Source organism: Roseinatronobacter domitianus (assembly GCF_023336755.1).
In the GTDB taxonomy this organism is placed as follows: domain Bacteria; phylum Pseudomonadota; class Alphaproteobacteria; order Rhodobacterales; family Rhodobacteraceae; genus Roseinatronobacter; species Roseinatronobacter domitianus.
Genome location: NZ_JALZWP010000007.1, coordinates 56,112 through 167,739 on the forward strand (window position 1 = coordinate 56,112; position 111,628 = coordinate 167,739).

At 61.4% G+C, this 111,628-nt stretch carries 114 protein-coding genes and 1 riboswitch (2 of these 115 only partly in view); of the genes, 63 read left to right on the forward strand and 51 right to left on the reverse strand.

What is annotated here, in order from left to right:
• Window positions 1-621, forward strand: partial view of an ABC transporter permease gene (locus M3N55_RS08670; protein ID WP_249058135.1) — the 3' portion only. It extends 147 nt beyond the left edge of the window; the window shows 621 of its 768 coding nt (coding positions 148-768); the start codon falls outside the window, past its left edge; its stop codon occupies window positions 619-621.
• A 137-nt stretch (window positions 622-758) separates the two neighbouring features.
• On the opposite strand, the gene M3N55_RS08675 is transcribed toward M3N55_RS08670, so the two are convergent.
• Window positions 759-2,966: an NADP-dependent isocitrate dehydrogenase gene (locus M3N55_RS08675; protein ID WP_249058136.1), complete on the reverse strand. Its 2,208-nt coding sequence runs from the start codon at window positions 2,964-2,966 to the stop codon at window positions 759-761.
• A gap of 211 nt (window positions 2,967-3,177) precedes the next feature.
• Window positions 3,178-4,284 (reverse strand): 3-isopropylmalate dehydrogenase, encoded by a 1,107-nt coding sequence (gene leuB, locus M3N55_RS08680; protein WP_249058137.1) that lies wholly within the window; start codon window positions 4,282-4,284, stop codon window positions 3,178-3,180.
• 135 nt (window positions 4,285-4,419) lie between these two features.
• On the opposite strand from leuB, the gene M3N55_RS08685 reads away from it, so the two are divergent.
• A complete protein-coding gene (locus M3N55_RS08685) occupies window positions 4,420-5,379 on the forward strand; it encodes a glycosyltransferase family 2 protein (RefSeq protein ID WP_249058138.1) in 960 nt (319 codons plus the stop codon).
• A gap of 6 nt (window positions 5,380-5,385) precedes the next feature.
• On the opposite strand, the gene M3N55_RS08690 is transcribed toward M3N55_RS08685, so the two are convergent.
• Together M3N55_RS08690 and M3N55_RS08695 are read right to left on the reverse strand one after the other, a co-directional pair.
• Window positions 5,386-5,811 (reverse strand): universal stress protein, encoded by a 426-nt coding sequence (locus M3N55_RS08690; protein WP_249058139.1) that lies wholly within the window; start codon window positions 5,809-5,811, stop codon window positions 5,386-5,388.
• Window positions 5,812-6,069: 258 nt separating this feature from the next.
• A complete protein-coding gene (locus tag M3N55_RS08695; protein ID WP_249058140.1) occupies window positions 6,070-6,894 on the reverse strand; it encodes an EAL domain-containing protein in 825 nt (274 codons plus the stop codon).
• A gap of 185 nt (window positions 6,895-7,079) precedes the next feature.
• Here M3N55_RS08695 and argH point away from each other — a divergent pair, with 185 nt between their 5' ends.
• The 6 genes from argH (at window position 7,080) to M3N55_RS08725 (ending at window position 13,721) form a co-directional block, all read left to right on the forward strand.
• Window positions 7,080-8,471 carry an argininosuccinate lyase gene (gene argH, locus M3N55_RS08700; RefSeq protein WP_249058141.1) on the forward strand — a complete coding sequence of 464 codons (1,392 nt, stop codon included), beginning with the start codon at window positions 7,080-7,082 and terminating at the stop codon, window positions 8,469-8,471.
• The gene (locus tag M3N55_RS08705) at window positions 8,468-8,605 is read left to right on the forward strand and encodes a hypothetical protein (protein WP_249058142.1); all 138 of its coding nucleotides are present in this window, start codon (window positions 8,468-8,470) and stop codon (window positions 8,603-8,605) included. Before argH ends, M3N55_RS08705 begins: the two co-directional genes overlap by 4 nt.
• A complete protein-coding gene (locus M3N55_RS08710) occupies window positions 8,602-8,916 on the forward strand; it encodes a DUF2834 domain-containing protein (protein WP_249058143.1) in 315 nt (104 codons plus the stop codon). Before M3N55_RS08705 ends, M3N55_RS08710 begins: the two co-directional genes overlap by 4 nt.
• Before the next feature lie 81 nt (window positions 8,917-8,997).
• Window positions 8,998-10,269, forward strand: a complete 1,272-nt coding sequence (gene lysA, locus M3N55_RS08715) for a diaminopimelate decarboxylase (protein WP_249058144.1) — start codon at window positions 8,998-9,000, stop codon at window positions 10,267-10,269.
• Between the two features lie 21 nt (window positions 10,270-10,290).
• On the forward strand, window positions 10,291-12,825 hold the full coding sequence (locus tag M3N55_RS08720) for a DUF4175 domain-containing protein (protein ID WP_249058145.1): 2,535 nt from the start codon (window positions 10,291-10,293) through the stop codon (window positions 12,823-12,825).
• 104 nt (window positions 12,826-12,929) lie between these two features.
• A complete protein-coding gene (locus M3N55_RS08725) occupies window positions 12,930-13,721 on the forward strand; it encodes a hypothetical protein (RefSeq protein WP_249058146.1) in 792 nt (263 codons plus the stop codon).
• Here the strand turns inward: M3N55_RS08725 and M3N55_RS08730 are convergent.
• From M3N55_RS08730 to M3N55_RS08740, 3 genes are all read right to left on the reverse strand, one after another.
• Complete coding sequence (locus M3N55_RS08730; RefSeq protein ID WP_249058147.1) at window positions 13,630-14,649, reverse strand: Hint domain-containing protein; 1,020 nt, start codon at window positions 14,647-14,649, stop codon at window positions 13,630-13,632. The two genes, M3N55_RS08725 and M3N55_RS08730, sit on opposite strands and share 92 nt — an antisense overlap.
• Before the next feature lie 77 nt (window positions 14,650-14,726).
• A complete protein-coding gene (locus tag M3N55_RS08735) occupies window positions 14,727-15,365 on the reverse strand; it encodes a response regulator (RefSeq protein ID WP_346429262.1) in 639 nt (212 codons plus the stop codon).
• 15 nt (window positions 15,366-15,380) lie between these two features.
• Window positions 15,381-18,266 carry a PAS domain-containing protein gene (locus M3N55_RS08740; RefSeq protein ID WP_249058148.1) on the reverse strand — a complete coding sequence of 962 codons (2,886 nt, stop codon included), beginning with the start codon at window positions 18,264-18,266 and terminating at the stop codon, window positions 15,381-15,383.
• Window positions 18,267-18,413: 147 nt separating this feature from the next.
• On the opposite strand from M3N55_RS08740, the gene map reads away from it, so the two are divergent.
• The gene (map, locus tag M3N55_RS08745) at window positions 18,414-19,307 is read left to right on the forward strand and encodes a type I methionyl aminopeptidase (RefSeq protein WP_428982633.1); all 894 of its coding nucleotides are present in this window, start codon (window positions 18,414-18,416) and stop codon (window positions 19,305-19,307) included.
• Here map and M3N55_RS08750 read toward each other — a convergent pair.
• Genes M3N55_RS08750 through M3N55_RS08775 form a run of 6 tightly spaced genes read right to left on the reverse strand, consistent with a single transcriptional unit; the run spans window position 19,264 to window position 23,822 of the window.
• A complete protein-coding gene (locus M3N55_RS08750) occupies window positions 19,264-20,121 on the reverse strand; it encodes a YihY/virulence factor BrkB family protein (RefSeq protein WP_249058150.1) in 858 nt (285 codons plus the stop codon). The two genes, map and M3N55_RS08750, sit on opposite strands and share 44 nt — an antisense overlap.
• A complete protein-coding gene (locus M3N55_RS08755) occupies window positions 20,118-20,429 on the reverse strand; it encodes an H-NS histone family protein (protein WP_249058151.1) in 312 nt (103 codons plus the stop codon). Before M3N55_RS08755 ends, M3N55_RS08750 begins: the two co-directional genes overlap by 4 nt.
• A gap of 60 nt (window positions 20,430-20,489) precedes the next feature.
• A complete protein-coding gene (locus M3N55_RS08760; RefSeq protein WP_249058152.1) occupies window positions 20,490-21,416 on the reverse strand; it encodes an ornithine cyclodeaminase family protein in 927 nt (308 codons plus the stop codon).
• 2 nt (window positions 21,417-21,418) lie between these two features.
• Window positions 21,419-22,033: an HAD family hydrolase gene (locus M3N55_RS08765; protein ID WP_249058153.1), complete on the reverse strand. Its 615-nt coding sequence runs from the start codon at window positions 22,031-22,033 to the stop codon at window positions 21,419-21,421.
• On the reverse strand, window positions 22,030-22,860 hold the full coding sequence (gene fghA, locus M3N55_RS08770; protein ID WP_249058154.1) for an S-formylglutathione hydrolase: 831 nt from the start codon (window positions 22,858-22,860) through the stop codon (window positions 22,030-22,032). The genes M3N55_RS08765 and fghA overlap by 4 nt, the downstream gene beginning before the upstream one ends.
• 32 nt (window positions 22,861-22,892) lie before the next feature.
• Entirely contained in the window at window positions 22,893-23,822 is a 930-nt protein-coding gene (locus M3N55_RS08775) for an AEC family transporter (protein WP_249058155.1), read from the reverse strand.
• A gap of 98 nt (window positions 23,823-23,920) precedes the next feature.
• Between M3N55_RS08775 and M3N55_RS08780 the strand changes: the two genes are divergently transcribed.
• Window positions 23,921-24,538, forward strand: coding sequence for a TetR/AcrR family transcriptional regulator (locus tag M3N55_RS08780; protein ID WP_249058156.1), 618 nt, complete (start codon window positions 23,921-23,923; stop codon window positions 24,536-24,538).
• Here M3N55_RS08780 and M3N55_RS08785 read toward each other — a convergent pair.
• The 4 genes from M3N55_RS08785 to secG form a co-directional block, all read right to left on the reverse strand.
• Entirely contained in the window at window positions 24,526-25,275 is a 750-nt protein-coding gene (locus M3N55_RS08785) for a glycerophosphodiester phosphodiesterase family protein (protein ID WP_249058157.1), read from the reverse strand. The genes M3N55_RS08780 and M3N55_RS08785 overlap by 13 nt on opposite strands.
• Window positions 25,268-25,732, reverse strand: coding sequence for a RidA family protein (locus M3N55_RS08790; protein WP_249058158.1), 465 nt, complete (start codon window positions 25,730-25,732; stop codon window positions 25,268-25,270). The genes M3N55_RS08785 and M3N55_RS08790 overlap by 8 nt, the downstream gene beginning before the upstream one ends.
• Window positions 25,733-25,806: 74 nt before the next feature.
• Complete coding sequence (gene pyrG, locus M3N55_RS08795) at window positions 25,807-27,450, reverse strand: CTP synthase (protein ID WP_249058159.1); 1,644 nt, start codon at window positions 27,448-27,450, stop codon at window positions 25,807-25,809.
• A gap of 117 nt (window positions 27,451-27,567) precedes the next feature.
• A complete protein-coding gene (gene secG, locus M3N55_RS08800; protein WP_249058160.1) occupies window positions 27,568-27,930 on the reverse strand; it encodes a preprotein translocase subunit SecG in 363 nt (120 codons plus the stop codon).
• Between the two features lie 153 nt (window positions 27,931-28,083).
• Here secG and M3N55_RS08805 point away from each other — a divergent pair, with 153 nt between their 5' ends.
• Both M3N55_RS08805 and M3N55_RS08810 read left to right on the forward strand, forming a co-directional pair.
• Window positions 28,084-29,376, forward strand: a complete 1,293-nt coding sequence (locus M3N55_RS08805; protein ID WP_249058161.1) for an adenylosuccinate synthase — start codon at window positions 28,084-28,086, stop codon at window positions 29,374-29,376.
• Window positions 29,376-29,603, forward strand: coding sequence for a DUF2842 domain-containing protein (locus tag M3N55_RS08810; protein WP_249058162.1), 228 nt, complete (start codon window positions 29,376-29,378; stop codon window positions 29,601-29,603). Before M3N55_RS08805 ends, M3N55_RS08810 begins: the two co-directional genes overlap by 1 nt.
• A gap of 61 nt (window positions 29,604-29,664) precedes the next feature.
• Here the strand turns inward: M3N55_RS08810 and M3N55_RS08815 are convergent, their stop codons facing one another.
• The gene (locus M3N55_RS08815; RefSeq protein WP_249058163.1) at window positions 29,665-32,043 is read right to left on the reverse strand and encodes a hypothetical protein; all 2,379 of its coding nucleotides are present in this window, start codon (window positions 32,041-32,043) and stop codon (window positions 29,665-29,667) included.
• Window positions 32,044-32,179: 136 nt separating this feature from the next.
• Here M3N55_RS08815 and M3N55_RS08820 point away from each other — a divergent pair, with 136 nt between their 5' ends.
• From M3N55_RS08820 to tolA, 10 genes are all read left to right on the forward strand, one after another.
• A complete protein-coding gene (locus tag M3N55_RS08820; RefSeq protein WP_249058164.1) occupies window positions 32,180-32,848 on the forward strand; it encodes a thiamine diphosphokinase in 669 nt (222 codons plus the stop codon).
• Between the two features lie 36 nt (window positions 32,849-32,884).
• Window positions 32,885-33,093: riboswitch (cobalamin riboswitch) on the forward strand.
• Window positions 33,094-33,222: 129 nt separating this feature from the next.
• On the forward strand, window positions 33,223-35,088 hold the full coding sequence (locus tag M3N55_RS08825; protein ID WP_249058165.1) for a TonB-dependent receptor plug domain-containing protein: 1,866 nt from the start codon (window positions 33,223-33,225) through the stop codon (window positions 35,086-35,088).
• On the forward strand, window positions 35,066-35,887 hold the full coding sequence (locus M3N55_RS08830) for an ABC transporter substrate-binding protein (RefSeq protein WP_249058166.1): 822 nt from the start codon (window positions 35,066-35,068) through the stop codon (window positions 35,885-35,887). The genes M3N55_RS08825 and M3N55_RS08830 overlap by 23 nt, the downstream gene beginning before the upstream one ends.
• Window positions 35,884-36,870: a FecCD family ABC transporter permease gene (locus tag M3N55_RS08835; protein ID WP_249058167.1), complete on the forward strand. Its 987-nt coding sequence runs from the start codon at window positions 35,884-35,886 to the stop codon at window positions 36,868-36,870. The genes M3N55_RS08830 and M3N55_RS08835 overlap by 4 nt, the downstream gene beginning before the upstream one ends.
• On the forward strand, window positions 36,867-37,622 hold the full coding sequence (locus M3N55_RS08840; protein ID WP_249058168.1) for an ABC transporter ATP-binding protein: 756 nt from the start codon (window positions 36,867-36,869) through the stop codon (window positions 37,620-37,622). The genes M3N55_RS08835 and M3N55_RS08840 overlap by 4 nt, the downstream gene beginning before the upstream one ends.
• Complete coding sequence (locus tag M3N55_RS08845; RefSeq protein WP_249058265.1) at window positions 37,619-38,290, forward strand: adenosylcobinamide amidohydrolase; 672 nt, start codon at window positions 37,619-37,621, stop codon at window positions 38,288-38,290. Before M3N55_RS08840 ends, M3N55_RS08845 begins: the two co-directional genes overlap by 4 nt.
• Window positions 38,290-38,910, forward strand: a complete 621-nt coding sequence (locus M3N55_RS08850) for a MotA/TolQ/ExbB proton channel family protein (RefSeq protein WP_249058169.1) — start codon at window positions 38,290-38,292, stop codon at window positions 38,908-38,910. Before M3N55_RS08845 ends, M3N55_RS08850 begins: the two co-directional genes overlap by 1 nt.
• Window positions 38,910-39,293 (forward strand): ExbD/TolR family protein, encoded by a 384-nt coding sequence (locus M3N55_RS08855; RefSeq protein WP_249058170.1) that lies wholly within the window; start codon window positions 38,910-38,912, stop codon window positions 39,291-39,293. The genes M3N55_RS08850 and M3N55_RS08855 overlap by 1 nt, the downstream gene beginning before the upstream one ends.
• Window positions 39,293-39,670: an ExbD/TolR family protein gene (locus M3N55_RS08860; protein ID WP_249058171.1), complete on the forward strand. Its 378-nt coding sequence runs from the start codon at window positions 39,293-39,295 to the stop codon at window positions 39,668-39,670. Before M3N55_RS08855 ends, M3N55_RS08860 begins: the two co-directional genes overlap by 1 nt.
• A complete protein-coding gene (gene tolA / locus M3N55_RS08865; RefSeq protein ID WP_249058172.1) occupies window positions 39,670-40,464 on the forward strand; it encodes a TonB family protein in 795 nt (264 codons plus the stop codon). The genes M3N55_RS08860 and tolA overlap by 1 nt, the downstream gene beginning before the upstream one ends.
• A 179-nt stretch (window positions 40,465-40,643) precedes the next feature.
• Here tolA and ubiB read toward each other — a convergent pair whose 3' ends face one another.
• Together ubiB and ubiE are read right to left on the reverse strand one after the other, a co-directional pair.
• On the reverse strand, window positions 40,644-42,173 hold the full coding sequence (gene ubiB, locus M3N55_RS08870) for a 2-polyprenylphenol 6-hydroxylase (RefSeq protein WP_249058173.1): 1,530 nt from the start codon (window positions 42,171-42,173) through the stop codon (window positions 40,644-40,646).
• Window positions 42,174-42,926: a bifunctional demethylmenaquinone methyltransferase/2-methoxy-6-polyprenyl-1,4-benzoquinol methylase UbiE gene (ubiE, locus tag M3N55_RS08875; RefSeq protein ID WP_249058174.1), complete on the reverse strand. Its 753-nt coding sequence runs from the start codon at window positions 42,924-42,926 to the stop codon at window positions 42,174-42,176. It abuts the gene before it with no gap.
• A gap of 102 nt (window positions 42,927-43,028) precedes the next feature.
• Here ubiE and mutM point away from each other — a divergent pair, with 102 nt between their 5' ends.
• The 8 genes from mutM to M3N55_RS08915 all read left to right on the forward strand — a co-directional run bounded on the left by mutM (window position 43,029) and on the right by M3N55_RS08915 (window position 50,255).
• On the forward strand, window positions 43,029-43,892 hold the full coding sequence (gene mutM / locus M3N55_RS08880; RefSeq protein WP_249058175.1) for a bifunctional DNA-formamidopyrimidine glycosylase/DNA-(apurinic or apyrimidinic site) lyase: 864 nt from the start codon (window positions 43,029-43,031) through the stop codon (window positions 43,890-43,892).
• Window positions 43,893-43,955: 63 nt separating this feature from the next.
• A complete protein-coding gene (locus M3N55_RS08885; RefSeq protein WP_249058176.1) occupies window positions 43,956-44,732 on the forward strand; it encodes an enoyl-CoA hydratase in 777 nt (258 codons plus the stop codon).
• Window positions 44,733-44,880: 148 nt separating this feature from the next.
• A complete protein-coding gene (rpsT, locus tag M3N55_RS08890; RefSeq protein ID WP_249058177.1) occupies window positions 44,881-45,153 on the forward strand; it encodes a 30S ribosomal protein S20 in 273 nt (90 codons plus the stop codon).
• 386 nt (window positions 45,154-45,539) lie between these two features.
• Entirely contained in the window at window positions 45,540-46,868 is a 1,329-nt protein-coding gene (gene dnaA, locus M3N55_RS08895; RefSeq protein ID WP_249058178.1) for a chromosomal replication initiator protein DnaA, read from the forward strand.
• A 111-nt stretch (window positions 46,869-46,979) separates the two neighbouring features.
• On the forward strand, window positions 46,980-48,098 hold the full coding sequence (gene dnaN, locus M3N55_RS08900; RefSeq protein WP_249058179.1) for a DNA polymerase III subunit beta: 1,119 nt from the start codon (window positions 46,980-46,982) through the stop codon (window positions 48,096-48,098).
• A gap of 20 nt (window positions 48,099-48,118) precedes the next feature.
• Window positions 48,119-49,204 carry a DNA replication/repair protein RecF gene (recF, locus tag M3N55_RS08905; RefSeq protein WP_249058180.1) on the forward strand — a complete coding sequence of 362 codons (1,086 nt, stop codon included), beginning with the start codon at window positions 48,119-48,121 and terminating at the stop codon, window positions 49,202-49,204.
• The gene (locus M3N55_RS08910) at window positions 49,201-49,638 is read left to right on the forward strand and encodes a VOC family protein (RefSeq protein WP_428982634.1); all 438 of its coding nucleotides are present in this window, start codon (window positions 49,201-49,203) and stop codon (window positions 49,636-49,638) included. Before recF ends, M3N55_RS08910 begins: the two co-directional genes overlap by 4 nt.
• Complete coding sequence (locus M3N55_RS08915) at window positions 49,635-50,255, forward strand: LysE family translocator (RefSeq protein WP_249058181.1); 621 nt, start codon at window positions 49,635-49,637, stop codon at window positions 50,253-50,255. The genes M3N55_RS08910 and M3N55_RS08915 overlap by 4 nt, the downstream gene beginning before the upstream one ends.
• Here M3N55_RS08915 and M3N55_RS08920 read toward each other — a convergent pair.
• The 12 genes from M3N55_RS08920 to ybgC form a co-directional block, all read right to left on the reverse strand.
• A complete protein-coding gene (locus M3N55_RS08920; RefSeq protein WP_249058182.1) occupies window positions 50,248-54,288 on the reverse strand; it encodes a glycosyltransferase family 2 protein in 4,041 nt (1,346 codons plus the stop codon). The genes M3N55_RS08915 and M3N55_RS08920 overlap by 8 nt on opposite strands.
• Before the next feature lie 13 nt (window positions 54,289-54,301).
• Window positions 54,302-55,045, reverse strand: coding sequence for a sulfotransferase (locus tag M3N55_RS08925; RefSeq protein ID WP_249058183.1), 744 nt, complete (start codon window positions 55,043-55,045; stop codon window positions 54,302-54,304).
• A complete protein-coding gene (locus tag M3N55_RS08930) occupies window positions 55,035-55,775 on the reverse strand; it encodes a hypothetical protein (RefSeq protein WP_249058184.1) in 741 nt (246 codons plus the stop codon). Before M3N55_RS08930 ends, M3N55_RS08925 begins: the two co-directional genes overlap by 11 nt.
• 312 nt (window positions 55,776-56,087) lie before the next feature.
• A complete protein-coding gene (ftsH, locus tag M3N55_RS08935; protein ID WP_346429263.1) occupies window positions 56,088-58,010 on the reverse strand; it encodes an ATP-dependent zinc metalloprotease FtsH in 1,923 nt (640 codons plus the stop codon).
• A gap of 76 nt (window positions 58,011-58,086) precedes the next feature.
• Window positions 58,087-59,310 (reverse strand): tRNA lysidine(34) synthetase TilS, encoded by a 1,224-nt coding sequence (tilS, locus tag M3N55_RS08940; protein ID WP_249058185.1) that lies wholly within the window; start codon window positions 59,308-59,310, stop codon window positions 58,087-58,089.
• A complete protein-coding gene (locus tag M3N55_RS08945) occupies window positions 59,307-60,080 on the reverse strand; it encodes a tetratricopeptide repeat protein (RefSeq protein ID WP_249058186.1) in 774 nt (257 codons plus the stop codon). The genes tilS and M3N55_RS08945 overlap by 4 nt, the downstream gene beginning before the upstream one ends.
• Before the next feature lie 3 nt (window positions 60,081-60,083).
• A complete protein-coding gene (gene pal / locus M3N55_RS08950) occupies window positions 60,084-60,608 on the reverse strand; it encodes a peptidoglycan-associated lipoprotein Pal (RefSeq protein ID WP_249058187.1) in 525 nt (174 codons plus the stop codon).
• 17 nt (window positions 60,609-60,625) lie between these two features.
• Window positions 60,626-61,933 (reverse strand): Tol-Pal system beta propeller repeat protein TolB, encoded by a 1,308-nt coding sequence (gene tolB, locus M3N55_RS08955; RefSeq protein WP_428982636.1) that lies wholly within the window; start codon window positions 61,931-61,933, stop codon window positions 60,626-60,628.
• Window positions 61,930-63,069 (reverse strand): hypothetical protein, encoded by a 1,140-nt coding sequence (locus M3N55_RS08960; RefSeq protein WP_249058188.1) that lies wholly within the window; start codon window positions 63,067-63,069, stop codon window positions 61,930-61,932. Before M3N55_RS08960 ends, tolB begins: the two co-directional genes overlap by 4 nt.
• Before the next feature lie 15 nt (window positions 63,070-63,084).
• Window positions 63,085-63,555 (reverse strand): protein TolR, encoded by a 471-nt coding sequence (gene tolR / locus M3N55_RS08965; RefSeq protein WP_249058189.1) that lies wholly within the window; start codon window positions 63,553-63,555, stop codon window positions 63,085-63,087.
• Window positions 63,556-63,557: 2 nt separating this feature from the next.
• Window positions 63,558-64,256 carry a protein TolQ gene (gene tolQ / locus M3N55_RS08970; RefSeq protein WP_249058190.1) on the reverse strand — a complete coding sequence of 233 codons (699 nt, stop codon included), beginning with the start codon at window positions 64,254-64,256 and terminating at the stop codon, window positions 63,558-63,560.
• 104 nt (window positions 64,257-64,360) lie between these two features.
• Window positions 64,361-64,771, reverse strand: a complete 411-nt coding sequence (gene ybgC, locus M3N55_RS08975) for a tol-pal system-associated acyl-CoA thioesterase (RefSeq protein WP_249058191.1) — start codon at window positions 64,769-64,771, stop codon at window positions 64,361-64,363.
• A 120-nt stretch (window positions 64,772-64,891) separates the two neighbouring features.
• On the opposite strand from ybgC, the gene M3N55_RS08980 reads away from it, so the two are divergent.
• On the forward strand, window positions 64,892-65,569 hold the full coding sequence (locus tag M3N55_RS08980; RefSeq protein ID WP_249058192.1) for an SDR family oxidoreductase: 678 nt from the start codon (window positions 64,892-64,894) through the stop codon (window positions 65,567-65,569).
• 2 nt (window positions 65,570-65,571) lie between these two features.
• Here the strand turns inward: M3N55_RS08980 and M3N55_RS08985 are convergent, their stop codons facing one another.
• Window positions 65,572-66,195, reverse strand: coding sequence for a hypothetical protein (locus M3N55_RS08985; RefSeq protein ID WP_249058193.1), 624 nt, complete (start codon window positions 66,193-66,195; stop codon window positions 65,572-65,574).
• Window positions 66,196-66,311: 116 nt separating this feature from the next.
• Between M3N55_RS08985 and M3N55_RS08990 the strand changes: the two genes are divergently transcribed.
• The 3 genes from M3N55_RS08990 to M3N55_RS09000 are packed head-to-tail and all read left to right on the forward strand — an operon-like array spanning window position 66,312 to window position 67,787.
• Window positions 66,312-67,166, forward strand: coding sequence for a tetratricopeptide repeat protein (locus M3N55_RS08990; RefSeq protein ID WP_249058194.1), 855 nt, complete (start codon window positions 66,312-66,314; stop codon window positions 67,164-67,166).
• Between the two features lie 59 nt (window positions 67,167-67,225).
• Window positions 67,226-67,531: a hypothetical protein gene (locus M3N55_RS08995; RefSeq protein ID WP_249058195.1), complete on the forward strand. Its 306-nt coding sequence runs from the start codon at window positions 67,226-67,228 to the stop codon at window positions 67,529-67,531.
• A gap of 58 nt (window positions 67,532-67,589) precedes the next feature.
• Complete coding sequence (locus M3N55_RS09000) at window positions 67,590-67,787, forward strand: CTP synthetase (RefSeq protein WP_249058196.1); 198 nt, start codon at window positions 67,590-67,592, stop codon at window positions 67,785-67,787.
• Here M3N55_RS09000 and M3N55_RS09005 read toward each other — a convergent pair.
• Together M3N55_RS09005 and glyA are read right to left on the reverse strand one after the other, a co-directional pair.
• The gene (locus M3N55_RS09005) at window positions 67,784-68,551 is read right to left on the reverse strand and encodes an alpha/beta fold hydrolase (RefSeq protein ID WP_249058197.1); all 768 of its coding nucleotides are present in this window, start codon (window positions 68,549-68,551) and stop codon (window positions 67,784-67,786) included. The two genes, M3N55_RS09000 and M3N55_RS09005, sit on opposite strands and share 4 nt — an antisense overlap.
• Window positions 68,551-69,846, reverse strand: coding sequence for a serine hydroxymethyltransferase (gene glyA, locus M3N55_RS09010; protein WP_249058198.1), 1,296 nt, complete (start codon window positions 69,844-69,846; stop codon window positions 68,551-68,553). Before glyA ends, M3N55_RS09005 begins: the two co-directional genes overlap by 1 nt.
• Before the next feature lie 199 nt (window positions 69,847-70,045).
• Between glyA and M3N55_RS09015 the strand changes: the two genes are divergently transcribed.
• The gene (locus M3N55_RS09015; RefSeq protein WP_249058199.1) at window positions 70,046-70,807 is read left to right on the forward strand and encodes an NAD kinase; all 762 of its coding nucleotides are present in this window, start codon (window positions 70,046-70,048) and stop codon (window positions 70,805-70,807) included.
• Between the two features lie 29 nt (window positions 70,808-70,836).
• On the opposite strand, the gene M3N55_RS09020 is transcribed toward M3N55_RS09015, so the two are convergent.
• The 5 genes from M3N55_RS09020 to M3N55_RS09040 all read right to left on the reverse strand — a co-directional run bounded on the left by M3N55_RS09020 (window position 70,837) and on the right by M3N55_RS09040 (window position 75,473).
• Window positions 70,837-72,987, reverse strand: a complete 2,151-nt coding sequence (locus M3N55_RS09020) for a hypothetical protein (RefSeq protein ID WP_249058200.1) — start codon at window positions 72,985-72,987, stop codon at window positions 70,837-70,839.
• A 2-nt stretch (window positions 72,988-72,989) separates the two neighbouring features.
• Window positions 72,990-73,859 (reverse strand): flagellar motor stator protein MotA, encoded by an 870-nt coding sequence (motA, locus tag M3N55_RS09025; RefSeq protein WP_249058201.1) that lies wholly within the window; start codon window positions 73,857-73,859, stop codon window positions 72,990-72,992.
• Between the two features lie 109 nt (window positions 73,860-73,968).
• Window positions 73,969-74,541 carry a MotE family protein gene (locus M3N55_RS09030; RefSeq protein ID WP_249058202.1) on the reverse strand — a complete coding sequence of 191 codons (573 nt, stop codon included), beginning with the start codon at window positions 74,539-74,541 and terminating at the stop codon, window positions 73,969-73,971.
• Window positions 74,538-74,966, reverse strand: a complete 429-nt coding sequence (locus tag M3N55_RS09035) for a hypothetical protein (RefSeq protein WP_249058203.1) — start codon at window positions 74,964-74,966, stop codon at window positions 74,538-74,540. Before M3N55_RS09035 ends, M3N55_RS09030 begins: the two co-directional genes overlap by 4 nt.
• A 12-nt stretch (window positions 74,967-74,978) precedes the next feature.
• Window positions 74,979-75,473: a flagellar basal body-associated FliL family protein gene (locus M3N55_RS09040; RefSeq protein ID WP_249058204.1), complete on the reverse strand. Its 495-nt coding sequence runs from the start codon at window positions 75,471-75,473 to the stop codon at window positions 74,979-74,981.
• Window positions 75,474-75,591: 118 nt separating this feature from the next.
• Between M3N55_RS09040 and fliF the strand changes: the two genes are divergently transcribed.
• From fliF to fliP, 4 genes are read left to right on the forward strand one after another with little or no spacing between them, the layout of a single operon-like run.
• Window positions 75,592-77,163 carry a flagellar basal-body MS-ring/collar protein FliF gene (fliF, locus tag M3N55_RS09045; protein WP_249058205.1) on the forward strand — a complete coding sequence of 524 codons (1,572 nt, stop codon included), beginning with the start codon at window positions 75,592-75,594 and terminating at the stop codon, window positions 77,161-77,163.
• A complete protein-coding gene (locus M3N55_RS09050) occupies window positions 77,160-77,753 on the forward strand; it encodes a FliH/SctL family protein (RefSeq protein ID WP_249058206.1) in 594 nt (197 codons plus the stop codon). The genes fliF and M3N55_RS09050 overlap by 4 nt, the downstream gene beginning before the upstream one ends.
• Complete coding sequence (locus tag M3N55_RS09055) at window positions 77,746-78,042, forward strand: FliM/FliN family flagellar motor switch protein (RefSeq protein WP_249058207.1); 297 nt, start codon at window positions 77,746-77,748, stop codon at window positions 78,040-78,042. The genes M3N55_RS09050 and M3N55_RS09055 overlap by 8 nt, the downstream gene beginning before the upstream one ends.
• Before the next feature lie 2 nt (window positions 78,043-78,044).
• Window positions 78,045-78,773: a flagellar type III secretion system pore protein FliP gene (gene fliP, locus M3N55_RS09060; RefSeq protein ID WP_249058208.1), complete on the forward strand. Its 729-nt coding sequence runs from the start codon at window positions 78,045-78,047 to the stop codon at window positions 78,771-78,773.
• Between the two features lie 313 nt (window positions 78,774-79,086).
• On the opposite strand, the gene M3N55_RS09065 is transcribed toward fliP, so the two are convergent.
• A complete protein-coding gene (locus M3N55_RS09065; RefSeq protein ID WP_249058209.1) occupies window positions 79,087-79,299 on the reverse strand; it encodes a DUF1127 domain-containing protein in 213 nt (70 codons plus the stop codon).
• Between the two features lie 340 nt (window positions 79,300-79,639).
• Between M3N55_RS09065 and M3N55_RS09070 the strand changes: the two genes are divergently transcribed.
• The 12 genes from M3N55_RS09070 (at window position 79,640) to M3N55_RS09125 (ending at window position 92,972) form a co-directional block, all read left to right on the forward strand.
• Window positions 79,640-80,698, forward strand: a complete 1,059-nt coding sequence (locus M3N55_RS09070) for an Mrp/NBP35 family ATP-binding protein (protein ID WP_249058210.1) — start codon at window positions 79,640-79,642, stop codon at window positions 80,696-80,698.
• 633 nt (window positions 80,699-81,331) lie between these two features.
• Window positions 81,332-81,892 carry a division/cell wall cluster transcriptional repressor MraZ gene (locus M3N55_RS16770; protein ID WP_249058211.1) on the forward strand — a complete coding sequence of 187 codons (561 nt, stop codon included), beginning with the start codon at window positions 81,332-81,334 and terminating at the stop codon, window positions 81,890-81,892.
• A gap of 5 nt (window positions 81,893-81,897) precedes the next feature.
• Window positions 81,898-82,872 (forward strand): 16S rRNA (cytosine(1402)-N(4))-methyltransferase RsmH, encoded by a 975-nt coding sequence (gene rsmH, locus M3N55_RS09080; protein ID WP_249058212.1) that lies wholly within the window; start codon window positions 81,898-81,900, stop codon window positions 82,870-82,872.
• A 3-nt stretch (window positions 82,873-82,875) separates the two neighbouring features.
• Window positions 82,876-83,262: a cell division protein FtsL gene (ftsL, locus tag M3N55_RS09085; RefSeq protein WP_249058213.1), complete on the forward strand. Its 387-nt coding sequence runs from the start codon at window positions 82,876-82,878 to the stop codon at window positions 83,260-83,262.
• Window positions 83,259-85,046, forward strand: a complete 1,788-nt coding sequence (locus M3N55_RS09090; RefSeq protein WP_249058214.1) for a peptidoglycan D,D-transpeptidase FtsI family protein — start codon at window positions 83,259-83,261, stop codon at window positions 85,044-85,046. The genes ftsL and M3N55_RS09090 overlap by 4 nt, the downstream gene beginning before the upstream one ends.
• Window positions 85,047-85,143: 97 nt before the next feature.
• Window positions 85,144-86,628: a UDP-N-acetylmuramoyl-L-alanyl-D-glutamate--2,6-diaminopimelate ligase gene (locus tag M3N55_RS09095; RefSeq protein WP_249058215.1), complete on the forward strand. Its 1,485-nt coding sequence runs from the start codon at window positions 85,144-85,146 to the stop codon at window positions 86,626-86,628.
• Window positions 86,625-88,040, forward strand: a complete 1,416-nt coding sequence (locus tag M3N55_RS09100; protein ID WP_249058216.1) for a UDP-N-acetylmuramoyl-tripeptide--D-alanyl-D-alanine ligase — start codon at window positions 86,625-86,627, stop codon at window positions 88,038-88,040. Before M3N55_RS09095 ends, M3N55_RS09100 begins: the two co-directional genes overlap by 4 nt.
• Window positions 88,040-89,125 carry a phospho-N-acetylmuramoyl-pentapeptide-transferase gene (gene mraY, locus M3N55_RS09105; RefSeq protein WP_249058217.1) on the forward strand — a complete coding sequence of 362 codons (1,086 nt, stop codon included), beginning with the start codon at window positions 88,040-88,042 and terminating at the stop codon, window positions 89,123-89,125. Before M3N55_RS09100 ends, mraY begins: the two co-directional genes overlap by 1 nt.
• A 132-nt stretch (window positions 89,126-89,257) precedes the next feature.
• Window positions 89,258-90,664, forward strand: a complete 1,407-nt coding sequence (gene murD, locus M3N55_RS09110) for a UDP-N-acetylmuramoyl-L-alanine--D-glutamate ligase (protein ID WP_249058218.1) — start codon at window positions 89,258-89,260, stop codon at window positions 90,662-90,664.
• The gene (rarD, locus tag M3N55_RS09115; RefSeq protein ID WP_249058219.1) at window positions 90,648-91,544 is read left to right on the forward strand and encodes an EamA family transporter RarD; all 897 of its coding nucleotides are present in this window, start codon (window positions 90,648-90,650) and stop codon (window positions 91,542-91,544) included. Before murD ends, rarD begins: the two co-directional genes overlap by 17 nt.
• Window positions 91,545-91,584: 40 nt before the next feature.
• The gene (locus tag M3N55_RS09120; protein ID WP_249058220.1) at window positions 91,585-92,007 is read left to right on the forward strand and encodes a gamma-glutamylcyclotransferase family protein; all 423 of its coding nucleotides are present in this window, start codon (window positions 91,585-91,587) and stop codon (window positions 92,005-92,007) included.
• A 5-nt stretch (window positions 92,008-92,012) separates the two neighbouring features.
• The gene (locus tag M3N55_RS09125) at window positions 92,013-92,972 is read left to right on the forward strand and encodes an amidoligase family protein (RefSeq protein ID WP_249058221.1); all 960 of its coding nucleotides are present in this window, start codon (window positions 92,013-92,015) and stop codon (window positions 92,970-92,972) included.
• 195 nt (window positions 92,973-93,167) lie between these two features.
• Here the strand turns inward: M3N55_RS09125 and M3N55_RS09130 are convergent, their stop codons facing one another.
• The 4 genes from M3N55_RS09130 to dnaG all read right to left on the reverse strand — a co-directional run bounded on the left by M3N55_RS09130 (window position 93,168) and on the right by dnaG (window position 97,827).
• A complete protein-coding gene (locus M3N55_RS09130) occupies window positions 93,168-93,500 on the reverse strand; it encodes a hypothetical protein (RefSeq protein ID WP_249058222.1) in 333 nt (110 codons plus the stop codon).
• 55 nt (window positions 93,501-93,555) lie between these two features.
• Complete coding sequence (locus M3N55_RS09135) at window positions 93,556-93,765, reverse strand: hypothetical protein (protein ID WP_249058223.1); 210 nt, start codon at window positions 93,763-93,765, stop codon at window positions 93,556-93,558.
• Between the two features lie 27 nt (window positions 93,766-93,792).
• Complete coding sequence (gene rpoD, locus M3N55_RS09140) at window positions 93,793-95,784, reverse strand: RNA polymerase sigma factor RpoD (RefSeq protein WP_249058224.1); 1,992 nt, start codon at window positions 95,782-95,784, stop codon at window positions 93,793-93,795.
• Window positions 95,785-95,943: 159 nt separating this feature from the next.
• A complete protein-coding gene (gene dnaG / locus M3N55_RS09145; RefSeq protein ID WP_249058225.1) occupies window positions 95,944-97,827 on the reverse strand; it encodes a DNA primase in 1,884 nt (627 codons plus the stop codon).
• Between the two features lie 118 nt (window positions 97,828-97,945).
• Between dnaG and msrB the strand changes: the two genes are divergently transcribed.
• Both msrB and M3N55_RS09155 read left to right on the forward strand, forming a co-directional pair.
• Complete coding sequence (gene msrB, locus M3N55_RS09150) at window positions 97,946-98,467, forward strand: peptide-methionine (R)-S-oxide reductase MsrB (RefSeq protein WP_249058226.1); 522 nt, start codon at window positions 97,946-97,948, stop codon at window positions 98,465-98,467.
• A complete protein-coding gene (locus tag M3N55_RS09155; protein ID WP_249058227.1) occupies window positions 98,464-98,874 on the forward strand; it encodes a tellurite resistance TerB family protein in 411 nt (136 codons plus the stop codon). Before msrB ends, M3N55_RS09155 begins: the two co-directional genes overlap by 4 nt.
• Here M3N55_RS09155 and M3N55_RS09160 read toward each other — a convergent pair.
• A complete protein-coding gene (locus M3N55_RS09160) occupies window positions 98,871-99,527 on the reverse strand; it encodes an SDR family NAD(P)-dependent oxidoreductase (RefSeq protein ID WP_249058228.1) in 657 nt (218 codons plus the stop codon). The genes M3N55_RS09155 and M3N55_RS09160 overlap by 4 nt on opposite strands.
• Window positions 99,528-99,667: 140 nt before the next feature.
• On the opposite strand from M3N55_RS09160, the gene M3N55_RS09165 reads away from it, so the two are divergent.
• The 9 genes from M3N55_RS09165 to M3N55_RS09205 all read left to right on the forward strand — a co-directional run bounded on the left by M3N55_RS09165 (window position 99,668) and on the right by M3N55_RS09205 (window position 106,371).
• On the forward strand, window positions 99,668-100,087 hold the full coding sequence (locus tag M3N55_RS09165; RefSeq protein WP_249058229.1) for a L,D-transpeptidase: 420 nt from the start codon (window positions 99,668-99,670) through the stop codon (window positions 100,085-100,087).
• 117 nt (window positions 100,088-100,204) lie between these two features.
• Window positions 100,205-100,672 (forward strand): transcriptional regulator NrdR, encoded by a 468-nt coding sequence (nrdR, locus tag M3N55_RS09170; protein ID WP_249058230.1) that lies wholly within the window; start codon window positions 100,205-100,207, stop codon window positions 100,670-100,672.
• A gap of 30 nt (window positions 100,673-100,702) precedes the next feature.
• Complete coding sequence (ribD, locus tag M3N55_RS09175; RefSeq protein ID WP_249058269.1) at window positions 100,703-101,764, forward strand: bifunctional diaminohydroxyphosphoribosylaminopyrimidine deaminase/5-amino-6-(5-phosphoribosylamino)uracil reductase RibD; 1,062 nt, start codon at window positions 100,703-100,705, stop codon at window positions 101,762-101,764.
• A 77-nt stretch (window positions 101,765-101,841) separates the two neighbouring features.
• Entirely contained in the window at window positions 101,842-102,339 is a 498-nt protein-coding gene (locus tag M3N55_RS09180; RefSeq protein WP_249058231.1) for a nucleoside deaminase, read from the forward strand.
• 9 nt (window positions 102,340-102,348) lie between these two features.
• Complete coding sequence (locus M3N55_RS09185) at window positions 102,349-103,002, forward strand: hypothetical protein (RefSeq protein ID WP_249058232.1); 654 nt, start codon at window positions 102,349-102,351, stop codon at window positions 103,000-103,002.
• Window positions 103,003-103,035: 33 nt separating this feature from the next.
• Window positions 103,036-103,326 (forward strand): Asp-tRNA(Asn)/Glu-tRNA(Gln) amidotransferase subunit GatC, encoded by a 291-nt coding sequence (gatC, locus tag M3N55_RS09190; protein ID WP_249058233.1) that lies wholly within the window; start codon window positions 103,036-103,038, stop codon window positions 103,324-103,326.
• Window positions 103,323-104,804, forward strand: coding sequence for an Asp-tRNA(Asn)/Glu-tRNA(Gln) amidotransferase subunit GatA (gene gatA / locus M3N55_RS09195; RefSeq protein WP_249058234.1), 1,482 nt, complete (start codon window positions 103,323-103,325; stop codon window positions 104,802-104,804). The genes gatC and gatA overlap by 4 nt, the downstream gene beginning before the upstream one ends.
• 35 nt (window positions 104,805-104,839) lie before the next feature.
• Complete coding sequence (locus M3N55_RS09200) at window positions 104,840-105,613, forward strand: hypothetical protein (protein WP_249058235.1); 774 nt, start codon at window positions 104,840-104,842, stop codon at window positions 105,611-105,613.
• Between the two features lie 68 nt (window positions 105,614-105,681).
• Entirely contained in the window at window positions 105,682-106,371 is a 690-nt protein-coding gene (locus M3N55_RS09205; RefSeq protein WP_249058236.1) for an N-acetylmuramoyl-L-alanine amidase, read from the forward strand.
• Here M3N55_RS09205 and M3N55_RS09210 read toward each other — a convergent pair.
• From M3N55_RS09210 to M3N55_RS16775, 5 genes are all read right to left on the reverse strand, one after another.
• Window positions 106,368-106,904, reverse strand: coding sequence for a DUF2244 domain-containing protein (locus tag M3N55_RS09210; RefSeq protein ID WP_249058237.1), 537 nt, complete (start codon window positions 106,902-106,904; stop codon window positions 106,368-106,370). The two genes, M3N55_RS09205 and M3N55_RS09210, sit on opposite strands and share 4 nt — an antisense overlap.
• Window positions 106,905-106,920: 16 nt before the next feature.
• Window positions 106,921-108,627 carry a cytochrome c oxidase subunit I gene (gene ctaD / locus M3N55_RS09215; protein WP_249058238.1) on the reverse strand — a complete coding sequence of 569 codons (1,707 nt, stop codon included), beginning with the start codon at window positions 108,625-108,627 and terminating at the stop codon, window positions 106,921-106,923.
• A gap of 278 nt (window positions 108,628-108,905) precedes the next feature.
• Complete coding sequence (locus M3N55_RS09220; protein WP_249058272.1) at window positions 108,906-109,547, reverse strand: hypothetical protein; 642 nt, start codon at window positions 109,545-109,547, stop codon at window positions 108,906-108,908.
• Window positions 109,548-109,869: 322 nt separating this feature from the next.
• A complete protein-coding gene (gene lipB / locus M3N55_RS09225; RefSeq protein WP_249058239.1) occupies window positions 109,870-110,547 on the reverse strand; it encodes a lipoyl(octanoyl) transferase LipB in 678 nt (225 codons plus the stop codon).
• 4 nt (window positions 110,548-110,551) lie between these two features.
• The gene (locus tag M3N55_RS16775; RefSeq protein ID WP_249058240.1) at window positions 110,552-111,322 is read right to left on the reverse strand and encodes a LytTR family DNA-binding domain-containing protein; all 771 of its coding nucleotides are present in this window, start codon (window positions 111,320-111,322) and stop codon (window positions 110,552-110,554) included.
• 114 nt (window positions 111,323-111,436) lie between these two features.
• Between M3N55_RS16775 and M3N55_RS09235 the strand changes: the two genes are divergently transcribed.
• Window positions 111,437-111,628: the 5' portion of a DUF2306 domain-containing protein gene (locus tag M3N55_RS09235; RefSeq protein ID WP_249058241.1), read on the forward strand. Its footprint extends 318 nt past the window's final position; 192 of the gene's 510 nt are visible here — the first part of the coding sequence; the start codon lies at window positions 111,437-111,439; the stop codon falls past the right edge of the window.

Genomic DNA, 111,628 nt, shown 5'->3' on the forward strand with positions numbered 1-111,628 from the left:
TGGGATCTGTTCCTGACGATGGGCTGGCAAACCCTGTGGCGCACCATTCTGGGGCTGTTGCTGGCCGTTGTATTCGGCACGCTTCTGGGCATGGTCATGGGCTTTTCGCGGATCATGCGCGATGCGCTTTACCCGCTGCTGGTGGGCTTCAACGCCATTCCCAAGGCGACCGTGGTTCCCATTGTGGCGCTTATGTTCGTAGGCCAGCATGATTTCAACACGGTGCTTCTGGCCTTCATCATCTCGTTCTTTCCAATTGCGGTGTCCGTCAGCATTGGCCTCTCCACGCTCGAACCCGAATACCGCGACATCCTGCGCTCGCTTGGCGCGTCACAAGCGACAATCTTCTGGAAAATCGCGCTGCCAAAGACGCTGCCGGAATTCTTCGGGGCGCTGAAAGTGGCGGTCACGCTGGCCTTTATCGGCACGAACCTGATGGAAATCGTCAGCCCGCATGGGCGCGGCTTGGGCGCTCTGTTCGATAGCGGCCGCACCAATTCCGACTTCCCGCTCATGTTCGCGGTGCTGATCGCTTTGGCCTTCCTTGGGATTGTGCTTTACTACATCGTTGTCGCACTCGAAAAAATCTTCGCGGGCTGGGCCGAACGCACCCCTGGCTAGTGTTTCATCCTTGCCTAAATATCCTGGGGTGAATGGGGCCGTCAGGCCCCAGAGGGGCAAAGCCCCCAAACCGCAAACAATCACGCAAAAAGGCGGCCCTTGGGCCGCCTTTTTTCCGTTTGATCACATCCGGCAATTCAGCCGATAATCGTGTTCAGCGTGGCCGACGGGCGCATGATTGCCGCAGTTTTGGCAGGGTCGTTGTGGAAGTACCCGCCGGTATCGACAGGAGCGCCACGTCCTGCGTGCAATTCCGCCAGGATGGTTGCTTCCTTCGCAGCCAGTTCCGCCGCGATGGGCGTGAAATGCGCGGCCATCTCTGCATCCTCCGACTGTGCGGCAAGGGCTTCGGCCCAATAGCGCGCGAACCAGTAATGGCTGTCGCGGTTGTCGGGCTGGCCCGCCTTGCGACCGGGCGAACGATCATTGTCCAGCACGCCTTGCGTGGCCAGTTCCACGGCATTTCCCAAGACCCGCGCTTTGGCATTGCCCTTGGCATCGGCGAGGAACTTGAAAGATTCACCCAGTGCGCAGAACTCACCAAGGCTGTCCCAGCGCAGATGGTTTTCGCCCTGCAACTGCTGCACATGCTTGGGGGCAGAGCCGCCGGCGCCGGTCTCGAACATCCCGCCGCCTTGCATCAGTTTGACGATGGACAGCATCTTGGCGCTGGTCGCCAGTTCCAGAATGGGGAACAGGTCGGTCAGGTAGTCGCGCAGCACGTTGCCGGTAATGGCGATGGTGTTTTCGCCCTTGGTGATCGTCTCCAGTGACGCTCGGGTCGCTTCACGCGGAGCCATGATCTCGAACTTGTCAGAGACGCCCTTGGCCTCGAGGATCGGTTTCACCAGCTTGATAAGCTCTGCGTCATGCGCGCGGCTCGCATCCAGCCAGAAGATCGCGCGATAGCCGGTGTCGGCCTGCCGTGCGATCGCCAGGTTCACCCAATCCTCGATCGGGGCTTTGCGCGCGCTGGCAGAGCGCCAGATATCGCCCTTCTCAACCTCGTGCTCATGCAAGACCGTGCCATCGTCCAGCACCATACGCACCACGCCAGCGGCGGGAATTTCGAACGTGGTCGGGTGACTGCCGTATTCTTCGGCCTTTTGCGCCATCAGGCCAATGTTCTGCACGGTTCCGGCGGTGGCGGGGTTCAGCGCGCCATTGGATTGGAAGAAGCGGATCGCTTCATCATAAACCGTTGCGTAAGAACTGTCGGGGATAACGCAATTTGCGTCATGCTCTGCCCCGTCCGGCCCCCAGCCCTTGCCGCCTGCGCGGATCAGCGCGGGCATAGAGGCATCGATTATGACATCCGAGGGCACATGCAGGTTGGTGATGCCGCGGTCGCTGTCAACCATATACATCGGCGGACGGGCATCGCGGCAGGCGTCGATTGCGGCCATGATGTCGGCGCGATCCTTGACCCGCTCCAACAGGTCGCCCAGTCCGGAATTCGGATTCACGCCCAAGGCGTCCATGTCATCGCCGAACTGTTCGAACACCGGGGCAAGCCACGCCTTGACCGCGTGGCCAAATATGATGGGGTCGCTGACCTTCATCATCGTCGCTTTCATGTGCAACGAGAACAGCGTGCCTTCGGCTTTGGTTTTCTCGATTTCATCCGAAAGGAACGCGCCCAATGCCTTGGCCGACATGAAGGTGGCATCAACCACCGTGCCTGCCGGGTAGCTGACAGCATCTTTCAACACGGTTTGCGTGCCGTCCAGCGCCACATGGTCGATGGTAGCAATGCCGGGCTGCGCCAGTGTGACAGACCGTTCGTTGCTGAAGAAATCGCCTGCGCTCATCGTGGCGACACGGGTTTTGCTACCTGCTGCCCATTTGCCCATGCGGTGGGGGTTGGCCTGGGCGAATTTCTTGACAGCGGCGGCGGCGCGGCGGTCAGAGTTGCCCTCGCGCAGCACCGGGTTGACGGCAGAGCCCTTGATCGTGTCATAGCGCGCGCGGATTTCCTTCTCGGCATCGGTCGCAGGCGCTTCGGGATAGTCGGGCAAGGCGTAGCCTTGGGACTGCAGCTCGCGCACAGCCGCCACAAGCTGCGGAACAGAGGCCGAGATATTCGGCAGCTTGATGACATTGGCTTCCGGAGTTTTCACCAATTCGCCCAGTTCTGCCAGATCGTCGCTGATGCGCTGCTCTTCGGTCAGAAAATCCGGGAAGGTCGCCAGAATACGGCCTGCCAAGGAAATATCCTTGGTGCCGACGCTGACACCGGCCGCCGCTGCGAAGCGCTCGATAATCGGCAGCAGCGAGGCTGAGGCCAATTCGGGGGCCTCGTCCACCTTGGTATAGATAATGTCGGGAATGGTCTGGTCGGTCATGTGCAGCCCCTCTTGTAAATCTGGGCGCACCATAGGGCGTTTTGCGCCCAAGGTAAACAGTGCACAATGGTATACCGAGCGCTTTTCTCCGCAGATTTGGCGTTTTTTCGGCGGTGCAGCAAAAAGGCCCCGGATCAAGTCCGGGGCCATCCGCCCGACACTCCGTGACGCGCGCCCCGGACTTGATCCGGGGCCTCTTGGTCGGCGTGCCTTACAGGCTGGCGTCCAGCGCCGCGACAATCGCGTCGCCCATCCCAGAGGTCGAGACCGGCACGCCGCCCTCCGGCCCCATCAGGTCTGCCGTGCGCAGGCCATCGGCCAGAACCTGTTCGACCGCGCGTTCCACGCGGGTCGCCTCATCCCCCAGATCAAAGCTATAGCGCAATGCCATCGCAAAGCTGAGGATGCAGGCAATCGGGTTTGCCTTGCCCTGGCCTGCAATATCGGGGGCAGACCCGTGCACCGGCTCATACAGCGCCTTGGGTCGGCCATTTGCCATTGGTGCGCCAAGGCTGGCCGAGGGCAACATGCCCAAGCTGCCGGTCAGCATGGCGGCAAGGTCAGACAACAGATCACCGAACAGGTTATCGGTCACGATCACATCGAACTGCTTGGGCCAGCGCGTCAGCTGCATCGCGCCCGCATCGGCATACATGTGGCTCAACTCTACATCCGGATATTCCGCATCGTGGATTTCCTGCACCACATCGCGCCACAGAATGCCTGATTCCATGACATTGGCCTTCTCCATGGAGCAGACCTTGTTGCCGCGCTTGCGGGCCATTTCGAACGCCGAGCGCGCAACGCGGGCGATTTCCGATTCGGTATACCGCTGGGTGTTGATGCCGACGCGCTCATTGCCTTCCTTGTGAATGCCGCGCGGCTCACCGAAATAGACCCCGCTGGTCAATTCGCGGATAATCATGATGTCCAGACCGGCGACGACCTCTTGCTTCAGGCTGCTGAAGTCGGACAAAGCGTCGAAACACTGCGCCGGGCGCAGGTTGGCGTACAGGTCCATTTCCTTGCGCAGGCGCAGCAACCCGCGCTCTGGTTTTACGCTGAAATCCAGCACATCATATTTGGGGCCACCCACGGCCCCCAGAAGCACCGCATCCACCTCTTGCGCCTTGGCCATCGTGTCGTCATGCAAGGGCGTGCCGTGCTTGTCATAGGCCGCGCCGCCGACCAGATCCTCGGACACATCAAAGTCCAGCCCGCGCTTGGCGCCCATCCAGTCGATGATCTTGCGGACTTCGGCCATAACCTCTGGGCCAATGCCGTCGCCGGGCAGGATAAGCAGGGAAGGGGTGGTCATGGGCGTGTCCTCTGGTCTGAACTGTTGCCCATTCGCTAGCCCCTGACCGCAGGGGCGTCAAGTTGGCCTAAGGGCGATTGTGACTGCGCGGGGCCGTGTTAGACAGGAAAAACAGGCAAAAGAGACGGTGCAATCATGGATGCCAGCTTCGACGCGGTGGTGATCGGGCGCAACGAAGGCGCGCGTTTGCTGCGCGCGCTGGGGGCTGCGCAGCCGGTGGCGCGTCAGGTCGTCTATGTCGATAGCGGATCGACAGACGGCTCGGCGCAGGCGGCGCGCGGCATGGGCGTGACGGTGATCGAACTGGACCCTGCGCGCCCTTTTACCGCCGCACGGGGCCGCAATGCCGGGCTGGCGGCACTGCCAGAGGCCGAATTTGTTCAATTCATCGATGGCGATTGCCTGCTGGAACCGGGCTGGCCTGCCCGCGCCTTGGCGCATCTGCACGCCAACCCGCGCGCCGGACTGGTCTTTGGCCGCCAATATGAGGCCGCGCCTGACGCTTCCATTTACAACTGGATGACCGATTGGGAATGGAACAAACCGCTTGGGCCGGCGACGTTCTGTGCGGGCTGCCTTATGGTGCGCGCGGGTGCCTTGCGCGCGATTGGCGGTTACAACGAGTCGTTAATCGCGGGCGAAGATGACGACATGTGCCATCGGATGCAGGCCGCTGGCTGGCAGACGTGGTGCATAGACGCGCCAATGACAGAACATGACGCGCGGCTGTTCGCTTTGGCCCCCTGGTGGCGGCGCAGTCTGCGGGCGGGACATAGCTATGCCGAACTTGGCGTGCTGCACGGGGCCGCAGCCGACCAACGCCGCCGTGCCGTGCTTTGGGGCGGGGTGTTGCCGAGTGTCGCGGCGCTTGGGCTACTGTTTTGGTGGCCCGCAATACTTGCTGTTGCCGCAGTTTACGCGGTCTCTGGTATACGACAATGGCGGCGGTTTTGCACGCAGGGCTTGGGCGCGCGCCGCGCCGCGCAGGCCTCTGGACTGCTGATGCTGAGCAAGTTCGCCGAACTTACGGGCATGGCCAGCTATTGGCGTGCGCGGGCGGTTGGGCGCAGACGCAAGCTGATCGAATACAAGTAGCTGCGATCAATCCCGCACGACATAGACGGATTGCTTGGCATGGCGCACCACACGCGCCACATTTGGGCCCAGCAGATAATCCTTGGCCTCTGGTCGGTGGGCCGCCATGACGATGACATCAACGTCCAACTCATCGGCGGCGCGCAAGATTTCATCGTAGATGTTCCCGTGCAGGACATGCGGATGCACGTCTATGCTGCCGGGGACGTTTTGCGCCACCCATTTGCGCAACGCTTCGCCGAATTGGTGCAGGGCCGTTTGCTCGAACCCTGCCTTGAAGAAGGTGCCTACCATCGACATGCCGAAATCCGGCAGCACGCTGACAACATGCAGCGCGCCCCCGCCCAGAAGCATTTTCTGCGCTTCGGCCATGGGTTTGACCCAGGACGCAGGTGAGGACAGGTCGATGGGCAGCAGGATCGTGGTCGCCATGGGGTCCCTTTCCGTTGCATCGCCCTTGAATGGACACCTTCACCCGGCTGATTTCAAGGGAATTTTGACAGGCGACCAAATCGGGCTCCGGGCGCAACGCAGCATCTGCCGCAGGATTGTCCGGCATGGCGTTTTGCGTGCGGGCGATGACAGAACCACCGGGGCTACATCTGCGCTATGACCTCGGCCCTCGAGCTACGCTCTGGATTTGCAGGCGATGTGACCATGATTTCTTCCGCTGTCGCATGTCCATCCGCTTCAACCCACACCGCGCGCCTTGAGTTGCGACGTCTTCCAAGGTTCGGACACGGAGGGTGCGCCGAAGAAATATCCTTGCAAGCAATCCACACCCATCTCGATCAAAAGCTGCGCGTCTTCCTGCGTTTCGACGGATTCGGCGACAGTGAACATGTCGAAATGGCGCGCAATCGAAACAAGTGCCTTTGTCAGCGCTTGATTGTCTGGGCTGGCGCTGATGCCGCGAATGAACTCGCCGTCAATCTTGATGATGTCGAAATAGAAATCCTTCAGGTAGCGAAAGGCGGTATAGCCCGCGCCGAAATCGTCCAGCGCGAAGCAGATGCCACGTTCCTGCATGTCGGCCATAAAATCAATCACCAGTTCCGGCATGTCCATTGCCGATGATTCGGTGATTTCCAAAATCAGCCTTTCCGCAATACTGGGGTCGTGACGCAGCCCCCGTTCCAGTGTTGTCAGCCATTCCGGATAGCCGATGGAGCGTGCTGACATGTTGATGGACAATCTTATGCTGGGTTCCGAGGCCAGAGTGCTCAGACCCATCTCCAAGGCAAGGCAGTCGATCCTGCGGCCCAATTCGCGGGTTTCGATTGCGCCGATAAAATCGCCGGCCGGGATGATCCGTCCGGTCGTGTCCATAATTCGGATCAGCCCTTCGTAGAACGCCGCCCGTTTGGGCATACGGGCCTGCACCACGGGTTGAAAGGCCAGCATCGCACGCCGATCGCGCAGTGCTTCGCGCACCAGCAGGATGGCATTGCGGGTTTGGTCATCTGCCGCCACGCTCAACGGCGAAGATTTTGATGGCGTGTCATCGAATTGCATGGGTCTCTCCGGCGGTTGCCCTTTGTTTATTCTCCGGCAGAGTTTAATCGGCGGTTAAACCAGCAATGTTCGCTAAAAGTTTTTGTATTTTCCACAACCGCGCCGTCAAAGCCCATTCATTGCCAAGCGCGCTTGGCTTGGCTATAGCCGAAGCGCGATCTGACATCAGAGAAAGGGCCGCGCGCATGTCCGAAAAATCTGCCAATGCCATGTGGGGGGGGCGGTTTTCTGCCGGGCCCGACGCGATCATGGAAGCGATCAACGCGTCTATCGGCTACGATAAGCGCTTGGCACCGCAGGATATTGCAGGCTCGCGCGCGCACGCGGCGATGCTGGCGGCAAGCGGCATTCTGACCGAAGAAGATGCGGCGGCAATCGATAAAGGGCTGACGCAGGTTCTGGCAGAGATCGAGGCGGGGGACTTTGCGTTCTCCGCCGCGCTGGAGGACATTCACATGAATGTCGAGGCGCGCCTGCGTGAGATAATCGGTCCAGCCGCAGGTCGCTTGCACACGGCGCGCTCGCGCAATGACCAGGTCGCGGTCGATTTTCGCATGTGGGTGCGGGATCAATGCGATGTTGCCATCAGCGGGCTGGATGCGTTGATGCGCGCTTTCTTAGCGCAGGCAGAGGCTGGCGCCGACTGGGTCATGCCCGGATTCACCCATCTGCAAACCGCACAACCGGTCACATGGGGCCATCACATGCTCGCTTATGTGGAGATGTTCGCGCGCGACAAGTCACGCTTCATCGGTGCCCGCGCCCGGATGAACGAATGCCCCTTGGGTGCAGCGGCGCTGGCGGGCACGTCTTTCCCGATTGACCGGCACATGACCGCGCGGGCGCTGGGCTTTGATCGGCCCACGGCCAATTCGCTCGACTCTGTCTCGGATCGCGATTTCGCGTTGGAATACCTCTCGACCGCCAGCATTTGCGCCATGCACCTGTCGCGCTTTGCCGAAGAACTTGTCATCTGGTCCTCGGCCCAGTTCCGTTTCGTGCGCATGTCGGACCGGTTTTCCACCGGGTCCAGCATTATGCCGCAAAAGCGCAACCCGGATGCGGCCGAATTGCTGCGCGCCAAGTTAGGGCGGATTATGGGCGCGACTGTTGCGCTGTTCACCATTATGAAGGGCTTGCCGCTGACCTATTCCAAGGACATGCAGGAAGACAAGGAACAGGTGTTCGACGCCGCCGACACGCTTGCACTGGGTCTGGCCGCGATGGAAGGGATGGTCAGCGACCTGACCGCGAACCGCCCCGCACTGGAAGCGGCAGCCGCCTCGGGTTTTTCCACGGCGACCGATCTGGCCGATTGGCTGGTCCGCGAATTGAACCTGCCATTCCGCGACGCGCATCATGTGACCGGCAGCCTGGTTAAACTGGCAGAGGACAAGGGTTGCGACCTGCCCGACCTGTCACTTGCGGAAATGCAGAAAGTGCATGGCGAAATCACGGATGCGGTCTATTCTGTGTTGGGTGTTCACAACTCAGTCGCCAGCCGCACCAGCCATGGCGGCACCGCGCCCGATAATGTGCGCGCGCAGATCGCCCGCTGGAAAGAGGTTCTGGGATGAAATACGCCGCTTTGGCCTTTGTGCTGATCCTTGCTGCTTGTGGGGCAGATGGCCTGCCTTCCGCGCCAGAGCAGCCCAAGCCGGGGTTGAACGTCTCTGGAGAGATTAAGATTGGGGTGCAGACAGAACTATGAGCCCGTTGCGTCTGATCTTCCTCGCCCTTGCCATTTGGGGCGCCATTCACCCGATGTATTGGTTCGTCACCTGGTTCCAGGAAAACGGCTGGTCGATCATGGCCATGGTAGATGCTTGGCACGTCAATGCCGCAACCTCGGGCCTTGTCTGGGATCTGACCATCGCCGCCGTTGCGCTGACCGTGTTCGTGATCGCCGAATGCATAACCCGCAAACGCTATATCGGGTTGGTGGCCATACCCGCGACCTTTTGCATCGGCGTGTCCTGCGGCTTGCCGTTGTACCTGTTCCTGCGCTCGAAACCGGACTGACCCTTTCATCTTGCCCTAAATACTCCCGCCGGAGGCGTCTGTCCCAAGCCACGCGCTCCGCCGCCCGATTGAAAGCCCCCGATGGACCACTTCCTCTATAGCAACGGCGTTCTGCATGCCGAAAACGTGCCGCTGACCGAGATCGCGGCACAGGTTGGCACGCCGTTTTATGTCTATTCCACGGCCACGCTGACCCGTCATTTCCGGCTGTTTCAAGAAGCTTTGGCAGGCACCGAGCACTTGGTCTGCTTTGCGGTCAAGGCACTGTCGAATGTCGCCGTGTTGCGGGTGTTGGCGCGGTTGGGCGCGGGGATGGATGTTGTCTCTGGTGGTGAATACCGTCGCGCGCGGGCGGCAGGGGTGCCGGGCGACCGGATCGTGTTTTCCGGCGTGGGCAAGACCCGCGAGGAAATGGCCTTGGTGTTGTCGGAAGGCATCCGCCAGATTAATGTGGAATCGTTGGAAGAATTGACCGTTCTGTCGGAGGTTGCCGCAGGCTTGGGCGCGACCGCGCCGATTGCGCTGCGCGTCAACCCCGATGTGGACGCCAAAACACATGAAAAGATTGCGACGGGCCGCAAGGAAGACAAGTTCGGTGTGCCCATCGACCGCGCGAGAGAGATTTACGCGCAAGCGGCCAAGTTGCCCGGCATTCAGGTTGTCGGTGTCGATGTGCATATCGGCAGCCAGTTGACCGATCTTGCGCCGTTTGAAGCCGCCTTCACCAAAGTTGCAGACCTGACCCGCGCTTTGCGCGCGGATGGCCATACCATCACCCGGCTGGATCTGGGCGGCGGCTTGGGCATTCCCTACACGCGCTCGAACGAAACGCCGCCCTTGCCGCTGGATTATGGCGCCATGGTTCAGCGTGTTCTGGGCGATCTGGACGTGGAAATTGAAATCGAACCGGGCCGCTTGATTGCCGGGAATGCCGGGCTTCTGGTCGCATCGGTGATCTACACCAAGGCGGGCGAGGGGCGGGATTTCCTGATCCTTGATGCCGCGATGAATGATCTAGTTCGCCCGGCCATGTATGGCGCGCATCACGATATTGTCCCGGTGCTGGAAGGGCAGGCCGCGACCGAGCAACGCCCGGTCGATATTGTTGGCCCGGTCTGCGAATCGGGCGACACATTTGCCAAGGCGCGGCCCATGCCGCCGCTCGATGCTGGCGCGCTCGTGGCCTTCCGCTCGGCGGGGGCGTATGGCGCGGTGATGTCGTCGGAATACAACACAAGGCCGCTGATCCCCGAAGTTCTGGTCGATGGCGATCAATTCGCGGTCATCCGCGCACGCCCGACCTTTGACGAAATTCTTGCACGCGATACATTACCGGAATGGCTGGCGGAGTGACCGGTCCGATCGCGAGGGTGCATGGCCAAGACCCAAGGCAAAACCACAACGCTTGACCGCGCATTGCGTGGCACCCTTCTCGGGCTTTGGGCAGAACGCCTGGCGCGTGCATTTTGGCCACTCGTGACGGTTGCCTTGCTGCTCTGGGCGGCGTTGGCCTTCGGGGTGCAAGATGTCCTGCCCGCCGCTTGGGCTACGGGTTTTGCGCTGGGTGGGTTGGCAGCGCTTCTGGCGTGCCTTGTCTGGGGGGCGTGGCGCTTTCCCGTGCCCGCCAGTGCCGATGCTGCGCGCCGTCTGGACCAGACGCTTCCGGGACGCCCCCTGACCGCAATGGCGGACGAGGTGGCGGTCGGGTCCGAGGATTCCGGAACGCAAGCGCTTTGGGCCGCGCATTTGGCCCGCGTGTCGCGCATTCTTGAACAAGCGCGCGCAGTGCCCGGCGATCTTCGACTGGCGCGGTTTGACCGCTTCGGGCTGCGTTATATCGCCGCCACCGCAGCAGCAGTCGCCGTGCTGTTTGCGGCACCCGCCCGCGTCACCGATCTTGGCGAGCTTGCACAGCTTTCCGGGCGGGCAGAAGCAATCGCGCTCGGACCCTCATGGGAAGCATGGGTGCAGCCACCTGACTACACGGGGCGCCCCAGTCTGTATTTGAACGAGGTCGACCGCCCCACATTGCAATTGCCCGAAGGCAGCCTTGTCACCGTGCGGTTCTATGGCCAGCCGGGGATCATGAGCGTGGTCGAGAGTGTGTCGGACAGGACCGATCCAGACCCCACCACCATGGCGCAGGATTTCACGATAGAGGCGTCGGGGCGCATTTCCGTGCGTGGCCCTGCCGGGCGAGACTGGGAAATCACAGCGTTAAGCGATGCTGCGCCCAATGTAACGCTGGCCGGTGCTCCGGTGCGCGAGCGCGGTGGGCTGATGCGGCAGGATTTCACGGCGACGGATGATTATGCCGTGACCGGCGGCCAGATACGCGTTGCGCTGGACCTTGCAGAAGTTGACCGACGTTTCGGGCTGGCAATTGCTCCGGAGCCGCGCGCTGATTTAGAGATCGTTCTGCCATTGCCTGCCTCTGGCGCGCGGGATCAGATCGAGGATGCGTTCATCGAGGATTTCTCGCAGCACCCTTGGGCGAATTTGCCCGTTGTGCTGACCATGACCGTTGAGGACGCGCGTGGGCAAACCGGTCAAAGCGCCGAGGCACATGTTATTCTGCCCGGAAGGCGTTTTTTCGACCCTATGGCGGCAGCGGTGATCGAACTGCGCCGCGATCTTTTGTGGTCGCCTGAGAACGCCACACGCAGTCTGCAACTGATGCGCGCAGTCTCGCATAGGGCAGAAAGCGCCTTTCGCTCGACCGAGGCGTTGGCGCGCTTCATGGACACGCGCGACCTGCTACACGCCAGCCTGACCGACGGCGGGCTGGAGGCGGCGGCGCGTGACGATCTGGCACAAAAGCTTTGGGATTTGGCGATCCTGCTGGAAGAAGGCGAATTGGCCGATGCCCGCGCCCGGTTGGAGCGCGCGCAGGAACGGCTGGACGAAGCCATGCGCAACGGGGCCGACCCGTCCGAGATTCAGGAGCTGATGGATGAAATGCGCGAGGCCATGCGCGACTACATGCAGCAATTGGCCGAGCAGCCCCGCGAACGCGGCGAACCGCAACAGGGCGGTGAGCGGATGGAGGTTACGCAAGACCAGATTCAGCAATTGATGGACCGTATTCAGGAGTTGATGGAAGAAGGCCGTATGGATGAGGCGGCAGAGCTGATGGCCCAGCTCAACGCGCTTCTGGAAAACCTGCAAGTGGCCGAGGGGCAGGGGGGGGATGGCCCGCCCATGCCCGGTGGCGAAGCCATGGAAGGTTTGGGCGAAGCCTTGCGCGAGCAGCAGGATCTGGCCGATGACACGTTCGGACAGTTGCAGGAAGAGTTCCGCGATGGTGGACAGGGGCAAGGCCAACCGCAGCCGGGCCAACCGGGCGAGTCTGAAGAGCAACAAGGCCAGGGCCAGCAAGAGGGCGATGATCCACAGCAGCAAGATGGTGGCAGCGCGAGTGACTTGGCTGACCGCCAGCGCGACCTTGCAGAGGCTTTGCGCCAGCAGCAATTGCAGCCTTTGCCCGGTGAAGGCATGCCCGAAGGCGATGCCGCGCTAGAGGCGCTGGAACAGGCGCAACGCGCCATGGAAGATGCCGCCGAAGCATTAGAGCAAGGCGACAGCGGCGCGGCTCTTGGCCGGCAGGCGGATGCGATGGAAGCCATGCGCGAGGGGCTGCGCGCGATGAATGATGCGGCGACACAGGACCAGCGCGAGCAAGCGCAGGGTGATGCCGCGTCGGAAACCGGCAATGGCGATGGTCGCGATCCTTTGGGTCGTGCCCGCAATCAAGGCGGCGAGGTCGGGACAGAGCAGAACATGCTGGCGGAAAACGATGTTTATGAACGTGCCCGCGACTTGTTGGAAGAACTGCGCCGCCGGTCTGCCGAATTGGACCGCCCAGAGCAGGAGTTGGACTATCTGCGTCGACTGCTAGATCGCTTCTGATAGCTTGACATCTGAGGGCCGTTGCTTGTCATGCATCTGTCGCAACTTGTCGGCTTGATCGTTTTTTGCGGCGCGGCTAGCGTCTATAATCTGGGAAAACCTTTATGATTGCCTTGATCCTTGGAAGCGGGCCGAATGTTCTGACCTGCCGGGACTGGCCTCGGGACGGGTTCGACAAGATCGTGGCGATCAACAACTCTTGGGCGGTGCGGCCTGATTGGGACTACCTTGTGTTCCCTGATGATTTTCCATCCGAACGCCACCCGCCACAGACGAAGCCCACGCAGGTCATGGTGCGCTCTGATGAGTATGTTCCGCACAACAACAGCTTTGGCGGGATTGTCTATGCCGGGGCGACCATGGCGTTTACGGTCGGGTATTGGGCGTTGGGCGCGTTGCAACCGCGCGTTCTGGCCTATCTGGGCTGCGATATGATCTATCCGCAAGGTCAGACGCATTTCTACGGCACGGGGGCCGCTGATCCTCTGCGCCCGGACCCGACATTGCAAAACCTCCGCGCGAAATCCGCGCGCTTGGAATTGCTGGCGGCACAGGCCGGGTGTGCCCTTGTTAACCTGTCAGAGGCCGCAAGCGCGCTGACATTTCCGCGCGCCCAGCTTGATGGCTTGGCGGATATGGTGCCACTTGGTGGTGTTGCGGCCCATATCGCACCGGTTTTGGCGGAAGAGCAGGCACTGAACGCGGTCTGCCCCTCGGGGCGCTACTGGGACGGACCGCTGCTTGATGCTGCCGCCTTGGCCCGGATCGACGGGCTGTGGCTGGATGCATATAATGCGGCGGTTGCTAGGCCGCCAGCAGCGCAGCCTCTCCCGCAGTTAGGCAGCGGCGGGCTGTTGGGCCATAACGATGCGGTTCATCCACCACATCCGGTATAACCCCGCGCAGGTCGGCGCGGTGATGGCGCAGCATATCGGGGGCCGCCATGCCGGGATGGAAACTTTCACAGGGCAGGCCGTTGGCGAACAGCACTTGATGATCTTCCAGCAGAAGATGGACATAAACCACCCCATGCAAGGCAAGATCGGGGGCAATGCTGCGGTAGTCCAGAAGATCAGCGGCGCGCACCAGCACTTCATCGCAGCCAAACAAAGACTGTGCACGCTGCCCTGTCACAAGCACCCGATGTTCGGGAGAGATGCGCAAATCCTCATCCGGCACGCCGCCCAAAGCGCCACGCCGCAGGCGGATCGGTCGCAGATGCGGATGACGCCGCAGGGCCAAGCCGGACAGGTTGCTGCGCCCCGCCCAGACAACTGGCTGCGGCCCGTTATCGCGCGTTAGAACCCGGTCGCCCTGCGTGATCTGGTCAATCGGGCAAGGGCCGTCAGGTGTTGCAATCACGGTATCAGACGCGAAACAGATCACCGATTGCGGCGGTGTTTGTGCTTGCCCCACATTGCGTGTTTCGACCACCCAAAGCGGTGCTCCGGGCGGCGGAAGTCCATCAGCGAAAACTGCAAGCCATGTGCCGCCCTGCGCGACAAGCCGCAGCGTGTAACGTCGATGCCCATCTGTCAGCAACAGCCCACCTTGCGGTGCGTCGGCAGCTTCGGCTTCGGGGCTGTCACGATGCGCCAGCCCTGTCAGACGCTCGGCCATTGCCCGCGCGCGCCCCTTTCGGATGTCATATGCGCCATGAAGTGACAGCAGGCCGTCATGCGCGTCCAGCCGTGTCGCGCGGCCATGCCAACGCAATTCGGAACCGATTTGCACCCAGTTCGGGTCCAGCCCGGAAGCCCCGTCAATGTCTATATTGCACCATGCCACAGCGTATACGCCGTGCAGTTCTGCTCGTCCTGCCATGTCTGCCTCTGCTTGTCGCTGTTTTCGCGACTTTGGACAAGGTTAGCAGGCTCGTGTCTGAAAAACCAGTCTTGCGCTTAACTTAGGCCCATGTTGCGGGCGATCATGGCGGCCTGTGTCCGATTGGTCGCGCCCAGCCTGCGATAGAGCGTTTTGACATGCAATTTGATCGTGGGCTCGCTCAGGTCCATGGACCGGGCAATTTCCTTGTTGGTCAAGCCTCGGCAAAGCGCAGCAAGCACCTCTGTTTCGCGCGGGGTCAGGCTTACATCCGGGCGGTTTGTGGCGGGCCGTTCCGGCGCGACCAGCCCCCCCACGGCGGCAAGCGCGACCTCTACCGGCATAAATCTTTCACCTTCGGCCATGAAGCGGATTGCGTTTAGCAACGATCGCGCGGGCATGGTCTTTTGCAAAAACCCCTGCGCGCCTAGCTGCATTGCGCGAAACGCGACATCTGGTTCGGCAATGCCCGAAATCAGCGCGACCGGGGGCGTGTCCGGGCGCTCCAACAAGAATTTAAGACCTTCCAGACCATTCATGCCGGGCATGGTGTAATCCAGCAGGATCAGGTCATATCGGGCGCCCTCGTCAAGTTTTGCAACGGCCTCCATCAGGTCGCCGACAGTCCAGATCTCCAGCCCGTCCTGCTGTTGCAGGAAACTGCGTAACGTGTCCCGCAGCAATTCGTGGTCATCTGCAATCAAGAGGCGCATCATCAGCTTTCACGTCGGTCAGATGTGACGCTGAGACCTCAATTTGGCGGCGAGCAGAACAGAAATCAGGACTGTTTGACAAATTGGCTTGCGCAAGGTCGCAGCAAACTCAGTGTGCACAGATTCTGTTGCAAAATGCAACTCGTTGTTCCCGGTCATCAGGATGATCGGCAAGTCTTCGCGTTGCTGATGCATTGCTTGGGCCAACTCGCTGCCGGTCATTCCGTCCATGTCGAAATCGGTCAGAACCATGTCCCACTCACGCGGAGCCAGCGTGATTGCCTCAAGCGCGTCAGAGGGGTGGATACAGCTTGCGACCTCGGCACCTGCCTGAACCAGCATGTCGGCCACGTCCTGCAACAGCAGGTCATCATTGTCGACCAGTAGGATACTGGTGTCCGCCAGTGGTGTCCGGGAGCTTTGCGCGGCCAGCACTTCGATAGGTTCACACGGCCAGAACACCTGAACGCAGGTGCCTTTCGGTTCGTTGGGCAACAAGCGCAGCGCCGCACCGCGCGTTTGCACAATATTGGCGACCACGGCCAGCCCCAGTCCCGCGCCTGTATCGCCTTTCGATGTGACATAGGGCGCAAAGATAGTGCCGCGCAACTGTTCTGGAATCCCATCACCACAATCGCGCAATTCGATCAGGGCATATGGCATATCGGGAAGGATGCGGCCAAGGTCGACATATTCGGGCATGGATTGCGCCGGGCAGGGGGCTGCGCGCAGCTCTATCGTGTTCTCGCCATCCGGGTCATGGGCCAGACTGTCGCGGCAGGCATCGCGTGCATTCAGCGCCAAGTTTAACATCAGCTGCATAAGTTCCATCCGGTCGCCATGCACGCAAAGCGAATCGTCAGGCAGGTCCAATGCCATATGGATCTGCGGGTCCAGGCCCGGTGTCAGCAAATCGACCGATTGGCGCATGATCTGTGCCAGCGAAAGCGAGGTCGCCTCGGGGCGCGCGGTTTCCAGCCGGGTCAGGCTGCGGGCCAATTCGCGGGCCTGTTGCGTGGCGCTGCGAATGCGGTTGATAACCGGCAGCGCCGATGGTGCGACTTGCGGCGCAAGCTGATCGACAGAGCCTGTGATGGTGGCCAGCACATTGACAAAATCATGCGCCAGCCCGGCGGCAAGTTGCGCGCTTAGTTCGCGTGCTTGCGCTTTTTGTAACTGCTCATGAAGCCGTGCGCGGTCAAGCTCTGCGTGGTGGCGGCGTGTGATGTCGCGGATCAATGCAAGCGTAGAGCCGTCGGTTTCGACAGACAGGGAAATATTGAAATGTCCGGGTGTTCCATCCGGCAGCTTGCGCATGAATTCGCCTTCCCACACGCCCTCTGACAACAAGACCGGCAGGATTCCTGTCATGCGTTCGGTCAGGTTGGGCGGGGTAATGTCCGTCCACATTAGCGCGCCAAGTTTCGCGTCGGGATCAATGCTCAGAAAACGACGCAGCGCCGGGTTGGCATAAGACAGCCGACCGTTTGGCCGGATAATCGCAATTCCCTCATGGCTGGCCCGCATCGCCAAGCTGCGATCCTGCAACAGCCGCGCCTCTGCCTGTTTGTGGCTGGTCGTGTCGATGCCAATGACCATATAGCCTTCGATCGCACCGATGGCGTCGTGCAAAGGCTGCACGTTCAGTTCAAGCCAGTAGATTGTCCCGTCACAAGCTTGGGCGCGCAGTTCGCGTTGAATGGCATGTCCGCTGTTCAGCGTGTTGCACAGTTCTTTGACGATCTCTGGTTCGGTTTGGGCCAGATGCAGGATTTCGCTGGGCAGCATGCTTTCGGCGCTGTGCAGGGTGTAGCCGGTGCGCTCGACAGCCGCCGGGTTCAACCAGCGTATACGGCGCTCTTTATCGGTCAGCATGATAAGATTGGTCGACAATTCTGCAACGCGCACAAGTTGGCGGATACGCTGGTCCTGTCGCTGTGCATGGGTCACGTCGCGGACGACAAACAGATAGCCAGTTGATGTGGCGCCTATAGTGTTGACACCTTGAGTGCGGCGGGTCGCGTAAAGCGTAAACCATTTTGGACCCAGGGGGGTGTCTACGGAATAGTTGTGCGATTGCGACCAGCCGAACAGATCGACCTCGCGCATCGCCTTGCGACAGATTCTGGCCAAGTGGTCCGGCAAGACCGCTTCGGGGGATTGGCCGATCACCTCTTGCGGGCTGGCGGCAAATGTCAGCGGCGTACTTTGTTGAAACCCGACAATAATGCCGTCGCGGTCGGTTTCGACCAACAGTTCCGGCAGCGCGGCGACGGTTGCACCAAGCTGGGTGCGTGCGCGGGCCAAGTCTGCTTCCAGCCTCAAAGACTCTCGCCTGGTGCGCTCCAGCGCCCGCAGCATTCCTGTCTGGGCGGCGAACCCGCGCATCAGGTTGTCTTCTTCGCTGGAGAAACTGCGAGGACCGTCGGTGTAATCCAAGCCGATAAACCCGAACATCTCGCCGTTTTGCCAGAACGGGGCGGCTATCAGGGCTTTGATGTTTTGGTCTTCCAGAACCTGCCGCAGATCTGACGTCTGCAACAGATTATCGACATCCTCTATATGGATGGACCCGAATTCCACGAACCGTTCCCAGAACAAAGAGCAGACCGAGTAGGGCACATGTTGCAGATGCGGCTTCATCGGGTCTACACTCGCAGCACACCATTCATGCGTGTTGCGGATGAAAACGGAATCGACAATCTCGAATACATAGGCGCGCTGGGCGTCCATCGCCCTGCCGATATCCCCCAGCACCCGGTCGATCGTTCTGTCGCTTTCCAGCGCGGCGCAGCGCTGAAGATCTTTCGCAGCTTTTGCAAAAACGCGTGTCAGCGCGGCCAAACGTGAACCGTCTGGCGCTGTGCTTGGCGGTGCGTTGATATGCGTTTCATTTAATGGCATGAGGTGGCTGTGTAATATTGGCCTGTGTTGGGTTCCTTTATACCCTAAGCGGTGACTGCGGCTGAGTCACGCATCTGTCGGGAGTTACCTGAAATCAAGGCAGGATGACTGGTGTTTAGCGCCAGCAGGCATTAGTTTCTGCCCGACATGACAAGAGTGGAGGCATCCTTGGGCGACATTTTTCACGGCGTGACAACGCGCGACGGGATCCGCCTGCACACTCCCGAAGATTTCGCGGGTATGCACAAGGCGGGGCAACTGGCCGCACGTATCCTTGATGATGTGGCCAAGCATGTCTTTCCCGGCCAGACCACAGGGGCGCTTGACCAGTTTATTGCCGAACAGGTCGAAGCGGCGGGCGCGATTTCAGCCACGGTCGGGTATCGCGGATATCAACATGCAAGCTGCATTTCGGTTAACCACGTCGTCTGCCATGGCATTCCGGGTGCGCCAGTGCCGCTAAGCAAGGACGAAACGATCTCGCGCGATCTGGAAAAGCGTCGTGCTGATGATGTTCTGCGCGATGGCGATATCCTTAACATCGACGTGACCGTGGTGGTCGATGGCTGGTTCGGGGACACGTCGCGCATGTATGTGGCCGGGTCCCTGAAACCGCGCGCGGAAAAGCTGATTCAGGTGACATATGACGCGCTGATGATGGGCATAGAGGCAGTGCGGCCCGGCAACACCTTTGGCGATATCGGTTATGCCATTCAGGCCTATGTCGAAAGCCAGCGCATGTCCGTTGTGCGTGATTTCTGTGGTCACGGGCTGGGGCAGGTGTTCCATGCCCCGCCCAATGTGCTGCATTACGGGCGCGCCGGGCGCGGCCCCGTCCTGGAACCCGGCATGTTCTTTACGATTGAACCGATGGTCAATCTTGGCAAGCCCGACCCGCGTGTTTTGTCCGATGACTGGACAGCGGTAACGCGCGACAAGTCGCTCTCGGCACAGTTCGAACATTCTATTGGGGTTACAGAGACCGGGTTTGAAATATTTACAGGGTCTCCAGCGGCGCGGTTTCATCCGACTTGGGGGTGACAGACGCCTCGTCCAGAAGCGCGTTCACCACGCCGCCCAGCAGCACCACATAGGCTGACAGGTAAAACCAACTTAGCAGGGCAATCACCGCCCCAATAGACCCGTAGACTTGATTGTAGTTGCCGAAATTGCCGATATAGAGCGAAAATCCCGCAGAGGCAGCCACCCACAGCACCAATGCCGTCACAAGTCCGGGCCACAGCACGGCGCTAGGGCGGTTCGGGCCTATGCGGTAAAAGACCCATAGCCACAGTGCCAGCATTCCGAGCGCGATGGCCCAGCGACCTAGCAGGGCAAGCCAACCGGCAACGCCGCCCAAGGGAAAGAAGGTCAGGATGACCGGCAAAACAAGCACGGCCAAAAGCGCGACAACCCCGGCAAGCACCATGCCCAATGTTATCACCATGACTGCAAGGACTTGGGCCAGCCCCGCGCGTCTTTCGCCACCATAGACCGCGTTAAGGCCTTTCAAAAGCGCGTCCACCCCGCGGCGCGCCAGAAACAGCGCCAGCAGAATAGACGCGAGGCTGGCCAGCCCCAAGGTTCCGTCACCCGACCAGACAAGGCGCGTGACCTGATTTGCCAAGAGTGTGTGGGCCGCCGGTGGCATCAGGTCGGCCAACAACCCCAGTTGGTCCTGAATGACCAACGGGTCTGCGAAAAAACCAAAAACCGCAATCAACGCGGCAAGACCGGGAAAAATGGCAAGCAGCCCGAAAAACGCAACGCCTGCCGCGATCAGCCCAATATTGCGCTGATCGCTGACTTTGTAGAGGCGCAGAACAAAACGGGCTATTTTGCCGATTGTCTTCAAATCGCCAGGTCGTCGAGCGTTTTCCCTTCGGCCAATGCGTCAATAACCCAATGGGGTTTGCGACCGCGGCCTGTCCATGTCTGGCTTGGGTCGGCAGGGTTGGCATATTTTGGTGCAACCTTGGCGCGTGGCTTTGTCGCGCCCACTTGCATAATCTGTGCAAGTGTAAACCCGCGCTCGCGCAAAAGCGCTTCGGCTTCGGCGGCGGCTGCTTTCAATTCGCGTTCTTCAAACGTCTCGATAGCTTTTGTCACCTCTTTTTGAAGTTTCTTCAATTCGGCGAGCGACATAGTATCCAGATCGATCATGGCTTCCTCCACTATACAATCCGAATTGTTTGGGGTAGTTTTCTGTTAATTTCAAGTCTTTTAATTTTCCTGAGACTGCTGCCATTTAATCAAAAAATAACCGCTGGTCATCAAATCAAGATGCGCGCCACCGCCGTTCTTGCACAGAGTGATCGCATCGTCAGACGGTCGGGAAAAGGCACCTGTCGCAGCTCCGTAGAAATCAGCGCGGATATCGTTGCGCTGAATAACACCTGCGGCAAGCGGAATTTTTAGCTCTCCGATATGGTCAAGCGTTGTGTCGTAATTGTCGACGAACAACGCCGCACGTTGCAAGGCCACGTCATCGGCCTCTCGCATATCCGGCCGAAAGGCCCCGATCAGATCCATATGCTGTCCCGGCCGCAGCCACGCGCCGCGCAAGACGGGTTCGGTGCTCATGGTGGCGGTGCAGATAATATCGGCTTGCGACACGGCTGCTTGCAAGTCCTCTGTCGCGGTGCATCGCGGCAATGTCCGGGCCATATTCTGTGCTGCTTCGGGGCTGCGGTTCCAGACGGTAAATTGGGCGTCAGGAAATAGCGCCGAATAGGCAGAATGCATAGAGCGTGCAACTGTTCCCGCCCCGACCAGCGTAATCCGGCGACTATCAGGGCGGGCGAGTTTACTGGCCGCAAACAGGCTGTCACCTGCGGTTTTCCACTTGGTGACAAGGTGAAAATCCAGCATGGCGTTCAGTTCGCCGGTTGCATCCGCAAATAACGCAACGGCCCCGTTAACATTCGGCAGGTTTTTTGCCGAATTTTGGGGAAAGATCGTGGCGGTTTTCACCAATGACCCCAAACCATCAATCCACGCTGCGCGCGACAACAAGGTATCTTGCCCACGATAGAGGAAGCTATCGGTAATGGTCGCTTTGGACAAACGGTGCCCTGTCTCTATCGCGGCGATCAACTCCAGCCAATCAAGCTGCGGTTCTATTTCCGGACCAATGAATGATGGAGTCATGTTTACGCCTCTACACTCAATCCGTGTTTACCCAGATCCCGTTTCAATGCATCGGGGTGTTCGAAGACATGACCCAGCCAGCCACGGGTGGTCGCGGCTTCAATATTCTCTGGTTTATCGTCTATGAAAAACAGGTTTTGTGGCAAAACACCGCTTTGTTTTTCAAGGATTTCATAAATTTCGGTTTCGGGTTTCAGCACCCCCAGATGCCCGGAAATATAGCTTTGGTCGAATTCGGTCAGGAACGGATGTGTTTCACACGCCAGCGCGAATGTCTCACACCCAAAATTTGACAGCGCAAAAACCGGCATGCCTTGTGCACGCAAACCGCGCACAAGCGCGACATTTGCATCGATGACCGGGGCAAACATGTGCGACCAGCCGTCATGCCAAAGCATGATCTCTTTTGCCCAACTTGGGTGCTGCGCTGCCACATTGCGCACGCTGTCGGCAAAAGGTGCGCCTCTGTCTACCGCCAGGTTCATGCCGTTCAGATCAACCTCGTCAAACAGGCGTTTGCGGCGCTCGGCCCCAATCTGGCTGTCGAAAAACAGTTCGGGCTGCCAGCCGACCAAGACGTTGCCAATGTCGAACACGACGGCGCGAATATCGCTCATCGGGCCAATGCCTCTGCATGAAAGGCGACATGCTCGCCCGCGAAGGTCGAGACGAAGAAATAGCTGTGATCGTAGCCGTTTTGCATGCGGAAGCTGCCGGGCTGGCGTGTCGCGGCCATGGCTTGGGCCAAGGTTTCGGGCCGCAGCAGGTCCAGAAACTGGTCCGACGTGCCTTGGTCAATCAATATGTCGCCGTCAAACCCACCGTTTTGCATCAGCAAGGTCGCGTCATGCACGCCCCAAGTGCTTTCATCCGCCCCCAGATAAGCCCCCAGTTGCTTGCGCCCCCAATCGCTGGCCGTGGGGTTGGCGATGGGCGCGAAGGCTGACACAGAGGCGAAGCGCCCCGGCAGTCGCATCGCCATGGTCAGCGCGCCATGCCCGCCCATGGAATGGCCGGTGATCGCTTGGCGGTCTTCTTCCAAAGCAAAATTGGCAAAGAGCACGCGGGGCAATTCGTCTGTAATATAATCCCACATCTGGAAATGTGGCGCCCATGGGGTCTGCGTGGCGTTGACATAAAAGCCCGCACCTTGGCCAAGGTCATAGGCCGGATCATCGGCAACACCCTCGCCGCGCGGGCTGGTGTCGGGGAACACCACGGCAAGCCCATGCGCCGCCGCATGTGCCTGCAATCCCGCTTTGCTCATGGCGTTTTCATGCGTGCAGGTCAGACCCGACAAATACCACAGCAGGGGCACCGGGTGCAGCGCCGCTTCGGCAGGCAGGAACAGGCCGAAGGTCATGTCGCAGCCGGTGGCCTTGGATGGATGGCGATACACGCCCTGCACACCGCCGAAGCATTTGTTTTCCGAAATCGTTTCCATGTCGTGTCCCCTCTTGGTTTGGGGGCAAAGTGTCAGAACCCGCTGACCCATGCAACGACCAGCGGTATGGTCGCCATGCTGATAAGCGTTGAGACAAGGATCGTGGCCGACACCCGTGACGGCCCGGCATTGTAGTGTTGCGCCAGAATGAACACATTGCCCGCAACCGGAAGCGACGCGCCTGCAATCAGAACGGCGCTTGCCACCGGGTCCAACCGAAACACGACCAACGCAAACAGGGCCACGACTGCCGGGTGCAGCACCAGTTTCACGAAGGTCAACCAACTGACAATGCCCAACCGTTCCACCCGCTTGTCTGCGAGAGAAGCGCCGATAGCGAAAAGCGCGCCGGGCGTGGCGGCGGCCCCCAACAGTATGAGCGTGTCATTTATAGGTGCGGGCAGGGCGAACCCTGTGCTGGCCCATGCCAACCCAAGCACCATGGCCGCCACCATCGGATTGCGCGCCACCGCGCCCAGCAGTTTCAAAGGCAGCGCACGGTCGATCTGGCCTTGCCGGGCCAGCGTTATCATCATGGTGAACAGGGACGAGAAGACGACAAGATCCACCGACAGGATAATCAACATGAAGGGCACAGATTCTGGCCCCAACAGCAGCGCCAGCATCGGCAGCCCCATAAAGCCCGTATTGCCGATTATCCCGCATTGCGCTTCGATTGTGGCCTCTGACAGGCTGGCACGGCGTAGAAAGGCAATGAACATTACCGCCAGATACACCGTCAGACAGGCCAGCAGATACGCGGCGATCACGCGCGGTTGCCAGATTTCCTCCAGCCCCAGATTCGCGGAAAAGCCGAATAGCAGCGCCGAGAGCGCGAAGTAGAAGACGAACTTCGTCAGGTAGACCGTGGCCTCTGGCGGAAAGACACCAAGCCGCGCCGCCCCAAGGCCAAGACCGATCAGGGCGAAAAACGGCAAGGTTTCCAGAAAGATCGTCAACATGTCCTGAACCTGTTAACATGATGGCCGTATGCTCGCCAGCGGAACCGCTTTTCATGTCGGGCGCAAGTGCCTATCTTCAGAAGGAGGCAGGAGCAGGCATGACAACAGCAGACATTACGATCCCGCAAGGGCGCAAGGTGAAACAGGTGCTCGACGGTGCCCGAAACGTGTTCGTCGCGCATGGCTACGAGCGCGCCAGCATGGATGAGATTGCACGCGCGGCTTGCGTGTCAAAAGCTACGGTTTACAGCTACTTTGCGGATAAACGGGACTTGTTCACCGCCATGTATCGGGCGGAAATGTTGCGGTTGGCGGATTCGGCGGTAGAGTTGGCTGACACGCATCTGGCCCCGCAGCAGGCGCTGCGCGAAGCCGGGCGTCGGATGCTAGAATATCTGACCTCTGATTTCGCGCTCGCGATGTATCGGATCTGCGTGGCTGAAACGCCGCGCTTTCCCGAAATTGGTCTGGCCTTTTACGAAGGTGGGCCGGAACTGGGCCGCGCACGCTTCGGAGATTATTTGCGCGAGGCCGATGCGCGCGGCGTGCTTCGGGTGGATGACATCGATCTTGCGGCCGATCAGTTCTTCCAACTGTGCCAGACGACAATTTGCGACCGGATGATTTGCGGAGTGCAGCACAGCTTTTCGGCTGATGAAATCGCACGCGTGCTCGACGGCGCGGTGACGACCTTCATGGCGCGCTACGGCGTGTAACCTTCGAAGGTGATGTTGTCGGCTGTTTGCCGTGCCTGTGCCTCTTGTGCGGGGTCTTTGATGGTCCAGCACAAAACGGGCACGCCCATCGCTTTCAGCGCCGTAACCCGTGCCATGTCCAGCCCGCGCCAATCATGCGAAATGAAGCTGGCGCCAACGCGGTCAAAATCAGGGATCGTGGCAAGTTTGGCCAGTCGTTCAGGCGCAGGTCCCGGCCAACCTTCTGGCGCAAAGGCGGACGTCACCAGCCCGCGCGGAATGTCCGGGGCCAGCCGTGCCATCGCCTCCATGCTGTAAGGGTTGAACGACATGACCGCGACCGGGCCTTTGTAGCCTGTCAATGCGGCGGCGGTGTCTGCCTCCAGCCGCCCATCGACCGGGCCGAGCGTGCCGCTTTGATCCTTCACCTCGATCAGCAAGGGCACGCGACCTGCGACCAGCGCCAGAACCTCGCGCAAGGTCGGGATGCGCTCGGACGTGCCGCGCAGACGCAGCCGGGTCAGGTCGCGTGCGGTGCGGGCGGCCACTGCACCCTTGGCCCGCGTCAGCCGGTCCAGATGCGCATCATGGAACACCATGGCCACACCGTCGCGGCTGGCTTGCAAGTCGATCTCTATGCCATACCCCGCCGATAAGGCTGCTGCGATTGCGGCGCGCGAATTCTCTGGCCCCGCGCGCCCATGCAGCGCGCGATGCGCGATGGGGCGGGCCAGAAATTCCGGTGGCAGGTCAGGCAATCTCGAATATGCCCTCAATTTCCACGGCCACGCCAAGCGGTAGGCTTGGGGCACCCACTGCGGCGCGCGCGTGCCTTCCAGCTTCGCCAAACACGGCAACCATCAGGTCGGAACAGCCGTTCACGACTTTGGGCTGGTCGGTGAAATCAGCGGCGCAATTAACGAACCCGGTCAGCTTGACCACGCGTTTCACGCGGGTCAGGTCGCCGCCGCAAGCTGCGCGCAACTGCGAAATCAGCGCAAGCCCGCATGCGCGGGCGGCGTTCACGCCATCCTCGACCGAGGTGTCGACCCCAAGGGTGCCGCAGATCAACCCGTCCGGCCCGCTCGAGATCTGGCCAGAGATGAACACCAACGACCCGCTTTGCACGAAGGGCACATAATTTGCGGCCGGCGCGGGCGCGTCGGGTAGCGTCAGGCCAAGCTCGGCGATGCGGGATTCAATAGGGTTGGACATGGGGAACCTTTCGTCGTTTCCCACGCACTATGCCCGAATAGGCACGCGTGAGAAGGGGAAAAAAGCGCTACAACTTACACCAGCCGCGACACCTCTACCGCCGCGCGCACGAAATCTGCGAAAAGCGGGTGTGGTGCGAAGGGTTTTGATTTCAGTTCCGGATGGAACTGCACCCCGATGAACCACGGATGGTCGGGATATTCCACGATTTCCGGCAATGACCCATCCGGGGAAAGGCCCGAGAAACTCAGCCCTTTTGCTTCCAAGGCTTCGCGGAACTTGGTGTCCACTTCGTAGCGGTGGCGGTGGCGTTCCTCTATGCGGGTGGTGCCGTAAATCCCGGCCACGCGCGAGCCGTCCAGCAGGCTGGCATTATACGACCCAAGCCGCATGGTGCCGCCCTTGTCATCGCCCAGCTTGCGTTCAACCTTGTGGTTGCCCTGCACCCATTCCTTCAGGTGGTATACCACGGGCGTAAACCGCTTTTTGCCCGCTTCATGGTCAAACTCTTCGGAGCCTGCATCTTCGATACCCGCAAGGTTGCGCGCGGCCTCGATGCAGGCCATCTGCATGCCCAGACAAATGCCGAAATAGGGGATTTTCTTTTCCCGCGCATAGGTTGCGGCGCGGATCTTGCCCTCAGTCCCGCGCTCGCCAAAGCCGCCGGGAACCAGAATGGCATGATAGGGTTCAAGTGCTGCGGACGGGTCTTCGCTGTCGAACACTTCGGCGTCGATCCACTCGACCCGCACTTTCACCCGGTTGGCAATGCCGCCATGCACCAAGGCTTCCTTGATGGATTTATACGCATCCTCAAGCTGCACGTATTTGCCGACGATGGCGATGCGCACTTCGCCCTCTGGGTTGTGCAACCTGTCCATCACGTCGTTCCAGCGGTCCAACTGTGGGCGCGGGGCAGGGTTGATCCCGAACGCATCCAGCACCGCTTGGTCCAGACCGGCGCCATGATAGGCAAGTGGCGCTTCGTAGATGGATGACAGATCATAGGCCGGGATCACCGCCTCTGGCCGGACATTGCAGAACAGCGCAATCTTTTGCCGTTCCTTTTCCGGGATCGGATGTTCGGACCGACAGACCAGCACATCGGGCGCAATGCCGATGCTTTGCAGTTCCTTGACCGAGTGCTGGGTCGGCTTGGTTTTCAACTCGCCGCTGGCCGCCAGATAGGGCAGCAATGTCAGATGCATGAAAATGCACTGGCCACGCGGGCGTTCATGGCTGAACTGGCGGATGGCCTCAAAGAAGGGCAGCCCTTCAATATCGCCAACCGTTCCGCCAATTTCACAGAGCATGAAATCGACCTCATCCTCGCCCACCGCAAGGAAGTCTTTTATTTCATTGGTGACATGCGGGATAACCTGAATGGTGCGGCCCAGGTAATCGCCCCGGCGTTCGCGTTCGAGCACATTGGAATAAATCCGCCCCGACGACACCGAATCGGTGCGGCGCGCGGCAACACCGGTGAAGCGCTCATAATGCCCAAGGTCCAGATCGGTTTCGGCCCCGTCATCGGTCACGAACACCTCGCCATGTTCAAACGGTGACATGGTGCCAGGGTCGACGTTCAGGTAGGGGTCCAGCTTGCGCAGCCGCACGGTAAAGCCGCGTGCCTGCAACAATGCGCCCAAGGCGGCAGATGCCAGGCCTTTGCCAAGACTGGACACAACACCACCGGTAATGAAAATATAACGCGCCATGGGTCTGCTCGGACCTCCCCGTGAAGTGTCAGAATTGGAAAACGGCGCGCGAAACGGCACACCTTCACGGGAGTATTGCCTTACCCGAGATCGCGCACGCCCGCAAGCGTGCGCCGTTTACTCTGCCGGCGGCGGTGCCAGTGAATCGCTGTCCAAGCTGGGCGGCAGCAAGCTATCAGCAGCGGGCAGGCCAGATGTTGCCGGCGCTTCTGCGGGTGCGGGCACGCCAAGGCGGTCCAGAACCGAGGTGCTTGCGGATTGCTGCGCGGCCAGAACCGTCAGGAACAGCGACGTGCTGATAAACGCGATCGCCAGAGCCCATGTCAGCTTTGCCATGGCTGTCAATGGCGGACGGCCTGCCTGCGGGCTGCTGTCACCCCCGCCAATGCCAAGCCCACCCCCTTCGGAGCGTTGCACCAGCACGACGCCAATCAAGGACAGCGCCAGCAGAAGATGAACGATCAGCACGACATTTTGCATCAGGAAACCCGCTCTTCGCTTATCCGGCCTACTTAGGGGTTGCGAAAGCTGCCTGCAACCCCGCATCGCAGGCCACAAAGCCACAGTTTCGGGTTTTCGCCACCCTTGCGACAGGGTAAGAGCAAGACGGTTTCAGCAAGGAAGGGTCCGGTAATGGCCAATGTCGTGGTGGTCGGCGCTCAATGGGGCGACGAAGGCAAGGGCAAGATCGTCGATTGGTTGTCCGAACGCGCCGATGTGGTGGCGCGATTTCAGGGCGGCCATAATGCCGGGCATACGCTGGTCATTGACGGCAAGGTCTACAAACTGCACGCGCTGCCCTCTGGCGTGGTGCGCGGTGGCAAACTGTCGGTCATCGGCAATGGCGTGGTGCTGGACCCGTGGCATCTGGTTAAGGAAATCGAGACGATCCGCGCGCAGGGCGTCGAGATAACTCCAGAGACATTGATGATTGCGGAAAACACGCCGCTTATCCTGCCGTTTCATGGTGAATTGGACCGCGCCCGCGAGAATCAGAATTCGGTTGCGAAAATCGGCACCACGGGGCGCGGTATTGGCCCGGCCTATGAAGACAAGGTCGGCCGCCGCGTGATCCGCGTGGCCGATCTGGCTGATGATGCCACATTGGAACTGCGCGTGGATCGCGCTTTGGTGCATCATGACGCGCTGCGCCGTGGTTTGGGGCTGGAGCCTATCGACCGTGATGCGCTGATCGCCAGCCTGCGTGCGATTGCGCCGCAAATCCTGCCCTTCGCGGCCCCCGTGTGGAAGGTGCTGCAAGACAAACGCAAGGCCGGCAAGCGCATCCTGTTCGAAGGGGCGCAGGGGGCGCTTCTGGATGTGGATTTCGGAACCTACCCGTTCGTCACCTCGTCCAATGTGATCGCGGGGCAGGCGGCGACGGGCGTGGGCGTTGGTCCCGGCGCGATTGATTTCGTGCTGGGCATTGTCAAAGCCTACACCACCCGCGTGGGCGAAGGGCCGTTCCCGACCGAATTGGATGATGACGATGGCCAGCGACTGGGCCAACGCGGACATGAATTTGGCACCACCACCGGGCGCAAGCGCCGCTGCGGCTGGTTCGATGCGTGTCTGGTGCGCCAGACCTGTGCCACATCGGGCGTGAACGGCATTGCGCTCACCAAACTCGATGTGCTCGATGGGTTCGAGGTGCTGAAAATCTGTGTCGGGTATGATCTGGACGGGCAGGTCATGGATTACCTGCCCACGGCGGCAGAGGCTCAGGCACGGTGCACGCCGGTCTATGAAGAAATGCCGGGGTGGACGGAATCCACCGAGGGCGCGCGATCCTGGGCCGATCTGCCTGCGAATGCGATCAAATACGTCCGCCGCGTGGAGGAGTTGATCGGCTGCCCGGTTGCCCTACTTAGCACGTCACCGGAACGCGAAGATACAATTCTTGTCACAGACCCGTTTGAGGATTGATGGCCCTATCCTATAAAGCCCGTAAACGCTGGTCGATTTTCGCCCTTGTGGTGGCCTTGCCGCTTTACATAGTTGTGGCCGTCAATGTGGTCGAAATGTTCGACCGCCCGCCCTTTCTGTTGGAGTTGCTGATCTATGTCGTCTTGGGCATTGTCTGGACCTTCCCGCTGAAAAAGCTGTTCCTCGGGGTTGGCAAGCCAGACCCGGACGCACCGCCGGACCCGTAAACCCCGACCAACGAAAAAGCCCCGGCACGATGGCCGGGGCTTTTTCCTGTGTTGGGCGCCCTTAGCGTTGGGCGTATTTGCGGGCAGGTTCATCATATTCCGAAGCCGGTGCCAGGCGGAACGCCCCGGCGTTGCCCCGTTCCAGCCTACCTTCGCGCAGCAGCGTCCCAAAACCGCGCAGCATGTCTTCGCGGCTGACCTCTTTGCCCTCGTTATAGGCCAGAACAAAGTTCATCAATTCCGGGCGCGAGAACTCTTGCTGACCCAGAATATGCGTCGAATAGGCTGCGGCGGCTTCGATCTGGTCATCCAGCAACCAAGCATCGACATCATCCGCAAAGGTTTTGAAGGAGTCCAGCGTCTCCTTGGCAACCGGGGCGCTGCCGGGTTTAACCGCGATCGCCTCGGCGGATTGGCTGGCGCGCACGCGGCGTGGGCGCACGGGACCACTTGGCGCGGTTTCGGTGTCTACACGCTGTTCCGACACAAGCACCAAAGGTGCCCGCGCTACGGATGGGCGCTGGGTTTTGCGCGCGCCTGCCATTGCGGGGCGGCGCGGGCGCGGGCTGCCTGCGGACGCATCATACGGTTCAGGCTCTGCCACTGGCGTTGGGGCAGGTGCCGCAACGGGGCGCATGGTTGCAGGTGCGCGTTTTGGCGCCACGATCTCTGCAACTTCCTCGACCGGGGCGCTTTCGGCGACGTCCTCGTCTTCATCCCAAGCCTCATCCGAAGTCTGTTCTTCTACCACCTTGGCGCGCTGTTCTGCGCGGGCCATCGCAGGGTCGAGCGGGGCCGGGGCTTCCATCCCGGCGCGATATTTTTCGATTTCGCGATCCTGTTCGATGTCACGCCGGCGCGGACCTTCGACGATTTCTTCGGCCCGTGTCGCGGCAACCGCCACCTTGATATGCTCAAAGGTCTCGCGGCGGCGCTTGGAATCGTGTTCACCCAAGGCAGAGTTTGCGGTTTCCAACAGGCGCTCGGCGGTGGTTTCCGTATCGCCGGGAATGCGCTTTTTCGCCTTTCGGTTGAAATGCGGATGTTTGATGACCGCCTCTTGTTCGATCACGGCAAGTTCGTCGATCAATGACGTCTCGGATTGCCCGCTTAGCCCAGTCTGGCCCAGAACCGCACGGATTTCGCTACGCAGAGTTTCGATAGAGTGGCGTTCTTCTTCCTGCCGTGCGCTGTCTTGCAACTCGCGTTCCAGCTCGGCCTCGAAATCATCTTCGTCGATGACCTCGGCCATAGAAGGTTGGGCCTGTGCGGGCTCTGGCCTCTCTGGTGCGCGTGGGGCGACGTCTGCCGGTGGGGTGTCTGGGACGTCGGCCTTTGCGGGCTGAATCTCAGCCTCAGCCTCAGCCTCATATTCGTCTTCGTCAAAATCATCTTCGAACTGGTCTTCTTCCGCTTCGGCGGTGGTGTCCTGGCCCGAACGCTTTGCAGTTACATGGGCCGCGATCCCGGCTACTGGGGCCGCAGCGGCCAGAACCGCCGAAGGTGCTGGGCGTGCCTTAGCTTGCGGGGTGTCGTCATCGTCTTCATCGAACAGACCAAAATCGTCGTACTCGTCCAACTCCTCATCTGCGCTGGATTGCGCTGCAACGGGCTGCTCTGCAACGGGCTGATCCATGGTCGGCAGAGAAAGAGTGTCTTGCGGCGTATCCGGTGCGTCCTCCTCGGCGAAATCGTCACCGAAGGTCGCGTCTTCATCCGCGGCGAGGCTGTCTTCGGCCATGTCCTCGGCATCATCTGTCAGACTATCGCTATCCGCCGGTTGGTTGACCTCGTCCTCTGCCATCAGGCTGGCGAGGGTATCATCCAACTCTGGCATATCGGGCGCAGTATCGGTGGTATCCCACAAATCCGCTTCCGGCACAGCATGTGCCTGTGCATCGGATGCCTCATCTTCGACGGTGTCTTCCTCGGCGTCTTGCATGGTTTCGGACTTGGCAACAGCCGCGCGGATGCGGGCCAGCTTATCCGACACGTCTGACGACATAGGCTCTGAGGCGGGCATGTCCTCTGCATCCGTCTCTGGTGCGGGTTCCGGTGTCGCAGACGCTTTGTTTGCAGCGGCGGCAGCCATCATCCCGGACGGGGCAGCACCACCTTGGACAACGGATTTAAGCACATTTGCCATGGCATAAGGTGCCACGACACCCGGTGCCGTGTTGCTATCGGGCTGCTGTCGCAGAATGATCCCGTTTTCCTGCACACGGCTTTCGACGCGGCGCTGCACCTCGCGTTCGGCGATGCGGTGTAGCATTTCGGCATCCGGTGTGGGCGGTTCTGCCCCGAAGTAGCGGTCTTGCGCCGCCAGATCCCGGAAATACTCCGCGATTGCCTGCATGGTGCCGAAAGGTTCGTCAAACCCTTCCAGCGTGCACGAAAACGTGCCGTAGGACACCGTAAGTATCTTGCTTGGACCAACCATCACATCGCTCTTTATTTGACTGCACATTTCCGAACTTCGCGGATCACAAAAGCGATTACATGTTTGAACTTGGGTTTTTTGATGATCTGTTTATGACCATGACCCAAACTCTTTGCCGCATTCGAAAGGTAGCCCATTGGCGTTGGTTCTCCAAACACAGAGTGGCATCACATTGGCGGGTGGGGCCGGTTTTGACGGTGCAACGCTCGCAGAAGCGCTTGCGCTTGCCCCCGAGCTGGTGGCGGCGGATGGCGGTGCCAATCACCTGGACAATCTGGAGCAAGCGCCCCGCGCGGTAATCGGCGACCTTGATTCGATTCATCCCGACCTGCGCGCAAAGTTAGGCGCGCGCGTTCATCATGTGCCTGAACAGGACAGCACGGATCTGGACAAATGCCTACGCTATGTCAGGGCACCTTTCCTCATTTGCCTTGGGTTTCTGGGCGCGCGCACGGACCACACGCTTGCGGCCATGAATTCGCTTGTGCGCCATAAAAGCGCGCGGGTGCTGTTGGTGGGCACGGAGGATATCTGTCTGCTGGCACCACCAGAACTGGAAATGCCCGTGGCGCGTGGGGCACGGGTATCGTTGTTTCCGATGGGGCCAGTGGCGGGGCGCTCGACAGGTCTGGAATGGCCGATCGACGGGCTGGCCTTTGCGCCGGATGCGCGGATCGGCACGTCCAACCGGATGGCGGGTGACAGATTGCACCTGACCTTCGACGCGCCCGGCATGATCCTGATGATGGAGCGGTCGACCCTGCAGGACCTGCTGCCAGCGGTCATGCAGGCTCCTGACTGGTAGGGCCAGAAAAACTGTTGCGCCGACTCGGTGAAGGTTCTACGACCAAGGAACTTTGGTCCGGGCGTGAAAGCGGCCGGTTAAAATGGGAACGCGGTGCGCAGCCTTCGGGCGGCAAATCCGCGACTGCCCCCGCAACTGTAAGCGGCGAGCAATGTCGGCACATGCCACTGTGGTGCAAGCCACGGGAAGGCCCGGCAAAGCAGCGACCCGCAAGTCAGGAGACCTGCCAAAGTGTTCACCCTATCCCGGCGCGGGCGGCGCTGCGGGTAACGGTTTGTCCGTAGCGGTGGCATTTTCGCCGTCTGCGGTGCGCTGCACCTGCATGACACTCTACTTTCGGGCCGCATTGTCGGCCCACACATAGGTGCAGACCCATGACCAAACGCCATTTCCTTGGCACGGTCGCAGCCCTTGGCCTGATGGCCGGGGGTGCTGCGGCGCAAGATATCATCAACCTCGAAGAAGTGACCTTCTCGGCCAACCTGACCGAAACCGAGCTTCCGCGCTCTGGTGCGTCGGTCACGGTGCTGACGGCGGCGGACATCGCGGAAAGCGGCGCGACCTCGCTTGTCGACTTGCTGCGCCGGCTGCCCGGTATCAGTATTACCCAAGATGGCGGGATGGGCGGGTCCGGCAGCCTGCGACTGCGCGGTGCCGAAGCGCGCTACACCGCTATTTATATCGATGGCATTCGTATTGACGACCCGTCTGGGGTGCAGACCCAAACCGATATAGGTCAGCTCGGTCTGGCCAATCTGGGCCGCATAGAGATTTTGCGGGGCTCGCAATCTGCGCTTTATGGTGGGTCGGCTGTTGGCGGTGTGATCAACATCACATCGTTGCGCGCCGAAGAGGATGGGCTGACCCAAACGTTGCAAGCGGAAGGTGGCAGCCATGCGACTGCGCTTTTGTCCTATGGGCTGGCTTACCGTCAGGATCGGCTGGAACTGTCGCTAGGGCTGTCACATGTGCGTACCAACGGCGAAACCGCATTCGAAGGTGTGTCCGGTGGCATTGTCTATGCGCCCAATGCTGAATCCGACGGGTATAACCGCAGCAAGGTCAATTTGGCCGTCCGCTATCAGGCGACCGACATGCTGGCGCTGGGGCTGGCCGGGTTCTATCAGCGGTCCAACAGCGAGTATGATGCCAATGACGCTTTCGGATTTACATCGCTTGACCCGAATTCCGATGCCGAGGCACGCTGGCGTCAATTGGGCCTACGCGCTTTCGCGCAGCTTGATTCAGCCTTCGGCACGCAGGAATTCGGGGTTAGCCGCTACAATGTTGAACGGCGTTATATCGTCGGCGGAGCGTTTGCCTCTGACAACACCTATATCGGCGAACGCACACGGATGGACTGGAAGGGCATCTCTGACCTGTCGCCGGGCTATACGCTGGTCTACGGAGCCGATTGGGAACGCGAGGATTATAACCAGACCGGAACGTTTGGCGGGTTCCGATCCGACACCAGTATTGCCGGAGCCTATGCACAGCTTTTGGGGCGACCGGCAGACCTGCTCGATGTGACTGCGGCGGTGCGGTACGATGATCATTCGCGCTTTGGTGGGTTTCTGACTGGTCGCCTCAGCTTTGCCTATCAGGTAACAGATTCGCTGACCTTGCGCGGGCAGGTTGCGCGTGGTTTCCGCGCCCCGTCCAACTTCGAACTGTTCAGTGCGTTTGGCGATCCGACGATGGACGCCGAAACCTCGGTTTCGGTCGAAGCTGGTGCTGATTACCGACTGGCCAATGGTGGGACAGTTTCAGCAACGCTGTTTCAGGTGCGAATCGATGGCAAGATCGACTACGATACCGTGACGGCGCGCTATGCGCAGATCGAAGCATCACGCAGCCGTGGTGTGGAACTGTTTGCCGATATTCCGATAACAGATCGTGCCAGCGTGACCTTGGCCTATACCTACACAGACGCTAACATAACCGAAGGCCCATCGGCAGGGTCGCGTGTTGAGCGCGTGCCGCGCCACAATATGACACTTGGGGCCGACTTGCAGATCCTGGATCGGCTAAGCGGGTCTGCCAGCTTGACGCATGTCGCGGATCGCACGGGCGGGCTGGCTGACTACACGACCGTTGATCTTGGCTTTCGTTATGGCCTTACAGATACGGCAGATTTAACCCTTCGAGCGACCAATTTGTTCGACCAGGACCGCCAGCAAGTGCGCGGCTATAAAACGCCCGGAAGGGCGTTCTACCTTGGCCTGTCGTCGCGCTTCTAAGGCGTTGGGCGCAGTCCTTGCCCTTTGGGCGGGGGCGGCGCTCGGGGGGCCACCTGAAAGGGTGGTCTCTATCAACCTGTGCACCGACCAGTTGGCCATGTTGCTGGCGAAACCGGGGCAGTTGGTGTCCATCTCGCGCATCTCGCAGGATCCGAACGTGTCGGTCATGCTGGAAGAGGCGCGCAAATACCCCATAAACCACGGGCAGGCGGAAGAGGTGTTCCGCCTGAATCCCGATCTGGTGCTGGCCGGGCAGTTCACGTCTTCCTACACCGTCGGGCTGCTACGGCGGTTGGGGGTAGAGGTTGCGCAACTGCCCATCGTCACCAGTCTGGACCAGATACCTGGGGCTATTCGTGAGGTGGGTCGCCTTTTGGGGCGCGCGGCACAGGCCGAAACGCTGGCCACAGAGTTCAGCGCCGATCTGGCCGCGTTGCGGGCCAACCCGTCCAACCGTCCCCGCGCGGCGCTGCACTATGCCAACAACTACACCTCTGGCGATAAATCGCTCGCCAATGACATTCTGACGGCGGCGGGCTTTGCCAATGTTGCGTTGGAAGCCGGGCTATCCGGCGGCGGCACCCTGCCGATGGAGCGGTTGCTGATGCTCATGCCCGACCTTATCATTTCGGGCCAGCACTACCCCGGCGCGTCACGCTCGGAGGCGGTGCTGACACATCCTGCCATGAACGCGCTGCGCGACAGGCACGCGGGCAGCGCGCTGTCCGATGCCGAATGGGTTTGCGGCACGCCTGCCGTTCTGCGCGCCATCTCGCGCCTGCAAGAGGCGTATGAATGACCCGTGTGCTCGCCCTCGTTCTGGTGCTGCTGATCGTGGCGCTGTTTGCGCTGTCGCTGCTGATCGGCCCGGCGGGGTTGTCGCCTGCGAGGTCTTTGGCCGCGCTGCTGCGCGGCGAGGGGCTGGCTGAAACCTTGGTCATGCGCGAAATTCGCCTGCCGCGCGCCATATTGGCGGCGATGATCGGGGCCGGGCTGGGCTTGGCGGGTGCTGCGATGCAGGGCTATCTGCGCAATCCGCTGGCGGAACCGGGCTTGCTGGGTGTGTCCGGCTCTGCCGCCTTGGGAGCCGTGATCGCGCTGCAAACCGGCTTTGCCGCGCAATTCGCGTTGGGCTTGCCCTTGGCCGCGCTCTTGGGCGCGGTGCTGGCGGTCGGGTTGATCCTTGCGCTTGCCGGACCGCGCGGCGGGTCACTGACGCTGATCTTGGCCGGGATCGCGGTGTCTGCCCTTGCGGGCGCGTTGACGGCGCTGGTGCTGAACCTGTCGCCAAACCCGTTCGCCGCGTCCGAAATCATGTTCTGGATGATGGGGTCGCTTGCCGACCGCTCTATGACGCATGTCTGGCTGGCAGCACCCTTCATTGCCATCGGCGCGGTGGTGCTACTGGCCCAAGGCCGTGCCTTCGATGCGCTGACCTTGGGCGAGGACAGCGCCGCCAGCCTTGGCGTGAACCTGTCCCGCCTGCGGCTGGTGCTGGTACTGGCCGTGGCCAGTATGGTGGGCGCGGCCACGGCGGTCGCGGGCGCGGTGGGGTTCGTGGGCCTTGTCGTGCCGCATATTCTGCGCCCGTTTGTGGGCGCGCGCCCGTCCAGCCTGCTCTGGGCCTCGGCGCTGGGGGGTGCGGTGCTGGTGCTGGCGGCAGATATTGCCGTGCGGTTGGTCCTGCCTGACCGTGACCTGAAACTGGGGGTATTGACCGCGATTGTCGGCGCGCCCTTGTTCTTGCACTTGGTCTTCAAGACACGGGGGCAAGGGCTATGACCGATTTGGTCCTGTCTGATTTCGCCGTGGCGCGCGGCCCTTGCGATGTGCTGCGCGACATTAACCTGAGCGTGGGCGCGGGCGAATTCGTGGGCTTGCTCGGCCCCAATGGTGCGGGCAAGACCACGTTGATGCGCGGCGCCTTGGGGATGATGCCGCATCGTGGGCAATCCTCGCTGTCGGCGCTTTCCGCGCGTGATCGTGCCCGCCGCGTCGCATGGCTGCCGCAAGCGCGCGAAATCGGCTGGCCGGTCAGCGTGGCTGATGTCGTGACGCTGGGCCGCCTGCCGCATCTGGCGCGCGGCCAAAAACCAGGAGAGACCGACCGCGCCGCGATTGATGCGGCGCTTTCCCGCATGGGGCTGGACGGGTTCCGCACCCGCATCGCCACGCAGCTTTCGGGCGGTGAACAGGCCCGCGTTCTGATCGCCCGCGCGCTGGCGCAGGACACGCCCTTGCTTATGGCCGATGAACCGGCGGCGGGGCTGGACCCCGCGCATCAACTGGGGCTGATGGACACACTTGCCGCCGAGGCCGCGCGCGGGCGCAGCGTGATCGCGTCCCTGCACGATCTGGGGCTGGCCGCGCGCTATTGCACACGGCTGGTCGTGTTGTGGCAAGGCGGCATTGCCGCCGATGGCCCGCCAGCCGAGGTGCTGACGCCCGATCTGTTGGCCCGCGTCTTCCAGATACGCGCCTATGTGCGCCACACGGATGATGGCCCCATCTGCCAGCCGCTGGGGGTGGTCTGATGCAGGTCAAGCTCGCCGCACCTTGGTTGGAGTGTGATCTGGGCGCGCCGCACCGGGTGCTGTCATGGGCGCCGCACCGTCCCGGCTACCAAACTGCGCGCCATATCCTCTGGCGGCAGGTGCGCAATGCCGACCTGCCCGCCGATCTGGATGTGGGGGCATGGCTGGCGCTAGAAATGGCCGGGCGGGATGCGGTGTGCCTGCTCACCTCGCGTGATATCGCCTTTCACCAGATTGCCCGCGCCACGGTCGAAGGCGTGACTGCGCAGGCGCTCGCCACGGTCGGCTTGTCGAATGCCGAGGCCGTGGGCGCGCGCGCGGACCGCACCGGGCGCGACTGGGACAAGGTGATGCCAAGCTACGGCACCATCAACATCGCGGTGCAACTGTCGCTCCCCCTGTCTGATACTGGCCTGCTAGAGGCACTAAGCATCGCCACACAGGCCCGAACCGCTGCAATTGTCGCCGCAGGTCACCGCGTGCCGGGCGGTGCAATTGCTACGGGGACCGGGACAGATTGCATTGCGGTGGCCGCCCCGCCCGGCGCAGAACATTACGCCGGGCTGCACACGGCCCAAGGCGAAGCCATCGGGCGCGCGGTGTTTGACGCGGTGGCACAGGGTGCCGCAGACTGGCAGGCCACGATTGGCCCGCAAAGCGAGGGATGATGACAGGGTTTCAGGAGTTTCTGCTCACAGGCGGCCCGGCGCTCTGGGCGATTGCCGCGCTTTCGGTTTTGACCTTGGCGCTGATCCTCTGGAAGCTGTGGGACATGGCGCGGCTTGGCGCATGGTCGCGCGGCCCGGCCGAAGCGGCGGTGGCATCATGGCAGTCGGGCGCGGGGCAGGGTGCGCTTGTGCCTTTGGCCGGGCGTTCTGGTCTACGGTCGCGCATGCTGCGCCGGGCAATCGAAGCCAGGCTCGACCCCGCCATGACCGATGCGCAGGCCCGCGAGGACACCGCACGGATTGCCAAGGGCGCGCTGATGCAGGCGCGCCGCGGGTTGCGCGCGCTGGAACTGATCGCCACCATCGCGCCTTTGATTGGGTTGCTGGGCACGGTTCTGGGCATGATCGAAGCGTTTCAGGCTTTGCAAGCGGCAGGCAACCGTGCCGACCCTGCGGCGCTGGCGGGCGGTATCTGGCAGGCACTTTTGACCACGGCGGCGGGGATGGCGGTGGCGATCCCGGCGTCGATGGCGCTAAGCTGGTATGACAGTATCTGCGAGCGGGTGCAGGCCGATATGGAAGACCTTGCCACGCGCGTTTTCACGTCCGGGGGGCGCTGATGCTGCATTTCGGCCCACCGCGCCCGCGCCGCAAACCCAGCCTGACACCGATGATTGACGTGGTGTTCCTGCTGCTGGTGTTCTTCATGCTGGCGGCGCGCTTCGGGCAGGATGTGGGCTTGGCGCTGGCCCCTGCCGGGCAGGCCACAGCCAGCTATGCCGGTCCGCCCCGATTGGTGGAATTCGCGGGCGGCATGGTTTGGTTGAACGGAGTGGAAACCGATCTTCTGGTCCTGCCCGATGCCTTGGCTCCGCTCATGCCGAACCCCGATGCGCTGGTGATTTTGCGCCCGCGTGATGGGGCAAGTGTGCAGGATGCTGCCCGCCTGACCGATGCTTTGCGCGCGGCGGGGTTGTCTTCGCTTGTGCTGATGGAACCGTGATGGAGTTCACGCCGCCGACCCGCCCCCGCACGCCCCGCGAAAGCGTGGTGCCCATGATTAACGTGGTGTTCCTGCTTCTGATTTTCTTTTTGATGACCGCCCAGATCACCGCGCCCGACCCTGTGGAGGTAACGCCGCCGAGTGTGACCCTGGCGGATGGGGCGTTGCCGGAAGGTGTGACCGAACTGTGGCTCGGCCCCGATGGAGGGTTGGTGACAGTCGATGGCACGGCGCCTGATCTGACAAATCTTGGCCCAGAGGTGACATTGCGCGCCAATTCTGAGGCTCCTGCCGCCGCCTTGGCGCGCGCCTTGCGCGAGTTGGGGCAGGGCGGCGTGCGCGCGGTAACGCTTGTCGCGCGGCAAGGGGGCGGCTGATGCGTGCGGCGTTGGAATTCACAGGCTTTGGTGTGGCGGCGGTGGCAGTGCATTTGGCGGCCTTTGCCGCGATTGCGCCTGACGGCATGGCGGCGGGCGGCGATGGTGGCGAGGGCGCCGTGACGGTCGCGGCCCCGTTGGGGGCGGCAGATCCGGCAGTGTCGGCCATGGTCCGCAACTGGGACGCGCCGGTGCAGGTCATGGCCCCGCCAGAGATGGTCGCCCCGCCTGTGCAGGAAGCCGCGCCCGATGCGCTGTCGCAACTGCGCCGCGACACCTTGCCGGAATTGCCCGGACTTGTCGCCCCGCAGGCCGCGCCGGTTCTGACGGCTGACCAGCCCGATTTGCCCAAACTGTTCGCACAACCCGACACGCCGCCCGAAACCCGCCCGCGCGCGCGCCCTGACCCCAAAGCCAAGGCCAGCGCCCCGGCCAGCCCGCCCGCGCAACGCGCCAGCGGGCAGGGGGCGGCCGCACAGCGCGGCGAAGGGGCGGCGCAAGTGCAAAGCGGAGGGGGTAATTCCGCCAGCGCGCTTGCCGACTGGGGCGGGCGCATTCGCGCTGCTGTGCAACGCGCACAAACGCGGCCCAGAACACGCGCGCGTGGCGTGGTGCAGTTGCGTCTCTCGGTCACGGCGGGCGGGCAATTGGCGGGGGTGAGCGTCGTCGGCAGTTCCGGCAACGCCGCGCTGGACCAAGCTGTGCTAAATGCGGTGCAGCGCGCACGCCTGCCCCGCGCGCCAGAGGGCGTGAGCGGGACGCATCGGTTCAATCTGCCGGTGGGCTTTCGGTAAAATAACCTTGCGCGGAATCAAGGGCGTAGCCCGCCGCGCAATCGGCGGGCCGTCCCGCGGCCTGCCGATTTGGTTGACGTAAGCGCATTGCACACAGGCTCTACGGATCTGGCAGCCATAAAGTGCCACATATCTAATGACAGATCGGCAGTCCCCGGCCCGCCGATTGCGCGGCTAAGTTAAAGCGCCGCCCCGATTGCGACACCCAGCGCGACCAGCCCACCGCCGGCCAGCCCATAGCCCACGGGGCCAAATTTGCGCGCGGGTGTCTGTTCTGGCTTGGGATGGGCCTGCGCGATCAACGCCTCTTCCACCAGTCGTGGCAGGCGCGGCCCGAAGCGCGACAGGATTTTCGCGGTCAATGCCAGATCACGGGCGAACGCCTGCGGGCCGACATGGGTGCGGACATATTCCTCGACGACGGGCTTGGCGACCTGCCACATGTTGATTTCGGGGTTCAGCGAGCGCGCCACCCCTTCGACCACCACCATGGTGCGTTGCAGCAAGATCAACTCGGTCCGGGTTTCCATGCCGAAACGCTCCGTCACTTCGAACAGATAGGCCAGCAGCTTCGCCATAGAGATATACCGCGCGTCCATTCCGAAAATAGGTTCTCCTACGGACCGCAAAGCCCGCGCGAAATCATCAATATCGCGGTCGGGGGGGACATAGCCTGCCTCGAAATGCACCTCGGCCACCCGGCGGTAATCCTTGCGAATAAAGCCGAACAGAATCTCGGCATAGGCGCGGCGGGTATACGCGTCGATCCGGCCCATGATCCCGAAATCGAAGGCGATGATCCCGCCATCGGCGGTGACCTTCATATTTCCCTGGTGCATGTCGCCATGGAAGAACCCGTCGCGCAGCGCATGGCGCAGGAACAGGGTCAACACACGGGTGCCCAACTCGCGCCGGTCAATGCCCAGCGCATCCAGCGCGGCATTGTCCCCCATCGGCACGCCTTCGGCCCAGCCCAGCGTCATCACCCGGCGCGCGGACAGGTGCCAGACCGGACGGGGCAGGGTGAAGCCATCATCCCCTTCGGTATTGGCCCCGAATTCGGCGGCAGAGGCGGCTTCAATGCGCAGGTCCAGCTCGCCCTCGACCAGTTCCTCGAAATGTGTAATCACGTCCAGCGGGCGCAGGCGTCGCGATTTGGGCAGCAACAGTTCTATAATACTGGCGGCCAGATGGAAGGCGTCGACATCGCGGCGAAACGCACGCTCTACACCGGGGCGCAGCACCTTTACGGCCACTTTCGCGCCGGTTTCCGCCAGCCGCGCCTGATGCACCTGCGCGATGGACGCAGCGGCAACGGGTTCGGACAATTCCGAGAACGCTTCTGCCAGTGGCAGGCCCAATTCCGCTTCGATCTGGGCAACCGCTTCATCGCGCGGGAAAGGGGCCAGCTTGTCTTGCAGGTAGCGCAACTGGTCGGCAAGTTCCTGCCCCACCACGTCAGGGCGGGTCGCCAGCGTCTGCCCGAATTTGATATATGCGGGGCCAAGGGCCGTCAGCGCACGCACCAAGGGCGGCAGGGTTTCATCGCCCTTCAGCCCCAACAGCTTGAACGGCCAGCCCAGCACCCGCGCGGCCAAGCGCAACCGCGCTGGGGCATTCATCGCCTCCAGCACTTCGGCCATCGCGCCCGTGCGTTCAAAGGTGGCACCGGTGCGGACCAGCCGCCAGATATTGTGCGGTCCGCGCATTTACAGCTTCCAGCCCGAATGCAGCGCCGCAATACCCATTGACAGGTTGCGGTATTTCACCTGTTCGAACCCGGCGCGGCGGATCATGTCCGCGAAGGTGTCCTGATCGGGGAATTTGCGGATGGATTCGACCAGATACTGATAGCTGTCGCGGTCGCCCGTCACCAGCTTGCCCATGGGGGGAATGATGTTGAAGGAGTAAAGGTCATAGACCTTTTGCATCAACTCATTCGGGATCTGGCTGAATTCCAGCACCATCAGCCGCCCGCCGGGGCGCAACACACGAAACGCCTCTCCCAAGGCATCTTGCACGCGGGTCACGTTGCGAATGCCGAAGCTGATCGTATACACGTCGAAGCTGTTATCCTCGAATGGCAACGCCATCGCGTCGCCCACCACCCAATCAAGGGATGTGGCCATGCTGTCCGCCTCTGCCCGCGTTTGCCCAGCCAGCAGCATCGATTCCGTCATATCCAACACGGTCGCATGCGTGCCCGCGCCCGCACGTTCCAGAAAGCGGAACGCGACATCGCCGGTGCCGCCCGCCACATCCAGCAGGCGCTGACCGGGGCGTGGGGCCAGCCAATCCATCATCGCGTCTTTCCAGACACGGTGGATGCCCATGCTCATCAAATCATTCATCACATCATATTTGGACGCGACAGACGAAAACACGCCATGCACCATGCCCGCTTTCTGGTCCTCATCGACGGTTTGAAAGCCGAAATGTGTGGTGGTCTTGTCGTCGGTCATGGCGTGATCTCTCTCGCTTGGCCCTTGCAGGGGCGTCTTCCCTCTCCTTATAGGGTTTGGGGGGCGCGTTACAATGCGACCTCGCGCCATGCTGGGGGCCATATGCCGGAATTGCCAGAGGTTGAAACCGTGCGCCGGGGGCTTTTGCCCGCGATGGAAGGGGCCGTGATCGAACGCGCCGAATTGCGCCGCGCTGATCTGCGCTGGCCGTTTCCCGACCGAATGGCCGAACGGTTGACAGGGGCGCGCGTGCTGGCGCTGCGCAGGCGCTCCAAATACCTGTTGGCCGATCTGGACCGGGGCGAGACGCTGATCGTCCACTTGGGCATGTCGGGGCGGATGACCGTTTCGGGGCTGGAAGCGCCGCATGTGCCGGGCAAGTTTCATGTCAATCATCCGGCGCTGGAAAAGCATGACCATGTGATCTTTCATATGGCGGGCGGTGCGCGCATAACCTTCAACGATCCGCGCCGCTTTGGCGCGATGGACCTATGCGCGACAAATGCTCAGGACAGTCACAAATTGCTGGCACAGATCGGGCCGGAACCTTTGGGCAACGGGTTCGATGCTGTTTATCTGGCCGCGCAACTGGCAGGCAAACGCACGCCGATCAAATCTGCGCTTCTGGACCAGCGAATCGTCGCGGGGCTTGGTAATATTTATGTCTGCGAGGCGCTGCACCGCGCGGGTATTCACCCCGCCCGCGCTGCCCATCGAATAGGCGCGGCGCGGCTGGAACGTCTGGTTCATGAAATCCGTGCCACGCTGACAGAGGCGATTGCGGCAGGTGGATCGTCCTTGCGCGACTACCGTCAGGCCGACGGCGCGCTTGGGTATTTTCAGCATGGATTCAAGGTCTACGGGCGCGAAGGGCAGGCGTGCCAACAGCCCGGTTGCACTGGCCAGGTGCGGCGGATCGTGCAATCGGGGCGCTCCAGCTTCTATTGTGCAACCTGCCAGAGATGACTTGAACCCATGGACCAAGCTGCTAAGCCAATGGGCTGACAGCCACAGACAAGGTGCCACAACATGGCCTATGAAACGCTGATCGTCGAAATCAAGGACCATGTGGCGCTGATTCGCCTCAACCGGCCCGATGCGATGAACGCGCTTAATTCCAAGCTGCTTTCCGAATTGTCCGATGCAATGCGCGCCGCAGATGCGAATGACAAAGTGCGCTGCATGGTGCTGACCGGGTCTGACAAGGCTTTCGCCGCCGGGGCCGATGTCAAGGAAATGGCCGACAAAAGCTTTGTGACGGTCTACCAAGAAGACCTGTTTGGCCCGGCCTGCGATGCGATCGCGGCGCTGCGTAAACCCGTCATTGCCGCCGTTGCGGGTTATGCCTTGGGCGGCGGGTGCGAGCTGGCCATGATGTGCGACTTCATCATTGCCGCCGATACCGCCAAATTTGGCCAGCCAGAGATTAATCTGGGCATTGTCGCGGGCATGGGCGGCACGCAGCGTCTGACGCGGCTTGTGGGCATGTCGAAAGCGATGGATATGCACCTGACGGGCCGCTTCATGGATGCCGAGGAAGCCGAGCGCGCGGGGCTGGTCAGCCGCGTTGTGCCTGCCAAGAAACTGATGGACGAAGCCATGTCCGCCGCGGGCAAGATCGCCGAGAAGTCGCAGATCACGACCAAGGCGGTCAAGGAATCGGTCAGCCGTGCCTATGAAGGTAGCCTACGCGAGGGGCTGTTGTTCGAGCGCCGGATGTTCCACATGATGTTCGCCTCCGAAGACCGGGTTGAAGGAATGCAGGCTTTCCTTGAAAAGCGCACGCCGCAATTCCGCGATCAGTGATTGCCTCTTTTCTTTTGGGCGGGCTTGGCCTATACGCCGCCCCACATGCGCGTGGGCCCGCTTAAGGCAAGATTTGACCGTGGTCGTTTTGGCCAGTCGGGTCCGTTGCGCGAACATATTGTAACGAACCCGAAGAGAAGACACGCAAATGGCAAATACACCCCAATCCAAAAAACGCGCCCGTCAGGCGGAACGCCGCACCGACATCAACAAGGCGCGTCGCTCGCGCATCCGTGGTTTCTTGCGCAAAGTCGAAGAGGCGATTGCCTCTGGCGACCAGACGAAAGCCGCCGAAGCCCTGCGCGCAGCACAGCCAGAATTGTCGCGTGGCGTAACCAAAGGTGTGTTGCACAAAAACACTGTGGCGCGGAAGATGTCGCGTCTGTCGGCCCGCGTCAAAGCTTTGGGCGCGCAAGCCTAATCTTCTGAAAATAAACTGTAAAAGCGCGCCTTGGGCGCGCTTTTTGCATTTCTGGATCGGGCGCTGTTGTCGTGCTGTGCGATTCTTTTGGTCAATGCTTAAGGTCAAGTGCGTTGTTCTGTTGCGCAGCTTCGGACACGATTGCTAATGTGCGAAAGCGATTCACGCAGTCCTGGGGGGGACGGGTGGCCGAAGGTGCAAAATGCACCGCTGCACCATTCAGACGGGCAATCGACGCAGGTATATGCGTTGATCTGCGCGCTCTTTCCCAGTGATCACTGAATGCCGGGTTCCGGCCAGCTTCTTTGCACCGTGCTTTCAGGCATGAAAGCCGCATGGGGACTGTCGCGTTTGCCGCGTGAAACAAGAAAAACGGGTCGGGGTCCATGATTGCACAGCAATGGTCAAAAGTTTCAAAGGAACTACGGCAGGAGCTGGGCGAGAGCAGCTATAAAAGCTGGATCGAACCTCTGGAACTCGTTGGCGTCGAAAACGGCATTGCACGGCTGAGCGCGCCGTCGCGTTTTGTCGGCGATTGGGTGAAGCGCAACTATCACGACAAGATCGTCGCACGCTTGCGCGCCGACCATGCGGATTTGGCGCAACTGGAATTCTCTGTCGGGCGGGCGACAACCGTCAGCACTCCGTCACCCACTGCCGAAGCGCCGGCCGTGCTGGAAAGCGCCCCGCTGGAAGGTCGCTATACATTTGACAATTTCGTGGTCGGCAAGCCCAACGAGTTGGCGCATGCTGCTGCAAAACGTGTGGCCGAAGCCGGTCCCGTCACATTCAACCCGCTGTTTTTGTATGGTGGTGTGGGCTTGGGCAAGACCCACCTGATGCACGCGATCGCGCATGAGCTGCACCAATCGCGCCCGGATTTGCAGGTGCTGTATCTGTCGGCGGAACAATTCATGTATCGGTTCGTGCAAGCATTGCGCGACCGGCAGATCATGGATTTCAAAAACCTGTTCCGTTCGGTCGATGTGCTGATGGTGGATGACGTGCAGTTCATTGCCGGCAAGGACAGCACCCAAGAAGAATTCTTCCATACATTCAATGCACTGGTGGACCAGAACAAGCAGATCATCATTTCTGCCGATCGCGCGCCCGGAGAGATCAAGGATCTGGAAGCGCGCATCACCTCGCGTATGCAAAGCGGTCTTGTGGTCGATCTGCACCCGACGGATTACGAGTTGCGCTTGGGCATCCTGCATCGCAAGGCTGCCATTTTTGCAGAAACGCTCGGCCCGGTGAATGTCGGCGACGGCGTGTTTGAATTTCTGGCGCATCGCATCACCACGAATGTGCGCGTGCTGGAAGGCGCTTTGCAGCGGCTTTTCGCGTTTTCCAACCTGATCGGGCAGGAAATCACGCTTGATATGGTGCAAGATTGCTTGTCCGATATTCTGCGCAGCTCCGAGCGGCGCGTGACGGTCGAGGAAATTCAGCGCAAGGTGTCAGAGCATTTCAACATTCGCCTGTCCGACATGTTGGGGCCAAAGCGCGCCCGCAACATTGCGCGGCCGCGTCAGATCGCGATGTATCTGGCCAAGGAACTGACCTCGCGGTCACTGCCCGAAATTGGCCGTCGCTTTGGCGGGCGCGATCACACGACCATTTTGTATGGTGTGCGCAAGGTCGAGGAAATGCGCAGTTCTGACAGCCAATTGGCTGAAGACGTGGATTTGCTGCGCCGGCTGTTGCAAAGCTGACCTGAACACCCCAAAAAGCACCTTGCCGCGCGCGCGGAATTGGCTAGGCTCCCGGAACCCTTGGGGGCAGACAGTTCAGCACGTTGCGGGATGGTAAGAAGGATCTAACTTATGAAGATCAGCATCGAACGGGCGGCTTTGTTGAAAGCCGTATCTCAGGCGCAATCCGTGGTGGAACGTCGCAATACCATCCCGATTCTGGCAAATGTTCTGATCGAGGCGGAAGATGCGCAGGTCAGTTTCCGCGCGACCGATCTGGATGTCGAAGTGGTGGACCATGCACCGGCCATGGTCGAGCGTGCTGGCGCAACAACCGTTTCGGCGGTGCTGCTGCATGAGATTGTGCGTAAACTGCCGGACGGGGCCATGGTGGAACTGGTCGATGACAGTCGGTCCGGCCGGTTGCAGGTCACGGCAGGGCGTTCCAGTTTCGCGCTGGCCACGCTGCCAAAAGAAGATTTCCCGGTCATGGCATCCAGCGAATATGCTGCGAATTTTTCTGCGCCTGCCAAGGCGCTGCGCCGTTTGTTCGACAAGTCGAAATTCGCCATCTCGACCGAGGAAACACGTTATTACCTGAACGGCGTCTATCTGCATGTGTCCGAAGGTGAGGGCGGTCGCGTGCTGCGCTGCGTCGCAACCGACGGGCACCGCTTGGCGCGCGTCGATGCCAGCCTGCCCAGCGGCGCGGAAGCCATGCCCGGCGTCATCGTTCCGCGCAAGACCGTGGGCGAGTTGCGCAAACTTCTGGAAGATGATGACATGCAGATCGCGGTGTCAGTCTCGGAAACCAAGATCCGTTTCGCGACCCCTGACATCACGCTGACATCCAAGGTCATTGACGGCACCTTCCCCGATTACACCCGCGTCATTCCGTCCGGCAACACCAAGCGGCTGGAAGTGGATGCGGGCGATTTCGCCAAGGCCGTGGACCGGGTTGCCACCGTGTCGTCCGAGCGGTCGCGCGCGGTCAAACTGGTGTTGGAAGACGACAAGCTGGTTCTGTCCGTCAACGCCCCTGATGCCGGCGCGGCAGAAGAAGCATTGATCGTCGCCTATGCCGATGAGCGGCTGGAAATTGGGTTCAACGCGAAATACCTGTTGGAAATCGCCAGCCAGGTAGACCGTGAAAACGCGGTGTTCCTGTTCAACTCCTCGGGCGATCCGACGCTGATGCGCGAAGGCAATGACACATCCGCTGTTTATGTCGTGATGCCGATGCGGGTGTAAGGGGCCGTTTGGCCTGACCCATGCCTGTCTTTGTGGCCCATCTGACCCTGTCGCATTTCCGCTCGCATCAGCGCACGCGGCTGGAGTTTGATGGGCGGCCTGTGGCCTTGCATGGGCCGAACGGGTCGGGCAAGACGAATATCCTTGAAGCGATTTCGCTATTCTCGCCCGGTCGCGGATTGCGCCGGGCCACGCCGGATGACATGTCGCGCCGTCCGCAATCCTTGGGCTGGAAACTGCGCGCAGAGATTACAACCCCCAATGGCAACCGGTTAGCAGAGACTTGGGCCGAACCCGGCCAGTCGCGGCAAGTGCGGATAGACGAGAAATCAGCGCCGCAGCTTGCGCTTGGAGCGTTGGTCCCAATGCTCTGGTTGACGCCGGCGATGGACCGTCTTTGGCTGGAAGGCGCCGAGGGGCGGCGGCGGTTTCTGGACCGCACCACGCTCAGCTTCGCGCCGGACCACGCAGCCCAAGTCTTGGCCTATGACAAGGCCATGCGCGAACGCAATCGCTTGCTGCGCGATGGCGTGCGCGACAGCCGCTGGTTTTCCGCGCTCGAAGCACAGATGTCTGACGCTGGGGCGGCAATCACCGCAAACCGTCGTGCGGCCTTGGCCGAGCTTCGGGCGCAGGCCGACCCCGACAGCCCCTTCCCGATGGCCGAGATGACACTCGACTGCACAGCACCCGATGATCTGGCCAGCGCGTTGGCCGATAGCCGCGCGCGCGACATGGCCGCCGGGCGCAGCCTGATCGGGCCGCACCGCGCCGATTTGCGGGCCATTTGGACGGCCAAGGGAATGGAGGCCGCGCAATGCTCTACCGGCGAGCAGAAGGCGTTCCTGATTTCCGCCATTCTTGCCAATGCCCGCGCGCTTCGTGCGAAAACCGGGACGCCGCCCATCCTGTTGCTGGACGAGGTCGCGGCCCATCTTGACGCAGCTCGCCGCGCGGCGCTTTATGACGCGGTTTGTGCCATGGGCGCGCAGTGTTTCATGACCGGCACCGGGCCGGATCTGTTCGCGGAATTGGCTGGCCGGGCGCAACATTTCGCGCTGTCAGACCGCGAGGGCGTGTCACATGTTGAAAAGGATACCTCATGACTTTGCCCCGCCAACGCATTTCGCTTGTCACGCTTGGCGTAGATGACCTGACCCGTGCGCGCGCCTTTTATGCGGCTCTTGGTTGGACAGAGGCCGAGGTCGCTGACGGTATGGCCTGTTTTCAACTGCTCGGGCAGGCACTGATGCTGTTCGGGCGCGCGGACCTGGCCAAGGATCAGGGCCGCGCGGGCGCTGATCTGGGCACGGGGGCTTTGACGCTGGCGCAGAATTTCGTCACGCGCGAGGACGTGGACACGGCCTTTGCCGAAGCATTGGCCGCTGGTGCAACCTCGCTCAAACCCCCCGAAGCTGTGTTTTGGGGTGGTTATTCGGGCTATTATGCTGACCCGGACGGCCATGTCTGGGAAGTGGCGCATAATCCGTTTTGGCCTTTGGCAGAGGATGGCAGCTTGACCCTGCCCCAGCCCGAATGACCATCGGCGCGTTAGACCTGCTGTTTTACGCGGGCGCAATCCTGATCTTGTTTCTGACCCCCGGCCCGGTCTGGGTGGCATTGACCGCACGCGCCATGTCGGGCGGGTTTGCGTCTGCCGCGCCTTTGGCGGTGGGTGTGGCTTTGGGCGATATGCTCTGGCCCTTGGCGGCGATTTTCGGGCTGACATGGATTCTGTCGCTGTATGGTGACCTGCTGGACCTGATGAAATGGGTCGCGATGGCGATGTTCGTCATCATGGGGGTGCAGCTTATCCGCCATGCCCGCGCGCGCATTTCAACCGACAGCCGGCTGACGCGACCGGGGCGTATGGCAGGATTTTTGGCCGGCATCAGTGTGATCCTGGCCAACCCCAAAGCGATCCTGTTTTACATGGGCGTGCTGCCGGGGTTTTTCGATCTGACCAAAGTCACCGGGCTTGATATTGCTGCCATTCTGGCTGTCTCTGCCAGCATCCCGATGCTGGGCAACCTGCTGATGGCGCTGGCCATTGACCGGGCGCGCGCGCTTCTGCGCTCGGGCGAGGCATTGGCGCGCGTCAACCGGATTGCCGGTGTGCTGATGATCGGCGTCGGCCTTGTGATCGGGCTTACCTGAGCGCCACCATATCGCGCAGGAAAGGGCTTTCGGCCAAGGGCACTGATACATCCGGGGCGAACAACGTGTCGCGCCCTTCTGACAAAAGCGCCAGATACTTGCCGTATTCCTCGGCGTTGTTGAAATGCTGGCCGCGCGCGACTTCGGCCTGCGCTTTTGCGTGAAATTCCGAATTGTATTTGAAATGAGCAAATGCCAGCGCCCGGTCGGCAACTTTACCGCCCACGGCATAATGCAACCCGGCAGAGAATTGCATCCAAGGTTGATACCGCATCAGGGCATATTTCTGAGCCACGAACAGGTTGCGTGCGGCGGGTTGGCCCATGGCTTCCATCAGGCGGTGGCGCAGGTTCGACGTGACGCTGTCGCAATTCCCCCACGGCCCGCGCCCGGCATAGTCAAACCGCAACGGGGCGCGGTCGATATGGGTGGCTTCGGTAAATGGTCCGAGCGCGAAGCGCGCCTCTGACAAGGGGCCGGGCGGGTAGAGGTCAAGCATAGACAGGCGCACCATATCGGCACCGTGATGGGCCGGGCCACGCAGCAAGCCAGGCAGATCGCCCGTGACCCGCCGTTGCGGGTCGGGCAGCGACCAGAACAGGAATTCATCGGCATCAGCCACAAGGCTCCACCGACCTTGCCGGAAATTCGCCAGAAGCGCCTCTTGCCACAGCACCCCGTAGCGCGACTCGTTGTAAGGAGTATCGGTTGAAAAAACCGTAACATCGGGCTGCGAAACCAGCATTTCCAGAGTCCCATCGTCGGAGCCGTTATCCGCCACAAGGAAGGCTCCAACCCCCAAACCGCGATAATGGTTCAGAAAATGCGTCAGCATGAAGCCTTCGTTGCGCATAACTGCGATAACAGCGAGTTCTGCGCCGCGCGCCTGCGCCAAACGGTCAGATGGGCTGACAAGGTCAAGCGTGTTGCGCGCCCAGCCCAGCCGAACCGGCACAGTGGGTGGCCAGATTTTCATGGGCTGCGGCCATGGGTTGGCCAAGGCACGCCGCGCGGCCTGTAGATCGCCCCCGCTATCCAGATGTGCGACCTTCAGTCCCGATCCGGCAAAGGGCAGAAAGCTGTTCTCGTAATTTGACAGAGGCGGCAGGCCGGGCGCGCTGTGGCGAAAGATCGCCATGTCGTAATTCTCGCCCGACAGGTGGATCCCGCGCAGGGCCAGAAGATCGCCAATCAGCTTGTCCTCCATGAACGACACGGCTTCCAAGGCGCGCCCTTCCGGCGTGGCGCGGGCCGCGTTCAGCGCGCGGAGCGCATCGCGGCCCAACAGATAGGCGGCGCTGCCATCGGCATAGACCGAAGGCTCTGGCGATTTGTCCAGATCGTTGCGCCCGCGCGCGCTGCTCGCCTTGCCCATATGCCAGGCACGGTCCATCTCTCCGCGTGTGCGGCGCAGCGGTCGCCCGTAATAAGGCACACACAGCGCCGAAAGGTCCGCGAAAAAAGCCTCCGGGTCCAGAAAGCAGTCATCATCTATCTTGAGGATGCGGGAAAAGCCGGTTTCCGTGCGCGCCCAATCTGCGATCGCAAGTATCTTCTGCGGTAGTCCCTCGTAATCATCCGGGGCTGGCAATTCGACGATACCCTTTACCAGTTTGGCCGGGCCTGTGCCGCCGCCCACGGCCACGACCATCGGCACGCCCGCTTGTTCCAGCAGGTCGCCCCAAGCTGCGCGGATCTTGGGCACGCGGTTGTCCAGGTAGGGTCGGCAGGAAATCAGGACCACAAGCGTATCGGCCAGCGGGTTTGCTTGTGCGCGCAACACGGTGGCTGGCCCTGAAAGCGTCGGGTCCGGCGGCAGGATGCCGGCGGCAAAGGCGCGCAGATCGCTATCCGGACAGCAGGCGGCAAACCGGGCGCTGGCGTGGCGCAGTGCCGTGGTGGTGCTGTAATCGGCGCGATCGCGGCTGGCCAGACCTTCTGCCAGTGTTGTCAGCATATGCCGCGCGGTCTTTGTGTTCCCAGCATGGGCAAGCGCCTCTGCCATGGCCAGCAGCACGGCACCCCCACAATATCCGGCTTCAGGGGTCAACAGGGTTGCGGCCTGTTGACGGAGGCTATCCAGGTCCTTGACGGGCTGATCCGCGCGAAGCTGGCGCAGGGCGGCCATTGCAGCGGTGCCAAGGCGCCGCATTGCATGGCCCATCGCGGGACGCGGTGTGTGGGAACTGGCAACGCGGACCCCTTCGCAGGCAAGGCGGTGCAGGTCGGGTGGCGGCGGATCCGGTCTGTTGTCACGCGGAAAGGCCAGCCAGCGGAGCGCAATTTCTTGCTGTTGCGGTGCGGGCAGATGTCCAATCGCAGGCGAGTTTGGGTCTGGCAGGCCGGGTTCGGGCAACAAAGACAGCCGATGAGCTTCGGTCCCGACAATATAGGCCTGTTCAAATTTTGCAATGATCTGCGCTGCGTTCGGCCCAGCGGCACCCGTCCAAAGCTCACGCGCCATGCGCGCCCAATCTGGCCACGCTGCCGGGACCAGATGCGCCGGAAGCAACCTGACCCGGTCCCAGAATTCTGGCACAAGCCCGTAGCTCTCCAGCACAAGGCGGATCAGCGTGGGTTCTATATCGTCCGGAAGGCGGTCGCGTTTGGCAATCATGTCCAAAACCGCGTCCAGAAGCTGCGGGCAGCGCATTTGCGTGCCAGAGTCGGCGACCAGCGTGCGGATCATGCGCAGATGTGCAGTCAGAAGGGCTTCCCGGCCCCAGAGCGACAGGTGTCCTCGCGGCCCGGCGCGGTCTTCGACCAAGGCGCGTATGGTCCAGGCAAGCGCGGGGGTAACGATCCATTTATCCTGCGCGGGCACCATTTTCGTCAGGGCATGATTCAGCCAGTCGTAGTCTTGCAAGGCCCAAAGCCGTGGCAATCCCGCCGAGGCCGCGTAGGGCGTATCGGGAGCCGGAATGACCGCTTCGTGCTGCTCGGCCAAGGCGAACAGAGCCACCGGGTCTGCATTGGTGCAGGCCCATTCGCTCAGGCCCAGCAGCAGATGGCCCATCTGCGTTTGCGACAGCGACGCGTCCTGCAACAGTTTTGCAAGCGACGCGAGATTGCGTTCACCGTCTGGAAGCGCGTCGAACCGGGTGCGCAGTTCGGCAACCGGGTCTTTTCGGGGCACCGGGCGCGCCATCATTTGGCGAGGACGAAACGCGCCCAAGCGATAGGCTTGCGCGGCTTGCCCCAGCGCGGTCAGGCAGTCTGGTGACAGGGCGTCATGCACATCAGCCGCGCGCGCATGTTCTAGCGCCTGAAGCGCGGCCAGCGCGTCCAAATGGACCCAGCCGTCACGGCACAGCCGTTCAAGACGTGCGGTAAGCTCTGGTCGGCTTAGCGGCAAATGCCCGTGCGGGCTGCCGTCACGGTTTACCAAACGCAAGTCCTGCGGGTGGTCATGCCAAACCCGGCCCGGCAGCACGGCACAAACAATGCCGACGATATCTTCGCTTCCGGCAACAGGTTCAAGTGTCAGCATTTCGTCGTTTGGCAAGATGACGGCATGTGCCGGGTTCGGCCCTGTCCACGTCACCTCCATCCGGTCGGTCAGCCGCGCACCGCGCTCTGGCCCGGTCTGTGCCATCACGCGCACTGCTTGCGGCAGCGCGATCCGGGAAATCTGGTCCAGATTTGGAAACCCCCTCCGTAGCCCGTAACGCCCGCGGCGTGCTGGGTGCGGCAAAGCGTTCAGGCTCGCCAGACGGTGCCCGTCCAGCCAGATATCAAGCGCAGTGCCGGGGCCGGTTGGTCCGGCCTTGAACTGCAAACCAAGCCGATGCGGGCCGACGGTATGGGGCAGGTCGCGGATCAGCTCGCGGCTCCAGCCCCGCAAGCTGTAGCGATTTATAATCATCAGCCTCGCGTCGCGCCGAAACTCGATATGGAGCGGCATGCGCGACAAGCTCTCATCCCAGAAGCCGATCATCGGGTTCGGGTCCAGCCTCAGGTCCACCTCCAGCACGAGCGATCCTCTGCGCGGGGCGCGGAAAGTCAGGCTGTGCGAAGGCGGTGTCGGGATCATCCTGTGGGTCCGATCAGGTTCGAAAGGCCGGATTGCGGCCATGCTCAAGTTGCCGCGCAAAGACCTGTTGGATTTGCGCCTCGCTCGGTCGGTCGCCAACAAGCGCGAACAGGGGCGCCAGCGCGTCCCGGTCGCGGATATAGTCGTCGTAATGCAGCATCCGGCTGGTCGCCGGATGCGCCGCTGCATAGGCGCGGAACAACGCTTCGGCCTCTGCCAATGTGGCGCGCACGAAATCGGGATCACAGACCCCCCACCACGCAGAGCGCGCGACATCGTCATGCGCGCGGGTGTTGAACACGAAGCGGCTACCGGGGAAGAATCGGGCGATGAAATTCAGATAAACGGGAAACAATTCCGGGTCGCTATGGACCCGAATTTCCTTGAACCCGCCCATGCGTGTTCCGTTTGGCAGATTCAAAACCTTCCGATGGAACAGTGCGGCAATGTCACGTCCGACCGCGTCCGGGTCGATAAGCTCTGCTCCGAACCAAGGACGCGTTGAATCCGTTTCTGCGCCACGGGTCCGCAGGTCATTGATGGGGCCGGCGCTGTCCAGCGCATGCCACGCCTGAAACAGATGCCACAGGGTATTGTTGTTCTCGCCGCGCACCACGATGCCATCGATGCAGTTTAGCAAGTGCTGCAACATCGTGGACCCCGAGCGCCCATATGTGACAATGAACACATATCCCTGTGGCGGGTGATCGCCCTTCAACGCGCCGGAAGGTGGTGTTGCGGTCACGTCAGGCGGCACAGAGCGTTTCCAACCGTGTCAGCGCCTCTGCGAAATTCGGGACATAGGCGGCGATCTCGGTGGAGTTCTGGCCTTTGCTCTTGGAAAAGACCTGAAGCCGCGTGTCGTCGGGCTGTGCCACGATCCCGGCGCGGCGGGCAATCGCAACCACCTGTTCCGCGGGAGAGCGCTCAGACAGATAGATCTCTTCAAAGACTTGCCAGTCCCACGCTATGCCCCGATTGCGCAACAGGGTCAGGGTCTGGCCCAAGGCTGCGAAATCTGCATGCACGCGGTGGGGCAGGCGGGCAAGGTCAATGGTATGGGGCTTCTGCGCGCCAGATATGATCTTGGGGTAAATGCGGGCGGCATCTGTTGCGCCCCATGCCCCGGTTGCCCCTGCAAGCAGTAAAGAGCCGATGCGCTTTGCCTCGTTCCGGCGTGTTAATAAAATCATGTGGTAGCCGCGCGCCTGGCCCGCGTCGATCAGCGCCTGCGTGACGGGTATAGGCAGCACTTCGATGCAATGTTTGATATTGGGCGTGTCGCGCAAGGCCGTGTCAATCTCGGCGCGCAGACGGGCCGTATCGCCATGGGCTGCAAACCCTTCGGTAATTGCGCCCAGCTTGCGTTCGGGGTTGAAGGGCTCATGCTCTATTGTGCGGAAGGCCGAAAGCTGCGCGAGGGCCGCAGTCAACTCCGTCCCACCAGTGCGGCGCAGCGTCAGGATGATCCAGGGTTTTTCGGGCATGGTCCTGCCTTGGGCAAACTCTCACTCACCATATCAGCCAATGCCCCAGCTTCAAGCCATGCGACGCGGCAGTGTCGGTTCTCTCTTGGGCGCTGAAAGATCATCAGGGCGTCAAAGCCGGGCACCGACGTGTCACCAAGGTTGAACGCGTCGGTTGGCAAAGCCTCAAACCCATTCGGTGGCATGACCATACGACCCGGCCAGTTGAATTGACGCATCCTTCACCCCCAGAGACGGGCAATCCGGACGCACGACACAAAAAAGACCCGGCCAAGAGGCCGGGTCTGGGTTTCTGCCAAGCTGGATCGTGACTTAGGCGCTTGGTTCGGGTTCCATCCCGCCATCACCCTCGCCGCCGCGTTTGCGCCCACGGGTTTTTGGAATGCTGGCGACCGACGGGGTGCCGCTGCTGGGCGTGTCGGCATCGTCATCATCGCGCCCAATGGGTTCGCCGCGCATGACCCGGCCAATTTCGGGGCCGGTCAGGGTTTCGTATTCCAGCAGACCCTGAGCAAGGTTTTCCAGATGCTCTTTATGCTCTGTCAGGATACGTTTCGCGGTCTCATAGCCTTCGTTGACCAACTCGCGCACCTTGTCGTCGATCATCTTCTGGGTAATCCCGGAATGGTTCGACCCGCCGCCATAGCTGCCAAGATAGCTTTGCTGCTCATTGGCATAATCGACATAGCCCAGTTCTTCATCGAAGCCGAATTGCGTGACCATGGCACGGGCAATCTTTGTCACTTGCTGAATGTCGCTTGCGGCACCAGAGGTCACGGCATCCTCTCCAAAGACCAGTTCTTCGGCCACGCGCCCACCCATCGCCATGGCGATCTTGGACTTGTATTTGCGGTAGCTGACCGACAGTTGATCGCGCTCTGGCAAGGACAGCACCAGACCCAGCGCGCGACCGCGCGGGATGATGGTCGCCTTGTGGATCGGGTCATGTTCCGGAACGTGCAGGCCGACCACGGCGTGACCTGCCTCATGGTAGGCTGTCAGCTTCTTTTCGTCCTCGGTCATGACCATGGAACGGCGTTCCGCGCCCATCATGACCTTGTCCTTGGCATTCTCGAAATCATCCATCACCACAAAGCGACGGTTCGAGCGCGCGGCCATAAGTGCCGCCTCGTTCACAAGGTTGGCCAGATCGGCACCAGAGAAGCCGGGCGTGCCGCGCGCGATGATGCGCAGGTCGACATTCGGGCCAAGCGGCACCTTGCGGGCATGAACACCCAAGATACGCTCGCGGCCCTTGATGTCGGGGTTTGGCACCTGCACCTGACGATCAAAACGACCGGGACGCAGAAGCGCAGGGTCCAGCACGTCGGGGCGGTTGGTGGCCGCGACGATGATGATGCCTTCATTGGCCTCGAACCCGTCCATCTCAACCAGAAGCTGGTTCAGCGTCTGCTCGCGTTCGTCATTGCCGCCACCATAGCCCACGCCACGCGACCGGCCCACGGCGTCGATTTCGTCGATGAACACAATGCAGGGCGCGTTCTTTTTGGCTTGCTCGAACATATCGCGCACGCGGCTTGCGCCAACGCCCACGAACATTTCGACAAAGTCAGAACCCGAAATGGTGAAGAACGGCACACCCGCTTCGCCTGCGACAGCCCGCGCAAGCAGGGTTTTACCAGTGCCGGGAGGGCCAACCAGAAGCGCGCCTTTCGGAATTTTGCCGCCCAGGCGCGAGAATTTCTGCGGGTTGCGCAGGAATTCCACGATTTCCTCAAGGTCGTCCTTTGCCTCGTCAATGCCCGCCACGTCGTCGAACGTTACGCGGCCTTGCTTTTCGGTGAGCAGCTTGGCCTTGGATTTGCCGAAGCCCATCGCGCCGCCTTTGCCGCCACCCTGCATACGGTTCATGAAGTAAATCCACACACCGATCAAAAGCAGGAAAGGTAGCCAAAGCATAAGCGTGGACATGAAGCCCGATTGCTGCTGCGGCGTCGCTTCGACGGGGATGTTCTGGTCCAGCAGGCGCTGGGTCAGCGTCGTGTCGTCGGGGCGCACGGTCGAATATTGCTGCCCGTCACTGCCGACAAACACGATACGCTCGCCGTCGATGGTGACGCGGCTCACCTCGTTACTGTCCACACGTGTGATAAAATCAGAGTAGTTCACGCTGCGCGCCGAGGATGTGCTGCTGCCATTGCTGAACATGTTGAACAACATGATCATCAACAGGAAGAGCACGATCCAGAAAGCGAAATTCCGTGCGTTGCCCACGGGCGTCTCCTTTAGTCAGGTCGGCGCGGATGCGCGCCATTCGTTGTAGTGTTACATAGCGATTGCTGCGCTGCAATCAATGCGCGTGATCCGGTGCAGGCCAATCAGGGGGCAATGCGCGGCATTTTGCCCGGAATTCGGGGTTAAACCCGGCCAAGGGCGCTGCGATCAGGCGGTCTTCTTGCCAGATCGCTGGGCTTGCCAGGACCGAGTCGCGCGGCACAAGCCAGCTTGCACGGTCGGTTAGTGCCGCCCCATCTGTCCCCAGTGGGCGAGTTAGCAGCCCTGTTTCCGCCGGTCCCTCTATCTGCCAGCGTCCATCCCAAGGTCCGGGTGCGGGCGCAGACAAGTCTGCCACCGCGTTCCATTCGCGGCAGAGGCGCAGGCTGTCGCGGGTTTGCACCAGCAGGCAGCCATGCAGTGTGGCGCGCGCGCTTTCTAGTGCAGCGCGCAAAGCGATCAGCCTTGGGCGATAGGGCGACTGACCGACCCAGCATAACCCCGCCGCTACAAGCCGTTCGCGTGTATCGGCGGGCAAGGCTGCCAGCCGCGTGCGGTCAAAGACCAGATCGCCATGGTCTTGCACGACGACGGTTTGCGCGGCTTGTGCCGCGGCATGATCCAGAACCGCGCGTGCGGCGGCCATATGGGCGGCGGTGTCGGCCAGGCGGTCCACGTCCAGACCCAAAGCATCTATTGCTTGGCGAATGCGCACGCGCTCATAGCTGGTGTCGGCATTGCTGGCATCTTCTGCCCAGTCCCAACCGATGCCGTGCAAGTCATCGCGCAAGGCGCTGCGGCGCAGGTCCAGCAGCGGGCGCAGCCATGTCAGACCGCCATCATGGCGGGCGGGGGCCATCGCCGCCAACCCATCGACGCCAGAGCCGCGCTTCAGTCGCATCAGCAAGGTTTCGGCCTGATCGTCGCGTGTATGGCCCAGTGCGATATGGTTGATGCCGCGAGCCTGCGCCCATCCGCGCAGCAGGTCCAGCCGGGCTTGCCGCGCGCGGTCTTGCAAATTGCCGCGTCCGTCCCAGGCCCAAGGCAAGATATCATGCGGCACGCTCAAACCGGCACAGCGCCGGGCGACCATCGCGCATTCTGCTCTGGCCTCTGGTCGTAACCCGTGATCGACCGTTGCGACATGAAGCGCGCAGCCATGTGCTGTGGCCCATTGGCTGGCCAAATGCAGCAATGCCATGGAATCGCCGCCGCCCGACACGGCCAGACCCAAGGCATGGGGTGGGTCTGGCAAAAGCGCCGTGATGGCGCTGTCGAAGCGGTCGCGCAGATCGCTCAAGGGCAGGCAAGCCGCGCGCGCGCGTCCTCTGAGCGTGCGGCTTCCGGGCTGTCCGCGAAACGGTCGCGCAATTCGTCGAACATGGCGCAGGCTTCGGCAACCTGTTCCAACTGTCCCAGACTTTCGCCCAAGGCCAGCAGCGCGCGCGGGGCATCTGGCCCATTGGGCGCCGCCATATACAAGTTCAGATAAGCGCGCGCCGCGTCGGGTTCACGGCCCAAGCTGCGGTTTATCTCGGCCAGTCTGAAACTGGCCTCTGCCCCAAGCGGGGAACCGGGATAGGTTTCTATGAACCGCGACAACGCAAGGACGGCACCTTCTTCATCGCCATTTTCGGCAAGCGCAATGGCCGCATCGAACGCTGGCTGCTCGCCAGCGGCAAGCTGTGGTTGCGGTGTTTCGCTTTCGCGGTCGGGCTGGCCAAGGTTTGGCGACGATAGCCCTTCGGTGCTGCCGCCTTCCAGTTCGGTCAAGCGAAACTCCAGATCGCCCAAACGGTTCGAGGCTGCGTCAATACTGCGCCGGATGCGGTATTCCAGTTCTTCGGTGCGTCCCGTCAAATCCGCCAGCGCGGCTTCCATCCGGTCCACGCGGTCCAGAAGGGTGCCATCGTAACCCGGTTGGCCTGCGGCCTCTCCCGAGGACAACTCGCGCGCCAGATCGGCGACCGCGCCGGTCAATGCGCCAAGTTCCGCGCGCAACTCTGCGACGGTATCGGCCCCGGCAGGCAGGGCCAGAAACAAAGACAGAAGAAGCGCGCGCAACTGCATGGCTTACCCCGAGACGCCGCCAGAGACGACCGTCACGGCGCGGCGGTTGACGTTCCAGCAGCGCGGCTCTGCACACGCCTCGACCGGGCGTTCTTTGCCATAGCTGACAGTGCGCAGGCGGTTCGCGGCCACGCCTTCGGCAATCAAGAAGCGTTGCACGGTGTCGGCTCTGCGGGCGCCAAGGGCGACGTTATACTCGCGCGTGCCGCGCTCATCGGCGTGGCCTTCGATCAGAACGGCGAATTGCGGATTGGTCCGCAGCCATGCGGCTTGACCGGTCAGCACGCTGCGGCCTTCGGGCGTCAGGTCAGAGCTGTCGTCGGCAAAAAACACGCGGTCGCCAATGCGCTGCTGAAAATGCGCGATCGAGCGCGGGTCGCTTGGGTCGCCCAAGCTGCCCGTCGTGATGCTGGATTCGCCGCCGAACCCGTCAGTGCCGCCGCCGCCAAACATGCCGGGACGGGGGTTGTTACAGGCCGCCAGCGCAAGACCGGCCAGCAGTAGAAGCGATTTCGTTGTCAGGTTCATGGTGTCTGTCCCAGTCATTATGGTAAAAGCGGGCCCCAGGCCGGATCACTGGCCGGGGAGGAAAGTGGCACGCGACGCAAGTTGCGCCCAGAGATATCCACCGCGTAAAGCGCCGGGTCGCCGCCCTGCGCTTCGCGGGCGAACATAATTACACGCCCGTTTGGCGCCCATGTTGGCCCTTCGTCAAGGAAAGATGCCGTGAGCAGGCGTTCTTCCGACCCGTCAGAGCGCATGACGCCGATATGAAAGCGCCCTGCATGGGATTTGGTGAAGGCGATCATATCGCCACGCGGCGACCAGACGGGGGTGGAATAGCGACCCTGGCCAAAGCTGATGCGCTGCGCGTTGCCCCCATTGGCGGGCATGACATAAATCTGGCTGGTGCCGGAGCGGTCGGATTCGAAGGTAAGCGACCGCCCATCGGGCGAGAAACTGGGCGCCGTGGCAATCGCGGGCGAATTGGTCAGCCGCACCATCTGCCCGGTGCCAAGCTCCAGCCGAAACAGGTCGGTCGTGCCGCCCATCGCGGCAGAAAATACCAGCGCGCGCCCATCTGGCGAGAAACGCGGCGAGAAGGTCATCGCGCCCGGTATTTCGCCCACAAGCTGCGCTTGCCCCGACCGCAAATCCATGAGCGCAATGCGCGGGCTACCGGTTTGGTAGGTGGTATAGACCGCCCGGTCCCCGGCGGGTGACACGCGCGGTGCGATCACCAGCGACCGCCCATCTGTCAGGGTCCGGATATTCTCGCCATCCTGATCCATGATCGCCAACCGCTTCACGCGATTGGTGCGCGGCCCGGATTCGGCCACAAAAACAACGCGGCTGTCGAAATAGCCACCCTCGCCGGTGATCTGGCTATAGACCGCGTCCGAGACTTTATGCGCCATGCGCCGCCAATCCTGCGTGCTGCCCGCGAATTGCAGCCCTTGGCCCATCTGCTGGCCTGAAACCACATCGAACAACCGGAATTTTACCGTCAGCGTGTTGCCGCTGGCGGCCACTGCGCCCACGATCAGGGCTTGGGCATTCACGGCGCGCCAATCGGGATAGGATATGTTCGTGCCGAAACTGGTGATGCGTGCGATATGGGCCGCAGGGGGCACCTCGCGGAACAGGCCGGTGCTTGACAGGTTGGCCGCGACCACGCGTGAGAGTGCCTCGGCATATTGGCTGCCGCCGCCATCTTCGGGGACGAAAGCGGGCACTGCGAAAGGCATGGGTTCGATCACCCCTTCGGTGATCTGCAAGCGCAGCGGCTGCGCGCTGGCCGTTGCGACCAATGCAAAGCAAGCGGCCATAAGGGCGGTGAAAAACCGGGTCATCGTAATCGCATCCCTTCGGGGTTGAACGTAATCTCGACATCACGCCAGGCTTCGTAGCTTTCGGGTGGCAGGCCGTAGCCATTGGCAGAGCTTGCGCAACGGATAATCGCGCGCCGCGCTGCTTCGAAGGCTTGCGAGACGGCTCCCTCTGACCCGCCAGTGTTGTCGACCATATAGATGGTGCCCTGCTCTGGCATCGCACCCGGTGTCATGGAAAACCCGACAGTCACGGTGACTTGCTGCGCTTCGGTTGAGAGCGTGCCGATATTCCAGCATTGCTGGATTGCCAGACGCAGGCGGTCGGCTTCCGAGGCGCTGAGGCCGGGTTGCGTGAACGCGCCAATCCCGGCCAGCGAGTCAGCCAACGCGGCGGCAACAGCATCGGCCACTTCTGTTGCAACATCGGTAGCGGGCTCGGCTTGCGGTTCTGACGCTGGTTCTGGTTCTGGTGCTGGTTCTGGGTCCGGCGTTTCCGCCACATCGACAGATGGCGTGGGGCGTTCGGGGCGCGTGCGTGGGCGCGGACTGACCAAGGGCGCAGCTGCCGCGCGCTCCAAACTGTCCGTATCGGTCTCTGTCGCCTCGGTCACGATTTCGGTCGTGGCCTCTGGTGGCGCGGCTTGGTCCTGTTCGGGCAAGACCACGTCGCCCGGCGCGTCCGCGCTGGTCTGCGGCTGCGCGGTCAGGTCGATGGCCGCATCCTCTGGCGGGGCTTCGGACGGTGAGGGGGCTACGCGATCCACCGGGCGCGGGGCCGGGCGCTCTGCCGCGCCGGGGTTTGGCGCGGGCGAGAAGATCGCGCCGGTCGACTCCGGCTCTGGCTCTGCTTCTGGCGCAGGGGCAGGCTCTGGCGCGGGATCAGGTTCCGGCAGCGGCGCGGGCTGCTGAATCTGCTCTGGTTCGGGGGCGGGCGCAGGTTCCGGTTCGGGTGCCGGGTCGGGCGCTTGCGCCCCGCTTAGCGCCGCGAATTCTTCTGCACTGACCAGCGACACCTCGGCCACCGGCATCGCGCGCTCATGTGAGGGGGCTGCGAACAGGTCGAACAGCAACACCCAGGCCACAAGGCCCAGGTGCAGCACGGCAGAGGCCTTTTGGCCCGTGTCCATCCGTCCGGCAATGTCGCTCGCTACGCTCATGGCGGCAAATGGCCCCTAGTTGCCTTGGCCGTCGAATCGCGGGCCACCCTGTTCCGTGACCAGCCCGATATCGTTGAACCCACCTGCATTCAGCGCGCCCATAATTTGCACCACCCGCTCATACGGGATGGACCCGTCAGCGCGCAAAAACACTTTGCGGTTCGTGCGTTGTTCGGCAATGGCGCGCAGGCGGGTAATCAGGTCATCCTGCCCGATTTCCGTGCTCATCAACAACACTTGCCCCTCGGCGGTCAGGGTGATGGACAAGGGTTCTTCCTGCTCGGCCGGCAGCGCGCCCGCCGAGGTGCGCGGCAGTTCGACCGGGACACCCACGGTCAGCATTGGGGCTGCGACCATGAAGATAATCAACAGCACAAGCATGACATCGACAAACGGCGTGACGTTGATTTCCGACATCCGGCCCGTGCGTGCGCGCCGCCCGCGCCGCCCCCCGCCTTTGGATTTTCCCATAACCTGCGCACCCATGGTCAGGCAGCGTCCAACTGGCGCGACAGGATGGTGTTGAACTCGTCTGCGAAGGCTTCGTATCCTGACAGGATCTCGTCGCTGTCATCGCTTAGCTTGTTGTAAAAGATCGTCGCGGGGATCGCAGCCAAAAGCCCCAGCCCCGTGGCCAGCAGTGCCTCGGCAATGCCGGGGGCGACGACAGCGAGGTTGGTGGATTGCGCGAGCGCAATTTCCTCGAACGCGTATTTGATCCCCCAGACCGTGCCGAACAGGCCGATGAACGGGCTGGCCGACCCGACAGATGCCAGAAACGTCAAGCCGCGCGTCAGATCGCGCCCTTCGCGCGCGATGGCCACGTCCATGGACCGGTCAATCCGCGCCACCGCACCGGGAATAAGCGCCCCGTCAGAGCGGTGCGACCGCCGCCATTCGGCCATACCCGCGGCGAACACACGTTCCGGTGGGCTGGCCGGGTTCGGCCCGATCTGGTCGAATAACTGGTCCAGCGGTTCGCCCGACCAAAAGGCCGCATCGAACGCCTCTGCCTCGGCCCGTGCCTGCCGGTAGCGTATGTGTTTCTGGATGATGATCGCCCAAGACCAGAAGGACGCGACGATCAGAGAGATCATCACCAGCTTCACGGTCAGCGTGGCGCGGGCGAAAAGCGCAAGCAGCGAGAAATCAATATCCTGCGCGGCGGTTAGTGTGGTCGGGTCCATGGTCCTGCTCGGGTTTGGGGGCCGCATCTGACGGCGGCTTTGCGCCAGACCATACAGCAAGACAAGCGGTCTACCAACACGATGGCGTTATACCATGGGTTTATTCAGGACCTTTCCGGCGGATTTTTACCGAAATGCACCGTCAGGCTGTCGGGCAGGGGGATCGGGCGGCCCGCATGATTGATGCAGACGAGTGTGACCTCGGCCTCGAACAGCAGCTTGTCGCCGCGCAACACAGCCTGCTGCAACACCAGCCGCGCGCCAGAATGGCGAAGGTAGCGGGTCTGCACATCCAGCAGGTCGTCAAAGACGGCAGGCGCGCGGTAATCCGCGACCACCCGGCGCACGGCAAATACGCCACCGCCTGTCGCCTTCAGCCGCGCTTGGTCCACCCCCATTTCGCGCACCCATTCCGAGCGCCCCCGCTCGATGAATTTCAGGTAATTGGCGTAATAGACGATCCCGGCCAGGTCGGTATCCTCATAGTAAACGCGGATTTGCAGGGTGTGGGTCATGGCGGGCCTAAGGTCTGGGCTGCAACGCCGCGTAACCCCAAGCGCATGGCCAAGCAAGGGGTTGTGAGCGGATAGAGGCTGCATATGTGAAAGGCTGATCCACCCAAATGGAGGCAAATCATGTCTGACCGCAAGACCCTGCTTATCACCGGCGCATCCAGTGGGATTGGTGCGGCTACGGCCCGCGCTGCCGTTTCTGCTGGCTGGAACGTGACCCTGTTCGCGCGCAGCGCGGGCAAGCTGGACGCGTTGCAAGCAGAGCTTGGTGACGCCGCGCTGGCGGTTGTGGGGGACGCCACGCATCTGTTGGCGCAAGAAGATGTCGTCGCCCGGACGGTGGAACAATTTGGCAGGCTGGATGCGGTGTTCGCGAATGCCGGGGTTGGTCTGGATGTGCCCGGCACCGAAGCGGGTGATCCGGACGAATGGCGCGCGATGATTGACCTGAATATCATGGCGCTGCTCTACACCGCGCGCGCGGCATTGCCCGAATTGCGCAAGACGAAAGGCCACCTTCTGTTAACGGGGTCAATGGCCGGGAAAGTGCATTTGCCGGGGTCCATTTACGGCGCCAGCAAATGGTTTGTACACGGCTATGCGGGCAACATGGCGCAAGAAATGCGTGAATGGGGCGGGCGTTGCACGCTGATCGCACCGGGCATGGTAGACACGCCATTCTTCGAGGAACCCAAGCCCGACAAACTGAAGCCAGAGGATATTGCCGAAGCTGTGATGTTCGCCTTGACCCAGCCTGAGCGTGCCAGCGTGTTAGAGATCGCCGTGATGCCGCGCGACTGAACTTACTGAATATCCCCCATCCGTGCTGCCAACCGCAGCGCATGGGCGGGGTCTGTGGCGACGGCGGGTAGCACCGGCGCGTAAGCCGCGCGGATCAGTGCTCCGATTTCTGGGCGCAAAATGGTTGTGCCATTCGCCGTGGCCAAAGCCGATCGGTCGGTGAAGGCCATGTCGGACCACAGCAAGATCACCTGCACGGCTTGGCTCAGCGCCAAGGTTTCGGCGGGCACATCCGACAGCGCGTCATCCATCCGAATGAATACGAAGGCCGCGCGGATCGCGTTGGCCTCGTCAAAGCGAAACACGCGGTATTGGTTGGCCCCCGCCGCTTGCAGCCGCGCAACCAATGGTTTCAACCCCTCGACCAGCCGGTCTAGATTGGGCACCTCCAGCAGTTCCTCCCAATCGCGGAAAAAGAATACCATCAGGTTTGCGCCCAATTCTGGGTCTGTCTCTGCCATTCTGTGGTTGGCAAGGGTCACAACTGCCTCTATCGCGCCTTTCACCGTTTGCAGCGTTGCATCTTCCACGCCGAACACCACGGGCACGATGGGGCGGCCCCAACGCGCGCACAGGAATTGTCCGTCCGCGCGTGTGAACAATCCGGTAATTTCTGCTGCATTCATGGGCATTCCTTTCCGCGCCTGAAATAAGCGGCACAACCCTCACGCGCAACCTGTTACAAAGACGTGACACCGGCAGGCGCGCGCCCTATAGCGTGGCAAAATTTAAGAGGGCGATCATGCGCTTTGCGTGGATTATCGGAGTGTTCTGTCTGGCTTGCGGCCCGGCGCAGGCGCAATTGCGTGCCGCCGACGGTCTGGCCGCACTGGAAGCGGGTGATGCGGTTCAAGCGCGCGCCATCTGGCAACCCTTGGCCGAGCGCGGCGATGTTCTGGCGCAACATAACCTTGGTGTGCTGGCCCTGCGTGACGGGACAGATGCGATCCGTTGGTTCACCGCAGCCGCAGAGGCGGGGCATTTGCCTGCGCAGACCGCGCTTGCCGGGCTTTTGGCGGACCAGCAAGATTGGAACGGCGCGGCCCGCTGGTATGTGGCGGCGGCAGAGCAAGGTGATGCGGGCGCAGCTCATAGTGTTGGCGTCCTGCATGATCGGGGGCTTCTGGGCGACAGCGCACGCGGGCAGGCGGGGCGCTGGTTTCGGCAGGCGGCGGAAGCGGGGTATGTGCCCGCGCAATTCGCTTTGGGCGCGCTTTTGGCCGAAGCAGGGGCGCCCGAAGCAACAAGGTGGTTCGCGCAGGCTGCCGAAGCCGGTCATGTGGAAGCGCAGTTCAACCATGCGCGGGGGCTTGCCGCGACTGACCCGGCTGCGGCGCGCGACTGGTATGCGCGTGCCGGCGCCTCTGGCTTCGGCGCGGCCAGCTATAATCTGGCGCTGATGCACGCACGCGGGCAGGGCGGGCCAGAGAGTTTTCGCGCAGCACTCGCTTGGTCCTTGGTCGCGCAGGAACAAGGCTTTGTTCAGGCCGCAACGCTTGCAACTGCATTGCTTGATGTGATGCCCTCAGAGTCGGAAACGGCGGCCCGAGCAATGACAGCGCAATGCCTCGCCGATCCGATGGCCTGTCCGCGTTGAGCGCAAATACCTGCGGGCAATTAACGCCCTGTTAACCGATTCGCAGCCACATAGGTGGGATGCGATATATCGTCCCGCTCCTAATTGTTCTGGCCGCCTGCGACAGCCCGTCCCCGCTCCTTGGGCAGGCTGAACCAATACGGCTGCAACGCGCGGGCTATGATATTACCGTCTGGCGTGCCGGCGACCGTGTCGAGGCGATTCGCCACGGAATGGCGCGGCGTGCGGATAAGGCACAATTGCGGGGCGTATTGATGCAGGCCATGCAGGATGCCACGGGGTGTGATTTGCGGGAAAACTCTGTCGAAGGGGATATCGGAGTGCTGCGCGCCCGGCTTTCGACCTGCTTTGCGCCAGATCAATGACGAGTTGGTGGCCCGCCAATATGATCTTCTTGAGTTTCATAAACCGAGGAGTGTTGTCATGTTTCGCCTATTTCCGCTTATCTTCAGCATTGCCGGGGCAACCTGTGCCGGGATCGGCGTGGTGGTCGCGCTGGTGATCGGGCAAGACACGCTCAACCCGATCTTGGCGTGGGCTGCTGCTGGTGGGGTTGTCGGGATTGTAGCCAGTTGGGTTATCGCCAAAATGATCTTGGCGAATGAAACGGCCAAGCCCTAGTCGAACCAAGCGCGCGCCGTCTGCTCGAAGGCGCGCGGCTCTTCTGCATGCAGCCAATGGCCTGCATTCGGAATTTTGGCAAATTTTGCATTCGGAAACAGAGCTTTAATTGCGGGCCGATGCTCGGGCAGAACGTAATCCGATTTGGCACCGCTCAGAAACAGGGTAGGGCGGTTGAACTCGCCCTGCACTGAACCGGGCCAAGCCGTGATCTTGTCCATTTCGCGATCAAGCACGTCCAGATTCAACCGCCAGCGCGGTGGAGTTGACCGAAGGTCAAGCGATTGAAGCAAAAAGGCCCGCACGCCGGGATCTGTTACATTTTCGGCGAGTGCTGCATCGGCATCAGAGCGCGCGCTGAACGACGCCGGATCAAGCCGCGACATCGCTGCAATAAGGTGGCTTTGGCTATGTGTATAGGCAACCGGTGCAATATCCGCGACCAGCAAGCGGTTGACCAGATCGGGCCGGGCAAGTGCCAGCATCATGGCGGCCTTGCCACCCATGGAATGGCCCAGCACATCCATCGGCGCGCCTTGTGCGCCGACCACGTTTGCCAGATCGGCAGCCATCGCGGGGTAGTCATGGCCTTCGGCCCATGGGCTGGACCCATGGTTCCGCATATCCACCGCGATCACTTGCCGGTCATTCGACAGGCGTTTGGCAAGCGCGCCCCAATTGCGGGCCGAACCGAACAGGCCATGCACGATCAGCAGGGGCGGAGCCGCCCCTGCCGCGCCGTAACTGTCCTGCGCAAGCTGCATCAAAGCTGCGGGTAAATCGGGAACCGGGCGCACAGATCGGCGACCTCGGCCTTCACGCGGGCCTCAACCTCGGCATTGCCCTCTTCGCCATTGGCAGCCAATCCATCAACGACCGCGACAATCCAATCCGCGATCTGCCGGAATTCCGCCTCGCCAAAACCGCGCGTGGTGCCTGCCGGTGTGCCAAGACGGATGCCGCTAGTGACCATTGGGCTCTCGGTGTCGAACGGGATACCGTTCTTGTTGCAGGTAATATGCGCGCGGCCGAGCGCTTTTTCGGTCGCATTGCCCTTCACGCCCTTGGGCCGCAGGTCAACCAGCAGCAGATGCGTGTCGGTGCCGCCGGTGACAGTCGCCAAGCCACCCTTTTCCAATTGGGCGGCCATGGCCTGCGCATTGGCAATGACGTGCTTTTGGTAGTCGCGGAAGCCGGGGCGCAGCGCTTCTCCGAAGGCCACGGCCTTGGCGGCTATCACATGCATCAGCGGACCGCCCTGAATGCCGGGGAAAATGGCAGAATTGAACTTCTTCGCAAGTGCCTCGTCATTGGTCAGGATCATGCCGCCGCGCGGCCCGCGCAGGGTTTTATGCGTGGTCGTGGTGGCAACATGCGCATGGGGGAAGGGGTTGGGGTAAAGTCCCGCCGCCACAAGCCCGGCGAAATGTGCCATATCCACCAGCAGGTAAGCGCCGACGCTATCCGCGATCTCGCGCATCCGGGCAAGGTCGATGATGCGCGGAATGGCAGAGCCACCGGCGATCAGCATTTTTGGCTGATGTTCTGTCGCCAACGCCTGTATCTGGTCGTAATCGATGGCATAATCGCCTTCGCGCACACCGTATTGCACAGCGTTGAACCATTTGCCCGACTGGTTGGGTCTGGCACCGTGGGTCAGGTGGCCACCCGCGTCCAGGCTCATGCCCAGAATGGTGTCGCCCGGTTTCAGCAGCGCGGTAAACACGCCTTGGTTGGCCTGACTGCCCGAATTGGGCTGCACATTTGCGAAATCGCAGTCGAACAGTTTGCAGGCGCGCTCGATCGCAAGGTTTTCCGCAATATCCACATATTGGCATCCGCCATAATAGCGGCGACCGGGATACCCTTCGGCATATTTGTTGGTCAGCACCGACCCCTGCGCCTGCATCACGGCTGCGGAGACGATATTCTCCGAAGCGATCAACTCGATCTCGTCGCGCTGGCGTCCCAGCTCTTGCTGCATGGCCGCGAACAGTTCTGCGTCGCGGGTGTCCAGCGTTTCAGTGAAAAAACCTGTATCGCGGGTGGTGATGTCCATTGCGGCCTCCGGCAAAGGGGTTGGGTGCCGTTCATCTAGAGCATGGAAGGCAGTAGTGAAAGGCTTGTTTGCGCCGTATTTGGCCGTAAGCGCGACGTGGGCCCTTCCAAGATAGGCGCGGCGCGATCTTGCAAACGCTTGCCAAACCGGCCTGATACAGGTCAAAACAGCCGGAACGCGCAGACAGGGAGCGCAGGACATGACCCGCAAGATTGCCTTTGTCGCCAGCTCGGTGGCAGCCCCTCAGGCCGCACTGGCAGACTTGTCGGCGCGCTATGGGAGCGTTCCGCTTGAGCAAGCGGATGTCATCGTTGCGCTGGGCGGGGATGGGTTCATGCTGCAAACCTTGCACGCGACCCAGCATATCGACCTGCCGGTCTATGGCATGAACCGCGGCACGGTCGGCTTTTTGATGAATGCTTTTGCGGTCGATGGTTTGCAGGAAAGGTTGGCCGCGGCAGAGATGGCGCCTCTCAACCCGCTGGACATGCGGGCCGAGCGCGTCGATGGCACCGTGGCGCAGGCGCTTGCGATCAACGAAGTCTCTTTGTTGCGACAGGGCGCTCAGGCTGCGAAACTGCGCATTCTGGTGGATGGGCGTGAACGCCTTCCCGAATTGATTTGCGATGGCGCAATGCTCAGCACGCCAGCCGGGTCTACCGCCTATAATTATTCTGCACATGGCCCAATTCTGCCGGTCGGAGCTGATGTTCTGGCGCTCACGCCAGTCGCGGCGTTTCGCCCCCGCCGTTGGCGTGGAGCCTTGTTGCCGACATCGTCCAGAGTGCGTTTCGAGGTCGTGGAACCGGACAAACGACCGGTTATGGCGGATGCCGACAGTCGGTCGGTGCGAAATATTGTCGCGGTGGACATCATTTCGCGCGCCGATATCGTCCACAAGCTTCTGTTCGATCCCGGACATGGGTTGGAAGAGCGCCTGATCCGCGAGCAATTCGTTTAGGAACGCTCCGAGAGCTTCACGGACAAATCTCATTGCGTTAACGCCCCGTCCGGATCAGCCATCAGCGATTGCAAGCGTTCGCGCAGTTCTGCCGAGCGTTCGAGCGCTTGTCGCCCCTGCGAGAGAAGTCCGGCAGGCTGCCGGGGCTCTTCCGCCGCCGCGATCATGGGACCGTTTCCGTCGCCCGATGCGTCTGCCCCTGTGTTGGGCGTGACGGGCATAGATGGAACAGTATCAGCCAGGGGACCGACCGGAGTTAAGTCGGGATCGGTGGCGACCAATCCGCTTGATTGCGCGGGCGGCGATAGGCCTGCAAGTTCTGCCCCAGTGCCCGGCATGGCGACGGGGGCGGTTTCGTCAAGGGCTGGCTCGGGCATTTGCGCCGAAGATGTGGCTTGAGCGAGTGCTGCGTCCAAGCGGTGCGCCGCGTCCGCAAAGCCAAGCGCCTCCAGTCTTGTGCGCAAGGCGGTCAAAGTGGGTTCTGAAAGTGCCGATAATTCCCACGGGGCTTGGGCAAAAACCACCGTCACGAAGGTCGAGTCGGTGGCGGTCTGCGCAAGCGTATCGAACAGATCTGACAGCAGTTTTGTTCGTGCGGCCTGCGTCAGACCTGTTTCGGCAGAGTTCGCGATGCGAAAAGCGGCGTCAAATTCCTGCGCGCGGGCGAGCAGGCGAGCCGTCACATGTGCAAACTGGCGCCCGATATCGCTCCGGCGCAGTGCAAATTGCCTGTCGATGGCAAGCGACAGCAGGTCTGGCGCCAATGTAAGGTCACGGCGTTGAGCATTTTCCAAAACCAGAAGAAGGTCGGAGTCGGCCAAGTCGATCAGGTCGCGAGCGGCCAGTCCAGACAGAGGCTCGGGCTTTGCAAGCAGCACGTCTGGTGTGACGCTGGTCCGTGATGACGGCGCCGAACGAGCAAGGACCGCTTGCACAAGATTGGCAGCCTCTGCGGCATCATGCCGCAAGAGTTGGTTGATAACCGCGCCGCCAAGATGGTGCCGCAACGTTTCCGACAGACCTTGCGTCGCGCGGACCACGCGGTTTTGCGCGTTGGGGTGTGTCAGGCTTGCAGCAGGGTCGCTCAGAAAGGCCCATAGCATGTCGAAGTCGGAACATTCTGCATATGCCGACAGAATGTCAGGATTTGGGGGCGACTCAAGGTCGATCACATAGGTCAGGTTGTGCAACGCCTTCACCTGTTCTCCGTCGGGTAACAGTCCGAGCAAACTCCGCGCTTCTACGCCGAAACCACTGCGCAAGAATTCGGTGACAAGGGTTGTCACCGCATCTTCGTTGATCCTGTCAAGCGGGTCGTAAAGTGCTTGCCAGTTCTGTCCTGGTGCACCGAGTGGCGGCGGGACTGACCAATCGGCAACCTGTGCAGATACTGCGGTCTGGCATAGCTGATCCGAGAGGCTGTTCGGTGCTTCGCGTCGGTCGTCTTGCGATTGAAAGTGCCGCGCGATTTTTGCCGGAACTGCAAGCTGTTCGGAGGTTGGCGTTTGTTCGAAATTAGGGTCCGGCCTGAGCAGGTTGCCAGCGACGGCACTGGAAATCGCGACGCCAAGCTTCCGCGTCACATCGTCGGTGGTGGTTTCAACAACTGGACCCGGCTTGCCAGTTGTGGATATCGACGGCGCCGCGGGCATAAGGCGCGTGTGTAACGCCAAGGCATCTTCGGGTTCCGGGATGGCTTGCTCTTTCAAGCTGCGGGCGAGCGCTACCCCGGCATTTTGCGCAACTTGGCGCGTGCTTTCGAGCGCAGGACGTGCCCGAGGACGCAGATCGCTTTGTTCCTGCGTGTTCTCTGGCTCTGGGGACCAAAGGTCGAGCACAAGTTGGCCCGGAACCCCATCCACCCGGCGCGCAGAGCAGGGGCAAGAAAGCTGTAGTCGAAGGCCTCCCTCGATTGGCTCAATTGTGCGAAGGCGGGTTCGGGGAATGCGGTCAAAAGCCTGCGACAGGTCCACCGATAGCGTCGGATCCGAAAAGACCACGTCGATATAGCCATCAGCCTCGACCAGCCGCCAATCCGTACCATCAGGCAATGGCATGACAAGGCGTGTGAAATCTGCATGTTCGCCGGCGCGCATGACAGTGTTGGCACCCTGCGCCAAGATGCTTCGGGGTGCCAGCATCATCAGAAGCAAACCGGCAGCAAGAATGAGCAGGCGCATCGTCAGGCCGCCGTTTTCTTGAGCTCACGCAAAGCGTCCTCAAGCGCCGAGAACTCCGGTCGGAAATGGTGCGGAGCGTTCTGCCGACCCACCTCTATGCAAATATTTGCCGGATGCGCATGCATATTTGCAATAAGCACTTCGCGGATCAGCTGAAAGAAGTGGTCGTCCTCTGCGACTATGGCGCTCATGCGACTCGCGATTGGCCCAACGAAACCGTAGGCTAGAAAAACACCAAGGAATGTGCCCGTCAGCGCCCCGCCGATCATTTTGCCAAGAACTTCAGGGGGTTCGTCGATTGATCCCATGGTCTTGATAATGCCGAGCACGGCCGCCACGATTCCGAGCGCGGGCAATGCGTCGGCCACGATCTGCACGGCGTGGCTGGTATGCAGAGCGTGTTCCCGGCGTGCCTCCAACCGTTTGTCGAGTACGTCTTCCACTTGGTGCGGATCGTCATAATTCATGGATGCCGCGCGCATGGTGTCGCAGATTAGCTCGATCGCATCGTGGTCTTTCTGAATCTTGGGATATGCCCCGAAAATGGAGGAGGTCTCTGGCGCTTCTATATGTTCTTCGACGGCGACGGGGTTCTGGCGCGCCAGCCAGATGAGTTGAAAGAGAAGGCATAGAAGATCGCGATAATCGGCAGCCTGCCATTTCGGGCCCTTGAACACCTTGGCGATATCGCGCCCCGTTCCCTTTATGGTTGCAAGGTCATTGCCCAGCACGAAGGCACCAAGTGCTGCACCGCCAATCATGACCATTTCGAATGGCAGCGCCTTGAGGATGATGGTCATCGACCCGCCGGCTCCAAGATAGCCGCCGAATACAAGGCCAACGACAAGAACTATGCCAATGATTGGTAACACGTTAACCTCTTGAATAATTTGCGGCGCTTGTCGCGCTATGATCGGAAGTATCGCAAGCGGACCTTAAATTTCGGTTGAAGGCAGGTGAAATGACGTTGCCGCGGCGCGCTCAATCGCGCGGTGTCCGGGCGTGGCGTCCGGCAAGCACTGCGCTGATGCCGTAGGCAAGCGTCGGATCAAGTTGCGCCATGACCTCGCCCGCAAATTGAGGGTTTAGCCGGGCGATAAATCCGGCAGCGAATTCGGTTTCCATTGTGGAAAACAACGTGGCCGCTTGCGGCGGTTTCATGTGCTCGAATACGGTCGTCAAGCGTATCAGGTCGTTTTCGGCGGCGCTTTCTGTCTGGGTCAGGGTCGCGGCAAGGCGGCTTTCGGCTGCCTGCAACTCGGCCAGTTGTGCGCGCAGGTTTTCTTCTGCGTTGCGAATTGCCTTGGCCCGGTCTTCAAGTGCGTGTTCCTGTTCTAGAATTCGGGCTTCGCGTGCGCGCAAGGCTTCGAAAAGAGCGCCGCCATCGGGCATTTCTGCGGTGGCATGCGGCGGCGCAGGCTGTGTATCTTCTGCGGCAACGGCGCTCGCCACCCCAAGGCTCAGACGCGATGCCCCGGCTGCGAATAACAAGGTGGCGACCAGGAAAAGCACGGCCCCCATACCTGCCCCATTTGGTTTTGTTCTGCGGGTCATGTCCGTGCTCCGGCGCGTGCGCGGGTCATGCGCAGGCGCTGCTCGGGTGCGCGCGCACGCTCAAGTGGTTCAAAATCCATCGAAGGCTCGGACCACACGGCGCTTGGGGGCATGGCAGAGCCTTGCTCTGCGGTAGGCGGTCCGGGCTGCGAGCGGTCAGCCGCCATAAGCAGTTCCAGCCGGCGCGCGGCCTGCTCGGCGGCTGTAATCTGATCGCGCAGCACATGTTCACGCGTGCTGGAGCTGGCCTCGGCAGCCGATAGCGCCTGCGTCAATTGATCGACCTGCTTTGAGAGAAGGGCGATCGCGCGCCCCACGTCACCGTCGAGCCGGGTGAAAGCGCGCAGCCGGCGTGACAACAACATGCAATAGGCAGCTGCCAGCAGCGCCCCCGTTCCGATCGCAATATCGGCAATGATATCCATATGCGCGACTCCTTAGTTCAAGATGAATTCGGTAATGAGAAAATCGTTGACCAGATCTTCCCCCGCGACCATCTGCAAGCGCCGCAGCAGTTGCGCGCGCAGCCGCAGCAAGGCGGTCGGGTCTTCAAGATCGCTTGGGTCTATCGCGCGCAGATAGGTGTTGATGACCGACAAGAAGCGCGGTCGAAAGAGTTCTGCATCCGTAAGCCGCCCCTCTGCAATTTCTATATGCGCCGACAGGCGCAGATGCTGCGACGGGCCCGGCGTGGCCAGCGACAGCGTCAGTTGCTCGATCATCATGTAAGTGGGCGCGGGGCGATTCTGCGGCGCGACGGATGATCCTTCTGCCGTATTGCCAGCACTGAGAATCAGCCCCGAATAGACCATGTAAAACCCCCCGCCGCCCAGAAGACAGGCGCCCAACATGCCCACAAGAATGGGCAGTAAAGCTTTCTTTTTCTTGGGAGTTTCATCAGCGCTCCCGGTGTTCTCCGCAGTCTGCGACATGTGTCCTCGCTTCGCTTTCCGGTTTTCTGTGTTGTGACACAAGGTCACTAACCGAATCTTAAGTCATGCAAGCGATCTTCAGGGTGTCGAACGGGCAGAAGGCCCGCAGGAAGGGAGCATGATCGTGCAGCAGGTTCAGGCATTCTGGACAACACTCGACACCACACGCAGGCTCCTTCTGGCGGGGCTTGGCGTGGGTGCGCTTGTCGTCATCCTGTTTATTGCGCAGCTTGGGCTGCAACCGGCCAAGGCTTTGCTGTATTCAGGCCTGGAGGAGGCCGCGGCTGGCGAGGTTATCCAAGCGCTGGAGGCGCGCAATGTCGCCTATGAGGTGCGTGGCGACGCGATTTATGTGCCGGAACCCCAGCGAGATGAATTGCGGCTTATGCTGGCGTCTGCCGGGTTGCCTGCCAATTCGCATACAGGCTACGAATTGCTCGATTCCCTGACGGGTTTCGGGACCACGTCGCAAATGTTCGATGCCGCCTATTGGCGCGCCAAAGAAGGCGAGCTTGCGCGCACAATCGTGGCCAGTCCGCATCTACGCAGCGCCCGGGTGCATATTTCGCAGGGCGTGAACGGGGCGTTTCGCCGCGATATCGCGCCCACGGCGTCGGTTTCCGTTACCACCAGCGGCAGCCCGCTGGGGCCAGCACAAGCGCGCGCTTTAAGGTTTCTGGTGGCCTCTGCCGTGCCAGGAATGACGCCGCAGGACGTGTCGATCATCGACGGGGCGAACGGGCTTGTTCTTGGGCCGGATGAGGCGGGGCAACCAGCAGCCGGATCGGCGGACCGCACGCGCGACTTGCGCCGCAGCGTTGAGCGGTTGCTTGAAGCGCATGTGGGCCCAGGCCGGTCTGTGGTCGAGGTGAGCCTTGAAATGGTCACGGACCGCGAGACCATAACCGAACGGCGGATCGACCCTGAAACCCGCGTCGCTATTCGATCTGAAAGCGAAGAAACCCAGATGAACAGTCGCGATTCGCGCGCTCAGGGCGTGACGGTTGCATCAAACCTGCCCGATGGCGACGCGGCCGAAGGTGGCGCCGCCGAGAATACGGAAACCCTGACCCGGCAAAGCACGAATTTCGATCTGTCGGAGACGCTGCGCGAGATAGAGCGGGGGCCGGGCGCCATCCGGCGCATGACGGTCGCGGTGCTGATCGACGGTATAGAGGACCAGCAACCCGATGGAACCCAGGTCTGGCGGCCCCGTAGTGCGGAAGAATTGGCGACGTTAAGGTCGCTTGTCACCTCTGCCGTTGGCTATGACGAGGCGCGTGGCGATGTCATCACTTTGCAGTCTTTACGCTTCGAGCCGATGGCGGCTTTGGGAACGGAAGCGCGCTCGGGTTTGTTCGCCAATGCCACGCTCGACCCCATGACCCTTTTGCGCTGGGCGTTTCTGCTGGTCGTGCTTGCCGTGTTCATCCTTTTCGTTTTGCGCCCGCTCTTGCGTGCGGCGCGCGCTGATGATGGCGCACCGGGGTCAGGGCGGCTGGCTCTGGATGGTCCGGCCATGCCCGAGGACGGGCTTGAGCGCTTTGAAGGGGGGCTGGGGCAATCGTCCTCTGTCTTGGATGACCGTGAAGATCCGGTTGCGCGCTTGCGCCGCATGATCGAGGAGCGGCAGGACGACTCGACCCAATTGCTGCGCCACTGGATGGATGAACGCAAGGAGCCATCATGAGCAGCCCATTGCTGACGCTTGAATGTTTCGAAGTTGAGGGAACACCGCCAAGTGGCGCCCCCCTCACGCCGCAAGACGCCGAAAGCCTGCGCGCGCACGCCTTTGAGGATGGGTATGGCGCTGGCTGGAGCGACGCTTTGGAACAGATGCGTGACGAGGACGCCTTGCGCCGGGCCGCATCGGAAGAGGCTTTGCAGGCTGTGGCTTTCGGCTTTCACGAGGCGCGGGATGGCCTGGAAAGCGCCTTCGTGGACCTTGCGCGCCAGCTTGTAACAACGCTGTTGCCCGAACTGCGTCCGGTCGCCCTGCGCCAACACCTGGAGGTAGAATTGCGTGCCCTTGCCGCGCGTCACTTCACCGGTCGGCTGGAGATACTCTGCGCGCCGGGCAGTTCGGGCGCAATTATGGCAGTGGCTCAGACCAATCCCGGGTTGGATATCGCATTGCTGGAAGAGCCTAGCTTCACAGAGGCGCAAGTTCTGATCCGCATCGACCAAATGGAACGGCAGATCAGCCTAGATAACGTGATTGCGACGCTCACAGCCACGTTCAGCGACACTTTCAAGCCCAAGGATACCGTAAATGGATGACGCCACGCTTCCCAGCCCCGACCCGGCAAGCTCAACAAATGCAATTCTCGGGCATGTCCCGATCGAAATAACCGTCTCTGTCGGGTTTGCGCGGCCCATGGTGAAGGACCTTATGCGCCTGCACCGGGATGCAGTTTTGCCGCTGGACCGGCGCATTGACGACCCGGTCGAGCTTTATATCGGCGACAGGCTGATCGCACGCGGCGAATTGCAGGAAATGGAGGGCGATCAGGCCGGTTTTCTGGGCGTGCGGCTGACAGAGCTTGCCAATCTTGATGAGATGCTCTGACGATGCTGTGGCGTGTGATCTGGCTGGGTGCCGTCCTGTGGCTTGCGGCCCCGACGCCGGCGCTTGCGCAGGATATCAGCCTGCAATTCGGCGAAGATGGCTCGCTGGCGTTGCGTGGCGCGCAATTGGTTGTTCTTCTCACGCTTCTCAGCCTTGCGCCCGGTATTCTGGTCATGGTCACGTGCTTTCCGTTCATTGTAACGGTGCTGGCGATCTTGCGGCAGGCTTTGGGCCTGATGCAGTCGCCTCCGAACATGCTTATCGTGTCGCTGGCGCTGTTTCTGACATATTTCGTCATGGAACCGGTCTTTGCCGCGGCGTGGCAGAACGGGATCGTGCCGTTGAACGCTGGCGATATCGCCCTGGAGGAGGCGTTTTTGCGCACCGCCGACCCGTTTCGCCAATTTATGGCTGTGCGGATTGATCCAGAAACATTCGAGAGCCTTGCCAGCTTGCGTCCGGACCCTGTGGGCGCGCTTGGCCCCGATGCCCCGCTATCGGTGCTGGTGCCGTCATTCATGCTAAGCGAAGTCGCCCGCGCTTTTCAGATCGGGTTCCTGATTTTCCTGCCATTCCTGATTATCGACCTTGTCGTAGCGGCAGTGCTTATGTCGATGGGTATGATGATGGTGCCGCCCGCGATCGTCTCGTTGCCGTTCAAGCTGTCTTTTTTCGTGATCGCAGATGGGTGGCGGCTGATTTCTGAAGCGCTGGTGCGCAGCTACTTCTAGCCAGACGCAGCCTCATGAACGCAAAAAGGCGACAGTCCCAGGGAGGAGGAGGGGACTGTCGCCGATTTTGCACGACCCCAGGGAGGAGGAGGGGGCCGTCACAATGTCATGGGCCAATGGCCCGGTCGTAGAAGCCCCGGCAGGGAGGAGGACGCCGGTAGCCTCGCGATCGCCCTCGGGAGGAGGGTAAGGGCGGTCGTTTCGTGCCGCAGTCCGGTTTGACAGGCCGGCGCGGTAGTTCTGGCGACGACTGAGGGAGGAGGAAACAGTCGCCGCCGTAGTCAAGCCCCGGGAGGAGGATAGGGCCTGAAACTCAATTCTCGAACGCTGCCTCATATGCGAGGCGCGAAATCATCGACCGGCTGATGCCCAGATCGTCCAGCTCTCGCGTGGACAGGGCGTTCAGCTCGGCGTAGGTTCGATTATACACACGGCGACGTGCGAAGGCTTCCGACAAGCGAAAGAAAAAGCCACCGAAGGGCACGCGAACGCTACCTGTGCCGATATTTTCTGCAATATGTGCCATTTTGATGCACCTTTATGTTTCATCGTGGCCGGGCTGGCCTGTTGCTAATCAAAATAGGCAAATGCTGCGACCGCACAATGCAAGATGCTGCAATGCCGCTATGCGCTAGAGTCATGGTTACGCTAGGTTAATTTGCAGGCTGCCCGGAATATGTGCGCGGGGCGTCCGAAAGCTGACACAACATGTGCATATGATGTTTCAAATCGGTTCAGCGTGTCGACCATGCTGTCCGCCCCCCAGCGTTGCGCATTTCTCGCAAAGACCGCGGCTTGCACATCCTGCCCCTTGCCCCGCCCGGCGCCATGCCCATGTATTCGGTGTAACTGGAATGGAGCACCCGATGGACCCCACGCGCGACGCGATCCTTGCCGCCCTCGATACCGTTGTCCTACCAGATGGCGGGACGCTGGTTGCACGAGACCTTGTTCGCGCGCTGGTCATTGACGGCCATTCGGTGCGCTTCGTGATTGAAACCCAATCCGCTGAAGTTGCCAAATCCTACGGAACCGTGCGTGCGCAGGCCGAGCGCGTGGTCGCGGCAGTGCCAGGGGTGCAATCGGTCGCGGTGGCCCTGACCACGCACACAGCGCCCAAGCCCGCGCCCAGCCTGAAAATCGGACGCCACCCAACGCCGCAAGAGGGGCGTCAGCCGGTGCCCGGCGTGACCAACTTGATCGCCATCGGGTCTGGCAAGGGTGGGGTGGGCAAATCCACCGTTGCGGCCAATCTGGCTGTTGCTTTGGCACGCAGAGGTTTGCGGGTTGGTTTGCTGGATGCCGATATCTACGGCCCCAGCCAACCCAAGATGATGGGCGTGGACAAGCGCCCTGCCTCGCCGGATGGGAAACGCATTCTGCCGCCCGAAGCGCATGGTGTGCGCATGATCTCTATCGGGCTTATGCTTAAAGCCGATGAAGCCGTTATCTGGCGTGGCCCGATGCTGATGGGCGCTTTGCAACAATTGCTGACGCAGGTGGAATGGGGGCGGCTGGATGTGCTGCTGGTGGATATGCCGCCCGGCACCGGTGACATTCAACTGACCTTGTGCACGAAATTCGATGTGCGCGGTGCGATCGTGGTTTCGACCCCGCAGGACGTGGCCTTGCTGGACGCGCGCAAGGCGCTCCGGGCTTTCGAGACACTGAAAACCCCGATCCTGGGGCTGATAGAGAACATGTCGACCTTCATCTGCCCGCAATGCGGCCATGAAGAGCATATTTTCGGGGATGGCGGTGTGCGCCGCGAAGCGGATAAGCAGGGATTGCCCTTTTTGGGGGAATTGCCATTGAGCCTGGAAGTGCGGTTGGCTGGTGATGGTGGCGTGCCCGTCGCGGCCACCGACAGCCCGGTTGCGCAGGCCTATGGTCGCATCGCCGATCAGGTGATCGCTTCTCTCTGAGGCGCGATCCGCGCCTGATGGGATTGTATGGAATCTATTAAATTACCGCGGTGACGCGGTTGCGCTCGAATCACTCCCATGTGATTCGAGCGTTTTTTACTTGTCTGGCGCTGCTGGATGCGTGCTTTATGTGGCTATGTTGCCACATTCTCCGCAGTCTGAGTGCTCCAGCGGGATTTCATGGAACCAGTCTCTCATATCGATATTCCGATGAAACTTTTGATACATTTAGATATGATCTTCTTTTGTTCTCACAACATATGGAAGCTTCAAGTGCTTTGAGCGGCTTTGATCTATATTCTGGATAAGCAATCCGCAGAAGTTTCTGCCTGACTGTGCCAATTCTTGATTGATTACCATGAAATCCCGTGGCAATCATTATTCCAAGATAGACGGGCATCACAGGGGCACCAAGACCCCGCCGAGGCAGAGTTCATACAGGTTCCCGCTTTATCTCTAAAAGCACAGATCCGGCGCGCTCGCGAGCAGCATCCCCTCCCCCCAAGGAAGCGAGCGCCAACCGGGCACCCAGAGATGGGACAGTCGGCGGATCGGGCAGTGGCAGCAGCTCGATCCGCCGTTTTCATTTGTGGCGCCTGACATGCGTCGCATGTAGACGAAGGACGGCCCGACGTGGCACGCAAGTTCAGAGGCTCTTTCCACCAGAAGGTGGATGGCAAAGGCCGGGTTTCGATCCCGGCCAGCTTCCGGCGCGTTGTCGAATCCGGCGATCCTGACTGGACCGATGGCCTGCGCCCCAACCTTGTCATTGTTTACGGTCTGGACAGCCAAAAGCGGTTGGATTGCTACACGTTGAACGCGATCGAGGATATTGAAGATCGTATAGACCTGATGCAGCCCGGCAGCCCGGAGCGCGAGACGCTGGAACTGACCTTTCACGGCCATGCCGCCGATGTCCAGATTGACGAAGATGGCCGGATCGTCCTGCCGCAACGCCTGCGCGACAAGCTGGAACTGGAACCGAACGAAGCCGCGTTCTTCATCGCCAAGGGCGATCATTTCCAGATCTGGAAAGAAGACACGTTCAAAGTGGTCAAATCCAGCCGAACAGACGTGTTCCTAGCGGATCAGGCCCCAGATTTCGACGCGCGCATTCACCTGCCGCCGCGCCCGGCCAGCGCGGTGGGGACAGAGGCTGATCTTCTGCGCGATACCTTGTCCCGCCGCCGCTAAGACCGATGCAAGACCAAAGCCCACATATCCCTGTCCTGCTTCAGCCCATCCTGACACATCTTGCGCCAATTTCGGGCGTCTGGTTGGACGGGACATTGGGCGCAGGCGGCTATGCGCGCGCCTTGTTGCAAGCCGGAGCAGACCTTGTCATCGGGGTGGACCGCGACCCGCTGGCGCTGGCAATGGCGCGCGACTGGGGGGGCGATTACGGCGACAGGTTGCGCCTTGTTCAGGGCAATTTCGCGCAGTTGGATGACCATGCCGACCAGCCGCTGGATGGTGTGGTGCTGGACCTTGGTGTGTCCAGTATGCAGTTGGACCTGCCCGAGCGCGGGTTTTCGTTTTCCAAAGACGGACCACTGGACATGCGCATGTCGCAAGCTGGGCGGTCGGCGCGCGACATTGTCAACGGTGCCTCTGAAGAGGTGTTGGCCGATATTCTGTTTCACTTCGGAGAGGAGCGCGCCAGCCGTCGCATTGCGCGGGCCATTCTGCGGGCGCGTGCAGAGGGTGAAATCGAGCGCACAGGTCACCTTGCGCAAATTATCGCGGCGTGTTTGCCGCGCCCGAAACCGGGGCAAAGTCATCCGGCCACCCGCAGCTTTCAGGGCTTGCGCATAGCGGTAAACGCCGAATTTGACGCCCTTGTGGACGGGTTGGAAGCGGCGGAGCGCGCCCTTAAACCGGGCGGCAAACTGGCGGTTGTCAGTTTCCATTCGCTTGAGGACCGAGTTGTGAAGCGGTTCTTGGCGCAACGTGCCGGGCAGGGCGGAGGCGGCAACCGGTTCGCGCCGGAAGAGCCGCAGCGCGCGGCGCGGTTCGACCTGATCGAGAAAAAGGGCATTTCCGCCGACGCAGCAGAACTGGACGCCAACCCCCGCTCGCGCTCTGCGCGCTTGCGCTTGGCGCGGCGCACCGACGCCCCTGCCGGCCCGGCTGATCGTTCGGCGCTGGGGCTGCCCCGCATATCAGAGGTATAAGCCATGCGAAGCTTGTTATATCTGCTGACGGCGCTTGCGGTGATCGGGCTTGCATCCTGGGCCTACCGCGAAAATCACCTGACGCAACAAGCCATGAACACCCGCGCGGCACTGGAGCGAGAGATCGCCCGGCTGGAGGAAGAGATTTCCATGCAGCGCGTGGAATGGGCCTATTTGAATCGCCCTGACCGCTTGCGCGCTCTTGTGGACGTGAATTTCGATGCTTTGCAGCTTGTCCCCCTGACGGCGGATCATTTCGGCGAGATCGACGAAATCGCGTATCCTGCGCCTGAAGCCAGATTTGAGATTGGCCAAGGTGTTGTTGTTCTTGGTGAGCTGGAGCAATTGACAGGCGACTTGCCCGCCACGTCCGAGGAAGACCAGCCATGACCCGCACGCCATTGCGCCCGCTTGCCCGAATTTTGCGCGCCCGCGAAACAGGCGAAGACCCGAACCACATAGAACAGGAAAACCTGCGCCTGCGCCGTCAGGAATTGCGCGATACCGGGCGCGTGCGCGCCGAATTGCGCCTTTTGGTGCTGGCGTTGCTGTTTATGTCGGGATTTGTGCTGCTCAGCGCGCGCATGGGGTTGCTGGCAGCGACGGAACCGGTCGCGTTGCGGGTTGGGCTGGTCGAGGGGATTTCCGACTCGCGCTCGGACATTACCGACCGCAATGGCCGGGTATTGGCGACCAACCTTGCAACCCACGCGCTTTACGCCGAAACACGGCGCATGGTCGATCCGCAGCGCGCGGCGCGCGAGCTGGGCCGGATATTTCCCGAAATGGATGCAGATCGGCTTGCGGCACGGTTCACAGACCCGGATCGCAGTTTTGTTTGGGTGCGCACCCGCTTGTCGCCCGAACAAAAGCAGGCCGTGCATGATATCGGAGAGCCGGGTTTGCTGTTTGGCCCCCGCAAAATGCGGGTTTATCCGAATGGCCGGGTAGGCGCGCATATATTGGGCGGCGCGCGGTTTGGCGAGCAGGGCGTGCGTGCCGCCGAACTTCTGGGCGTGGCCGGGGCAGAGTTGTATTTTGAGGACCGTCTGCGTGACCCGGCGCGCGCCGATCAGCCTTTGCGGTTGTCGGTAGACCTGCCGCTTCAGGCAACGATCACAGAGGTTCTGACCGGTGGCGTAAGCGTGTTGAACGCGCGCGGCGCAAGCGCGGTGCTGATGGATGCCCAGACCGGAGAGGTGCTGAGCCTAGTTTCGCTGCCAGATTTCGACCCGAATGACCGGCCCGCGCCACTGACAGAAGGCGAGCCAGCCGACAGCCCGCTCTTTAACCGCGCGGTGCAGGGCTATTACGAACTTGGGTCGGTGATGAAAGCTTTCACGGTCGCGCAGGCGTTGGAAGAAGGCGAGGTGACGCCGGACACAATAATCGACACGCGCGGCCCATTGAGGTGGGGCCGATTCACGATCAACGATTTCCGCGACTATGGCAACGAGATGTCGGTGACATCGGTGATGGTCAAATCCTCGAATATCGGGACGGCGCGCATGGCGCAGAATATCGGAGCGGAACGTCAGCAGGAGTTTCTGCGCCGCTTCGGATTGTTGGACCGGATGTATATCGAACTCTCTGAAGCGCAGCGCGCGCGCCCGCTTCTGCCCGATCCGTGGTCAGAGCTGTCGGCCATGACGATTTCTTATGGCCACGGCATGACGACCAGCCCTCTGGCTTTGGCCGCGGGCTACGCGGCGCTGGTCAATGGCGGTCGGCTGGTCACGCCCACGCTCTTGCGGCAAAATAGTGTCCCCGATGGCGCGCAGGTCATCAGCCCGCAGACCTCGGCGCAGATGCGCCAGATTCTTCATAGCGTGGTCTATGAAGGCACGGCATCTTTCGCGCGTATTCCGGGTTATCCGGTGGGTGGCAAGACTGGTTCGGCAGATAAGCCGGACGTGAATGGCGGCTACAAAGAAGATGCGGTGCTTGCGACATTCGCGAGTGTCTTTCCTTCGGATGACCCGAAATATGTCTTGGTCGTCACGCTTGACGAAGCCGTGGACACCACCGGCCCCGAGCCGCGCCGCACTGCTGGCTGGACCGCCGTGCCGATGGCGGGCGAGATTATCCGCCGCGTGGCGCCCCTGTTGGGGCTGCGCCCGGTTGCACTTCAAGAGGTAGAGGCGCGCTTGCAGGCGGACAGTCGCGTGCCATAGAACGCCACGGCGTGTGGGCCATTGAACCCATGTGGCAAAACGGGGTAACTGAACCGCGATCCGCCCCAAGCCTTGGCCATTTGTAAGGAACCTGCGTGTGTCCGATTTGCCTGCCCGCCCGCTCTCTGCGCTTGGCCTGAACCCTAGCCGGGGGGGCAATGTCCGCGTGACCGGGATTGGGCTGGACAGTCGCGCGCTGCAAAAGGGAATGCTGTTTGCGGCTCTGCCCGGCAGCCGCGTGCATGGCGCGACCTATATCGCGACCGCGCTTGCGCGTGGGGCGCATGCCATCCTGACAGACCGCGCGGGTGCAGAAATTGCAGCCGAGTTTCTTGCAGCCTCGGATGCGGCACTGGTGCTTGCCGAAGACCCTCGGGCGGCCTTGTCGGGTGCTGCGGCCTTGTGGTTTGGGGCGCAGCCTGCGGTCATGGCGGCTGTCACCGGGACCAATGGCAAGACATCCGTGGCCAGCTTTACCCGCCAGATCTGGGCGGCACTGGGACATGATGCGGCCAATCTGGGCACCACCGGGGTTGAAGGTGCTTATAGCGCGCCGCTTGGCCATACAACGCCAGACAGCATAACCCTGCACCGTCTGCTGGCCGATATGGCGCATGAAGGCGTGACGCATTGCGCGATGGAGGCCTCCTCGCACGGCTTGGATCAGCGACGGTTGGATGGCGTAACCCTGCGCGCTGCCGGTTTCACCAATTTCAGCCAAGATCATCTGGATTATCACCAGACGATGGACGCCTATTTCGCTGCCAAGGCCCTGCTGTTCGCGCGCGTACTGCCAGAGGATGGGGTCGCTGTGCTGAACATGGATGACCCTTACGGCGCGGACCTGTTGGCCATTGCCGAGGCGCGCGGTCTGGGCACGCTGACCATCGGGCGTGACCCGGATGCTGATATCCGCTTGCTGGGCCAACGATTTGATGCGGCGGGCCAGGTGCTGCGCTTCGGGTATGATGGCGCGACCTTTCAACAAACCTTGCCGTTGATTGGGGGCTTTCAGGCAGAAAATGTGCTTGTCGCCTATGGGCTGGTTCTGGCCTGTGGGGCCGACCCGGCGGAAGCTGCGGCGCAACTGTCGCGGCTGGACGGCGTGCGTGGACGAATGCAGATCGCGGGACGCCGGGCCAATGGCGCGTCCGTGTTCGTCGATTATGCGCATACGCCCGATGCTTTGGCCGTGGCATTGCAGGCTCTGCGCCCACATGTGATGGGGCGTCTGGTGGTCGTGTTCGGCGCGGGGGGCGACCGTGATCGGGGGAAACGACCGCTGATGGGCGCGGCGGCCGCACAACATGCGGATGTTGTATTTGTGACAGATGACAACCCAAGAACCGAAGCGGCAGATGCAATCCGTGCCGAGATTTTGCAAGCGTGTTCCAATGCAACAGAAGTCGCGGACCGTGCTGAAGCGATCTTGCGCGGGGTGGATGCGTTGGGGCCGGGCGATGCGCTATTGATTGCAGGCAAGGGTCACGAGACCGGGCAAATCGTGGGTGAAACGGTCTACCCGTTCGATGACCTTGAACAGGCATCGCTCGCCATCGCCGCGCTGGAGGAACGCGCATGACGCTTTGGAGCGCCGCTGACGCTGCCGCAGCCACCGGCGGTCAGGCCACCCAAGATTGGCAGGCAACCGGCATCTCCATCGATACACGCAGCCTGCAACCCGGTGATCTGTTCGTGGCGTTGTCGGCGGCGCGGGATGGACACGACTTTGTCGCCGATGCAATGGCCAAAGGTGCGGCTGCCGCGCTCGTATCGCATCGCCCGGAGGGTGTTGCACAGACGGCGCCACTGCTCGTGGTTCCGGATGTGCTGGAGGCCCTGCGCGCGCTGGGGGCCGCCGGCCGGGCGCGCTCGCGCGCGAAGGTCATCGGGATCACCGGGTCCGTGGGTAAGACCTCGACCAAGGACATGGCGCGCGAAATGCTGGTCGAATTCGGCAAGGTTCATGCTGCGGAGGCCAGCTTCAACAACCATTGGGGCGTGCCGATCACGCTGGCGCGCCTACCGCAGGACGCTGATTTCGCTGTGGTCGAAATGGGGATGAGCAATGCTGGCGAAATTGCACCCTTAACCACGCTTGCGCGCCCGAATGTTGCAATAGTGACAGCGATTGCCCCTGCACACCTTGAATCCTTGGGTTCCTTGGAGGCAATTGCGCAGGAAAAGGCAAGTATCTTTGCCGGGCTGGAACCCGGTGGCACTGCCATTTACCCCGCTGAGCTGCCCACCAGCCCGATCCTTGACGCGGCCGCACGCGCACACGCCACGGCATGCCTTCCCTTTGGCAAAGGGGAATGGCCCCTGCATCTGCATGATGTTCGGCAAACCGATACTGCGCTTGTGCTGCGGGCCAAAGTAGGGCGGATGGCACTGGCGGTCCGTTTGGTCAATTCCGGCGCCCATGCCGCAAGCAATGCGCTGGCTTGTCTGGGTGTGGCGCAGGCGCTGGGTCTGGATCTGGCCCGCGCGGCCTTTGCGCTGGGGCGCTGGCAACCACCCGCGGGGCGCGGCCTGCGTCAGACAATCTTGCTGGATCCGGTCGAAGAGGCCAGCTTCACCCTGATCGACGACGCCTTTAATGCGAATCCAGCCTCTATGACCGCGGCGCTGGCGCTGTTGGCCCAGACCAAGCCCGGACCGGGGGGGCGCCGTGTTGCAATTCTTGGCGACATGCTGGAACTTGGCCCAGAGGAAAGCGCTATGCACGCCGCCCTCGCGCAAGAGCCGGCTATGTCCGATATTCGCGTGGTGCATTGCGTCGGCGCGCGGATGGCCGCGCTGCATGCGGCGTTGCCGCTGCGCCAGCGTGGGCGGCGCGTGGCCGCGGCCGATGCGCTTTTTGACCACGTCCACAGCCTCGTTGCCCCCGGTGACGTGGTGCTGGTGAAAGGGTCCAAAGGCAGCCAAGTTTCCCGCATCGTCGATGCATTACGCAGCCTCGACACTGCTTCTATCCAGACAAAGGGCTTGTAATGTTATTCTGGTTGACCGAGTTCGCCGATACCCTGCCGGGGTTTAACCTGTTTCGGTATATCACCTTTCGGGCTGGGGCTGCATTCTTCACAGCCCTTATTTTCGGCTTCTTCTTCGGGCGACCGTTGATTAACCTACTCAAGCGCCGTCAGTCCAACGGTCAGCCAATCCGCGATGATGGGCCAGAGAGCCACCTGCTGACCAAGACCGGCACGCCCACGATGGGTGGCCTGCTGATCTTGTCTGCGCTTACCGTCTCGACGCTTCTCTGGGCGCGGCTTGATAATCCGTATGTCTGGATCGTGTTGCTTGTGACCATCGGCTTTGGTCTGATCGGCTTTGCCGATGACCTTGCCAAGGTGTCAAAGGGCAATGTCAAAGGCGTGCCGGGACGTGTGCGCTTGGCCTTGGGCACCTTGATTGGCGTTCTGGCCAGCGCGGCGGCAATGTATGTCCATCCGACCGAATTGCAGGGGCAGCTTGCGGTTCCGGTGTTTTCCGATGTGCTCATTACCTTGGGATGGTTCTTTATCCCGGTCGGCGCCTTTGTCATTGTCGGGGCGGCCAATTCGGTCAACCTGACCGATGGGCTCGACGGGTTGGCGATCATGCCGGTTATGATCGCGGGCGCGACCTTGGGGGTGATCGCCTATGCCGTGGGCCGGGTCGATTTTACCGCCTATCTGGATGTGCATTACGTTCCCGGCGTGGGCGAACTCTTGATCTTCACCGCGGCTTTGGCGGGGGGTGGCCTGGGGTTTCTGTGGTATAATGCCCCCCCTGCCGCTGTCTTTATGGGGGATACGGGCAGCCTTGCGCTGGGCGGTGCCCTTGGCGCGATTGCCGTCTCCATCAAGCATGAAATCGTGCTGGGCATCGTCGGCGGTATCTTCGTGGTCGAAACGCTCTCGGTTATCATCCAGGTGCTCTACTACAAAAAAACCGGAAAGCGCGTGTTCCTGATGGCCCCGATCCACCACCATTTTGAGAAAAAGGGCTGGGCAGAGCCACAAATCGTGATCCGCTTCTGGATCATCGCCTTGGTGCTGGCGCTCATCGGGCTTGCCACGCTCAAGGTTCGCTAAGCATCACCTTGCACCTTCATCTTGCTGCAAATACTCTGGGGGAGTGTTGACCCGTCAGGGTCGACACGGGGGCAAAGCCCCCTGAAGAAATGGCGTAGGGGCGCAGCCCCTTCCGGTTGAAAGGCTCTGCATATGATCCCGGTCCAAGGCTATGAGGGGCGCGCGGTCGCCGTATTGGGCTTGGGCCGTTCGGGTCTTGCGACATGCCGTGCGCTTGCAGCGGGCGGCGCCGTGCCGCTGGCTTGGGATGACAGCCCCGAGTCGCGGGCACGCGCAGAGGCAGAGGGCATTGCGCTGCACGATCTTGCGCGGGCCGACTGGTCGCAGATCGCAGCACTTGTCACCAGCCCCGGCATTCCGCATCTTTACCCGGCGCCAAACCGTCATCTTGCGGCGGCCCTTGCAGCGGGGGTGCCTGTGGATAATGACATTGGCCTGTTTTTCCGCAGCTTTGCCACCGCGCAGACGATAGAGATGGACCAGCCCCCCAAGGTGGTCGCTGTGACCGGGTCCAATGGAAAATCCACCACCACCGCGCTGATCCACCATATTCTGACCGCCATGGGGCGGCCCAGCCAGATGGCGGGTAATATCGGCACCGGGGTTTTGTCCATCGACCCGCCGCAAGAGGGAGAGGTGATCGTGCTGGAACTGTCCAGCTACCAGACCGAACTTGCCCGTGCCCTGACGCCCGATATCGCCGTCTTTACCAATCTCTCGCCCGATCATCTGGATCGGCATGGCGGTATGGGGGGCTATTTCGCAGCCAAGCGGCGTTTGTTCGCCGAGGGCGGGCCCGACCGTGCCATCATTGGCGTGGATGAGATTGAGGGGCTGTTCATGGCGGGGCAGCTTGCCGAAGCCGCAGAGGATGGGCGCGTCATCCGCATCTCGTCTGGTCAAAAGCTGGCTGGGCCGGGCTGGAACATCTTTGCGCGCAAAGGGTTTTTGGCCGAATACCGGGCCGGGCGGCAGGTCGCCTCTATCGATCTGCGCGCCATGCCGGGACTGCCGGGGGCGCATAACCACCAGAATGCCTGCGCGGCTTATGCGGTCGCCCGCAGTCTTGGCGCTGCCCCGCGTCTGGTAGAGGATGCGATGGCCAGTTTCACGGGCCTGCCGCATCGCAGCCAGTTGGTCGCTGAAGCGGGCGGTGTGCGTTACATCAACGATTCCAAGGCCACGAATGCCGATAGCGCCGGTAAAGCCTTGCAGGCGTTCGACCATATTCGTTGGCTCGCCGGTGGGCTTGGCAAGGATGGCGGCATCGCATCGCTTGCGCCGTATCTGGACCGGGTCGCCAAGGCCTATCTGTTCGGCCATTCGGCCCGCGACTTTGCCTTGCAACTGGGCGAGCACCCGCATGAGATTTTCGACACGCTGGAACAGGCGACCGCCAGCGCCATAGCCGAAGCCCGGTCCGGCGATACTGTGCTGTTGGCCCCGGCCGCGGCCAGTTTCGACCAGTTCCCGGATTTTGAGGCGCGCGGCGAGGCCTTTATCGCGGCCGTTCAGGCAGGGCATGCCACGCATGAATGAAGACACCCCGCGCGGCTTTGCCTTCGCGATTGCCGCGTTTGCCATCTGGGGTATGCTGCCCTTCTATTTCCGCGCGCTAGAGCATGTTCCCACGCCCGAAGTGGTGGCACATCGTGTGATCTGGGCGTTGCCTGTCGCCTTGGGCTGGTTGTTCTGGCTGGGCCGCACGGCAGATTTGCGGCTGGCAATCCGCACCCCGCTTATGTTGGGCATGGCCGTGGTCACGGCGACCCTGATTTCGATCAACTGGGGGTCTTATGTCTGGCTCATCCAATCGGGTCAGGCGATGCAAGCGGCGCTGGGTTACTATATTAACCCCATCTTCAGTATCTTTCTGGGGGCGACTTTCCTGGGCGAACGGCTAAGTGCGCGGCAATGGGGGGCGGTCGGGTTGGCCTTCGCCGCCGTCGTCGTTCTGACACTTGAGGCCGGAAGCCTTCCCACCGGTGCGCTGATGATCGTGTTTTCATGGGGCGGATATGCTTATTTCAAACGCGCGCTGCCCATTGGCCCCAATCAGGGCTTCGCGCTAGAGGCGATGATCCTGCTTCCGATCGCGCTGGCGTTCATGGGGTGGCAGGCTTCGCAGGGCACATTGTTTGCCGCGCAGGCCACTGCGGTGGATTGGCTGCTGCTTCTGGGTTGCGGCTTTATCACCGCAGTGCCGCTTATCCTCTATGCCAATGCAGCCAAGGGCTTGCGGCTGTCCACGATTGCGATTTCGGGCTACGCCATTCCGACCATGATCTTCCTGATCTCGACCCTCGCATTCCGCGAACCCTTCGACGGGGCGCGGCTAATTGCCTTCCCCATGATCTGGGGCGCGATGGCGCTCTATATCTGGGAAGTGCTGCGCAAGCGGCGCGCGGCGCGGGCTTGACGGCAGCGCCTGCTCTGTCACGCTGCCGAGGATGACCAAGATGACGCTGATAGCCCTGATCGTAATGGCCGCGGCATGGTATTCGATTACCCGTGCGCCATTTTACCTGCCGCCGAAAGATGCGGCCACGCCCGCGCCGCCTGACGGCCCGGCGCATGTGTTCGGCTTTGCCACGCTGACCAATCCTTTGGTGCGGCTGGTGGTCATTGGTCGCTGGGTGCCAAGCCATCCGGCGCAATTGCGCGGTTGGCAGCGCGGGGCAGGGCGCGACATTGTCGAAGGACCGGATACGCTTTTGAACGGCGTCGTGTTCCGTATTACCCCGGCAGAGATGCGCCGCCTTGACCGTTACGAGCGGACCGGGCGCAAATACCGCCGCGACCTGATGGTGCTGGAGGGCGGGCAAAGCGCATGGGTCTACCGCCTGATCGGCGCGCGCGGCTTGGACGCGGTCGAGGATTGAGTGACATGGATGAATTGCATAATGCTTTGCCCCGTGACCGCTTCCTGCCCTTGCCGGACCATAATGGGCGGTCAAGTGCAGACCGTCTGACTGGCATAGAGGTTGAATTCGCGGGGCTGACCCCGGAACAGGCCGCAGAGATTGTCCGGGCCAAATGGGGTGGCACCGTCAGCCGCGAAGGGCCGCGCGATCTGGTTGTCAGCGGCGGGCGCTTTGGCAAGGTCAAGGTGGAACTGGACATCACCCTCAAGAACGCTTGGGTCGAGGATGTCGCCGCCGACATCCTGGGCGATCTTGTGCCGGTCGAAATTGTGACCGCGCCGCTCGCGTATCAGGATCTGCCGCAGATCGAGGCGCTTCTGGTGACGCTGGCAAAAGCTGGCGCAAAGGGCTCGGGCGCGCATTTTACATATGGGTTCGGGGTGCATCTGAACCCCGAACGCCCTGATGACAGCGCGACCATAGCCATTGCCCGCGCCTATGCGCTGCTGGAGGACTGGTTGCGCGCGGCAGAACCTTTGGACGCCGCGCGCTGGGTCATGCCATTTGTAGACCCTTGGCCGCGCGCGTTGGTCGATGCGCTTGCCCGTGCAGAGACCTGGTCATTGGCGGATCTGGGCCGGACCTATGCAGAGCGGGCTCCGTCTCGGGGTTATGGTCTGGACCTGTTGCCGCTGTTGGAAGATGCGTGCCCCGACACCCTGACGGCTGTGCCGCCCGACCAGTTGAAAGGCGGCCGGCCGACCTTCCACTATCGCTTGCCAGAGACGCGGCTGGATGAGGCAGACTGGTCGCTGGCCTATGAGTGGAACCGCTGGTGGGTGGTGGAAACGGTCGCCGCCGATGCCGATCTGCTGGCCGCCTTGGCGCAGGATTGGCAGGACTACCGCGCCGCGCTGACGACGATGCGGGGGGATTGGTTGGAACGGGTGACCAACCGACTTGACCTTGCGGCAACTCCATGACGCGCTTAGACTAAACGCAACCCAAGTTTAATTCGTCAATCAGTGTGTGACCTGAGCCCTCAGACTGGAAGACCCGGCGGGATCAATAATTTAAAAGCATTAGCATAAAATGAAGGGTTACATCGACAGCTACAAAACTCACAACATTCGCAGAAGTTGCTCGTAAAGCCTCAACGTCAAACTTTTACAATCCCGCTAATATTTTTCAGAGGGCATATCCTCAATCAATGCTCTGTTATACCAGTCTATTATTCTTATTCTCAACTCTCCGGCAAGCTGACCCGGAACATGCTGCAATTCCACGAATAGACTGAGCAGAGCAGCGCCGCTGGCACCATAAGGCGCTGTGCTGTAGCCCAGCTTTGCGGTTTGCATTAGTTCCTTCCTCACCTTACCAGCAAAATTCTCTGACCATTCGTCTATAGGCCCATGTTCATCTTCAAAGTCGTTTTTGGCAAAATCGAAAGCTGACAAGCACTCGTATCGTTCGTAGATACCCCAACGAGTGTATCGATTTAAAATGTCCATAATCTCTTTTTGAAGAGCGGATGCGCGGGCCTCTCGCCAGCGTGACGCGATCCCTTTAAACAACACCGTCGTCCCCGAACAAAGGTTTAGTCCGCTGCTCGTGCACAGCCTTTTTCATTTTATCAGCGACCCTGTCGAGGTCGGCCTTAAGAGCCGCTATGTTGGCTTCAATTTCTCCGTCAGACAGACAAGCTGGATGTAGCGGTTCACGTATAGCGACTACACGGGCACCGCTGATATCTATTTCAAAATCAAATGACCTCATGTTTTTCCCCTGCGCCATCAACGATATTTACTGATCCAAGAAACTCCGCAGCTTGCGCGACCGGGACGGGTGCTTCAGCTTGCGCAGCGCCTTGGCCTCGATCTGGCGGATGCGTTCGCGGGTCACGCTGAACTGTTGGCCCACTTCTTCCAGCGTGTGGTCAGTGTTCATGCCAATGCCGAAACGCATCCGCAAAACACGTTCTTCGCGCGGGGTCAGCGAGGACAGAACCCGCGTGGTGGTTTCGCGCAGGTTATCCTGAATGGCGCTATCCAGCGGCAGAAGCGCGTTCTTGTCTTCGATGAAGTCGCCAAGCTGGCTGTCTTCCTCGTCGCCAATCGGCGTTTCCAAGCTGATCGGTTCCTTGGCGATTTTCATCACCTTGCGGACCTTATCCAGCGGCATTTGCAGCTTCTCAGCCAATTCTTCCGAGGTCGGCTCACGCCCGATTTCGTGCAGCATCTGGCGACCCGTGCGCACCAGCTTGTTGATCGTTTCGATCATATGCACCGGAATACGGATGGTGCGGGCCTGATCCGCGATGGACCGCGTAATGGCCTGCCTGATCCACCAGGTCGCATAGGTGCTGAACTTGTAGCCGCGGCGGTATTCGAACTTGTCCACGGCCTTCATCAGGCCGATATTGCCTTCCTGAATAAGATCAAGGAATTGCAGGCCACGGTTGGTGTATTTCTTGGCAATCGAGATGACCAGCCGCAGGTTGGCTTCGACCATTTCCTTCTTGGCCTGACGGGCTTCTTTTTCGCCCTTCTGAACCTGCGCGACAATGCGGCGATATTCGTTGATGTCCACGCCAACATATTGGCCAACCTGCGCCATATCGGCGCGCAGCTCCTCGACCTTTTCGCGCGAGCGTTCCATCAGCGCCTGCCAGCCACGGCCGGGCTTTTCTTCCATCCGGTCACACCATGTCGGGTCCAGTTCGGACCCGCGATAGGCGTCAATGAATTCGCGCCGGTTGATGCGCGCCTGATCGGCAAGCTTCACCATGGCGCTGTCGATGGACATGATCCGCTTGTTGATGCCGTAAAGCTGATCGACCAGCGCTTCGATGCGGTTGTTGTGAAGGTGAAGCGAGTTCACCATTTCCACCAATTCGCTGCGCAAGGACTGGTAGCCCGCTTCCTGATCGGCGCTGAACTTGCCGGCTTCATGCAGCGTTGCCTCTATGCGGGCATCCTGCATCTCTGCCAGACGTTCGTAGCTGCCAGCAATCTGGTCCAGCGTTTCCAGAACGCGGGGCTTGAGCGCGGCCTCCATCGCAGAGAGCGACAGGTTGGCATTCTCGTCCTCGTCCTCGTCGTCATCACCGCGGGAGATGGGGTTGCCATCTGCGTCCAGTTCGGGTTCTGAGCTGGAATCGCGTTTCTGGCTTGTCGGGCCGTCGGACAACCCTTCGGTGACGGGCACGCCCTCCTCGTCTTCCAGGCTATTGCCGAAAGTGGTTTCCAGATCGATCACGTCACGCAGCAGAACGTCTTCGTTCAGCAATTCGTCCCGCCAGATGGTGATTGCCTGAAAGGTCAGCGGGCTTTCGCACAGGCCCGCAATCATGGTGTTGCGTCCGGCCTCGATCCGCTTGGCGATGGCGATTTCGCCTTCGCGCGACAACAGTTCAACCGACCCCATTTCGCGCAGATACATGCGCACGGGGTCATCGGTGCGGTCCAGCGTTTCGGAGCTGGAGGACGAGGAGACGGTGACGTCGCGTGCGCCCGACACTTCGACCAGTTCGCCGCCCTTGGCGTCGGGTTCGTCACCCTCGTCGTCATCCTCGACAACGTTCACGCCCATTTCAGACAGCATCGACATCACGTCTTCGATCTGCTCGGACGAGACCTGTTCGGGCGGCAACGATTTGTTAAGCTGTTCGTAGGTGATGTACCCACGATCTTTCGCCTGCGCGATCATCTTCTTGATCGACGCTTGGCTGACGGTCTGGTTTTCGTCGGCTTCCATCTCGTCGTTGCGCGTGTCGTCGGTGTCTTTGGCGGCCATGGACGCTCCCAGAAAAAATGCGCGTATACCCTAACTGATTCGGGCGAATCAGCGGGCAGGCGGAATGCGGCTTGTTACGATGTAGGCGCAGATTGCCGGATTTTCCAGTTGTCAGATGCAGAATTGATGAGCCAACCTCTCGGTTTCGTTACGAATCGGTCATTTTTTCGGTTTGATCCAGATTTGTGATTCGATGAGTCGCTGCAATTCGCCCGACAAAGCGGCCCGGTCTTCGCCCAGATCGGTCGAATCGTTCAGCCGAGAGCGCTCTGATTCGTTGCGCGCGGCACTGGCGCGGGCCAAGCGATAGGTCACGCTTTCATCGGCCAGATCTTCCATATCTTCGACCACTTCGCGCAATTCGGCATCCAGCCCCCCGCGCGCGAAATGCTTGGCAAATTCGTCGCGCAGGCACAGTCTCGCAAAATCTGCATTCGCGCTGCGCACGGGCGGCGCGATTGCGATATGCGGCAATTCCAGAAGCGCGGCGGCGTCTTCAGCTTGGGGCGTGTCACCTGCCAGAAGCGCGGTGCACAGGCGGGCAAGGGCCGGGTCCGGAAAGGTCAGCCGGTCAAGATCATCCTCGAACTCTGGCACCAGCGCAGAATGACGCAGCAGGGTTGCAAGGATCAGTTCCTCGCGCATGGCCTCTGCTATCGCGTCATTTGGGGCGCTGGCCAGCCGCGTGCTGCGCGTGGCGGATAGCGGTTTGACGACGGGTATGGCGCGGCCCCCCCGTGTGGACCATGCTTGCCGAGCAGGGCGCAGGAATTCGGCACGCAAGCGTTTGATCTCATCGGTGTAATGCCCGCGCAGCCCCGGTTCGGCGATCTTGGCCAAGGCCGCGCGCAGCCGCCGGTCCAGCGCCGCGCGCCGCTCAGGGCTGTCAAAAACTTGGCCTTCGGTCTCGCGCTGCCACAAAAGCTGCACCAAGGGCACCGCGCCCTCTGTCAGCTTGGTCATGGCGGCGGCACCACCCTGGCGCAAAATGTCGTCCGGGTCCATCTTTTCGGGCAGCAGGCAGAAGCGCAGCGATTGATCCGGCCCCAGCAGCGGCAAAGCAAGGTCGATCAGCCGGAACCCCGCGCGCAGTCCCGCCGCGTCGCCATCGAGCGCGATGATCGGTTCGGGCGACACGCGCCACATAAGCCGCAGCTGGTCTTCCGTTATCGCGGTGCCAAGGGGGGCTACAGCGCCCTCGAACCCGGCCTCGCTCAGCGCGATCACGTCCATATAGCCCTCTGCTACAATAAGCGGTTTGCCCTTGCCGCAAGCACTGCGTGCAGGGCCAAGATTATACAGCGCACGGCCCTTGTCGAACAAAGGCGTTTCTGGCGAGTTCAGATACTTGGCGCGCGCATTTGCACTAAGCGCGCGCCCGCCAAAACCGATGCAGCGCCCGCGCGCGTCGCGAATGGGAAAGATAATGCGCCCGCGCATCCGGTCATAGGGCGCGCCGCCATCATCGGGCTTTGCGCATAGCCCGGCTTCTATGATCTTGTCGCCCGCAATGCCCGCACCGGTCAACGCATCCCACAGGGCTTGGCGCGCATCGGGGGCATAGCCAATCTCGAACCGGTCAAGCGCGGATTGCGCCAGCGCACGACCTTTCAGGTAATCGCGCGCGCCTGCCGCCGCCCCGGTGTTGAGCTGCATTCGAAAGAATCGCACGGCGGCTTCCGTGACCTCTGCCAGTTCTGACAACCGGTCGGCCTTTTCCGCCGCGCGCGGGTCGCGTTCGGGCATGGGCAAACCGGCCTCACGGGCCAATGTTTCCACCGCCTCCATGAAGGACATGTTCTCGGTCTCGCGCAGGAAGGTCAGCGAATCGCCCTTCGCATGGCAGCCAAAGCAGTAATAAAACCCTTTGCGATCATCGACATGGAATGACGCAGACTTTTCCTGATGAAACGGGCAGGGCGCCCAGAAATCGCCCTTGGCCTGATTCGACTTGCGCATGTCCCATGTGACCTTGCGCCCGACCACGGACGAGATCGAGACACGGTTGCGCAGTTCATCCAGAAAACCGGGGGGCAGACTCATGGGTGCAATAATGGCAGATCACGCGGGCTTGTTGAAGCTGTGACGTAATCTTATCCTATATGTGAAACCAATTGCTTGGTGCCTGCGTAAAGTAGGTAGGTGAACACAGGAGGGTTTCATGGATAGACGCAGATTTCTGGCCGCCACGGGGCTGGCATTTTACGGTGCGCGCGCTGTCGCGTCGGAGGGGAATTTCCCCTTCACGCTAACAGAGGTCGAATGGCGCGCCCGTCTGACGCCTGCGCAATTTGCTGTGCTGCGCCAAGAGGCGACCGAACGCGCTTTCAGCAATGCACTGATGGGCGAGCGTTCCCCGCTGCTGAAAGAGGATCGCGCAGGCACCTATAACTGTGCAGGCTGCGGGCAGGCGTTGTATCGTTCGGAAACCAAGTTCGACAGTCGCACGGGGTGGCCCAGCTTCTGGCAGGCAATGGATGGGGCGACAGGCACCCGCGCGGATCGCAGCTTCTTCATGGTTCGGACAGAGGTGCATTGCGCCAATTGTGGCGGGCATCAGGGGCACATCTTCGATGACGGCCCGGCCCCGACCGGAAAGCGCCACTGTATCAATGGTTTGGCTATGACATTCACGCCCGATGCGACCGGCGAGGTCGAGGGCGGACCGGTGCCGTCGGCATGATTGGGAAGCTGTTTCGCAAGCCCGAAGCCGTCAAGCCCGACGGGCGCGTCGCCGTAGCGGCGCTGCTCGTTCGGGTGGCGCGCACGGATGGGGAGTATGCGGCAGCCGAGATTGCCGTGATACGCGACATTCTTATGCGGCGTTATGGCGATCCGGGTTTGCTGGCGCAGGGTGAAGCACTGGAGCAAAGCGCGGGTGATACCGTCCATCTGACCAAGGCGATCAAGGACGAAATCGCGCATGAGGACCGCATGGTTTATTTGCAAGACCTGTGGCGCGTGGTTCTGGCCGACGAGGCTCGCGACTTCGAGGAAGATGGTTTCATGCGGCTGGCCAGCAACTTGCTGGGCATGGCAGACCGCGATTCGGCGCGCGCGCGACAAGCCGTGCAGGCAGAAGCGGGTTAGCCGATCAGGTCGGCCAACCGCGCGGCTTCTGTGGCGCAGGGCGTCAGCGCGTCACGGTTTTCACCCGGATGAAACCGCGCGCGTAAGGCCGTGGGCATGGGCGCGCAGGTTTCCACCATCACACGCGGCCCGGTCTTGACGCTTTCATCAGCCCAAGCGCGTGCAAGCGCCATTTGCGCCAGTTTGGTCGCGCCGTAAGCACTGTGAAACCGGGTTTCTGCCGCGGGATCATTCAGGAACAAGACCGTGCCCTTGTCTGGGCTGGCGGCCAGAAGGGGTGCGATCATCGGGATCAGAACGCCGGGCGCGCGCGCATTAACCTTCAGCGCCTTGTCCCATTCCTTGATCGCGATGTGGCTGGCGGGCGACAGCGGCGGCGCTTGGATGGCGCTATGCACCCACAGCCCGACGCTACCCCAGCGGTCGTGAATATCGCGGCACAGATGGCGCATCGCGTCATCGATGGTCACATCCATAGCTGCGAGCGTCGCAGAGCCACCGCGCGCCTTGATCCGGTCGTCCAGTTCTTCCAGCGCGCCCAAAGTGCGGGCAACAGCCACAACGTGCCAGCCGCGCGCGGCCAACTCTTCCGCGAGCGCCGCGCCAATCCCGCGTGAGGCGCCCGTCACAAGTGCGATCTTCGTGTTTTCCATGCGCGGCAGATGCCACTCAAAACGCGCTATTTCAAGCGAAAACGCACGCAAATGGCTTGACTCGTGGCCTTTGGATCGGGCCAGATTGTCGCATTACTGCTGCCCAAACCAAGCATCGTTTTTCCGGGGGGATATAGACCATGCGTCCACTTCTTGCGGCTCTGGCCGCGTTGCTGTTGTTTGCAACCTCTGCCATGGCCGATCGCGTTGTGGCGCGTGTCAGCATTTCCGAGCAGAAAATGTATGTCTATCATCATGGCACGCTGGTGCATGAATGGCCGGTTTCGACCGCGAGGGCGGGCAAGATTACGCCGACTGGCGACTGGCGGCCGCAATGGCTGTCCAAGAACCACCGGTCCAGCCGATATAACAACGCCCCCATGCCCTATGCGATTTTCTACTCCGGGCATTACGCCATTCACGGCACTGACCAGATCAGCCGCTTGGGCCGCCCGGCCTCTGCGGGCTGCGTGCGGTTGGACCCGGCCAATGCCAGCGTGTTGTTCGACATGGTGCGCCAAGAGGGGATGGAGCAGACCCGCGTGATCGTCCGGCGCTGAGTCTCCCATGCCACAGCCGCGCCCGCATGATCTGGTGTCCATGATTAAGCGCTACCCAAAGGCTTGGCGTTAGGTATAGTCCTTGGGGAAATGTGAACAAAACCCCCGAGGCTGCTTATGCGCTGTCCCTTTTGCGGCAATACCGACACGCAGGTAAAAGATTCCCGTCCCGCAGAGGACCATGGCGCGATCCGTCGGCGCCGGTTCTGTCCCGCCTGCGGGGGGCGCTTTACCACCTATGAGCGTGTGCAGTTGCGCGATCTGGTCGTGGTGAAATCGAACGGTCGCCGCGAAGCCTTCGACCGCGAAAAGCTGGAACGGTCGGTTCGGATAGCCTTGCAAAAGCGCAATATCGAACACGAGCGCGTGGACCAGATGATTAGTGGCATTGTCCGGCGGCTGGAAAGCCTTGGCGACAGTGACATTCCGTCCAAGCTTATCGGCGAGATCGTGATGGAAACACTCGCACGGATCGACACGGTCGCTTATGTGCGGTTTGCCTCGGTTTACAAGAACTTCCAGGAAGCCGATGATTTCGACAAGTTCGTATCGGAATTGCGCCCGGAACCGAAAGACACGGAGTAACCTGTGCCAAGTGCCGCTGATCGCCGCTTCATGCGGTTGGCCATCGCCCTTGGGCGGCGAGGCTTGGGCCAGGTCTGGCCCAATCCTGCCGTGGGCTGCGTGCTGGTGCGTGACGGCCGTATCTTGGCACGCGGCTGGACCGGGCCGGGCGGACGCCCCCATGCCGAAGCCGCGGCCTTGGCGCGCTGCGACGATGCGCGCGGGGCCACCGCCTATGTCAGTCTTGAACCCTGCGCACATCATGGCCGCACCCCGCCTTGCAGCGACGCACTGGTGCGCGCCGGTGTGGCGCGCGTTGTGACCGCGTTGACGGACCCTGACCCACGCGTCTCTGGACGTGGCCATGCGCGGTTGCGCGCGGCTGGCATCGAGGTTGTGGAGGGCGTAGAGGCAGAATTGGCCCATGCGGCGAATGCCGGGTTCCTGCTGCGCCTGACCGCAGGACGCCCTTTCCTGACATTGAAACTGGCGCTGACGCTGGATGGACGCATCGCAACCGCCAGCGGCGAAAGCCGGTGGATCACCGGGCCAGAATCGCGCCGCGCAGTGCATGCGCTGCGCGCACGCCATGACGCGGTTTTGGTGGGTGCCGGAACCGCACGCGCGGACGACCCTGACCTGACCGTGCGGGATCTGGGCGTGACGCATCAGCCCGTGCGCGTGGTGGCCAGCCGAAACCTTGAACTGGACCCGGAGAGCCGGTTGGGGCGCAGCGCGGGTGAAGTGCCGGTCTGGCTGTTGCACGCGCCGGGGCTGACACCGTCGGAGGGTTGGGCCGCCACCGGGGCGCGATTGATTGATTGTCCAACGGGGCAAGACGCGCTCGACCCGCGCGCGATGATGGCCACGCTTGCGCGTGAGGGCCTGACGCGGGTTCTGTGCGAAGGAGGCGGTGCGCTGGCCGCCAGCCTGATCGGCGCAGGTCTGGTCGATGAACTTGTGATTTTCGCGGCGGGCAAAATGATCGGCGCCGAGGGCCGCGCGGGTCTTGGTCCGCTTGGACTGACCTCTCTGTCTGACGCGCCGGGATTCGAGCTTACCCATGTGCAGCAGATCGGCCCGGACCTTTGCCAGACCTGGCGGCGGCGCTGACGCGCCAAGGCTTTACTTGAAGCGGGCTTTGCCCCCGTCGCGCTTGTGCGCGACTCCCCCAGGATATTTGGGCAAGGATGAATTGGCTTGAGTTTTCGCAGGGTCGGCGGCATGTGAAAGGCATGGTCGGGTTTCGCAGTTTCATGCCACTGGCGCTGGAGGAAGCGCGCAAGGCCGCCGCACGGGGCGAGGTGCCGGTGGGTGCGGTGATTGTTGACGCTTCGGGGGCTGTGTTGGCCGCTGACGGAAACCGGACGCGCGCGGGCAGCGATCCGACGGCCCATGCCGAGATGCTGGTCATTCGTGCGGCCTGTGCCGCGCTGGGGCAAGAACGGCTAGCGGAGTGTGACCTGTATGTAACGCTTGAGCCTTGCGCGATGTGTGCGCAGGCAATTGCCCATGCAAGGGTCCGACGACTGTATTTTGGGGCAGGCGATCCGAAATCGGGCGGTGTTATCCATGGCGCTCGGGTCTTTGCACATAGGCAATGCCACCATGTGCCAGAGGTTTATGACGGGTTGCAGGCGGAGGCCGCCAGTTCCTTGCTGAGATCGTTTTTTGAACAGTTACGCTGAGGCAAAATCATGTTTGAACAGATCATAGCCTATTGTGAACGCACGGATTTTTCTTACTGGTCCGAGCCTGTCAATGCCTTCACGAATGCTGCATTTGTGCTAGCGGCACTTTATGTTTGGCCAAAGACAAGGGGGCTGCCCCTTGGTCGAGTTCTGACGATCCTGCTTGCAACGATCGGCGTCGGTTCGTTCTTGTGGCACACACATGCGACCGGCTGGGCAGGGCTTGCGGATATGTTGCCGATCCTGTTGTTCATATTGCTCTATGTCTTCGCGGCAACGCGGGATTTTCTTGGGGCCTCTGCGGTGATCGCCGGGGGCGTGACGGTGGCATTTTTTCCCTACGCTTTTGGCTTTCGGGCGCTGTTTGGCGGAGTGCTGCCGGGGGCGAATGCGCTTTACGCGAGCGTGGTGGTGCTGATCCTGATTTATGGTCTGTGGCTGCGGCGCAGCGCAACGGGACGGGGATTGTTGATCGGGGCTGCGGTCCTGAGTGTCTCTCTGGGGTTCCGGATGGCGGATGGCGCGGTTTGCCCGAGCTTCCCGATTGGCAGTCATTTCATGTGGCATATTCTGAACGGGATCATGCTGGGCTGGATGATCCTTGTCTATTGCCGCCACATGCGCGCAGCCCCGCTTGCACCCCGCGCGCCATCTGGATAAACCCTCGCAAAACCCCTGTGCTGCGGAGGGCGCATGTCTGAAATCGACCACGAGACCGCGCGCAAGGTCGCGAAACTGTCGCGTATTGCGGTGCCTGAGAGTGATCTGCCTGGTCTGGCCAATGATCTGAGCCGAATCCTGACCTTCATGGAAGAGTTGAACGAAGTCGATGTGGAGGGGGTTGCGCCGATGACCTCTGTCACGCCGATGCGTCTGACGCGCCGGAAGGATGGTGTGACCGATGGGGATTATCAGGACAAGATCCTGTCGAATGCGCCCGACGCGCGCGAAGGCTTTTTTGCCGTGCCGAAGGTGGTGGAATGAGCGATCTGAACAAACTGACACTGGCCGATGCGCGCGACCTGCTGCGCAAGGGTGAGACGAGTTCGGTCGCCCTGACCGAGGCCTGCCTGAGCGCGATCGAGGGTGCCGGGGCGCTGAACGCGTTCGTGCACAAGACCCCGGATCTGGCGCTGGAGCGTGCGCGCGCCGCCGATGCGCGCTTGGCACAAGGTGATGCGCCTGCGATGTGTGGCCTGCCCATCGGGATCAAGGATTTGTTCTGCACCGAGGGGGTTGCCAGCCAGGCCGCCAGCCGGATTTTGCAAGGGTTCCGCCCCGAATACGAATCCTCTGTCAGCGCGAAACTGCGTGATGCGGGTGCCGTCATGCTGGGCAAGCTGAACATGGATGAATTTGCCATGGGGTCCAGCAACGAAACCAGCGTTTACGGCAATGCTGTGAACCCTTGGAAGGTGGACACGCGTGATCTGACGCCGGGCGGGTCGTCTGGCGGGTCTGCGGCGGCTGTGGCGGCTGACCTGTGTCTGGCCGCGACCGGCACCGATACGGGTGGGTCGATCCGCCAGCCTGCGGCCTTTACCGGCACCGTGGGCATTAAGCCGACCTATGGGCGCTGCTCGCGTTGGGGGATCGTGGCCTTTGCCTCGTCGCTCGATCAGGCTGGCCCCATGACCAAAACCGTGCGCGACGCCGCGATCATGCTGGAGGCGATGTGCGGGCATGACCCGAAGGATTCGACCAGCGCCGATCTGCCTGTGCCGGATTTCGAGGCGATGCTGACTGGCGATATTCGCGGTAAGACCATCGGCATTCCGCGCGAATACCGCATTGATGGTATGCCCGAGGAAATCGCCGCCCTCTGGGACCGTGGCGCCGATATGCTGCGCGATGCGGGCGCGAAGATTGTCGAGATCAGCCTGCCGCATACGAAATATGCGCTGCCGGCCTATTACGTTATTGCACCGGCAGAGGCGTCTTCGAACCTTGCACGCTATGACGGGGTGCGCTACGGGCACCGCGCCAGCCTGGCGGCGGGTGATGGCATTACCGAAATGTATGAGAAAACGCGTGCCGAGGGTTTCGGCCCAGAGGTGCAGCGCCGCGTGATGATTGGCACTTATGTGCTGTCGGCAGGGTTCTATGACGCGTATTACAACCGCGCACGCAAGGTTCGCACGCTGATAAAGCGTGATTTCGAGACTGTTTTCGCCGATGGGGTTGACGCGATCCTGACACCTGCCACGCCATCGGCTGCTTTTGGTCTGGGCGAGATGGCCAATGCGGACCCGGTGCAGATGTATCTGAACGATGTTTTCACCGTCACTGTGAACCTTGCCGGATTGCCGGGTATCTCGGTTCCGGCGGGGTTGGATAGCGCCGGGCTGCCGCTGGGCCTGCAACTGATTGGTCGCCCTTGGGAAGAAGGCGATTTGCTGAACACCGCGCATGTGCTGGAGGATGCGGCCGGCTTTGTGGCCAAACCCGCCAAATGGTGGTAAGCTTTCGAAAAAGATCGAGCATCGAGAGTTTTTGAATGCGTTTGCCCATTGTTCTATCGGCCCTTTTTCTGGTGTCGGCTTGCACGTTCAGTGCGCCTTATTCCAACGTGATCGACACCGCAGGCGGCGGAGTAGGATTCAGCGACTACGCGCAATACATGCGCGCGCAGGAAGAATTGTCGCGCATTCGCCGGGCAGAGGCTGCAAGTGCACGCGCCCAGCCGCAAGGCGCTGTTGGGGGCGCACCTGTCAGGTTCCAGCCGCAAGGGTTTGGCGCAGCGCAGACGCAGATGCCGGAACAACCGCCCTTGGGGCAGTCGGTGATTGCGCAACCCGCGCAAGGCCAGTCCTCGCAACAGACACCGGCGCAGAATTTCGCAATGGGGCAGGGGGTTTCCGCAGCACCGGGCACGGCTGAGCAAGGGGTGAGCACCCAAAGCTATGAGGCGCAACCATTCGGCACTCCGACGCAAAATCAGGTGGTTCGGCGGGAATATGTGCCTCAGGTGCGCGTCACTGCGGCTGAAGCCCCTGCGGCCAGCGGCCCGAACCTGTTCGTGTATGCGCTGTCGACCCGGCATGCTATTGGCGAAGAGCGGTATCCACGTCGTCACCCGTTGCGCTGGCGCCGGTGGGAAGCCGCTTGCGCGCAATATCCGCACCAAGATCTGGCGCAGGAAGCGTTTCTTGCGGCGGGTGGACCGGAGAAAGACCCGGAACATATGGACCCGGATGGGGACGGCTACGCCTGCTGGTGGGATCCAGCGCCGTTTCGGCAGGCTGCAACCACTGTGAAGGCGCGCGAATAAAGCATGTCGGGCAAGGCTGGGGCCCGGTTTGGTGTTAAAAGACATGCGCCCATACTGTCAGAGCGTAAATGCCAATGAACGCGGCACGCCCGGACGTGATCTGGCATCCATCGCCAAATTATGGGCCGCGCCGCGATGGGCTGCGCCCGCAAATGGTCGTGTTGCATTATACCGCGATGGGATGTGCCAAAGCCGTGCTAGAGCGGCTTTGTGACTCATGCACCGAAGTCTCGGCGCATTATCTGATCGACCGGGACGGCACTTGTTTTCAAATGGTCGCGGAAGAAATGCGCGCTTGGCATGCAGGGGCCGGGGCTTGGGCCGGGCTGTCGGATATAAACTCGCGTTCCATCGGGATCGAACTGGTCAATACCGGCGAAGAGCCCTTTCCCTTGCCACAGATGCGCGCGCTTGAGCGGCTATTGGCAGAGCTGATGGCGCGATGGGATATTGGGCCGGTGGATGTGATTGGCCATTCAGATATGGCCCCCGAGCGCAAGCAAGACCCCGGCCCGCATTTCGACTGGCGCGGTTTGGCGCGGTCGGGGCTGGCGCTCTGGCCGGAAGGGCTGGCAGACTTGGTTGATTTTGACGAAAGCTTAACCCGTATCGGGTATCCGCCCGCACCGGAAATGGATCGTCTTGCAGCGCTTCGGGCGCGGTTTCGCCCGCATGGGTGCGGCGCTGTAACAACGCAAGAGGCAGGGCTGGCCGCCCATGTAGCAGAGACATTTGCGCGTTTGCGCGGCCGCCTTTAGCGCAGGTGACGCAACGCACGCGACAGTTCGTCATGTAGTGAGGCGCGTTCTTCCGGGCTTAGAAACGCACCCAGTTCGACCGCGCGACCGCCACCACTCAATGTCAGGTAATTTTCTACCGGACCGCCCTTTTCCATCATCGACAGGCGCACCCAATATGGATTGGCCTGCCAATGCTGTTCGGGTTTGCGTGGGTTGGTGCGGGTGATCTCTATCACCTCGCGGGTCAGGCGCAATTCCTCGCGCAGGGCGCTACGTTCGCGCCCATTGCGTTGCAGGGCATACCACAGCCCCCATAGCGCCAGACCGGCAAACGGGATTAACCCCCATAGAACCGGCGTTCCCAACACGCCGATCAAAGGCAGCGCCAGTAGCCCGGCGCTTAGCCCGATGATGGCGACGAAGCCTTCGGCTCCCATAGACAGGTGCGGCGACAACACCAACAGGTATTCCGCCCCGTCCGCCTGCGCTACGGCAAAGGCCCCGGGCGGGGTGCCCGAGGCCTTCGGTCTTATCGTCCAGATTGCGGGCAATCCAAAGCTCTCCGCGTTAGAGGTTCTCTGCGGCGTCCGGGATCAGCCCGTCACGCTTGCCCTTACGCTGCTGGTCCCAGTCTTCGGGTTTCGGCAGCTGCTCGAACGTGTGCTCGGGCGGTGGCGAGGGCAGGGTCCATTCCAGCGTGTCCGCATGCTCGTTCCAGTAGTTGTTCTGGGTGATGCGGGCACCATGGCGCAGCGTGTAATACATCACGCCGATGAAGAAGAGGAATGACCCGAAGCTGATGAACGCACCAATCGAGCTGACATAGTTCCACAGCGCAAAGGCTTCCGGGTAGTCGATATACCGGCGTGGCATGCCCTGACGACCCAGGAAGTGCTGCGGGAAGAAGGTCAGGTTTGCGCCGATGAACATTGTCCAGAAATGCAGCTTGCCAGCCCATTCCGGGTATTGCCGCCCCGACATTTTCCCAATCCAGAAGTAGATGCCCGCAAACAGCGCGAAGACAGCGCCCAGTGACATTACGTAATGGAAATGCGCCACGACGTAGTAGGTGTCGTGATAGACGCGGTCGATAGGTGCTTGGCTTAGCACCACGCCGGTCACGCCGCCCACGGTGAACAAGAACAGGAACCCGAACGCCCAAAGCATCGGGGTTTCGAAGCTGACAGAGCCTTTCCACATGGTCGCGATCCAGGAGAAGATCTTGATCCCCGTAGGCACCGCAATCGTCATGGTCGCCAGCATGAAGTAGGTCTGCTGCGACAGCGACATGCCCACGGTATACATGTGGTGCGCCCAGACGATGAAGCCCAGAACACCAATTGCGATCATGGCCCAGACCATCGGCATATAGCCAAAGACCGGCTTGCGCGAGAAGGTCGCAATGACATGGCTGATAATGCCAAAGCCCGGCAGGATGATGATATACACTTCCGGATGGCCAAAGAACCACAGGATGTGCTGATACAGCACCGGATCGCCACCGCCCGACGGGTCGAAGAAGGTGGTGCCGAAGTTACGGTCGGTCAGCAGCATGGTGATGGCACCGGCCAGAACCGGCAGGGCCAGCAGGATCATCCACGCGGTGATGAAGATCGACCACGCGAATAGCGGCACTTTGAACAGGGTCATCCCCGGCGCGCGCATGTTCAGGAACGTGGTGATGATGTTGATCGCGCCCAAGATGGACGAGGCACCCGACACGTGGACCGCGAAGATCGCGAGATCCATCGAGTAGCCTGCTTCATTGGTCGACAGCGGCGGATATAGAACCCAGCCCACGCCAGAGCCAAGCTGGCCATTGCCGCCGGGCGACAGGACCGAGGCCACGGCCAAGGCGGAACCAGCAACGAACAGCCAGTAAGACAGGTTGTTCAGACGCGGGAATGCCATGTCCGGCGCGCCGATCTGCAAGGGCATGAAGTAGTTGCCAAACCCACCGAACAGCGCCGGAATCAGCACGAAGAACATCATCAGGATGCCATGCGCCGTAATCAGCACGTTCCAGATATGCCCGTTCGGGGTGCAATCGCTTTGTGCGGTAAAGCTTGCGCCTTCCATGCACATGTATTGCACGCCCGGTTCCATCAGCTCCATGCGCATGTAGACCGTAAAGGCTACCGCGATGAACCCGACAATGCCGGACGTGAACAGGTAAAGGATACCGATATCCTTGTGATTGGTAGACATGAACCACCGGGTGAAGAACCCGCGAGGGTCCTCGTGCCCATGGTCATGGGTGGCTGCGTCGGCCATTGGCTACTCCAGTTCCCGTTTCCTGCCGCGCTTGGTGGCGGCTGATTGCAGGTGCACTCGGCCAGTGCCGCGCGCCCGATTCCGTTGCGTGCACGCCAAAACGGCATGGCACGGCATACTCTGCTTTTAGAATGTCTGTTTTCATGTGGCAACGCGCGATGTGCCGCATATTCAATTTTTTTGATCTACATCAAGGTGCAGCCGTTACAAATGCATAAGCGCGCCGGTTTGGGCGCGCTTGGTGGTGTTGTGGGGGCTGTCGGGGCGTAGGCTTGAAGTCAGTAAACTTGGATACCGTGGATATAAGCGCCAACATTGTTTGCAGGCCCGGTGCCTTGCAGAACCAGTTCGTTGCTGCCGTTGCCAGAGCCTTCGACAAAATCAAACGAATAGCTTTCCAAGGACGCGCCAGGATCAACACTTCCGACCAATTCGCCGCCGAAGTAGACGTCAACGCCGTTGTTGCCATGTATATCGGCCGCGTTGAAGGTGACACTATGCGTGCCGCTCGGTGTCATGTTGTCCAGCACACGTGCGATGCCCAGGTTTCCGGGGGACGCATCCATATCCAGCATGTTACCGCCGTCCGGGCTGGTGACGCCGCCATAGCCAGATCTTATGATTTCGAAGTTTTGTTGCATACCATCGGCCGTCCAGCCGGCATAAGACCCGACGGCGCGCCACCCCCAACCGGTTGTTGCCAGCCCGTCAATGTCATCAAAGCTTAACGTGGCCAAGGCTGCCCCCGCGACATGTGCATTGGTCAGCGCGGCCTGAATGGACGCTCCCAAAGACCCGGTTCCGCTGCTCACCGCCGCGGCGGAAGCAATCCCAAGGCCGACCACGGCCGCAGTCATAACGGTCCAGTCCACTGTGACGGCGCCACATTCTGATTTTGAAAATTCCAATAATCTGTTCATTGGCTGGTTTCCTAGCGATCGGATTATGTATCTTGCACGCAGAAGATGATGAATATTGGTCAAGAATGTGGTGATTATGGGTTCATCTGTATCGGATGTCTGGGCATACAGCGTCTCGGTTGGTTACATCTGGTCGGGGTGCAAGGTCTTGAGCACGCAACCTGCGCGCGAGGGTCTGATTACGGCAATTGCCGCCCAGATAGACGAGCGCCCCGCAGGGTCCGTAAAGGACCTGGCATCAAACATGCCTCATGCGGCTTGCCTAAAGCATTGGTTGCTTGATGGCGAGCATAGGCCCACAGGCAAGCAGCCCTGAACGCACTCAACCGTTTTTAACACATGTTTCGGGCGCAAGGGCGAAGGTGCCCGCAAAGCTGCGCCGGAGCGCGGCGTCAAGATCATCCATCGTCACTGGCAAGCCCAGATCCACAAGGCTGGTCACGCCATGGCCCCGTATGCCGCAAGGAACGATCCCGTCAAAATGCGACAGGTCCGGTTCGACATTGATCGAAATGCCGTGAAAGCTGACCCAGCGCCGCAGCCGAATGCCGATCGCGGCGATCTTGTCCTCGCGCGCGCTGCCGTTGGGCAGGGAGGGCTTCTCGGGTCGCTCTATCCAGACACCGACGCGACCGGGGCGGATATGCCCGGTCAGGCCGAATTCGGCCAGTGTGGCAATGACCCAGGCTTCCAGATCACGCACGAAGCAGCGCACATCGCGCCCGCGCTTGCCCACATCCAGCATCACATATACCACGCGTTGACCGGGGCCGTGATAGGTGTATTGCCCGCCGCGCTTGGACGGGTAGACCGGGAAACGGTCGGGCTGGGTCAGGTCTTGGGGGCGGGCCGAGGTGCCAGCGGTGTAAAGGGGCGGGTGTTCGACAAGCCAGATGCACTCCTCTGCCGCGCCGCGCGCGATGGCTTCGGCGCGCGCCTCCATGAAAGCGCAGGCTTCGGCATAATCGGTCAGCCCGTCCGACGTGATCCAGTCCACCATTGCGCTACCGGGGCAGAAGCCCCGCCTCCTTCACCTTGGGCAGATTGGCGCGGCTGACCGGGATTTCCGCGCCAGAGCTCAGCGTCAGGATGGCCCGGTCACCATCTCGCCGGGCGGCGCGCACCGCGTTGAACGCCACCCAATGCGAGCGATGCACCTGCGCCCCCGGCACATTGCCGGTCTCTTTCATGGCATCGGATAAGCGCATGAGCACCATGTCTGTCCCTTTCGCGGTATGCACCCGCACATAATGGTCCTCTACCGACAGGGCCAGAAGCGCCCCGCGTTTTTCCAGCGGCACGCGCTGCAAAATCGTGGGTGGCGTTGGCTGTGCGGGGGCAACGCCCGTTTGCTGGCGGATGATATAGGCGATGGCCAGTGTCACCACCATGCCAACCCCTGCCACGTTCAGAATGAACCCCGGCAGCACACCCGGATCGGGCACAAAGCCCAGCGCGACTGCATTCACCACCAAGACAACACCAGCGACCGCCAAACCAGCCGCCACCCCCGCCACTCCCATACGCAGCGCAAACGGCCAAGACGGCAGCAAGGCGCGCAGCATCGTCACTGTCAGGCTGCCCGTGCCATAGGTCGCCGGCACGATCAGCGCCCAATAGCCAAGCCGTGGCAGGGGGCGCAGCAGGTCAGATGTGCCATAGGGGCCGACCAGAGCCAGAATCAGGGCGACCGCCCCCATCGCCACCAGCGTGGCCGGGTGGCGGATATGGTCGCGCCATTCACGAAGCGCGGATTGCGGGCCTGCGTCACTCACGTAGCGATCCTTGCGGTTGCCGAATGCGGGCTGTCTTGGGGGGCACCGGTTTGGCAGGTCATAGCCCAGCGAAACCCAAACGCCAATTCCCAACACATTACGACGGAGATCCAAATGACCTTGGCCCCCATTTTGAACGCCGCGCCTATCATCCAGATTCATGTTGCCGCCGCTGTCATCGGCATCCTGATTGGCCCGCTGGCGCTGTATTGGCGGCAGGGCACACGGCTGCATAAGACTGCGGGGTATATCTGGGTCAGCACCATGGCCGTCCTTGCGCTGTCATCTTTCGGGATTCACAGTTTC

Excerpts from the sequence above, each read along its gene's own strand:
- M3N55_RS08675 (WP_249058136.1), bottom strand. The coding sequence starts at position 2,966 with ATGACCGACCAGACCATTCCCGACATTATCTATACCAAGGTGGACGAG.
- leuB (WP_249058137.1), bottom strand. The coding sequence starts at position 4,284 with ATGACCACCCCTTCCCTGCTTATCCTGCCCGGCGACGGCATTGGCCCA.
- M3N55_RS08685 (WP_249058138.1), top strand. The coding sequence starts at position 4,420 with ATGGATGCCAGCTTCGACGCGGTGGTGATCGGGCGCAACGAAGGCGCG.
- M3N55_RS08690 (WP_249058139.1), bottom strand. The coding sequence starts at position 5,811 with ATGGCGACCACGATCCTGCTGCCCATCGACCTGTCCTCACCTGCGTCC.
- M3N55_RS08695 (WP_249058140.1), bottom strand. The coding sequence starts at position 6,894 with ATGCAATTCGATGACACGCCATCAAAATCTTCGCCGTTGAGCGTGGCG.
- argH (WP_249058141.1), top strand. The coding sequence starts at position 7,080 with ATGTCCGAAAAATCTGCCAATGCCATGTGGGGGGGGCGGTTTTCTGCC.
- M3N55_RS08705 (WP_249058142.1), top strand. The coding sequence starts at position 8,468 with ATGAAATACGCCGCTTTGGCCTTTGTGCTGATCCTTGCTGCTTGTGGG.
- M3N55_RS08710 (WP_249058143.1), top strand. The coding sequence starts at position 8,602 with ATGAGCCCGTTGCGTCTGATCTTCCTCGCCCTTGCCATTTGGGGCGCC.
- lysA (WP_249058144.1), top strand. The coding sequence starts at position 8,998 with ATGGACCACTTCCTCTATAGCAACGGCGTTCTGCATGCCGAAAACGTG.
- M3N55_RS08720 (WP_249058145.1), top strand. The coding sequence starts at position 10,291 with ATGGCCAAGACCCAAGGCAAAACCACAACGCTTGACCGCGCATTGCGT.
- M3N55_RS08725 (WP_249058146.1), top strand. The coding sequence starts at position 12,930 with ATGATTGCCTTGATCCTTGGAAGCGGGCCGAATGTTCTGACCTGCCGG.
- M3N55_RS08730 (WP_249058147.1), bottom strand. The coding sequence starts at position 14,649 with ATGGCAGGACGAGCAGAACTGCACGGCGTATACGCTGTGGCATGGTGC.
- M3N55_RS08735 (WP_346429262.1), bottom strand. The coding sequence starts at position 15,365 with ATGATGCGCCTCTTGATTGCAGATGACCACGAATTGCTGCGGGACACG.
- M3N55_RS08740 (WP_249058148.1), bottom strand. The coding sequence starts at position 18,266 with ATGCCATTAAATGAAACGCATATCAACGCACCGCCAAGCACAGCGCCA.
- map (WP_428982633.1), top strand. The coding sequence starts at position 18,414 with ATGACAAGAGTGGAGGCATCCTTGGGCGACATTTTTCACGGCGTGACA.
- M3N55_RS08755 (WP_249058151.1), bottom strand. The coding sequence starts at position 20,429 with ATGATCGATCTGGATACTATGTCGCTCGCCGAATTGAAGAAACTTCAA.
- M3N55_RS08760 (WP_249058152.1), bottom strand. The coding sequence starts at position 21,416 with ATGACTCCATCATTCATTGGTCCGGAAATAGAACCGCAGCTTGATTGG.
- M3N55_RS08765 (WP_249058153.1), bottom strand. The coding sequence starts at position 22,033 with ATGAGCGATATTCGCGCCGTCGTGTTCGACATTGGCAACGTCTTGGTC.
- fghA (WP_249058154.1), bottom strand. The coding sequence starts at position 22,860 with ATGGAAACGATTTCGGAAAACAAATGCTTCGGCGGTGTGCAGGGCGTG.
- M3N55_RS08775 (WP_249058155.1), bottom strand. The coding sequence starts at position 23,822 with ATGTTGACGATCTTTCTGGAAACCTTGCCGTTTTTCGCCCTGATCGGT.
- M3N55_RS08780 (WP_249058156.1), top strand. The coding sequence starts at position 23,921 with ATGACAACAGCAGACATTACGATCCCGCAAGGGCGCAAGGTGAAACAG.
- M3N55_RS08790 (WP_249058158.1), bottom strand. The coding sequence starts at position 25,732 with ATGTCCAACCCTATTGAATCCCGCATCGCCGAGCTTGGCCTGACGCTA.
- pyrG (WP_249058159.1), bottom strand. The coding sequence starts at position 27,450 with ATGGCGCGTTATATTTTCATTACCGGTGGTGTTGTGTCCAGTCTTGGC.
- secG (WP_249058160.1), bottom strand. The coding sequence starts at position 27,930 with ATGCAAAATGTCGTGCTGATCGTTCATCTTCTGCTGGCGCTGTCCTTG.
- M3N55_RS08805 (WP_249058161.1), top strand. The coding sequence starts at position 28,084 with ATGGCCAATGTCGTGGTGGTCGGCGCTCAATGGGGCGACGAAGGCAAG.
- M3N55_RS08810 (WP_249058162.1), top strand. The coding sequence starts at position 29,376 with ATGGCCCTATCCTATAAAGCCCGTAAACGCTGGTCGATTTTCGCCCTT.
- M3N55_RS08815 (WP_249058163.1), bottom strand. The coding sequence starts at position 32,043 with ATGGTTGGTCCAAGCAAGATACTTACGGTGTCCTACGGCACGTTTTCG.
- M3N55_RS08825 (WP_249058165.1), top strand. The coding sequence starts at position 33,223 with ATGACCAAACGCCATTTCCTTGGCACGGTCGCAGCCCTTGGCCTGATG.
- M3N55_RS08835 (WP_249058167.1), top strand. The coding sequence starts at position 35,884 with ATGACCCGTGTGCTCGCCCTCGTTCTGGTGCTGCTGATCGTGGCGCTG.
- M3N55_RS08840 (WP_249058168.1), top strand. The coding sequence starts at position 36,867 with ATGACCGATTTGGTCCTGTCTGATTTCGCCGTGGCGCGCGGCCCTTGC.
- M3N55_RS08850 (WP_249058169.1), top strand. The coding sequence starts at position 38,290 with ATGACAGGGTTTCAGGAGTTTCTGCTCACAGGCGGCCCGGCGCTCTGG.
- M3N55_RS08855 (WP_249058170.1), top strand. The coding sequence starts at position 38,910 with ATGCTGCATTTCGGCCCACCGCGCCCGCGCCGCAAACCCAGCCTGACA.
- M3N55_RS08860 (WP_249058171.1), top strand. The coding sequence starts at position 39,293 with ATGGAGTTCACGCCGCCGACCCGCCCCCGCACGCCCCGCGAAAGCGTG.
- tolA (WP_249058172.1), top strand. The coding sequence starts at position 39,670 with ATGCGTGCGGCGTTGGAATTCACAGGCTTTGGTGTGGCGGCGGTGGCA.
- ubiB (WP_249058173.1), bottom strand. The coding sequence starts at position 42,173 with ATGCGCGGACCGCACAATATCTGGCGGCTGGTCCGCACCGGTGCCACC.
- ubiE (WP_249058174.1), bottom strand. The coding sequence starts at position 42,926 with ATGACCGACGACAAGACCACCACACATTTCGGCTTTCAAACCGTCGAT.
- mutM (WP_249058175.1), top strand. The coding sequence starts at position 43,029 with ATGCCGGAATTGCCAGAGGTTGAAACCGTGCGCCGGGGGCTTTTGCCC.
- M3N55_RS08885 (WP_249058176.1), top strand. The coding sequence starts at position 43,956 with ATGGCCTATGAAACGCTGATCGTCGAAATCAAGGACCATGTGGCGCTG.
- rpsT (WP_249058177.1), top strand. The coding sequence starts at position 44,881 with ATGGCAAATACACCCCAATCCAAAAAACGCGCCCGTCAGGCGGAACGC.
- dnaA (WP_249058178.1), top strand. The coding sequence starts at position 45,540 with ATGATTGCACAGCAATGGTCAAAAGTTTCAAAGGAACTACGGCAGGAG.
- dnaN (WP_249058179.1), top strand. The coding sequence starts at position 46,980 with ATGAAGATCAGCATCGAACGGGCGGCTTTGTTGAAAGCCGTATCTCAG.
- recF (WP_249058180.1), top strand. The coding sequence starts at position 48,119 with ATGCCTGTCTTTGTGGCCCATCTGACCCTGTCGCATTTCCGCTCGCAT.
- M3N55_RS08910 (WP_428982634.1), top strand. The coding sequence starts at position 49,201 with ATGACTTTGCCCCGCCAACGCATTTCGCTTGTCACGCTTGGCGTAGAT.
- M3N55_RS08915 (WP_249058181.1), top strand. The coding sequence starts at position 49,635 with ATGACCATCGGCGCGTTAGACCTGCTGTTTTACGCGGGCGCAATCCTG.
- M3N55_RS08920 (WP_249058182.1), bottom strand. The coding sequence starts at position 54,288 with ATGATCCCGACACCGCCTTCGCACAGCCTGACTTTCCGCGCCCCGCGC.
- M3N55_RS08930 (WP_249058184.1), bottom strand. The coding sequence starts at position 55,775 with ATGCCCGAAAAACCCTGGATCATCCTGACGCTGCGCCGCACTGGTGGG.
- M3N55_RS08945 (WP_249058186.1), bottom strand. The coding sequence starts at position 60,080 with ATGCAGTTGCGCGCGCTTCTTCTGTCTTTGTTTCTGGCCCTGCCTGCC.
- pal (WP_249058187.1), bottom strand. The coding sequence starts at position 60,608 with ATGAACCTGACAACGAAATCGCTTCTACTGCTGGCCGGTCTTGCGCTG.
- tolB (WP_428982636.1), bottom strand. The coding sequence starts at position 61,933 with ATGACCCGGTTTTTCACCGCCCTTATGGCCGCTTGCTTTGCATTGGTC.
- M3N55_RS08960 (WP_249058188.1), bottom strand. The coding sequence starts at position 63,069 with ATGAGCGTAGCGAGCGACATTGCCGGACGGATGGACACGGGCCAAAAG.
- tolR (WP_249058189.1), bottom strand. The coding sequence starts at position 63,555 with ATGGGTGCGCAGGTTATGGGAAAATCCAAAGGCGGGGGGCGGCGCGGG.
- tolQ (WP_249058190.1), bottom strand. The coding sequence starts at position 64,256 with ATGGACCCGACCACACTAACCGCCGCGCAGGATATTGATTTCTCGCTG.
- ybgC (WP_249058191.1), bottom strand. The coding sequence starts at position 64,771 with ATGACCCACACCCTGCAAATCCGCGTTTACTATGAGGATACCGACCTG.
- M3N55_RS08980 (WP_249058192.1), top strand. The coding sequence starts at position 64,892 with ATGTCTGACCGCAAGACCCTGCTTATCACCGGCGCATCCAGTGGGATT.
- M3N55_RS08985 (WP_249058193.1), bottom strand. The coding sequence starts at position 66,195 with ATGAATGCAGCAGAAATTACCGGATTGTTCACACGCGCGGACGGACAA.
- M3N55_RS08990 (WP_249058194.1), top strand. The coding sequence starts at position 66,312 with ATGCGCTTTGCGTGGATTATCGGAGTGTTCTGTCTGGCTTGCGGCCCG.
- M3N55_RS08995 (WP_249058195.1), top strand. The coding sequence starts at position 67,226 with ATGCGATATATCGTCCCGCTCCTAATTGTTCTGGCCGCCTGCGACAGC.
- M3N55_RS09000 (WP_249058196.1), top strand. The coding sequence starts at position 67,590 with ATGTTTCGCCTATTTCCGCTTATCTTCAGCATTGCCGGGGCAACCTGT.
- M3N55_RS09005 (WP_249058197.1), bottom strand. The coding sequence starts at position 68,551 with ATGCAGCTTGCGCAGGACAGTTACGGCGCGGCAGGGGCGGCTCCGCCC.
- glyA (WP_249058198.1), bottom strand. The coding sequence starts at position 69,846 with ATGGACATCACCACCCGCGATACAGGTTTTTTCACTGAAACGCTGGAC.
- M3N55_RS09015 (WP_249058199.1), top strand. The coding sequence starts at position 70,046 with ATGACCCGCAAGATTGCCTTTGTCGCCAGCTCGGTGGCAGCCCCTCAG.
- M3N55_RS09020 (WP_249058200.1), bottom strand. The coding sequence starts at position 72,987 with ATGCGCCTGCTCATTCTTGCTGCCGGTTTGCTTCTGATGATGCTGGCA.
- M3N55_RS09030 (WP_249058202.1), bottom strand. The coding sequence starts at position 74,541 with ATGACCCGCAGAACAAAACCAAATGGGGCAGGTATGGGGGCCGTGCTT.
- M3N55_RS09035 (WP_249058203.1), bottom strand. The coding sequence starts at position 74,966 with ATGGATATCATTGCCGATATTGCGATCGGAACGGGGGCGCTGCTGGCA.
- M3N55_RS09040 (WP_249058204.1), bottom strand. The coding sequence starts at position 75,473 with ATGTCGCAGACTGCGGAGAACACCGGGAGCGCTGATGAAACTCCCAAG.
- fliF (WP_249058205.1), top strand. The coding sequence starts at position 75,592 with ATGATCGTGCAGCAGGTTCAGGCATTCTGGACAACACTCGACACCACA.
- M3N55_RS09050 (WP_249058206.1), top strand. The coding sequence starts at position 77,160 with ATGAGCAGCCCATTGCTGACGCTTGAATGTTTCGAAGTTGAGGGAACA.
- M3N55_RS09055 (WP_249058207.1), top strand. The coding sequence starts at position 77,746 with ATGGATGACGCCACGCTTCCCAGCCCCGACCCGGCAAGCTCAACAAAT.
- fliP (WP_249058208.1), top strand. The coding sequence starts at position 78,045 with ATGCTGTGGCGTGTGATCTGGCTGGGTGCCGTCCTGTGGCTTGCGGCC.
- M3N55_RS09065 (WP_249058209.1), bottom strand. The coding sequence starts at position 79,299 with ATGGCACATATTGCAGAAAATATCGGCACAGGTAGCGTTCGCGTGCCC.
- M3N55_RS09070 (WP_249058210.1), top strand. The coding sequence starts at position 79,640 with ATGGACCCCACGCGCGACGCGATCCTTGCCGCCCTCGATACCGTTGTC.
- rsmH (WP_249058212.1), top strand. The coding sequence starts at position 81,898 with ATGCAAGACCAAAGCCCACATATCCCTGTCCTGCTTCAGCCCATCCTG.
- ftsL (WP_249058213.1), top strand. The coding sequence starts at position 82,876 with ATGCGAAGCTTGTTATATCTGCTGACGGCGCTTGCGGTGATCGGGCTT.
- M3N55_RS09090 (WP_249058214.1), top strand. The coding sequence starts at position 83,259 with ATGACCCGCACGCCATTGCGCCCGCTTGCCCGAATTTTGCGCGCCCGC.
- M3N55_RS09100 (WP_249058216.1), top strand. The coding sequence starts at position 86,625 with ATGACGCTTTGGAGCGCCGCTGACGCTGCCGCAGCCACCGGCGGTCAG.
- mraY (WP_249058217.1), top strand. The coding sequence starts at position 88,040 with ATGTTATTCTGGTTGACCGAGTTCGCCGATACCCTGCCGGGGTTTAAC.
- murD (WP_249058218.1), top strand. The coding sequence starts at position 89,258 with ATGATCCCGGTCCAAGGCTATGAGGGGCGCGCGGTCGCCGTATTGGGC.
- rarD (WP_249058219.1), top strand. The coding sequence starts at position 90,648 with ATGCCACGCATGAATGAAGACACCCCGCGCGGCTTTGCCTTCGCGATT.
- M3N55_RS09120 (WP_249058220.1), top strand. The coding sequence starts at position 91,585 with ATGACGCTGATAGCCCTGATCGTAATGGCCGCGGCATGGTATTCGATT.
- M3N55_RS09125 (WP_249058221.1), top strand. The coding sequence starts at position 92,013 with ATGGATGAATTGCATAATGCTTTGCCCCGTGACCGCTTCCTGCCCTTG.
- M3N55_RS09130 (WP_249058222.1), bottom strand. The coding sequence starts at position 93,500 with ATGGACATTTTAAATCGATACACTCGTTGGGGTATCTACGAACGATAC.
- M3N55_RS09135 (WP_249058223.1), bottom strand. The coding sequence starts at position 93,765 with ATGAGGTCATTTGATTTTGAAATAGATATCAGCGGTGCCCGTGTAGTC.
- rpoD (WP_249058224.1), bottom strand. The coding sequence starts at position 95,784 with ATGGCCGCCAAAGACACCGACGACACGCGCAACGACGAGATGGAAGCC.
- dnaG (WP_249058225.1), bottom strand. The coding sequence starts at position 97,827 with ATGAGTCTGCCCCCCGGTTTTCTGGATGAACTGCGCAACCGTGTCTCG.
- msrB (WP_249058226.1), top strand. The coding sequence starts at position 97,946 with ATGGATAGACGCAGATTTCTGGCCGCCACGGGGCTGGCATTTTACGGT.
- M3N55_RS09155 (WP_249058227.1), top strand. The coding sequence starts at position 98,464 with ATGATTGGGAAGCTGTTTCGCAAGCCCGAAGCCGTCAAGCCCGACGGG.
- M3N55_RS09160 (WP_249058228.1), bottom strand. The coding sequence starts at position 99,527 with ATGGAAAACACGAAGATCGCACTTGTGACGGGCGCCTCACGCGGGATT.
- M3N55_RS09165 (WP_249058229.1), top strand. The coding sequence starts at position 99,668 with ATGCGTCCACTTCTTGCGGCTCTGGCCGCGTTGCTGTTGTTTGCAACC.
- nrdR (WP_249058230.1), top strand. The coding sequence starts at position 100,205 with ATGCGCTGTCCCTTTTGCGGCAATACCGACACGCAGGTAAAAGATTCC.
- ribD (WP_249058269.1), top strand. The coding sequence starts at position 100,703 with ATGCGGTTGGCCATCGCCCTTGGGCGGCGAGGCTTGGGCCAGGTCTGG.
- M3N55_RS09180 (WP_249058231.1), top strand. The coding sequence starts at position 101,842 with ATGAATTGGCTTGAGTTTTCGCAGGGTCGGCGGCATGTGAAAGGCATG.
- M3N55_RS09185 (WP_249058232.1), top strand. The coding sequence starts at position 102,349 with ATGTTTGAACAGATCATAGCCTATTGTGAACGCACGGATTTTTCTTAC.
- gatC (WP_249058233.1), top strand. The coding sequence starts at position 103,036 with ATGTCTGAAATCGACCACGAGACCGCGCGCAAGGTCGCGAAACTGTCG.
- gatA (WP_249058234.1), top strand. The coding sequence starts at position 103,323 with ATGAGCGATCTGAACAAACTGACACTGGCCGATGCGCGCGACCTGCTG.
- M3N55_RS09200 (WP_249058235.1), top strand. The coding sequence starts at position 104,840 with ATGCGTTTGCCCATTGTTCTATCGGCCCTTTTTCTGGTGTCGGCTTGC.
- M3N55_RS09205 (WP_249058236.1), top strand. The coding sequence starts at position 105,682 with ATGCCAATGAACGCGGCACGCCCGGACGTGATCTGGCATCCATCGCCA.
- ctaD (WP_249058238.1), bottom strand. The coding sequence starts at position 108,627 with ATGGCCGACGCAGCCACCCATGACCATGGGCACGAGGACCCTCGCGGG.
- M3N55_RS09220 (WP_249058272.1), bottom strand. The coding sequence starts at position 109,547 with ATGAACAGATTATTGGAATTTTCAAAATCAGAATGTGGCGCCGTCACA.
- lipB (WP_249058239.1), bottom strand. The coding sequence starts at position 110,547 with ATGGTGGACTGGATCACGTCGGACGGGCTGACCGATTATGCCGAAGCC.